Origin of the sequence: Saccharothrix sp. BKS2 (assembly GCF_047689505.1) — a bacterium.
Lineage (GTDB): Bacteria > Actinomycetota > Actinomycetes > Mycobacteriales > Pseudonocardiaceae > Actinosynnema > Actinosynnema lopnurensis.
Genome location: NZ_JAUQOL010000019.1, coordinates 1 through 113,211, shown reverse-complemented (window position 1 = coordinate 113,211; position 113,211 = coordinate 1). Strand labels below are relative to the sequence as shown.

The following is a 113,211-nucleotide window of genomic DNA, read 5'->3' as shown; positions in this document are numbered from 1 at the left end:
GCGCGTCGTCCAGCCGCCCGAGCCGGTCGTAGGCGGTGGCCAGCCGGAGCAGCACGTGCGCCCGGCCGTGGTCCTCGTCCGGCTCGGCGGACACGACCTCCCAGGCCAGCTCCACGGTCTCGACCCAGTCCTCGAACCGGCTGGTGGTCTGGAAGTGGCGCCAGGTCAGCACCGCCAGCCGCCACACGTGGCCGGGCAGGTCGCGCCCGGCGGCGCAGCGGATCGCGGCCACCAGGTTGTCCCGCTCGGCGGCGATCCACGTCGTGGCGTCGTGCTTGTCCCCGAAGACGGGGACCACCCGGCTGGTGCGGTGCACCGCGGGCAGGTGCGCGCGGTCGAAGGGGTAGGCGGTGCCCACCGCGCCCGACAGGCCCACCAGGTAGAAGTCGAGCAGCCGCAGCAGGGCGTCCGCGCGCTCGGTCGGCGAGGTCGGGGGCGGCTCGGCCGCGGCGAACTCCTTGAGCGGGTCCAGCATCCGGTAGCGCTCGGGGGCGACCTCCTCCAGCAGGCACACCTCGTGCAGGTCGTCGAGCACCGCGCGGGTCCCGGTGACGTCGCGCGCCGCCAGCGCCGCCGCGCCGACCACGTCGAGGTCCGGCCCCGGCAGGTGGCCGAACAGCCGGAACAGCTCCCGCTGCGGCTCGTCGAGCTGGAGGTAGGACACCCGCACCGCGGCGGTGCCGTCCTCGTCGGAGGTGTCGGCGCGCCACGGCCCGCTCTCCTCCAGCAGCCGCAGCAGGTGCTCCAGCGGCCACCGGTCGTGCCGGCGGAACACCGCCGCCGCCAGCCGGATCGGCATCGGCAGGTGCCCGCACCGCTTGACCACCCCGGTCACGTCGGCCGACCGGCCGCGCAGGCGCGACGGGCCCACCAGCGTGCGGAACAGCGCGAACGCGTCCTCGGCCGGCAGCGGGGCGAGCCGGACCTGCTCGCCGGTGTCCGGCTCGCCCACCCGCCTGCTGGTCACGACCGCCAGGCACCCCGGCGCCTCCGGCAGCAGCGGCCGCACCTGCTCCGGCGAGTGCGCGTTGTCCAGCACCACCAGCGTCCTGGTGCCGTACAGCTCCGTCTGGTACAGCGTGAACTTCCGGTTCACCGAGGCCGGGACCTGCTCGGGCGGCACGCCCAGCTCCACCAGCAGCCGGGTGAGCGCGTCCGAGACGGTCACCGGGGACAGGTTCGGCGTGTACCCGTCCAGCCGCACCAGCAGCTGCCCGTCCGGGAACCGGTCCCGCAGCCGGTGCGCCGCCTCGACCGCCAGACCGGTCTTGCCCACGCCCGGCGCGCCGCTCACCCACACCGCCCGGCGCTCGCCCGGCGTCGCGGCGACCGCCTCGACCACCTCCAGCTCCGCCTCCCGACCGGTGAACCCGCCCGGCCGCGACGGCAGCGAACCGGCCGGCTCACCGCGTTCGGCCCGCGCGACGAGCTTGCGCAGCACCGGCCCCGGCTCCACGCCCTCCTCGGCGAGCGCGGCCCCGGTGCCGTGGAACACCCGGACCGCCCCGACCCGGTCACCACCGGCGATCAGGGCCCGCATGAGCAGCTCGGCGTGCCGCTGCCGGGCCGGGTCGGCGCGCACCACCGGGCGCAGCCGGTCCCGCGCCGACCGGTGGTCGCCCGCGTTCAGCTCCAGCTCGGCCAGGTCCCCGACCGCGTCGAGGTAGCCGTCGTCCGGGTGCATCACCTCGGTGCCGCCGACCCGGTCGACGTCGATGTCCTCCAGGAACCGCCCGCGCCACAGGTCGACCGCCACGCGCAGCAGCTCGACCGCCCGGCGCGGGTCCTCCGCGCGCACCGCCTCGGCCTCCGCGCGCAGCCGGGCGAACCGGGCGGTGTCGATCCGGTCCTCGTCGACCCGCAGCAGGTAGCCGGTCGGCGTGGTCTCGATCGCCACGTCGCCCGCGCCCCGGAAGGCGATGCGCAGCTTGTTGATGTAGCCGCGCACCAGGCCGCGGCGCTCCTGGTTGCCGCCCCACACGATCTCCGTCAGCCGGTCGGTGGACACCGGTCTGTTCACGTGCAGCAGGAGCACGACGAGGACGAACCGCTGCTGCTGGTCGCCCAGCTGCACCCGGTCGCCCCCGTGCCACGCCTCCAGCGGGCCGAGCATCAGGAATTCCACGCCACCTCCCGGTTCGCGAGCTTGATGTCTGCGGCAGATGTCGCACAAGCGGCCGTCCGTGTGTCCGAATCCGCCTTGCGTCCACCTTCGGTAGACAAACACCGGCCACGCTCCGCCTTGTCCGCAAAAGGTGTGAGAAGGAGGAACCGCGTGGGGTCCGATGTGCTGCCGTGCTACGTGGCGTGCGACGTGTCGCCGTCGATGACGGACCACCTCGACGAGGTGAACGCCGGCCTCCGCGAGTTCCGCGGCGCCGTCCACGCCGACCCGCCGGCCGCCGCGCGGACCAGGGTCTGCGTGATCGGGTTCGCGGCGACGGCCACCGTGCTGCAACCGCTGCGCCCCGCGGCGGAGCTCACCGGGCTGCGCGCCCCGGTCGCCCGCGCGGGGACCGACTTCGGCCCCGCGTTCACCCTCCTGCGCGAGACCATCGCCCACGACGTCCGCACCCTGGAGGCACAGCGGCTCCGCGTCCACCGCCCGGTCGTGTTCTTCGCCTCCGACGGCCGGTGCACCGACCCGGCGACCTGGCCCGGGGCGTTCGCCGCGCTGGTGGACCCCTCCTGGCCGGCCCACCCGACCGTGATCGCCTTCGGCCTCGGCGCCGCCGACCGCGGCACGCTCGACCGCATCGGCACGTCCGGCGTCTTCCTCGGCCAGGACGGCATCCGCCTCGGCACCGCCCTGGCCGTGTCGGTGGTCCGACCGACCCGGCGTTCCGGCCGGACCGGGCCATCCACGACGCGTCCACTTCCGCTCCACGGGCCGGACGCACCCTGCGTCGGAGAACACCGTGCAGATCAACGGGGGTGAGCCGATGAACGCGTACGCGGAGCTGGTCCGGGAGCTGAAGTCGCTCCGCAAGGGCCGCGGCGTGCTGGCCGGCGGGATCGGGGACCGGGTGGGTCCGGTGCTGCGCGCCGCCTGCGGGGTGGGCGACGGCGACGAGCCGGGGACCATCCGCCGGAAGGTGTCCGACCGGCTCTCCGAGCTGGCCGGGCAGCTGCCGGTGGACCTGCGGCTGCCCACGCTCGCGGCGTTCGCCATCGACACCGAGGTCCGGCTGCCGCTGTACCAGGACCGGGTGAACTGGGCGGCGGTCAGGATGGACCGCGACCCGCGCACGGTGCGCCGCCGGGTCGACGAGGCCATCAACCACCTCGCCGAACTGGCCGTCGCCGCGCCGCGCGACCGGTCGGGAGGGCGGACGGGCGGCTGGCGCACCGCCGAGCTGCACGCCGTGCTGGCCCTGGACCTGCCCCGGCCCGAGGTGATCGAGCGGCACCGGGTCGTCGCCGACCGGGGTGACCTGCGCGAACTGCCCCTGGCGCCCCCGCTCCCGCTGGACCGGCCCGACCTGGACGTCCGGGTGCTCTACGGCGGCACCCTGGTCGACCGGGGCGCGCCGACCCTGGCCCTGCCGGCCCCGGTCCCCGAGGACCACCCGCACGACTTCGCGATCAGCTTCCGCCCGCCGAGCGCGGACGCGGTGCGGTCCTACCTCGTGTACGTGCCGACGAAGCCGTGCGACCTGCTGGACCTGAGGGTGCGCTTCGGTCGCACCCCCGTCCCGCCGCGCGTGTGGGCGCTGTGCGGGGCGGACCGCGACGAGGGCGCCGAGCCGACCGACCGCGGCCACCCGCACCCGGTGGACCAGGCCGGCGAGGTCCACCTGAGCTTCCGCCACCTCGTCCCGGGCACGGCCCACGGGGTGCGGTGGGAGGTGGCGGGTGATTAGGCGGGGCTCCTGGCGCGCCCCGGGGCTTCTTCACGCACCGCTTGACCCTGACGCGACGTCAGGCTTGACGATGGCGCCATGACCGACACGTTCCCCGCTTTCGACATCAGCCCCGTGCCGCGACCGGAACCCGGCGTCGAGGCCCCGGAGTTGTTCCGCGGGCTCTACGGGATGCCCATGTTCGTCACGGTGCCGACCTCCGACCTGGCGGCGTCGACGGAGTTCTGGGTCCGCGGGCTCGGGTTCTTCGACCTGTTCTCGGTGCCCGGGCAGATCGTGCACCTCCGGCGCTGGGCGTTCCAGGACGTCCTGCTCGTGCCGGGTGGGACGGCGGAGGGGGCGCCGGCGCTGAGCGTCAGCTTCTCCTGCGTGCTGGACCAGCTCGACGGGATCGCGGCCGCGTGCGAGGAAGCGTCGCCGGGGTCGACCTCGGGACCTCGGCACAGGCCGTGGAACTCGGTGGAGCTGGAGGTCGTCACCCCGGAGAACGCCCGGGTGATCATGACCGCCGCCCGGCCGTACGACCCGGGCAGCGCCGAGGCGCGGTACCTCCGCGACATGGGGATCGAGGGGCCCGAGGGGTGATCCCCGGGGGGAGCAAGCGCAGCCTGGACCGGGGCTCGGCTGCCACACTGGGCGGTGTGGGGTTCCGACCTGACGACGGGTCCGCGGTGGCCGGCGGGATGACCGTCGGCACCGCGGCCTCCCTCGTGGGCGTCACCGTCCGGACCCTCCACCACTGGGACGCGATCGGGCTCGTCCGCCCCTCCGGCCGCACGGCCGCCGGCTACCGGCTCTACACGGCCGCCGACGTCGCCCGCGTCCACCGGGTGCTCGTCTACCGGGAACTGGACGTGCCCCTCGACCACATCGCGGGGCTGCTGGACGGGTCGGCGGACGAGGTGGCCGAATCGCTGTCGCGCCAGCGGGACCGGCTCCACGAGCGCATCCTGCGCCTGCGGGGGATGGCGGAGGCGCTCGACCGGGTGGTGGAGGCCAGGGACCGCGGCACCCTGCTGTCGGCGGAGGAGCAGGTCGCGATCTTCGGCGAGCACTGGCGGCCCGCCTGGTACGCGGAAGCACGTGACCGGTGGGGGGACACCGGGCAGTGGGCGCAGCACGCCGAACGCGCGGCGGGCCGGAGCGCGGAGGACTGGCGGCGGATCGCCGACGACGTCCGGGCGCTCGACGGGGACCTGGCCGCGGCCCTGCGGGACGGGGTGCGGCCCGGCGACGACGAGGCGAACGCGCTCGCCGAACGGCACCGCGCGTCCATCGGCGCCTACTTCGACTGCACGCACTCCATGCACGTCTGCCTGGGCCGCCGGTACACCACCGAGCCGGGGTTCACGGCCCACTACGACGGTGTCGAACCCGGGCTGGCCGAGTGGCTGAGCCGGATCATCGACGCCAACGCCCGCGCCCGGGGCGTCGACCCCGAGACCGCGACCTGGGGTGAGACCCACCCGGGGCGCTCGCCGGCCGGCGCGTCACACCCCGTCGCGCCGGCGGAACACCGAGAGCAGGCCGCGCCGCTCGTGCTCCGCCCGCCAGCCCTGCCACCACTTGCCCCAGCCGCCGTTCGGCCGCTCCGCGCCCAAGCCGTCCCCGGTCGGCTGGAGCGCGCCGCCGACCCGGTCCAGGAACCTGCCCCGGCGCTTGCGCAGGGCGGCGGGCAGGGTCTCCTCGACCAGGATGTGCCGGTACGCCTGCCGCTCCAGCTGCCGCCACGCGACGACCACCGCCGCGATCCGGTGCGGCGGGGCGTCGGCCAGTTCCACGCGCACCGCCCGCCGGTAGGCGGGCAGGAACACCGGCGCGTGCTCGTCGAGCGCGCGGGAGAGCAGGTCGCGGTGCAGCGCCGGATCGGCGCGGAGCACGAACGACGCGGCCGCGGCCACCAGCCCGTGGCCGACCCCGTCGGGCAGGGAGTTCGCGGCGGCCAGCGCGGACAGGAGCACCCGCTCGCTGCCTCGGCCCGGCACCGCGCCGCGGAGGTGGACGATCCTCCTGGCCGCGTCGAGCGCGGTGTGGTCGCGCTGCTCCAGCAGGCCCGCCACGGGGGAGCGCAGCAGCTCGTCGACCAGCCTGCCGTCCGAGGGGTCCGGCTCACCCGCCCGGTCGAGCACCCGGGCCACGATCCGCGCGGCCAGGCCGCTGTCCACCAGGACCCCGGGGCGCACCTGCCGGACCAGGCGGACGGCGTCCTCGGCCGACGGGTCCCCCGGCCACAGGACGGGGCCGAACAGCCGCCAGTCGACCTGCTGCGTGCGCGTGCCGTCGAGCATCACCCGCACCGGGTCGAGCGCGCCGTGCCGGGCCAGCACCAGGTCCGCGAGCAGCCGGATCCGGTCGGTGCCCCGGCCCGCCAGCAGGCGCGCCACCTCCGGCGGCGTCGTGGTGGCCAGCCGGGCGGTCTCGCGCGGGTTGGCGAGCCTGCGCTCCAGCACCCGGATCAGCGCGTCGACCAGCGCGCCGTGCCCGGCCAGGCGGGTCAGCGCGGGGTGCGGCGCCGAGGAGGCCAGCGCGGGGACCACCACGCGCTCGGCGACGTCGTCCAGGTCCGCCGCCGAGAGCTCCGGCGCCCACAGCCGGTCGTCGCCGCTCAGCGCCGTGATGAAGTAGGCGCCGAACAGCTCCGCGGGCACCGCCTCGCGCCGGTCGCGGGCCGCGCGCAGCACCTCCGACCACCCGGCCGCGTCCACCGGGCCGCTGTCGCGCACCTGGTCCGAGAGCCGCTGCCAGCCCGCCGCCGACAGGCGCCCGGTCAGCCGCTCCACGGCCATCCGCGCGGCGGTGAGCAGCAGGTCCCGGTCGGCCGGGGCGCGCACCGGCAGGTCGAACGCCACCTCCAGCAGGACCGCGAAGACCTCCAGGTCGGCCGCGGCGAGGGCGGGCCGCGCCTCGCCGGCCAGGCGCAGCGCGGTGGGCACCGAGTCGCGCTCCCACAGCTGGGCCAGCGCCGACGCGTACCGCGTGCCACTCGGGTCCGGCGGTGGCGTCGAGGTCAGGTCGATGGCGGTGACGTCGCCGTGAGTTGGCGGCGGCGCGTCCGGCGTCGTGCAGGTGATCAGCGCGGTCGACTCCGCCGGCCGCGCCGCGCGGGTGGTGAACGTGACCGCCGACCCGAGCGGGTGGGGTAAGGAGCGGCACGTGGCGGAGATCCACAGCGCCGCGGTCCGGTCGTCCGGCACCACCAGCACCAGCCGGCCCCGCCCGGCCGCCAGCGCCTGCTGCACCGCGCCGAGCACGCGCTCCAACCCGGCGGCGTGGCCCGCCGCGAACCGCGGGGTGGTGGCCGGGCCCGCGTCGTCACCGGGGACCAGCGAGGCCACCTCCGGCAGCTCGGGGCCCACCGCCGGGTCGCGCGCCCAGGCCGGGCCGCCCCACAGGTCGATCGGCAGGAGGCCCTCCAGCTCGCGCTCGACGTCGTCGAACAGCAGGGCGTGGAAGAAGTGCGCGCGGCCGGCGGGGTCCGCGCACCGGCTCTGGACCAGGGCCGCCACGCGCCCGGCCGACAGGAAACCGAGGCCGATCGCGTTCCCCGGCGCCGGTCCGCTCGCGCCGGCCCGGACCGCCAGCTCCACCAGCTGCCGCGGCGTGCCGGGGGTCATCGCGCCGATCCACGGGGGGCCGCCGTCCCCGCGCGCGGTGAAGTGCAGTTGGCGGACCGCCATCACTTCCCCCCTCGTCCTGGTCGCCGCTCCGGTCGTACCCGCATTGTCGTGGCCGGTGGCGGTGCGCGACAGGGCCGGCGCGACGGCCGCCGGTCACCGCTCCGGCAAGCCCGACTCCCACGCCCACGCGGCGATCTCGACCCGGTTGCGGGCGCCCAGCTTCGCCTGCACGCTCGCCAGGTGCGTCTTGACCGTGCCGACGGTGACGTGCAGGGCGTGCGCCACCTCGGCGTTCGTGCGCCCGCGCGCCACCAGCAGCACCACGTCCAGCTCCCGGGGCGACAGCGGCACGTCGCGGGGCGCGGGGCGGCTGGTCGCCAGCTCCCGGAGCATCCGCACGGTGATCGCCGGGCTCACCAGGGCCTCGCCCGAGGCGGCCGCCCGGATCGCCTCGACCAGCAGGGTCGCGCCGGAGGTCTTGAGCACGAAACCGCACGCCCCGTGGAGCAGGGCGTCGCGCACGTGCTCGTCGTCGTCGAAGGTGGTGACCACGACGACCTTCGGGCCGCTGATCCGGCGCAGCGCCGCCAGCCCGTCCAGGCGGGGCATCCGGATGTCCATCAGGACCACGTCCGGGGCCAGGTCCCGCGCCATCGCCACGGCCTCCACGCCGTCGACCGCCTCGCCCACCACCTCGATGTCGGGCTGGGCGGACAGGATCATCCGGAAGCCGGTGCGGACCATCGCCTGGTCGTCGGCGAGCAGCACGGTGATCGTCACCCCCGGGCCCCGATCGGCAGGCTCGCCCCGACCGCCCAGCCGTGCGGTCCGGGGCCGGCGGACAGGTCGCCGCCCGCGGCCGCGACGCGTTCGCGCAGGCCCCGCAGGCCGAAGCCGTCGCGGTGCTCCGGGGCGGGGCGGCCGTCGTCGGTCACGTGGATCTCCAGGTGCGTGGCGGTGCGGTGGAGCACCACGTCGACGGTGGTCGCGTCGCGCGCGTGCTTGTGCGCGTTGGTCAGCGCCTCCATGACGACGCGGTAGGCCGCGGTGGAGGTCATCGGGGCGACGTCGGTGAACGGACCGCGCAGGTCGAGCGCGCCGGGGAGGCCCGAGGTGCGGCGGAAGCGCTCGACCAGGGTCGGCACCTCGGCCAGGCCGGGCGCCTCGTCGTCGGAGGGGGCGCGCAGCAGGCCGACCAGGCGGCGCATGGCGTCGACCGCCTCGGTGCCGGCGCGCTCGATCTCCCGGAGGGCGGGGAGCACGAGGTCGGGGCGGTGGTCGGCGACCGCGGCGGCGCCCTGCGCCCGCACCACCATGCCGGTGACGTGGTGGGCGACGAAGTCGTGCAGGTCGCGGGCGAACTCGACGCGTTGCGCGACCCGCGCCCGCTCCGCCTGCCGCGCCCGGGTGGTGGCGGTCAGCCGCGCCGCCAAGCCGCCGGTCACGGCCACCGCGACGCCGAGCGACAGCACCAGCACGCCGAGCACGGGCCGGAAGCCGCTGAGGTCGTCGAGGTCGCCGCGCACGGGTTGGACCATGATGGCCACCGCGGCGGCGGGCACCACGAACGCCATCCACCGGTGGTCCCCGCGCCACACCAGCAGGGCCAGGACGCCGAGCAGGGCGGCGGTGGCGGACAGGGGGAAGGGCAGGCCGGTCGACGGGTCGTGCCGGGTCACCCACCACGTGACCGCCGCGCCGAGCACCTGCGCGGCGGACAGCACACCCACCCCGAGCGGACCCGCCCACGCGGCGCCCAGCGCGACCGCCGACGTCGCCACCGCCCACACCAGGCGCAGGGGGTCGTCGCCGCTGAACTCGCCCAGCCGCAGGTCGACCAGGCCGAGTCCGGCGAGCGCGCACGCGGCGACCAGCCAGCAGGCCGCTGTTCGGGTGGAGAACCGCACGGGATCAGGGTAGAGACCGCCCCGCCGTCACCGGATCCCTCGGGAGAAGGTCTGCCGAAAGGAGGAGGCGGCCCGACAAGACCCGTCGGGAGGAGGAGGCCCCCACGGCACGCCACCCCGCAAGCTGACGACCGAGCCAGAGGAGGTCGGCATGTGGGACGACGTGGGGTACGCGGGCGTCGGGATCGAGTCGTGGCACGTCCTCGTGCCGCTGCTCGCGGTGTGGTGCGCGGTGCTCGTGGCGCGGGCGGTGCGGGGGCGGCCGGGGTGGACCGGCACGCACCTGGCGACGCGGGTGGTGGTCGCGCTCTACGTCGCGGGGGTCGCGCACTTCACGCTGTTCCCGATCGACGTGCAGCGGGGTCCGGGCGAGCCCGGGTTACCGTGGTACTCGCAGGTCAACCCCATCCCGCTGCTGACCGCCGACGCGCCGTCGTTCGTGCTCAACGTGGCGATGCTGGTGCCGTTCGGCGTGCTGCTGCCGCTGGTCGCGGCCCGCGCGGTGGGCGTCGGGCGGGTGGCGGCGATGTCGCTGGCGTTCAGCGGGGCGATCGAGGTGGCGCAGTTGCTGGTCTACGTCCTCGCGGGCAGCGGGCGCAGCGTCGACGTCAACGACCTCGTCGCGAACACCCTGGGCGGTGTGCTCGGGTACCTGCTGGTCAGGTCCCTGCCCGTGCTGCACCGCACCGCGCTGCCCGGTTCGTCGCTCGCCTGAGCCCCGGGCAGCGCGGCACGCCGCCCGGTGGTCAGGTGGTGGGCACGACGCTCGTGGTCGACGGGACCGGTCCGGTGGTCGACGGCGGGGCCGACTGCGTGGCCGACTGCGTGGACGGGACCGGCTGCGTGGACGGGGCCGAGGGGAGGGGGGAGAGCGACGGCGGGGGAGTGGTCGTGGTGGTGGAGGTCGGGGTGTTCGGGATGACGGCCGCGAACGGCACACCGGAGATCTCCCGGCACCCGCGGTCGTCGTGCTCGACGCGGGGGCGCGGGTACTGGTTGTCCTCGCGCCGGCTGTAGCAGCCGTACCACGGCGTCTCGATCGGGCGGCCGTCCTCGTCGTAGAGGTACACGTCGGTCAGCGGCTTGCCGTCCTTGTCGAACACGTAGATGTTCGTCGGCGCGGACTGCTGCGGGTTGTTGTAGACCGACACCGGGGTGGTCGGGCGGTCCAGCCCGCCCACCAGCGAGCCGAGGATGAGCAGCAGCGAGCCGAGGGCGAAACCGGTGGCGGGCAGGCTGATCCACAGCCAGCGCCGGTCGGTCCTCGCCTTGGGGCCCGCGACCAGCGACAGCGCGCCGAGCAGCAGGGCCAGCAGGAGGGTGCTGTCGAAGCGGTACACCAGCGCGCCCGCCGCCACCACGAGCAGCGCCCGGACCACCCACCACGCCGGTTGCAGGGCGCGCAGGGAGAGGAGGACGTGGCCCGCCTCGGACCGCTCGGCGCGGCCGAGCGCGTCGCGCAGCGCCCTGGTCTCCGGCAGGGCTTCGACCTGCGGCAGGAGCTCCTTGCGCCAGAACACCAGCCCGGCGGCGACGGCGGCGAGGAGGGCGGTGAGCGCCACCAGCGCCTCGCCGTCGCCGCCCTGGAGGGCGAAGCCGAACGCGACGGCGGTGAAGACGACCAGCGCCCAGAACGCGAACCGCGCCAGGAACGCGGTCCTGATCGCGCCCGTCCCCGTACCCGCCCCCGGCTGCCCGGCGGCACGCGGCGGGTAACCGGCGGCGACGCGCAGCTCGCGGGCGTAGACCTCCGGCGTGCCCAGCCGCTCGGTCAGGGCGTCCGAGGAGAACCCCTCGCCCATCTCCTCGGCGACCTCGGCCACGTGCGCCTCGGCGTCGTCCAGGATCTCGCCCACCTCGGTGGCGGGCAGGTCGGACAGCTCCGCGCGCATCCGGGCGACGTAGTCGCGCACCTCGGCGCTGGTCTGCGTGTTCATGCCGAATCCCCCAACAGGTCGTCGAGCGTGTGCGCGAACGACTTCCAGGTCTGGCCCGACTCGCGCAGGCGCACCCGGCCCGGCTCGTTGAGGCTGTAGTACTTGCGGTGCGGGCCCTCTTCGCTGGGCACGACGTAGGACGTGAGCAGGCCGGCGTTGTAGAGCCGGCGCAGGGTGCCGTAGACCGACGCGTCGCCGACGCCGTCCAGGCCGCCCTGGCGGAGCCTGCGGAGCACGTCGTACCCGTAGCCATCCTCTTTGCGCAGCACCGCGAGGACGGCGAGGTCCAGCACCCCCTTGAGCAGTTGACTGGTGTCCATCAGCCCTCCCCCGGTGGTGTGCTGTGAACACTACTACGGAAAGCGCAGTAGCTTGCGATCGGGGGTAGCACGATCAGGTCACGGTCGACCGGTGGCACCGAGTGCCGGTGGCGTCGCCGGTGGCGGGCGGGACCCCGCCGGGGCGCGGCGTGGTCGGCATCATCCGGGCGGGTCGCGTCGGCGGGTCACCCCCATGCGCAGCGCGGTCGGGGCTTGCCCTATGATCAAGGTCATGAGCGAAATTCTCCTGATCGCCGCAACGATCATGGAAACGTGCTGGATGCGCTACAGCTGATCGGCCGCTGAACCCCGTGGGTCGGCCGCACGGCCAACGGGGGGCCGGACCTCGCGGGGTCCGGCCCCGACACGTGTCGCGCGGAGTTCCGGTGGCGTGCCGGGAAGACGTCCGGGGAGCCGCCTGGTTCGACTTTCCGGGATGCCCGTGTCGCCGGAGGTCGGGAAAACCGCCCCCGCGGTCCGTCGTCAGTCGTCCGGGCGCTCGCGAATGCTGTCGAGGTGCGCCTGGACGACCCTCGCCGTCGGGTCGTTGGTCGACAGGAACAGGGAGAGCGCCTGGCGCCAGGCCTGCGCCGCGGCCCGCTCCTGTCCCATGAACACCATCACCCGCCCGAGCAGGTGCAGGCACCTGGCCTGCGCGGTGACGTCGTGGAGTTCGTCAGCGAGCGAGGCGGCTTCCGCGGCGTGGTCGTGCGCCGAACCGAGGTCGCCGTGGTCGAACTCGATGGCCGCGAGGGTCATGAGCGCGTGACCGGTCTCGATCCGGTCGCCCGTCAACCGGTGGATCCGGAGCGCCCGTTGGCAGTGCTCGAGCGCCCGGTCCGGCTCCCCCAACGCCTGGTGCAGGGCGGCCAGGGCGGTCAGCGTCGCCCCCTGGCCCCGGACGTGGCCGATCTCCACCCGGATGCGCAGGGCTTCGTCGAAGCTCCGCTTGGCCTCGGCCAGGTTGCCCGAGCGGTGGTGGGCCATGCCGATCCGGTGGTGGCCGAACGCCTCCCCCTCGCCCCCTCCGAGCTCGTGGTTGATCTCCAGCGCTCGTCCGTAGAGCTCCAGGGCCTTCCGGTCGTCGCCCCGCTCGAAGTGCACGGTGCCCAGGTTGTGCAGGCACACCGCCTCGCCGGGGCGGTGGCCCTGTTCGCGCGCGATGTCCAGCCCCGCCAGGAGGTGCTCGAACGCCTCGTCCACCCGGTGCACGTTCAGGTACATCAACCCGAGGTTGTTGAGGGTGCCGATCTCCGCGTCGACCTGACCGGTGGCCCGGGCGGACCCCAGGGCCAGTTCGTGGCTCGTCAGGAGGTCGTCGTGGTAGCCGGACCGCTCGAACACCTCCTGGACCGCCGCCGGGATGCGCCAGGCGTGCTCGTGGAACCCGTGGGCGGAGGCGAGCCTGGTGGCCGCGACGAGGTTCTCCCGTTCGAGGGCGCACCAGTCCAGGGCGTCCTGGTCCGTCGCGAACAGCAGGGGGATCACCTCGACCGGGGTCGGCAGGGCGGGGATCGGCGGGCTCTGCGGCGACAGCCTCCCGCAGGCCTCCGCGCTGGTGAGCACGTACCAGGTGAGCAGCCGCTCGATCGCGTCCCGTCGCGCTCCGGGCGAGTCGCACTCCTGCGCGCGTCCCGCCGCGTACTCGCGCAGCAGGTCGTGTATGCGGTAGCGGTTCGCCACGTCGTGGTCGAGGAGGTTGACCCGGGCGAGGTTCGCGAGGAGCCTGGCGGCCTCCCTGGACGAGGTCCCCGCGAGCGCCGCCGTGCACTCACCGCTCACCCGGCTGCCGGGGTGGAGCCCCATCAGGCGGAACAGCCGGGCCGCGTCCGACACCAGGGCCTCGTAGGACCAGGAGAACACCGCCGAGAGGCTGATCGCCTCCTCGTCCTCCTCGTCCAGGAAGAGCAGGTCGCGGTGGGCCTTGAGCTGCTCGGCCAGTTGGCCCGGCGTTTCGCGCGGGCGATCGGCGATGTGCCGCCCGGTGATCTTGAGCGCCAGGGGGAGGCCGTTGGACAGGCGCGCGATCTCCAGCAGTCCCCGCTCGTCGTCGGCGGCGCGGTCGTCCTTGATCGTCGAGCGCAGCAGGTCGAGGCTCTCCTCGACGTTCATCTCCGGGACCGCCAGGGTGTGCGCGCCCTCGCGGATCGCCAGGAACCGCAGCCGGTCCCGGCTCGTCAGCAGCATGAAGCAGTCGGAGGTGACGTCGAGCAGCGGGAGGACCTGCTCCGCGTCGCGCACGTTGTCCAGCACGAGCAGCGTCCTGCGGTTGGCGAGCGCCCTGCTGAGCACGACCGGTCGGCGTCCGGGATCGACGGGTATCTGGTCCGCCGGCACGCCGAGCCGGTCGAGGAGCATCGAGATCGCGTGGTCGGGCGTCAACGGCCGGCCGCTGCCGTACCCCCTCATGTCGAGCAGGACCATGCCGTCCGGGAAGTCGTCGCGGTGCCGGTGCGCCCAGTGGACGGCCAGTTCCGTCTTGCCGACGCCGGGCATCCCGTGCAGCGCCACGATGGGGTCGGCGGGGCCCGCGTCGAGGAACGAGTCCAGGCGGCGCAGAAGCTCCAGCCTGCCGGTGAACCCCGGCACCTGCCGGGGGAAGCGGTACGGCCGCGCGTCCACCGGTGCGGCGGACCGGGCCGCGTGGTCGGGTTCGCCGGTCGGGGGTTCGGTGAGCAGCCTGTGGTACAGCCGGTCGAGTTCGGCGGAGGTCTCGGTGCCGAACTCGTTGGCTAATCGTCTGCGGAACTGCATGTAGAACGAGGTCGCGCCGTGCCGGTCCCCCATTCCGTCCAAAGCGGTCATCCGGATGCGGGCGAGCGTGTCGTCGTGCGGGTGCTGCTCCAACAGCGGCACCAGGTCGCGCATCACCCCGGCGTACTCGCGCAGCTCTACCCGCGCTTGGAGAAGGGCGTGGTGCGCGTGGAGCAGATCGATGCTCTCCATGTCGTTCCGTCTTTTTGCGGCCCACTCGCCGCGGATGTCGGCTAAGGGGACCCCGCGCCAGAGCCCGATCGCCTCGGTCAAGATCAGTTTTGCTTCCGCGTGGTTCTCGGTGGCGCTGGCCGCTCGGCCCGCTTCGACCATTCGCAGGAATCGGTGGTAGTCGACGAGGTTTTGGTCGAGGTCCAGTCGGTAGGTCTCCCCCTCATGGGTGACCCGGTACTCCACCCCGGCTCTGGCGAGCGCTCCTCGGATCCTGCTCATCAGCGACTGGAGGTTGCTCCGGACCCCGTCGTGGACCTTCCCCGGCCACAGGGCCTGGATGATGGTCTCGACCGGTACAGGGCGTTTCACCTGGAGCAGCAGCAGTGCCAGGAGCGCTCGTTGCTTCTTCGCGCCCAGGTCGACCTTCGTGGCTCCGACCTGCAGCGATGTTTGACCCAAGATCGTGAACTCCACCAGTGCCACCCCCTCGGTGGTACCGGGTGCGCAACGGAGACGTGCACTCGGTCCGATCGATCCCTCCCTTGCGCATTAGCGTATCGTCCGGTGCCGCCGCATCGACACGGTTCTGCATGCCAACTGCAGGTCGACTGGCGAACTCACTCGGATGCTTGTCCTCGAGGGTGTTTTTCCTTTTGGAGTGGAAAGAGGCGGGGGATGAGACCATTCGGGTGGCGGGATGTTCCGGTTGGCATGGACGCGGGGCGCTGGGTTACTCGTCGGGGTTGCCGTTCGGTACTGGCCGTGGGACATACGGTGGCGAGCTGCGAACGTTTGTTCGAAGCGTTGGAGCTGATTGAGTCGGATCGGCGGGTGCAAATTGTCTTCACCCAGGCCCCCGATGTCTTCGGTAATGGGGTGGAGGAGTTCCTCCGTGCGGCCGAGGGGGTCGTCGTCCCGTGGGAGCAGGCGGTGCGGGAGAGGTTCGACCTCGCCCTCGCGGCGGCGTACGGCTCGATCGACCGCGTGCACGCCCCGCTGGTCGTGATGCCGCACGGCGCCGGGTACGCGAAGGGACACCCCACGTCGGCGGGGAGGCTGTCGGTGTACGGACTGGACGGCCAACGGCTGGTGCGCGACGGCCGGCCCGTCCCGCGGATGGTCGTGCTCTCCCACGACAGCCAACTGGACCTGCTGCGGGAGCAGTGTCCCGAGGTGGTCGAGGTCGCCGAGGTCGTGGGGGACCTCAGCTACGACAGGCTGGTCGTCAGCGCGTCGTCGCGGGAGGCCTACCGGGACGCGCTCGGTGTGGGACCGGCGCAGCAACTCGTCGTCGTCACCTCGACGTGGGGGGCCGGTTCGCTCTTCGGGATGCACCTGGACCTCCTGGAGCGCTTGATGGACGAGCTGCCGCTGTCGCGCTTCCGCGTCGCGGCGCTGGTGCACCCGGCGGTGTGGTTCGGCCACGGTCCGCGCCAGGTCAAGGCGTGGTTGGCGGACTGCGTCGACGCCGGGTTGATGCTGTTCACCCCGGAGCTCGACTGGCGCGCCGCGCTGGTGGCGGCCGATCGGGTGATCGGGGACCACGGGTCGACCACGGCGTACGCGGCCGCGATCGGACGCCCCGTGCTCACGGTCGAGCGACCCGCCGCGCTCGCGCTGGTGCCCGACGCGCCGCAGACCAGGTTGGGCGAGGTGGCCCCCACGTTGCGGCTCGACGTGCCGCTGCCGGAGCAGCTCGACTCGACGGACGCCGATCCCGTGCTGGCCGAGGAGATCCGCGCGAGGTTGACCTCGCGACCGGGCTCGGCAGCCTGTACGTTGCGACGGTCTCTCTACCGGTTGCTGGGGTTGAGCGAACCGGGCGCCCATCGCGCCCTCTCCGCGGCTCCCACTCCTCGGAAGTGGTGTCGATCTTGAGCCTTGAACCCGTCGTCGTGTCGGTGAACGGTGGTCTCGACCTCCGAGCCTGCGCTTGCGCCGATGTGCTGAGCAAGGTGGTGGACGTCGTCGACCAGGGACTCGCCTGGGCGGAGCAGGCGTTCTCGCGGCTGCCCGGCTTGGCGCTGGTGGCGCTGCGCCTGCCGGACAACCGGATCCTGCTCATGTCGGTCGACCGGCAGCTGGGCTTCGTCGAGGACGGGGACGGGGTGATCGAGCGCGCCTACCTGGGGTGGGCGACCGGCGACCGCGCTCACTCCTCGTTCGGCGGCCCGGCGCTGTCCACGCGCTTGCGCAGCAGGTCGGCCTGAGGCGAGCCGAGCGACCGGAACAGGCGTTCCGCCGAGGCGAAGTGGTCCCGGGCCTCGGCGGAACGCCCCGTCCGGTGCGTGACTTCACCCAGCACCTGGTGCGCTTCCGCCTGGCCGTGCACCGAACCGAGGGCCGTCATCGCCTCCAGGGCACGCGTCCCGTGCCGGAGAGCGGCGGGGTGGTCGCCGGCGCGGCAGTGCGCGGAGGCCAGGGCGACGACGGTACGGGCCTGGTTGTACGGGTCGGGTTGTTCGAGCCCGGCGAAGACCTGGACGGCCCGTTCGAGGTGGGGCAGGGCTTCGGCCGCGCGTTCCGCCTCGACCAGGGTCGTTCCCGCGTTGATCAGGCTCAGCCCGAGGGGCCTGCCCCCGCCCAGCTCCTCGTTCGCCCCGACGAGCACGGTGAACTGCTCGAGCGCTTCGTCCACCCGCCCCGTGTCCCGGTACAGGAGGGCGAGCAGCTCGCGGGTGTCGCACATCCCGCGCGGGTCGTCGAGCCGTTCCCAGATGGCGATCGACGACCGCAGGTGGTCCTCGGCCTCCGCGAACCTGCGGGCCGTCGTCGAGACCCGGCCCAGCCGCTTGAGCATGTCCGCCTCCGCGAACGCGTTCCCCCACGCGCGGGCGGCTTCGACGCCCCGGCGGTCGACCTCCAGGCGGTCGCGGTAGTGCTTCTTCAAGAGGAACAGGGGCCAGAGGACGTCGGACAGGTGCCAGGCGAGTTCCGCGAGACCGTTGTCCATCGCGACCCGGCCGGCGGCGACGAGGTTGGTCCTCTCCTCCTCCAGCCACGACAGCGCGCTCGAACGGTCCTGGAAGTCGACGACGTCGAAGGGCGGGACGGAGAACTCGTAAGGCAACCGCCGCCGGTAGGGCGTCAGCACCTCGTCGGCGCGCATCGCAGTCGCCAGGTACCACTCGATGATCCTGCGCAGGGAGGAGATCCGCTCCTCGGCCGTCTCGTCGAGTTCGAGCCGGTGCCGGGCGTGCAGGCGCAGGAGGTCGTGGAACGAGTAGCGGTTCTCGGCGCGCTCCTCCAGGAGGCTGGCCTGCAGGAGCGACTCCACCAGCGTTTCCGACGCGCGGCCGTCCTCCTGGGCCACGGACGAGACGACCCCGAGGCCGAACTCGCCGTGCGGGTGCAGGCTCAGCCGGCGGTACAGCGCCGCGGTGCGCGACTCCAGCATCCGGTACGAGAGGTCGAACGTCGCCCGCACGGACAGCTCCCCGGCGGGGGACAGGCCGGCCAGCCGCGATTGCTCGTCCGCCAGTTCGTCGCGCACGCGGGAGATCGACCAGCGCGAGCGCACCAGCAACCGCGCGGCGGCGACCCGCACGGCAATGGGCAGGCCCCCGCACAGCGCGACGAGGTCCTCGGCGCGCTCACGCTCCTCCGCGACCCTGTCCCGCCCCACGGTGTCGGCGAGCAGGGTGAACGCCGACGCCGGCGCGAGCGGGCCGACCTCGAGGAACCGCGCGCCGTCCCCCATCAGACCGGTGAGCTTGCTGCGGCTGGTGATCACCACCAGGCTCATGGGCGACGAGGGGATGAGCACCCTGGCCTGCGCCGCGGAGAGCGCGTTGTCCAGCATTATCAGCAACGACTTCCGGGCCGTGGTCGAGCGGTAGAGCGCCGTCTGCTCGGCCAGGTGCACGGGCACCCGGTCCGGGGGCGTGCCCAGGGCGCGCAGGAAGGCCCCGACCGCTTCTCCCGGGTCGGTGGGGGCGTCCTGGCTGAACCCGTTGAGGTCCACGAACAGGTGACCGTCGGGGAAGTCCGCCGACACCTCGTTCGCCCAGCGCAGCGACAGGGCCGTCTTGCCCACGCCGCCGGGACCGGTGATCACCACGACGGTCGGCCTCGACGGGTCGGCGCCCCGCCGCATCGCCTCCAGTTCGCGGAGCTCGGCTTCGCGACCGGTGAACCACGCGGGCGGCGCGGGCAGTTGGCGGGGCACGGGCAGCCCGGTCGCCGGTTCGGCCACGTGGACGTGGACGCCGCCCTGGATCGAACCGCTCTGGATGCTGGTGCCCAGGACGCTGCCCGACAGGTCGTTCCGCGTGGTCCCGGATCGCCCGTCGGATGTGCCGATCCCCGCTCCGGTCACGTCCTACCTCCAAGTCGGCCAGAATGCAGGACGTCCGTACGGTATAGCGGGCGTTCGGGTGCCGCGCGTTCTTCCCGGCACCGCACGTCAAGCACCGCCGGTGTGGAAGCCGCCCGGGCTGCGGAGCCGGGTGTTCGCCGCGACCAGCATGGTGCGGATGGTCCCGAAAGCGAGTTTGTGCCTCGTGCTCAAGGCGCGGATGCTGGCTCCTGCCTCGTACTCCCGCTTGAGCCGCAGGCTGCCCCTGAGCCGCAGGGGGTCGTCCTCCCTGCGGTACTTGAGCGCCTCGCCCAGCGGCACGTCCTCCGCGTCCTCGTGCGCCGCGAGGTCGTCGACCTCCGGGGCGACCGGAGGGTCGGCCTCGGCCGAGACCTGCTCGGGAGCCACCCCGCAGAACAGGAGGAGCGCTTCGACGACGTAGGGCCGTGACGGGTCCTCCGGCGGTCGGACCTCGCGGGCGACGTCCTCCAGCACGTCGAGCGGCGGCACGTCGTACAGCGCGGCGAGGCGGAGCAGGCGGGGCAGCGCGGGGCGCCACGTCGCGTTCTCGTAGAGCCGCAGGGTCTCGGGGGGAACGCCGATCGACCTCGCCGCCTGTTCGAGCGAGTAGCCGCTCCGCTCCCTGAGGTGGGCCAGGTGCTTGCCGAACGCGGGCCGATAGGCGACCAGTCGGTCGACCGACGTGGGAGGTGTCGCGGTGGACGACGATAATTCCTCGTCGTTTGGCATAGCTGAACCCGTCCCCCCGTCTCGCCGGCGCTGCTCTGAGTGAGGTGCCTCCTGTGTGCTCGACCCTCCATGGTGACGCCCGATGGTGATGTCGGGCAAGCTGCTCATGGCGTTACGACGTCCTCTGTGAACTGGATCAACCATCGGACTGGCAAACCGACCCGAACGCGTGTTCCGACTTGTGCCCGGGGGCTTCCTCCCGGCGGGTGTTCGATCCCATTGGCCGGCGGCGGATCCGCGGGTTCGCTGTTGTCGATCAAGTCGGTGCTGATCGGTTCCGGGTCGATCGTGCTCTTCTTCCCCGATCACTCGAAGCTCTTCGGGGGATATTGCCACAACTGTGGGATGTCACCGCATCGGGGCATCCCTTGATTTTGAGTGGGAGATGTCGGTGCAGGTCGTGCGGGAGAAGAGAAACTCCTTCACGTTACTTGCGCATGCTGAGTAGCAATGTTGTTCTTGCGCAACAGTTCTGGCATCCCCCGGACGAGGAGATCGGTTATTTCGGGGGACCGAAACATTCCGTAAGCGCAACCGCCGATGTGCGGATAGTGGGTTCGTATGCGTTGAGTACGCCGGTAGGAGGATCGGGTGACCCCGTAATGGGGTGTGTGACCCCATTGGTCGGCCCGGTGCGACGGCGCTCCTCTCGTCGGGGTGACGTGGAATTCGCACGTGGTTCGGGGGGTGTCGTTGTGCGGCGCGCGGCCGTCATGAGAATTCGCCCCGATTGTGAACAGTTCTCGAAAGGGGTGTGCGGTGATGAACCGGGCGGCATGCCCCCGCAATTCGCGGAGTTGCCGTCAGCGCCGGGTCCCGCGCGGTCCGGGCACCCCGCCGAAAACCGCGACCGGGGTCGGGGCGCCGATTCCCGGCGGGGGTCGACCCGTTGCCTGGCGGCAACGCGCGTGGGGCAGGAGGCGCGGGAGGTGGGGTCAGTTGTCGGCGACGGCGAAATCGGCCACCTGTGGCAGGTCGTGGCCGAGGCGGTCGCGTTTTGCGGTGAGGTAGCCGATGTTGTGCGGGTTCGGGGGCATCAGCAGCGGGACGCGGGAGGTGACCCGGACGCCGTGTGCCTCCAGCGCCTCCAGCTTGTCCGGGTTGTTGGACATCAGCCGGACCGAGTGGATGCCCAGGTGCCGCAGGATCAGCGCGGCCGGGGTGTAGTCGCGGACGTCCACCGGCAGGCCCAGGCTGGTGGCCGAGTCCAGGGTGTCGAGCCCCTGCTCGTCCTGGAGCACGTGGGTGCGGACCTTGGCCACCAGGCCGATGCCCCGGCCCTCGTGGCCGCGCAGGTAGACGAGCACGCCGCCGCCCTCGGTGACGATCCGGTCCAGTGCGGCGTCGAGCTGGTCGCCGCACTCGCAGCGCATGGCGCCGAAGATGTCGCCGGTCATGCACTCGGAGTGCACGCGCACCAGGACGTCCTCCGCCGACGGTCCTCCGTGGACCAGGGCCAGGTGCTCGTGGCCCGCGATCCGGAACGCCACCGCGCGGAACGTGCCGCGCCGCGTCACCAGTTCCGACTCGGCCACGTCCTCGTCGTCGAACAGTCGCTCGCGCATCCGGCTCCTCCGCTCCGCGAAACCGGCCGATCGTGATTACGCTCGGTCGGCACAACTGGCACCGTAACCCGCTCGCGCAGTGGAGGTCACCCTGTTCAGCATTACCGTACGTGATCACTTCATGGTCGCCCACAGCTTCCGCGGCGAGGTGTTCGGCCCGGCACAACGCCTGCACGGGGCAACGTTCGTGGTGGACGCGAGGTTCAAGAGGACCGACCTGGACCCGGACGGCATCGTCGTCGACATCGGACTGGCGACCCGGCGGCTGCGCGCCGTGCTCGACGGGCTCAACTACCGCAACCTGGACGACGAGCCCGCGTTCGCCGGGGTCAACACCTCCACCGAGTTCCTGGCCGGGCACATCGCGGACCGGCTGGTCGACGACGTGCGCGCCGGGGAGCTGGGCGCGCACGCGGGCGGGTTGACCGGGATCGAGGTGACCCTGCGCGAGTCGCACGTGGCCTGGGCGTCCTGCGAACGGTCCCTGTGACGGTTCCGAACGGGATGGTTCCGGTGACGGCCCCGAGCGGGACGGTTCCGAGCGGGAGAGGCCCGAGCGGGAAAGGCCCGAGCGGGATGGTCTCGTCCGGGACGGTCCACTTCGTCCTGCCGGAGCCGACCGCCCCCAGCGGCGGCCACGAGTTCGACCGCCGGGTCGCGGGCCTGCTCGGGTTGCGGGAGGTCCGCGTCGGCGGTCGGTGGCCGCTGGACGGGGACCTCCGGGGGCTCGCGCGGGCGCTGGCCGACGTGCCGGACGGGCACGTGGCGCTGCTGGACGGCCTGGTGGCGTGCGCCGCGCCCGAGGTGCTCCGGCCGCACACCGGGCGGGTGCGGGTGGTGGTGCTGGTGCACCTGCCGCTGGCCGACGAGGTGGGGCTGCCCGCGCGGGTCGCGGCGGAGCTGGACGCGCGGGAGCGCGAGTGCCTGCGCTCGGCGGACGCGGTCGTGGCCACCAGCCCGGCGGCGGCCGCGCGGATCGCCGCGCACCACGGCCTGCGCGGGGTCCACGTCGTCGTGCCGGGGGTCGACCCCGCGCCGCCCGCCGTCGGCACCGACGGTTCGTCGCGGCTGCTGTGCGTGGCCTCGCTGACCCCGCGCAAGGGCCACGACGTGCTGCTCGCCGCCCTGCGCGGGGTCGACGCGCCGTGGACCTGCGCGTTCGTCGGTCCCGGCGAGCCGCCGGCCGGGCTCGACGACCGGGTGGAGGTCACCGGCCCGCTCACCGGGGCCGCCCTCGCCGACCGGTACGCGCGGGCGGACCTGTTCGTGCTCGCCTCCCGCGCCGAGACCTACGGCATGGTCGTCACCGAGGCGCTGTCGCGCGGCCTGCCGGTGATCGCCAGCGCGGTGCCGGACGCGCTCGGCGGCGGCGGGCTGCTGCTGCCGCCCGGTGACGTGGGCGCGTTCACGCGCGCGTTGCGGCGCTGGTTCGCGGACGACCGGTGGCGCGCCGACCTGCGCGCCCTGGCGCGGGCGCGGCGGGCCGAACTGTCCACATGGGACTCGACGGCGCGGGACCTGGCCGTGGTGCTGGCTAACCTGCGCCCATGAGCGCCTTCTCCCCGGACTGGTTGGCCCTGCGCGAGCCGGCCGACGCGGACGCCCGCGCGGTCGACCTGGTCGACCGGCTCAAGATCCATCTGAACCGGCCGCCCCTCGTGGTGCGTGATCTCGGGTGTGGAACGGGATCACTGGGGCGGTGGCTCAGCGGGCGGCTGCCCGGACCGCAGCACTGGGTGCTGCACGACCGGGACCCCCGGCTGCTCGACCTGGCGCGGGCGACGGTGACCGGGCCGGGCGTGACCGCCGGGACGCGGGAGGGCGACCTCACCGCGCTGACCGCCGCCGACCTGGCCGGCACCTCGCTGGTGACCGCCTCGGCGCTGCTCGACCTGCTGACGGAGGAGCAGGTGCGGGGACTGGCGGCGGCGTGCGCCGGGCGGCCGGTGCTGTTCACGCTGTCGGTGGTCGGGCGGGTGGCGTTCGCGGCGGCCGAGCCGCTGGACGCGGTGTTCCGGGACGCGTTCAACGCGCACCAGCGGCGGGGCGGGCTGCTCGGGCCGGACGCGGTGGGTGTGGCGCGGGAGGCGTTCGCGGGGCTGGGGATGGCGGTCGCCACGAGCCCGAGCCCGTGGCGGTTGGGGCCGGAGCGCCGGGAGCTGGCGCTGGAGTGGTTGCGCGGCTGGGTGGGCGCGGCGGTGGAGCAGGAGCCGGAGCTGGCCCGGGAGGTGCCCGCCTACCTGCGGCGGAAGGCCGACGACCCGCGCGTGGTGGTGCACCACGAGGACCTGTTGGCGGTGCCGGGGTGAGGCGCTGGTGGTCGCGGGGACTGGCTGCGGTGAGGCGCGGGTGGCCGCAGGTGCTCGCCGCGGTGAAGCGCGCCTGGCCCTGGCTCCGGCTGCTGTCGGCGGTCGGCGTGCTCGCCGCGCTGGGGCTGCGGCTCGGCGCCGACGCGTTCCTGGACGGGCTGCGCGCCGTGGACGCCTGGTCCGCCGCCGCCGCGCTGGGCATCGGCGGGGTGACCACGGTGTGCTGCGCCTGGCGGTGGTGCGTGGTGGCCCGCCGCCTCGGGTTGTCGCTGCGGTTGCGGGCCGCGGTGTCCGACTACTACCGCGGCCTGCTGCTCAACGCCGTGCTGCCGGCCGGTGTCCTGGGCGACGTGCACCGGGCGGTCGGGCACGGGCGCCGGGCCGGTGACGTCAAGCGCGGCCTGCGGGCGGTGCTGGTGGAGCGGCTCGCGGGTCAGGCGGTGCTGGCCCTGGCCGGGATCGCGGTCCTGCTGCCGCACGGCGTGCCGGTGGCGGGGGTGCTCGCCGCGGTGGCGGTGTGCCGGTCGCGGGACGTGCGCCGGGTGGTGCTGTCGTCGGCGGTGGCGCTCGCGGGGCACGTCGCCCTGTTCGCGGTCGCGGCCGGGGCGGCGGGCGTGCGGGCCCCACTCGGGCAGCTCGCGGCACTGGCGGTGCTCGCGCTGCTGGTGATGTCCGTGCCGCTCAACGTCGGCGGTTTCGGGCCGCGCGAGGCGTTCCTCGCGGTGGCGTTCGGCACCGCCGGGTTGGGCGCGGCGCAGGGCGTGACGACCGGCGTGGTGTACGGGGTGCTGGCGCTGGTCGCGAGCCTGCCGGGGGTGGTGCCGCTGCTCGGCTCAGAGCACCGCCGGGTACGGGCCGAACGCCTCGACCAGCGCGGCGAGCACGGCCTCGCCCTTGCGCGCCGAGGCCAGCGAGGGCCGGCCCACCACGCCGGAGTCCGTGTACGGCGCGAGGCCCAGCGTCAGCAGGTGCCGCCGGTCCTCGGCGAGGTGGTCGGCCGACTCCCAGCCGGGGCGGACCAGCCCGGGGTGGGTGTGCAGCAGGATCGAGGTCTCCAGCTCGCCCGCGTGCATGTCGCTGGAGGAGGACGTCGCGATCCCGGCGCGCGTCCGCGCCTCCGCCCAGTCCTTGGAGCTCGGGAACAGGGCCATCCCGTCGGCCTCCTGGACCACGTTGGACAGCACGTAGTTGCCGCCGTGCGCGTTGACCAGCACCAGGTTCGGCACCCCTGACCGGCGCAGCGAGTCGGCCACGTCCGTGACGACGGCCTGCAGCGTGCGCGCCGAGACGCTGACCGTGCCGGGCCACGCGGCGTGCTCGTGCGAGCAGGAGATGGCGATCGGCGGGAGCAGTCGCACGGGGTGCGAGGCGGCCACCGCGCGGGCGATCTCCCACGCCACGATCGTGTCGGTGGCCAGCGGCAGGTGCGGGCCGTGCTGCTCGTGGCTGCCGATCGGCAGCACGGCGGCGGTGGCCGCGGCGTCCCGGGCGTCGGTGGTCGTGTCAGGCGGGAACATCACCGGCACCGTAGTCCACCCGGTGGCAGAGGGCGGGCAGCTCGCCGCTCGCCAGCCGCGGCAGCACCCCGGGCAGCTCGTCGAACCGGCTCGCGCCGGTGACCAGGGCGTCGAACACGGGGTCCGCCAGCAGGTCCAGCGCCAGGGCCAGCCGCTCGGCGTGCGTGCGGTCCGGGCGGGCCACGGCGCCGACCTGGCTGCCGACGACGCGCAGCCGCCGCGAGTGGAACGCCTCGCCCAGCGGCACGGCCGGCCGCCGGTCGCCGTACCAGCTCAGCTCGACCACGCGGCCGCCCGGCGCGAGCAGCTCCAGCGACCGGGTCAGGCCCTCCCCGGTGGCGCTGGCGTGCACGACCAGGTCGCACGAGCCCAGCGCGTCCCCCGGGGAGGCGAAGTCGACGCCCAGCGCCGCGGCCAGGGAGGCGCGCGCCGGGTCGGCGTCCACCAGTTGCAGCCGCACGCCGGGGAACCGGGCCAGCAGCGCCGCCGCGCTCCCGCCGACCATGCCGCCGCCGACCACCGCGATCCGGTCGCCGACCAGCGGCACGGCGTCCCACAGGGCGTTCACCGCCGTCTCCACCGTGCCCGCCAGCACCGCGCGGGCCGCGGGCACCGCGTCGGGCACGGGCGTCACCGCGTCGGCGGGCACCACGTAGTGCGTCTGGTGCGGGTACAGGCAGAACACCGTGCGCCCGGGGGAAGGGCCCCGCTCGACCACGCCGACGTTGAGGTAGCCGTACTTCACCGGCCACGGGAACGCGCCCTCCTGGAACGGCGCCCGCATCACCGCGTGCTGGCTCTCCGGCACGCCACCGCGCAGCACCAGGGCCTCGGTGCCCCGGCTGATCCCCGAGTGCAGGGTCCGCACCAGCACCTCGCCGGGTCCCGGCTCGGGCAGTTCGGCCTCCCTGATCTCGCATTTTCCGGCGGAGGTGAACCACAGGGCCCTCGCCGTGCGTGTCATCTGTTGTACCTCCGGAAACGGTGACGAGGGGCGTGATGACGACACTCCAGCACAGCGCGGCGCCGACCGCGCGCGAGCCGGGCCGGTGGGAACCGGGCCAACGGGAGCCGGCCCGGTCGGAGCCGGCCCGGCGGGAACCGGTCCGGTGGGCGGTCCGGTCGGAACCGGTCCTGTGGGTGGGCGCGCAGGTCCTGCTGCTCCAGCTGCTGGAGGTCGCGGTCGGCCTCGGGCCGCCGGGGTGGTTCGCCGGCGTGGCCCACGCGATGGCGACCTCGGCGCTGCTGGGCGGCGCGGTGCGGCGGACCGGGCACCGGCTGGGCCCGGCCGACCGGGTCACCCTGGCGCGGGGGCTGCTCGTCGGCGGGGTGGCCGCGCTGGTGGCGGCCCGGTCGGGGGAGACGGCGCCGCTGGTCGCGCTGGCCTCGGTGGCGCTGGCGCTGGACTTCGTGGACGGCCGGGTCGCCCGGCGCACCGGCACCGCCTCGCCGCTGGGCGCGCGGTTCGACATGGAGGTCGACGCCTTCCTGATCCTGGTGCTGAGCGTGCACGCGGCGTGGCAGCTCGGGCCCTGGGTGCTGGTGATCGGGGTGATGCGGTACGCGTTCGTGGCGGCGTCGTGGCCCTGGGGTTGGCTGCGCGGTGACCTGCCGCCCAGCCGGGCGCGCAAGGTGGTCGCCGCCGTGCAGGGGGTGGTGCTCGTGGTCGCGGTGTCGGGGCTCGTGCCGTTCGCGGGGGCGCTGGTCGGGGGCGCGCTGGCCGCGCTGGTCTGGTCGTTCGGGCGGGACACCGCCCGGCTGTTCGGGAGGAGAGGGCTGTGTCCGTCCAGGTGAGCACGTCGCGGCGGGCCGCGGTGTGGGTGCTCCAGGTCGCGTTGGGCGCGTACTTCGCCTACAGCGGGCTGCTGCTGTTCGGCGACGGGTTCGCGGGCAAGTTCGACCGGATCGGCCTCGGGCAGGGCCTGCGGTACGCCACCGGGGTGCTGGAGATCGCCGGCGGGGTGGGGTTGCTGGTGCCCGCGCTGGCCGCGTTCGCCGCGCTCGGGCTGGCGGCGGTGATGGCCGGCGCCGTGGTGACCGAGCTGGTCCTCCTGCTGGACCCGGCGGCCGCGGTGCTGCCGGCGCTGCTGCTCGCGCTGGTGTCGGCGGTGGCGCTGTTCCGCTGGGACGCCGTGCGGTCGGCGGCTCAGCGTTTCGGGAAGTAGCGGAGCACGGCGACGTCGCCGAGCCTGGACACGTCTTCGAGGTGGAATCGGTGGGCTGGTCCGCCGGGGAACGCGGTGGGGTCGACGAAGCGCGGCGCGTCGGCCTGGCCGACCAGCAGGGGCGCGACGGCGACCCGGAGCTCGTCGGCGAGGCCGGCGGCGAGGAACGCGGTGTGCACGCGGGTGCCGCCCTCGACCATGAGGCGCCGCACGCCGCGGGCCCCGAGGTCGTCGAGGAGCGCGCCCAGGTCGACGCCCGCGCCGGAACCCAGCGGGACGGGACCCAGCGGGACGGGACCCAGCGGGACGGGACCCAGCGGGACGGGACCCAGCGGGACGGGACCCAGCGGGGCGGGGCCCAGCGGGACGACCTCGACGCCGGGCAGGCCCGCCACGGCGGCGGCGCCGGAACCGGCGGTGTAGACGAGCTTCCCGCCGCCGCAGTGCCAGAACGCGCGGTCGGGGTCGAGCTCGCCGGTGCGGCTGACGGTGACCTTCAGCGGGTGCTCGGGTCGCCCGGCGGCGACGCGCGCGGCCCGGCGGCCGGCGTCGTTGACGAGCAGGCGGGGGTTGTCCCGGCGGACGGTGCCCGCGCCGACCAGGACGGCGTCGGACTCGGCGCGCATCCGGTCGACGTGGTCGAAGTCCTCGGCGTTGGACAGCGGGAACCGGGCCTCGCCCCGGTCGTCGATGTGGCCGTCCACGCTGACCGCGACGCTGAGCAGGACGTGGGGGCGGATCACCACGCCACGGTAACCCGATCGGGCGGCGCCCGGGTGGTGGCGCGGGTCCGGACCGCGCTGTCGGCGCTGGTGGTGCTGTTCGCCCTGCTGCTGCCCGCCGACTTCGACGAGCTGACGCCGTCGGCGTTCCTGCGGGTGCCGGTGGAGGCGCCGGCGGCCGTGGTGCTGCTGCTCGTGCTGCCCGCGCGCCGGCGGCGGCCGGTCGCGGCGGTCGGCGGCGCGCTGCTCGGCCTGCTGCTGGTGGTGAAGTTCCTGGACATCGGGTTCGACGCGGTGCTGTACCGGCCGTTCGACCTGGTGCTGGACTGGCCGCTGCTCACGCCCGCGGTGGACTACGTCGACGTGACGGCGGGCCGGGCGGCCGCGATCGGCGCGGTGGCCCTGGCGGCGGTGGCGGTGGTCGCGGTGCTGGTGCTGGTGACGCGGTCGGTGCTGCGGCTGGGCGGCGCGGTGGGCGCGCACCGGGGCGCGGCGGTGCGCGCGGTGGCGGTGGCGGCGGTGTGCGCGATGAGCCTGCCGGTGGCCTCGCACGGCACCTCCGAGCTGGTGGGGGACCACGCGCGGGCGGTGCGGGCCGGGCTGCACGACCGGACGGCGTTCGCGGCGGAGTCGGCGGTGGACGCGTTCGGGGACGTGCCGGGTGATCGGCTGCTGACCTCGTTGCGCGGCAAGGACGTCCTGGTGGTGTTCGTGGAGAGCTACGGGCGCGGCGCGGTGGAGGACGCGGGGGTCGCCGCGGCGCTGGCGGACGGCACGCGGCGGCTGGCCGGGCGCGGCTACGCCTCCCGCAGCGCCTTCCTCACCTCGCCCACGGCCGGCGGGGGCAGCTGGCTCGCCCAGGCCACGCTGCTGTCCGGGCTGTGGGTCGACAACCAGCAGCGGTACCGCACGCTGGTGGCCAGTGACCGGCTGACCCTCGGCGGCGCGTTCCGGCGGGCCGGGTGGCGGTCGGTGGGCGTCATGCCGGGCATCACGCAGACGTGGCCGGAGGGGCTGTTCTTCGACTACGACCGGATCTACGCGGCCGCCGACCTCGGGTACCGGGGCCCGCGCTTCGGCTACGCGACCATGCCCGACCAGTACGTGCTGGCCGAGCTGGAGCGCGCGGAGCGGGGCCCGCGCGACGAGCCGGTGATGGCCGTGGTCACGCTGCTGTCGAGCCACGCGCCGTGGACGCCGCTGCCGGAGGCGCTGCCGTGGGACGGGGTGGGCGACGGCTCGGTGTTCGGGGGGATGCGCGCGGGCGCGGTGCCGCCGGAGACCATCTTCGGCCGGGACCCGGTGGAGGTGCGCGCCGACTACGGGCGGTCCGTCGAGTACTCCGTCGACACGATCGTCTCGTACCTGGAGACCTACGGCGACGACGACCTCGTGGTGGTGCTGCTCGGCGACCACCAGCCCGCGCAGGTCGTCACCGGCGAGGGGGCGGGCCGGGACGTGCCGGTCACGGTCGTCAGCCGGGACCGGTCGGTGCTCGCCCGCACCGACCCGTGGGGCTGGACCGACGGGCTGACACCGGCGGCCGGGGCGCCCGTGCGGCCCATGAGCGCCTTCCGCGACCAGTTCCTGGGGACCTTCGGCTGATCCCGGTACTTCTCCACCGACCGCCTCACCTATCCGTTACCGATGCTCTACGGTCGGTCGCACAGGCATCGGCACCAGGGGGTACATGCCATGGGAACGACCCGACGAGTGGTGACGGCGGTGACCGCCACCGCGATCCTGCTCGGCGCCACGACCGCACCGGCGACGGCGACCGGGGACGGCGTCGGCGGCCGGCTCGCGGAGCAGGTCCGCCGGGCCGTGGTCGCGCAGGACTTCCGGGACGTGCTGGACCTGACGCCGCCCGAGCTGTTCGCCGCGTCGCGGGCGGGCGCGCCGGAGAAGTACGACTCCGTGCCCGCCGGGCGGGCGGGCGGGCTGGGTGCCGCCGAGGCCCGGCCGCTGCACCAGACGCCCAACCTGGACATCGCGGTCATCCGGCTGGACCCGTTCGGCAGGCCCACCGCGGTGGCCGACGTGCTGCTCAGCCCGCAGTACCCGCGGGGCGTGAGCGTGCCGGTGCACCGGGGGCGGCTGGCCACCGACCAGGTCCGCTACCGCTGGTGGGACGACACGGAGTGGGACGTCAACGGCGGGCGCGGCACGCGTGACGTGCTGCCCGGCCGGGAGGACGCGCCGATCGACTTCTCCTCGCCCTACCCCGCGTCGGTGCTGAAGCTGATGGTGGGCTTCGGCGTCCTGCGGCTGGCCGACGCCGGGCGCGTCGACCTCGACGGGACCTACGCCTACGAGCCGACCGAGCCCAACGCGGCGTGCGGCGGCGCGCAGGGCAAGCCCGTCCGGCAGTTCTTCGACGAGATGATCACCCGGTCGCAGAACGAGTCGACCTGCGCGCTGATCAAGCTGGTCCACGACCTGGGCGCGTGGGACGAGGTCAACCGGACCTTCGCCGAGCTGGGGATGCCGACCCTGATGGTGACCGGCACCAACCCGGCCACCGGCGGCCGGTGGATCGGCTCGAACATGAGCGCCCTCGACACCGCGAAGCTGCTGCTGCTGGTCAACGGCGGCCACGGCACGCTGTGGACGACCGACGCGGGCCGCGCGATCACCCGGGACGAGCTCAGCGCGTCCTCGCGCGCGTTCTTCCGGCGCACCCTGGGCGACCAGGGCCACAACGAGATGCTGTCCACCACCAACTGGTGCGGCCGCGCCTACCCGGTCCAGGGCATCCCGCAGGTCACGCCGCCGCGGTGGGTCCAGCCCGACGGCACGGTGCGCGTCGGCGACGCCGTCTACGACCGGGACGTGCGCCCGTGCGACGAGGCCGCCGAGGTCACCTACGCCCACAAGAACGGCTGGGTCGACACCACCGGCAGCGACGCGGGCATCGTCAAGTCCCTGCCCGGCGAGGTGCGGCGCGACTACGTCGTGGTCGTGTTCTCCAACCTGGGCACCGACTACGTCGACGCCCACCGGCCCGCCGACCCGCCCGGCGTGTTCCCCGTGCTGTACACGGAGAAGTACGCCAAGCTCGGCCGGGCCGTCGACCGGATCATGAAGGACCTGCGGTGACCCACCGCGCGGACGCGGGCCCCGCCGGCCTTCCGGCGGCGGCCCGCGTCCGTGCGGTGGAACTTCGTTGCCGACCCGGGCCGGGCGCGCTGCACTGGTGGACGTGAACCCGCGACCGGAGTCCGCCGGCGGCTTCCCCGAGTGGCCGCCGGGTCTGCGCGCGGTGGAGGTGCGGTGGCTGGACCGGGTCCGCCGGGTGTTCGAGTCCCACGGGTTCGGCCCGGTCGCGACCTCCTCGCTGGAGCCGCCGGAGGAGGAGCCGGGGGAGGCGTTGGCGGTCGGGGACGGCGACCTGGCCCTGTGCGCCGACCTGACCGCGTCGTTCGCCCGCTGGGCCGCCGACCACCGGGACGAGCTGGACCTGCCCTTCCGGGGCCGGCAGGCGCAGCGGGTGTGGCGCGGGTCGCGGGAGGACGGCGTCCGCGAGTCCACCTGGTGCGCCCTCGGCGTGGTGGACGCCGCCCCGCTGTCGCCGCGCCTCGACGCCGAGCTGCCGCGCGTCGCGCACGAGGCGCTGTCCGGCCTGGACCTGCCCGCCTGGACGCTCGGCGTCGGCAACCGCCGGGTCCTGGCGGGCTTCTGCGAGGGGCTGGGCGTGGACGAGCCGCTGCTCGTGCTGCGCGCGGTCGCGCGGCTGGACGAGCTGGGGGCCGACCGGGTGGCGCAGGAACTGCGGTGGGCCCTGACCACCGAGCAGGTCTACGGGGTGCTCCAGCTGGCGGAGCAGCGGGACGTGGCGGCGGTGCGGCGGCTCGGGGTGGAGTCCGACCTGCTCGACCGGGGCCTGGACGAGGTGGAGGCCGTGCTCGCCGAGCTGACCGACCTGCCGGAGGTGGTGCCGGACTTCTCGGTTGTCGGCCCGGACCACTGCGCGGGCACGGTCTACGGCGGGCGGGTCGCCCCGGGCGCCGGGTCGGCCGGTCCGTGGTCCGGCGGGGTCTGCTCGGGCGGGCGGTACGCGGGTCGCGCGGGCCTGTCCGGTGTCGGCCTGGCCGTCGACCTGGGGCGGCTGTTCGCCGCGGCGGTGGACGCCGGGCTGGTGGCGCGGGGGCCGGGCACGCCCACCGAGGTGCTGGTGGTGCCGCGCGCGGGGCGGTACGGGGAGGCGGCGGCGACCGCGGCCGCGTTGCGGCGCGGTGGCCTCAACGTCGAGATCCACCACGCCGGGGTCCACCACACCGGGGTCCACCACGCCGGGGTCCAACACCGGGAGGACGACCCCGCCGCGGCGGTGCGCCGGGCCGGCCGCCTCGGCATCCCGTTCGCGTGGTTCCCGCCCGCGGTCGACGGCGAGGCCCACGAGGTGCTGGACCTGGGCTCGGGCGAGCGGGTCCGCGCCGACCCGGCCGCCTGGTCCCCGCGGCGGTAGCCCCGCCGCGCCGACCCCGCCGCCTGGTCCCTCGCGGCGGTAACCCCGCCGGGTCGGGCGGGCGGCCGCGCCGCCGCCCGCCCGACCCGGCGTCCCGTCACCCGTGGCCCGTCACCGGCGGTCGAGCCGGTTCGGGATGCGGGCCAGCCGGTAGACCCGCCAGAAGTACTGGTCGGCCGCGTGCTGGTCGCCCGCGAAGTTGACCGCCTCCACGATGCGCCGTGCCCGGATGCGGAACGCGAGCGCCCACGTGATGTCCAGGCCCTCCGGCCGGGTGCTCCAGCCGCGGTGCAGGTCGATGACCCAGTCGCCGTCCGGGGCCAAGGCGAGGGGCTCCGCGCGGAAGCCCGCCCGCCCCAGCTCGGCGAAGAACGCCAGCACCTCCTCGACCCCGACCTTGGTGCCCGCCAGCGGGTGGTGGCCGGGGATGGTCCACCGGATGTCGTTGGCGAAGAACCGGCGCAGCCGGTCGAGGTCGCCCGACGCGTACGCCTCGTAGTAGTCCTTGATCAGCTTGACGTTCGGGTGCTCCGGCGGGGCCGGGGTGGCGGCGGCGCTGCCCGCGCCGAGCAGCGAGCCCGCCGCCACGCCCACCGCGGTCATCCCGACGCCGCGCAGGACATCGGCCCGGGACACGCCTGTGGGGTTTTCCGTCGTCATGCTCACTCCTGGTTGAGGGGTCGCGGATCCGTCGGGGGTGGGGGATCCGTCGGCACCTCGAACCTAAGATCGCCGAGCGTGACCAGTCCAATACCTTCGGCGATTACACATCCGCATGAGTATCGGGCATGAGATACAAAACGCCCATCGGCGGCAGGGTGAGGGCCGCCGAGGCGGGCTGCCCGTGGTACGGCGTCCACTCGGCGACGACCGTGCCGAGGTTGCCCACCCCTGACCCCCCGTAGTCGACGCCGTCGGTGTTGAGCACCTCGCGCCAGGCGCCCGCGCGCGGCAGCCCGACGCGGTAGTCCCGCCGGGGTTCGTCGGCGAGGTTCACCGCGCACGCCACCACGTCGTGCTCGCCGCGGCGCAGGAACGCGAGCACCAGGTCGTCCCCGTGCACCCACTCGAACCCGTCCGGCGAGGTGTCCAGCTCGTGCAGCGCGGGCGTGGCCCGGTAGGTCGCGTTGAGGTCCGCCACGAGCCGCCGCACGCCCGCGTGGACCGGGGAGTCGAGCAGGTGCCAGTCCAGCCCGAACTCCGACCACTCGTCGCGCTGCCCGAACTCGCCGCCCATGAACAGCAGCTGCTTGCCGGGGTGCGCCCACGTGTAGGCCAGCAGCGACCGCAGGCCCGCGGCCTTGGCCCGGTCGTCGCCGGGCATCCGCCGCCACAGCGAGCCCTTGCCGTGCACCACCTCGTCGTGCGACAGGGGCAGCACGAAGTTCTCGCTCCACGCGTAGCTCAGCGAGAACGCCACCTCGCCCTGCCGCGCCGCCCGCCGCTCCGGCTCCAGGCCGAAGAACCGCAGGCCGTCGTGCATCCAGCCCATGTTCCACTTGAACCCGAAGCCGAGCCCGTCGTGGTCGGTGCGCCGGGTCACGCCGGGCCAGGTCGTGGACTCCTCGGCGATCACCACCGCGCCGGGGTGGCGCCGGTACACCGTGGCGTTGAGCTCCTGGAGGAACCGCACCGCCTCCAGGTTCTCCCGGCCGCCGCGGACGTTGGGCTCCCACTCCCCGTCCGGCCGCGAGTAGTCCAGGTACAGCATCGACGCCACCGCGTCCACGCGCAGGCCGTCGACGTGGAACTCCTCCAGCCAGTACAGCGCGTTGGCCACCAGGAAGTTGCGCACCTGCGGCCGGCCGAAGTCGAACACGAACGTCCCCCAGTCGGGGTGCTCGCCGCGCCTCGGGTCCGGGTGCTCGTAGAGCGGGGTGCCGTCGAACCGGGCCAGCGCCCAGTCGTCGCGCGGGAAGTGGGCGGGGACCCAGTCCACGATGACGCCGATGCCACGTTGGTGGAGGGTGTCGACGAAGTGCCGGAAGTCGTCCGGCGAGCCGAACCGCGAGGTCGGGGCGTAGTAGGACGTCACCTGGTAGCCCCAGGACCCGCCGAACGGGTGCTCGGCGACCGGCAGCAGCTCCACGTGCGTGAACCCCTGCTCCACGACGTAGTCGGCCAGCTCGACGGCCAGCTCCCGGTAACCCAGGCCTGGACGCCACGACCCCAGGTGCACCTCGTAGGTGGACACGGGCGCGCGCGACCAGTCGGTGGCCTCCCGCGCCGCCAGCCACGCCGCGTCACCCCACTCGTGCGTCGAGGAGTGCACCACGGAGACGGGCGGCCGGGCCGCGAACGCCAGCGGGTCGGCCTTGTCCCGCCACACCCCGTCCGCGCCCAGCACCCGGAACCGGTACTCCGCGCCCGCGGCCACGCCAGGCGCGAACAGCTCCCACACCCCGCCGCCGAGCCGCCGCATCGGCAGGTCCAGCACCCGCACGCCGAGCGCGTTCGGCGCCCACACCGCGAACGCCGTGCCCGCCACGCCGCCCAGCTCGCGGGGGTGCGCGCCGAGCACGTCCCACAGCCGCTCGTGGCGGCCCTCCCCGATCAGGTGCAGGTCCAGCTCGCCCACGGTCGGCAGCCACCGGTACGGGTCGTCCACCCGCTCCACCCGGTCGCCGCGGACCACTTCGAACCGGTAGTCGGCCAACCGCACCGGCACCACGCCGGAGAACAGCCCGCCGCGCAGCTCCACCAGCTCGAACCGCTCGTCGCCGGTCACCACGGCCACCGCGTCCGCGCCCGGTTGCCACGCCCGCACCACCGCGCCCGCGGGCCGGGGGTGCGCGCCCAGCACCAGGTGCGGGTTGGCGTGCGTGCCGGCCAGCAGCCGGTCCACCGCGCCGGAGTCCGGCGCGCCCACGTCCACGAGGGACAGCTCAACGGTCATCGAGGTCCTCCTCCCCGAGCAGCCGCCGCACCGCGCGCAGCGGGATGTCGACCCAGTCGGGCCGGTTGCGCGTCTCGTACACCGCCTCGTAGACGGCCTTCTCCAGCTCGAACGCGGTCAGCAGCCGCCCGGCGGGGTCGACCCCGGCCGCCTCGGCGTACCCGGCGGTGAACGCCTCCCGGTTGTGCGCGGTCCACCGCCGGGCCCGCCGGCGCAGCTCCGGCGTGGGGTGGAACAGCCGGAGCTGGTGCTGCGCGGCGTAGTCCAGCGACCGCAGCACCCCGGCCACGTCGCGCAGCGGCGAGCGCGGCTCGGTGCGCTCCGCGATCGGCGCGGCGGGCTCGCCCTCGAAGTCGATCAGCAGCCAGGTGGCCGGGGTGCGCAGCACCTGCCCCAGGTGCAGGTCGCCGTGCACGCGCTGGACCGGCACCCGCTCGCGCAGCGCCCCGACCCCGGCGAACGCCGCCCGCAGCCGGTCGGCGTACGGCGCCAGGCCCGGCACCGCGACCAGCGCCGGTTCCAGGTGGGCCAGCATGTCGTCGGCCACCGACCGCGGGTCCGCGGTGCCCGTGCCCAGCTCGCGGGCCAGGTCCGCGTGCACGGCGGCCACCGCGCCGCCCAGCCGGCGCGCCTCGGCGGCGAAGTCGGCGCCCGCCGCGTCCGGGTCCGCGTCGGTGTCCGCGAACAGGTCCCGCACGCTGGTCATGGCCATCGCCCAGCCCTCGGCGGCGTTGGCCGCGAACGCCTGGAGCATCCCGAACGTGGCGGGCTCGCCGCCCACCTCGCCCTCGATCGAGCCGAGCAGCGGCGCGATGTGCCGCGACCGGGCCCGGCGCAGCGCGCGGTGAGCCTCCAGGTCCGGGTTCAGCCCGGCCGCGACCCGCCGGTACAGCTTGAGGATGTACCGGTCGCCGTAGACGATCGAGGTGTTGGACTGCTCGGCCCCGATCGGCCGCCCCACCAGGCCGCGCTTGCTCGCCCCGGCGAAGGACGGCTCGGGCGTGAACCCGACGCCGCCGCGCCCCGCGCGCTGCCCGATCAGCCGCAGCAGCACCGCGTTCAGCTCGGCGTCGCCGGTCGCGTCGTACACCACGCACCCGTCGAACCCGGCCAGCACGGCGGGTGCGAGCCGGTCCGGCAGCGCGGTGCGCACCCCGATCGGCACCTGGTACCGCTCGGCGTCGCCGCCGTCGGCGAACCGGACCGCCACCACGGCCAGCAGGCCCAGCGGCCCGCCGGACGCGCGCTGGTCGACCAGTTCCACCAGCTGCTCGACCTCGACGCCGGCGACCGGCCTGCCCTTCCCGCCGAACCAGCGCTGCCACGGCAGCCAGGCGGCCAGGGCGCGTTCCAGCCGGGGCCGCAGCGCGGTCCCCTCGGGGCGGCTCATCGGTGGTCTCCCATGCGGTGGACGGCGAACCAGTAGAAACCGTGACCGGGCAGGGTGAGCCGGTACGGGTCGGCCCCGATCGGCGCGAACACCACGCCGCCGGTCAGCTCCACGGGCAGGCTGCCCGCGAACTCGGCCAGGTCGAACTCGGCCTGCTGCGGGAACCGCGACAGGTTGTTCACGCACAGCACCAGGTCGTCGCCGTGCGCCCGCAGGTACGCCAGCACGCTCGGGTTCGCGCAGGTCAGCTCGGTGAACGTGCCCAGCCCGAACGCCGGGTGGGCGCGCCGCACGGCCAGCGCCCGCCGCGTCCAGTGCAGCAGCGACGAGGTGGTGCTCAGCTGCGCCTCGACGTTCACGCCCTGGTAGCCGTAGACCGCGTCGGCGATGGTCGGCAGGTACAGCCGGCCCGGGTCGGCGTGGGAGAACCCCGCGTTGCGGTCCGGCGTCCACTGCATCGGCGTGCGCACGCCGTCGCGGTCGCCGAGCCAGATGTTGTCGCCCATGCCGATCTCGTCGCCGTAGTACAGCACCGGCGAGCCAGGCAGCGACAGCAGCAGCGCGGTGAACAGCTCCTGCTGGTCGCGGTCGTTCTCCAGCAGCGGCGCCAGCCGGCGCCGGATGCCGATGTTCGCCTTCATCCGCGGGTCTTTCGCGTACTCCGCGTACATGTAGTCGCGCTCTTCGTCGGTGACCATCTCGAGGGTGAGCTCGTCGTGGTTGCGCAGGAAGATGCCCCACTGCGCGCCCGCCGGGATCTCCGGGGTCTGGGCCAGGATCTCCGAGATCGGGATGCGGGACTCGCGCCGCACCGCCATGAAGATGCGCGGCATCAGCGGGAAGTGGAACGCCATGTGGCACTCGTCGCCACCCACCTCGGGGTCGCCGAAGTAGGCCACCACGTCGGCGGGCCACTGGTTCGCCTCGGCCAGCAGCACCCGGCCCGGGTACTCGTCGTCGACGACCTTGCGGCACAGCCTCAGGAACTCGTGCGTCCGGGGCAGGTTCTCCCCGTTCGTGCCCTCCTCCTCGAACAGGTACGGCACCGCGTCCAGCCGGAACCCGTCGATGCCCAGGTCCAGCCAGAACCGCAGGACGTCGAGCATCGCCTCCTGCACGGCCGGGTTCTCGTAGTTCAGGTCCGGCTGGTGGGAGAAGAACCGGTGCCAGTAGAACTGGCCGCGCACCGGGTCGTAGGTCCAGTTCGAGGTCTCCGTGTCGACGAAGATGACGCGGGCCTCGGCGTACTTCCGGTCGTCGTCGTTCCAGACGTAGAAGTCGCCGTGGGGCCCGTCCGGGTCGGCGCGCGAAGCCTGGAACCACGGGTGGGCGTCGCTGGTGTGGTTCATGACCAGGTCGGTGATCACCCGGATGCCCCGCCGGTGCGCCTCGTCCAGCAGGTGCACGAAGTCCTCGACCGTGCCGAACTCCGGCAGCACCGCCCGGAAGTCGGAGATGTCGTAACCGCCGTCGCGCAGCGGCGAGGCGTAGAACGGCGGCAACCACAGGCAGTCCACGCCGAGCCACTGGAGGTAGTCCAGCTTGGCGGCGAGACCGCGCAGGTCGCCCGTGCCGTCGTCGTCGGCGTCGTTGAAGGCGCGGACCAGCACCTCGTAGAACACCGCGCGCTTGTACCAGTCCCGGTCCACCGGCAGCGGCTGGGCCTTCTTCACGCTTCCCCCACGGACACGATGTGCGCGACCGCGAAGTCCGGGTCGAGCTTGACGTAGTTGGCGGCACCCCAGTCGAAGGTCTCCCCGGTCACCTCGTCGCGGCCCCGGAACCGGGCGCCCTCGGGCAGCCCGAGCGCGGGCAGGTCGAGCGTCACGGTGCCCTCCTGCGGTCGGTCCGGGTCCAGGGTGACCACGCAGACCACCGCGCGGCCGGTGGCCGGGTCGGTCTTGGAGTAGGCGACCAGCCGGTCGTTGTCGGTGGCGTGGAACCGCAGCGTGCGCAGCCGGTGCAGCGCCGGGTGGGCCCGCCGGATCTCGTTGAGCCTGGTCAGCCACGGTGCGAGGGTGTCGCCCGCGTAGTCGCGCGGCCGCAGCTGGTACTTCTCCGAGTCGAGGTACTCCTCGCTGCCCGGCGCCGCGGCCTCGTGCTCGAACAGCTCGTAGCCCGAGTACACGCCCCACGACGGGGACAGGGTCGCCGCCAGCGCCGCCCGCAGCGCGAACATGCCGCGCCCGCCGTGCTGCAACGACCCGTGCAGGATGTCCGGGGTGTTGACGAACAGGTTGGGCGTGCCCTCGTCGGCGTGCTCGACCAGGCCGCGGCCGAACTCCTCCAGCTCCTCCTTGGCGGTGCGCCAGGTGAAGTAGGTGTAGTGCTGGGTGAAGCCGATGCGGGACAGCCCGTGCAGGCGCGCGGGCCGGGTGAACGACTCGGACAGGAACAGCACGTCCGGGTCGCCCTCCTTGACCTCCCAGATCAGCCGGTGCCAGAAGTCCGGCGGCTTGGTGTGCGGGTTGTCCACCCGGAAGATCCGCACCCCCTGGGCGATCCAGTGCCGCACCACCCGCAGCACCTCGCGGTACAGGCCCTCCGGCTCGTTGTCGAAGTTGAGCGGGTAGATGTCCTCGTACCGCTTGGGCGGGTTCTCCGCGTACGCGATCGAGCCGTCCGGGCGCGTGGTGAACCACTCCGGGTGCTCGACCACCCACGGGTGGTCCGGCGCGCACTGGAGCGCCAGGTCCAGCGCCACCTCCAGGCCGTGGTCGTGCGCCCGGGACACGAAGCGCCGGAAGTCCTCCACCGTGCCCAGCGCCGGGTGCACCGCGTCGTGCCCGCCGTCCCGCGAGCCGATCGCCCACGGCGAGCCCACGTCACCGGGGCCGGCGGTGGTGCTGTTGTTGCGGCCCTTGCGGTTCACCTCGCCGATCGGGTGGATCGGCGGCAGGTACAGCACGTCGAAACCCATGTCCGCGACGCGCTTGAGCTCCGCCTCCGCGGTGGCGAACGTGCCGTGCACCGGCTCGCCGTCCGCGCCCACGCCGCCCGTGGAGCGGGGGAACAGCTCGTACCAGGCGGAGAACCGGGCCCGGGGCCGGTCCACCCACACGGGGTGCGGCGTGCCCCTGGTCACCAGCTCCCGCACCGGGTGCCGGCGCATGACCTGGTCCACCGCGTCCGACAGCGCCTGCTCCACCCGCCGCGCCAACCCGTGCTCCCGCTCCCGCAGGGTCGCCGCGGCCAGGCGCAGCAGCGGCCGCTCGGCGCGGCGGCGCAGGCGGCGGGCGGCGCGCTCCAGCAGCCGCGCCCCCGCCTCCAGGTCGTTGGCCAGCAGTTCGGCGTCCTGCCCGGCGGCCAGCTTCGCCGTCACCGCCCGCCGCCACGTCGTCCACGGGTCGCTCCAGGCGTCCACCCGGAACGTCCAGCGGCCCTCGCGGTCCGGGACCACGGTGGCGTGCCACCGGTCCAGCCCCTCCTCCGCCGGCACCATCCGGACCTCGCCGCGCGCACCGCCCGGACCCCGCCACACCACCGTCGCGGCCACCGCGTCGTGGCCCTCCCGCCACACCGTGGCCACCACCGGCACGTGCTCGCCGACCACGGCCTTGGCCGGGTGGCGGCCCGAGCTGACCTCGGGGGTGACGTCGTCGACCACCAACCGCCCGCTGCTCACCTCAGCCCTCCCCTCGGTCCCGCTCGTCCCGCTCCGCCCCGGTCACCGGTTCAGCCGAACAGCGCACGCGCGGCCTCCGGCGCGAGCAGCTCGCGCGCCAGGTCCAGCGGGGTCCGGCCCAGGTGGTCGAGCAGGTCCGGCCGGGCGCCCGAGGCGAGCAGCACCCGGGCGGCCCCGGTGTTGCCGTGCCGGACCGCGATGTGCAGCGGCGTCTGGCCGGTGGTGGCGACCGGCGCGTCGACGATCGAGCCCGCGCGCACCAGCGCGGTGACCACCTCGGCGCTGCCCTGCTCGGCGGCCTTGTGCAGCGCGGTCTGCCCGGAGCGCTCGGTGACCAGCACGTCCGCGCCGCCGCCGAGCAGCGTGCGGACCGTCGTGTCGTCGCCGCGCGAGGCGGCCGCCTGGAGCGCGGTCAGGCCGGTGCGCGCGTCGTGGTGGTCCGGGTCGCCGCCGAAGGCCAGCAGGTCGCGCACCCCGTCCACGTCCCCCGCGACCGCGGCCGCGTGCAGGCGCTCCTCGCGGTCCGCGTTGAAGGCGTTGACCTCGGTGTTCGGGTCGAAGTACACCTTCCAGTGGGTGATCTTGCCCTGCTCGTTGAGGACCACCTTGTGCATGTCCTCGATCTCGAACAACACCTTCGTGCGCGTGTGCCGCCCCTTCGTGTAGACCACCGCGCACGCGGTGTCGCCGTCCACGACCAGGCCGCGCAGGCCGTAGTCGAGCACCTCGGTGGTCTCGGCGCGGACCCGGAACGCCTCGGCCACCTCGTTCAGGCCGACGTGCGTGCCCAGGTACGGGATCACCGCGTTCCACTGGTCCTGCGGCAGCTCCAGCACGATCGACGGCGAGAGCCCCGCCGTGATCGCCTCCATGTCGCCGCGGCCGATGGCGCCGTACCAGTCGTCCACGATCTTGCGGGTGTCCATGCGGATGTCCTCTCAGCGGTGGGGAAATCCCCTGCGCCTCCAGGCTGGCAGCGATCCACACAGGACACGAGGAACCGGGCGCGACTGCGGCAACATGCCCAACTGCCGCGCCGACCTGACCAAGAAGCGTTGGCCTGGACGAAAAAAGAGGACCCGCCGCGTTGCCGCGACGGGTCCTCGTGGTGCGGGGGCGTTAGCTGTAGCGCCCGATGACGTCCTGGATCAGGCCGTCGCGCACCAGGTACTCGTAGTAGAAGACCTCCTTGCCGCCGTGGCCCGTGTCGTAGTCGTAGTCCACGCGGTAGCGGTCGCCGTTCCAGGCCGTGCCGGTGACCGCGTACCGGCCACCCGCCTCGATGACCTCGGGCCCCAGGAAGCGGTCCATGATGTCCTGGCGCGACGGGTAGATACGACCCACGCTGTCGAAGCGCGCGTCCTCCGCGAACACCGCGGCGACGCCCTCCGCGTCACCCGCGTTGGCCGCCTCCAGGAACCGCTCGGCCAGGCCGGGCGCCGCGGCGCGGTCGGCGTCGGACAGGGGGACCGCCGCGGCGGTGCCGCCCGTCGTCTGCGCCTGGACCTGGTCCTGACCCCGGTCCTGGCTCGTGGTCGGCTCCTGACCGCCGCACGCGGCCACCGCCACCAGGACTAACGAGACCAAGCCGATTCGTCGGTGCATGATGGGTTCCTCACTCGATCGGGAAACTTCAAGGCATACCCCCTCGGCCCGGAGGTCTGGGGAACCTCCGGGCCGAAGATCGGGATTCAGTGCACTCATGCGGGGAATGGCGTGCACCTAGTCCCCGCGCCCCGACCCCGGGGGACAAGGCGGGTGGCGCGGGGAGCCCCGAGACAGGTGGTTTCAGGAGCGCCGGGCGCCTCGCAGGAGCACGGCGATGACCGCGATGCCGACGCCGATCACGGCGATCGCGGCGAGGTAGGCGGCGTGGTAGCCGGCCAGCACGTCGGCGGGCTCGCCGGACGTGCTCACCGTGGCCGCGAGCGTGACCAGGGCGGCCACGCCGACGCTGCCGCCGAGCTGCTGGGCCGTGACGTTCAGCCCGCCCGCCACGCCGTGCTCGTGCTGCGGGACGCCGGTCAGCGACGCCGCGGTCAGACCCGCGAACGCCACGCCCTGGCCGATGCTCATCACGAACACGGCCGGGAAGACGTGCGGCCAGTACGCGCCGTCCAGCGGCGTGACCGCCCACAGCCCGACCCCCGCCGCGATCAGCAGCAGACCCGTGATCAGCAGGGGCCGCTGACCCGTGCGGGCCATCACCCGGCCCGCGATGTTCGAGCTGACGACCACCGTCACGCCCATCGGCAGGATGGCGAGCCCGGACTGCATCGGCGTGTAGCCGAGCAGGCCCTGGAGGTAGAGGGGGGCGAAGAACAGCACGGCCAGCACCGCGGTGAAGAACGCGACCGCCGCCACCGTCGCCGCCGACACCGCCGGGATCCGGAAGATGCCCAGCTGGAGCAGCGGGTTGGCGACCCGGCGCTCCCACCGGACGAACCCGACCAGCAGCACCGCGGCCAGCACCAGCGGCGCCACGGTCAGCGGGTCGGTCCAGCTGGAGTGACTGGCCTGGCTCAACCCGAGGACCGCGAGCAGCAGACCGCCGGTGACCGCCGCGGCGCCCCCGACGTCCAGCTTCTCCGGCTTGCGGCGGCCGGCGGGCAGCACCGACCTGACCGCCAGGAGCACGGCGGCGCCGATGAGCAGGTTGAACACGAAGACGGCGCGCCAGCTGAACAGGTCGGTGAGCACACCGCCGATCACCACGCCCGCGCTGAAGCTCGACGCGCCGACCGACGTGTAGACGGCCAGTGCGCGGTTGCGGCGCGGGCCCTCCGGGAACAGCTCGGTGAGCAGGGCCAGCGAGGCCGGCCCGGACAGCGCGGCGCCGACGCCCTGGAGGGCGCGGGCCACCATCAGCACCTCGGCGGCCGGCGCGACCGCCGCCACGACGGTCGCGGCGGTGAACAGCCCGACCCCGATGGTGAACACGCGGCGCCGCCCGAGGACGTCGGCGGCGCGCCCGCCGAAGAGCAGGAACCCCGCGAACGTGACCGCGTAGGAGGTCATCGCCCACTGGAGCCCGGTGCTGCCGATGTTGAGCTCGCGACCGATCACGGGCAACGCCGCGTTGACCACGGCGACACTGCTGGTGTCCAGCGCCAGCGCGGCGGCCAGGACGATGACCGCGAGCCAGCGGGGGTTGTCGGGTTCGGGTTTCCGGGTGGTGGTGTCGACCGGGTCGACGTGGGTGGACACTGTGGTTGTTCTCCAGTTCACGGGCGCGGCGCCACCCTCGGGGGTCCCGGGGCTCGTCGATGTCCGAGCACTCTCGGTACCTCGCTGGGGGGGCGGCCGCGCGAGTCGGCCGGCCTGCTCGGCTCGACCGCGCGTCAGCGCGCGGGTGCGAGCAGGCGCGTTACGGGTGGCGGGATGATCGAAGCCATGTCACGGTTGTCCCGGCGCAGGGCGGCCGGTCGCACGATCGGGTGATCATCGCCGCAAGATGTACGTAAACGGGGGTCTCGACCATCGGTTGAGAAAGAAGGCCCCCCGAAACCACCCCGGCCCGCCGACCACCCCGGCCCCGCCGGCCCCCGGGCCGAACGAGAACGGAGAGCCCAGCCACCGGACCAGGGCACCAGCCAACCCCCGACCGCGACCCCAACTGCTCGACCCGCAAGCACACCCACGTGCCCGCCCCCACGGCGGACACCCCGGCGCCGGCCCCCGCGGACACGGCTGCCAGCGTGGACACGGCCGCCCCCGCGGACACGTGCGCCCCCGCAGGCACACGCGTTGTCGCGGACACGCCCGTGGACGCGCACCCGCGCCTGTGCGGACACGCACCCGCGAACGCGCACCCGCCCAGGCGGCGTGAGCCGACGGAGCGGCGCAGGTCGGCAAGCCCGGTAGGCGCGGGTGGGTCGGCTGTTCGCGGTGGTGGGGTGAGGTGGGTCGTGCAGGGGGAGTTGGCCGGGATGGGGTTCGGGACCCGCCAGGAGCATGTCCCGGTTGTCGCTTCGGGCAGACCCGGGAAGCGCTGAGCGGGAGCTCGTCGACGGCCCCGGAGTCGTGCGCGCTCGGACCGACCCGGAGACCGACCCGGAGGCCGGCTTTGAAGCCGGCCCTGGGACCGGCTTTGAGGCCGACCCGAAAGCCGACCCCGGGACCGGCTCGAAGGCCACCGGCCCGGAGGCCGACCCCAAGGCCCGCCTCGAAACCGGCCCGCAGACCGGCCCCGAGACCTGCCCCGAAGCCACCCCCAAACCTCGCCCCGAAGCCAAGACCCGCCCCACGCGGGTCATCCGAGCAAGAGCCGCGGCCCGCGATCCTGCCACCGCGAACCAGTGGGCTCGCCGCGCCGCGCCGCCGGTCGCAACCAGGTGGTCGCCGGCGCGCGGGGCGAGCGGGTGGGTTCGGGCGTGGGCGGGGCGCGTCAGGCCCCGCGGCTGGTGTGCGGGCACGGCGTCGCTCTCAGTTCTCGATCTCGGTGGCCCGGCCGACCGGTTCCCACTCGGTCAACTCGGCCCGCACGGCGTCCAACCGGGCGCTGATCGCGTCCGCGGCGTCGTTGCCGAGCACCAACCTCAGCGGCGTGCGCGGGGCGTCGAGCGCCACGCGGATCGCCTCCGCCGCCTTGGCCGGGTCACCCGACTGGGTACCGTCCATCTCGCGCACGAACTTGCGGACCGGCTCCATCACGTCCTGGTAGTCGGGGATCGGCGCCCCGAACCGCAGCGCGCTCCCCGCGAACGCCGTGCGGAACGCGCCGGGCTCCGGCACCAGCACCTTGATCCCGAAGTCGGCGACCTCGGCCGCCAACCCCTCGGACCACCCCTCCAGGGCGTACTTCGCCGCGCAGTAGGCCGAGAACCCCGGCCACACCACCTGCCCACCCATGCTGGACATCTGCACGATCGCCCCGGTCCGCCGCGCCCGCATGTGCGGCAGCACGGCCTTGGTCAACGCGACCGGCCCGTGCAGGTGGACGTCCATCAACGCCCGCAGCTCGTCGTCCGGGGTCTCCTCGGCCGCGCCGAGGAAACCGTGCCCCGCGTTGTTCACCAGCACGTCGATGTGACCGTGCCAGGTGATGGCGTCCTGCACCGCGTGCGCGATCTGCTCGCTGTCGGTCACGTCGAGCCGCAGCGGCGTCACGCGATCGGGCGCGATCGCCGTCAGCGGGGCGAGGGTCTCGACGTTGCGGGCCGTGGCGACGACGAGGTCGCCGTGGGCCAGGGCGTTCTCCGCGATCGCCCTGCCCAGACCTGAAGAAGTACCGGTGATGAACCACACCCGCGCCGTCTCGGCGCCGCCGTGGTGCGGTACCTGGTTCGTGCTCATGAAAAGGTCCTCCTCGCCCGTGGACCGGTCAGCCCTGCACGATCCAGGAGACACCGGGACTTCACCGGAAGTCCAAGACCCTTGCCCATACGCTCACGGCATAGATCGCTATTTCGAGGGGGCTCCCAACTCCGATGGACGTCGACACCCGCGTCCTGCGCTACTTCGTCGCGGTGGCCGAACAGCTCAGCTTCACCCGCGCCGCGGAACGGCTGTTCGTGTCGCAACCGGCCCTGAGCAGGCAGATCCGCCAGCTGGAGGCCGACCTCAAGATCCCGTTGTTCGAACGCACCAGCCGCGAGGTCCACCTGACCGCCGCGGGCGAGGCGCTGTTGCCCGTGGCACGCGGGCTGATCGCCGACTGGCAGGCCGCCCAGCGCACCGCGCGCGGCATCGCCGCCGCCGAGAAGAGGGTGCTGCGCATCGGCTTCGAGGCGACCGGCGCCGGTCCGCTGACCACGAGGGCGCGCACCGCGTTCGCCGCGCGCCACCCGGACGTCACGGTCGAACCCAAGCGCTTCGACTGGGGCGGCGAGGTGGCCGCCCTGCGCGACGGCCTGGTGGACATCGCCTTCCTGTGGCTGCCCGCCGACACCACCGGCTTCCACACCGAGATCGTCGCGGTCGAGGAGCGGCTGGTGGGCCTGGCCGCGAAGCACCGCCTGGCCGACCGCGACCGCGTCTCCATCATGGACCTGCGCGAGGACCCGGTGGTGTGGACGCGCAAGGCGCCCCGCTTCTGGGTGGACTGGTGGGCGGTCAACCCGCGCCCGGACGGCTCGGAGCCGGTGTGGGGTCCGGAGAACGGCAACGTGGAGGAGATGCTGGAGCACGTCGCCGCGGGCGAGGCCATCTGCATCGGCCCACGCTCGATGGCGGCCTACTACGCCCGCCCGGACCTGGTGTGGCGGCCCATCACGGACGTCGCGCCGCTGCGCATCGCCTTCGCCAGGCCGGCGACCAGCACGAACCCGCTGGTCGCCGACTTCGCCGAGGTCGTCCGGGAGCTGGTCGGGACGCCCGCCTCAGCCGGGGACGTCTGAGCGCCCCCCGGCTCCCGGACCGCCCCGGGACCGCCAGCCCCGGGGCCGCTCACCCCGGGGCCGCCCGCCCCGCTAGGCGTTCCACTTCGCGCTGGCGCCCGCGGTGACGTCGAGGACGGTGCCGGAGACGTAGCGGGCGCGCGGCGAGGCGAGGAACGCGATCGCGTCGGCCACGTCCTCCGGCTCGATCAACCCCACCGGCTGGGTGTTGTACGAGCGCAGCGCGCGCTCCAGGTCCTCGACCGTCGTGCCGCCCGCCCACCGGTAGGTGGCCTCGTTGAGCACCATCGCCGTCCGGGTGCCGGTCGGCGCGACGCCGCTGACCCGCACCCCGGCCGGCCCGACCTCGGTGGCCAGGGCCTTGACCAGGCCGACCACGCCCCACTTGGCGGCCTGGTAGTGCGGCAGCAGCGGCGCGCCGTGGCGGGCCTCGCTGGAGGCCACCGCGATGACCGACCCGCTCTTGCGCGCGACCAGGTGCGGCACGACCGCGCGCATGGTGTTCGCCACGCCGACCAGGTTGACGTCGATGACGTCGGCGAACTGCCGCGGCGACATGTCGGCCATCGCGTTGTAGGTGCAGATGCCCGCGTTGGCGACCGCGATGTCCAGCCGCCCGTACTCGCGCACGGCCTGCCGGGCCACCTCCTGCAACCGGGCCGCGTCCCGCACGTCGGCCTTCACCGCGGTGGCGCGCCGGCCGAGCGCGCGCACCCGGCGCACCGTGTCGTCGAGCTCGGCCTCGCTGCCGAGCGGGTAGTCCAGCTCCATCGCGTCCGGCCTGGCGATGTCGAGCGCCACCACGTGCGCGCCCGCTCGGGCCAGCGCGAGGCACGTGGCGCGGCCGATGCCGCGGGCCGCGCCGGTGACCAGCGCGACCTGCCCGCGCAGGTCACCGCCCCTGTTCTCGTCGGCCTGCGCCCCGCCGGCGCCCGCCACCACACCCGCTGCCGCGCCCGCCGCCGCACCGGCGCCCGCCAGCAGCGCCCGCCTGCTCACCTTGGCCTGTTCCGTCATGGCCACGATCGTGGTGAGCGGGCCCGCGCGGTGTCCAAGACCCGCGACGATGCCGTTTGGTAATAGCACTCGTGCACCCGGTCAAGTCCACCCAGTCGCGCACCGCGCCTTGTCGGCCGTCACCGACCGCTAGTTGACTGGGCCTCGTTCCCGGGCACGTCGTCCCGAACCCCCTGTTTTCCAAGGGAAATCGGCCGTGCCCAGAAACCCACCCAAGGAGAGTTCCATGAGTGACGCGGTGCGCACGCTGCTGCTCAACGCGGTCCGCCGGGACGACGTGGCCGAGGTGCGCGGCCTGCTGCGCAACGGCGTCGACCTGAACTCGCGCGGCTCCGACGGCCTGACGCCGTTGATGATCGCCGCGGGCAAGGGCAACGCCGGCCTGGTGCGGCTGCTCGTCGACGCCGGCGCGGACGTCTACACCACCGACAGCGCCGCCGGTGGCACCGCGCTGCACAAGGCGGTGCAGGGTGGCGACCTGGAGACGGTGAAGGCGCTGGTGGAGGCCGGGGCGTTCATCGACGCGGTGGCGGTGACGACCGGGCACACGCCGCTGCTGGACGCGTTCTGGTACAAGCACCCCGAGATCGTCGGCTACCTGCTCGACCGGAACGCGGGGCTGAACCTGGCCACGCACTACGGGTTCTCGATGCGCGACCACTTCGAGTACGCGATCAACGTGAACACCCGCGGCCAGGAGAAGCTGCTGGCCGCGGAGGCGCTGCTCAAGCGGCGCATCGAGGCCGACGAGCGCGCGGTGGAGCGGCAGGCGCTGATGGCGGCCACCGTCGCCGGCGACCTGATCGGCGTGCAGGTGCTGCTGGCCAACGGCGCCGAGGTCGACGCGCGCCACCCGGTGCTCAACGGCTTCAACGACCTGCACACGCCGCTGCTGGTCGCCTCCCGCGACGGTCACACCGAGATCGTGCGGGCGCTGATCGCCGCGGGCGCCGACGTGAACGCGACCGAGCCGACGTTCGGCGCCGTGCCGCTGCACAAGGCCGTCTACAACGGACACGCCGACATCACCCGGGTGCTGGTCGAGACCCCCGGCACGGACATCGACTTCCAGGGCTCCACCAACGGCTACACCCCGCTGCACGACGCGCTGTGGCACGGCTTCGAGGACTGCGCCCGCATCCTCGTCCGCGCCGGTGCCCGCCTGGACCTGGTCGGCCACGACGGCAGGACGCCGCTGGAGATGGCGGTCGCCGTCTTCGGCCCCGACCACCCCCTGACCACCACCATCCGCAACGCCTGACCCCGCGCGAGTCGTACGCCCAGTACCCGCGAGTCGTACGTACAGACCCCGCGAGTCGTACGTCCAGGCCCGTCGTGTCGTACCTCCAGGACCCCCGAGTTCAACGTTCGGGACCGGTGAGGTCGTGACCGCGGTGGTCCTGAGTGCTGAATTCGGAGGTCCTGAACGTACGACACGACCGACCGGAACGTACGACTCGCGCGTTTGCCGAAGGGAAGTAGAGGACCATGCTGTTCTACTGCCAGATGAAGTGGAACCACGAGGGGCGCATCAGCCTCGACGAGCTGTGGGAGCTCGAGGAGGAGGAGACCCGCCACGCCGAGGAGACGTTGAGCTCGGGCTACTGCATCGGCCTGTGGAAGGTGGCCGGCCAGAAGCGGGTCATCGCGGTGGTCGACGCGGAGTCCGCGGAGGAGCTGGACCGGTCGGTGTTCCGCCTGCCGATGCGCGAGTACCTGGAGTTCGAGGTCATCTGGCCGCTGCGCGACTACCTCGGCTTCGCGGAGGACGTGGCCAACCGCTACCGCCCTACCGAGGCGGAGACCGGCCGATGATCCACCAGCTGATCTTCGCCTCACCCCGGCCGGGCATGGGCGAGCAGGAGTTCCACCGCTACTGGGTGGAGGAGCACGCCGTCCGCTACGCGAGCAGGATCCCGCAGATCCGGCAGTACGCGGTGGACACCAGGGTCGAGCTGGGCCTCGACGAGGCGGAGCCGCTGTGGTCCGGCGTGGCCGAGATCTGGCTCGCCAACGAGGAGGAGCAGCTGGCGTCGTTGCAGACGCCGGAGTTCCTGGAGGGCGCCCGGCTCGACGAGCCGAGGTGGGCGGCGTTCTGGCGCACGCTGGTCATGGACACCGAGGCGCACGTGGTGGTCGAGGGGCCGCCGCAGCGGGCCGACCTGCCGGGCACCAAGCTGTTCGTGCTGGTCAAGCGGCGCGAGGGGATGCCGCTGACCGAGTTCCGCCAGTACAGCCGGGACGCGCACGCCCCGCTGGTGGCGAAGGTCCCCGGCCTGCGCCGGTACTACCAGAACCACACGCGCGACGGCGCGTACGGCGTCGGCGAGGCCACCCTCGACTGCGCCTACCAGCTGTGGTTCGACGACGCGCCGGCCCTGCGCGCCGCCCTGCGCACGCCGGAGTTCCGGCGCGCGATGGCCGACCTCGCCACGTTCACCGAACCCCGGTACGTGCACACCCTCGCGGTCCGCGAGAACTGGGTCGTCGGCCCGTCGGAAAACGTCATCTAGTCAAGTCCGGAATATCGTCCGGCAATTCTCGCCAAACCCATCCGGAAACGGTTGGATGAGAAGTGCGAGACCCCACCGAAAACCTGTTTGAGGAGAATTGTGACCAAGCGAATCCTGGTCGTGCTTTCCGAGTACGGTTATTGGGGTGAGGAACTGGTCGGCCCCGTCGAGGCGTTCGACGCCGCGGGCTACCGCACCACCTTCCTCACGCCGACCGGCAAGCGGCCCCAGGCCCTGCCGCCGAGCCTCGACCCCGAGTACCTCGACCCGCCCCTGGGCCGCTCGGTCACCACGCCGGACATGGCCCGCCGCGCCCGTGAGCTGGACGCCTCCCCCCGCCTGGACAACCCGCTGAGCCTGGCGGACCTCGTCCCCGAGCGGCCCTACTACAGCGCGGTCAACCACCTGCGCGAGGTGGAGGAGTACCACCGCCGGCTCGACGGCGCGGTGACCGACCTGGTCGGCAGCTTCGACGCCCTGGTGCTCGTCGGCGGTTCCGGCCCGATCGTCGACATGGCGAACAACGAGCGCCTGCACGAGCTGGTCATCGGTTTCGTGAACGCCGACAAGCCCATTCTCGCGGAGTGCTACGGCGTCGCGGTGCTCGCTTTCGCGCGTGACCTGGAGAACCGCCAGAGCATCATCCAGAACAAGCACGTGACCGGTCACCCGAAGGAGTACGACTACAAGGACGGCACCGGTTTCATGGGTGTCGAGTTCAACATGGGCCCGCCGCCGTACCCGCTGGAGTACATCCTGCGCGACGCGACCGGCCCCGTCGGCCGCTTCCACGGCAACGTCGGCAAGGAGACCTCGGTCATCGTCGACTACCCGTTCATCACCGCGCGCTCCACCCCCGACTCGGTGCCCGCCGGCGAGCTGCTCGTGCGGGTGCTGGAGCAGGGCCTGCGCCGGTTCGGCTGGTAGGAGGGGACCACCCATGAACGGCAGGCCGGGAAAGGTCGCCCTCTTCGAGCAGTTCGCGGCCGACGGCATCCAGTACATGTTCGGCAACCCGGGTACCGTCGAGCAGGGGTTCCTGGACGCGGGCGGCGAGTTCGACGTCGAGTACCTGCTGGCGCTGCACGAGGGCGTCGCGGTGGGCATGGCCGACGGCTACGCCCGCGCCGCGCAGCGACCGGCCCTGGTCCAGCTGCACAGCGGGGTCGGGCTGGGCAACGGCATCGGCATGCTCTACCAGGCCAAGCGGGGCGGTTCGCCGCTGGTCGTCGTGGTCGGCGAGGCGGGGGTCCGCTACGACGCCATGGACGGGCAGATGGCGGCCGACCTGGTCGCCATGGCCGAGCCGGTGACGAAGTACGCCACGCGGGTGCTGGACCCCTCGTCCACGCTGCGGGTGCTGCGGCGGGCGGTCAAGATCGCCATGACGCCGCCGCGCGGCCCGGTGCTGGTCGTCGTCCCGGCCGACGTGCTGGACGAGATCACCACCGAGCCGGTGTTCCCCACCCCGATCCCGAACACCCGGGTGGTCCCGGAAACCCCGCTGGTGGCGCGGGCCGCCACCACGCTGCTCGCCGGCGAGCGCCGGCTGGTGCTGATGGGCGACGGCGTCGCCACCAGCGGGGCCCAGCGCGAGCTGACCGCCGTGGCGGAGGCGCTGGACGCGCAGGTGTGGGGGGTGAACTCCTCGGAGTTCAACTTCGACGCCACGCACCGCCTGCACGGCGGCCAGCTCGGGCACATGTTCGGCGGGGACAGCGCCCGCGTGGTCGCCGGGGCGGACTCGGTGCTCATCGTCGGCACGTACGTGTTCCCCGAGGTGTTCCCCAGCCTGGAGAACCCGTTCAAGCCGGGCGCCCGGATCGTGCACGTCGACCTCGACGCCTACGAGATCGCCAAGAACCACCCGGTGGACGTGGGCATCGTGGCCGACCCGAAGCTCACCCTGGCCGCGCTGGCCAGGGAGCTGGTCCGGCAGGACCCGTCGGCCCGGTCCGCGCCGGAGCCCGCGCGGGGCCGCCCGGTGCACCCGGAGCCCCCGCTGACCGAGGACACGGTGCTGGACCGGTTCGTGCGGCGGCTGGCCCGCCGCGCGCCGGAGGACCTGGTGGTGTTCGACGAGGCGCTGACCGCGTCGGCGCCGTTGGCCCGGCACCTGCCGCCGCAGCGGCCGGGCGGGTTCTTCCAGACCCGCGGCGGCTCGCTGGGCGTGGGCATCCCGGGCGCGCTGGGCGTCAAGCTCGCCCAGCCGGACGCGCCGGTGGTGGCGTTCACCGGCGACGGCGGCTCGATGTACACGATCCAGGCGCTGTGGACCGCGGCCCGGTACGGCATCGGCGCGAAGTTCGTCATCTGCAACAACCGCCGCTACCACCTGCTCGACCTGAACATCGAGCAGTACTGGCGGGAGCTGGGGGTGTCGCCGCGCGCCCTCCCCGCCGCGTTCGACCTGTCCAGGCCGGACATCGGCTTCACCGGGCTGGCCGCGGCGCTGGGCGTGCCGGGGCAGCGGGTGGAGAGGCTGTACGAGGTGGACTCCGCCGTGGACGCGATGCTCGCCCACGACGGCCCCTACCTCGTCGACCTGGTCATCGACTGAGGGAGGGGGAACCATGACTGGGGGAACCGGTGACCGGATCACCGAGTCGGCGGTGCGCGGCCTGGTGCGGGACTGGTTCGCCGCACTCGACCGGCACGACGACGTCGAGGTGCTGCTGGACCTGCTGACCGAGGCGGGCCTGGTGATGCACCTGCCGCAGCGCACGGTGCGCGACCACGAGGACTTCCGGGCCTGGTACCGGGAGACCACCAGCACCTACTTCGACGAGGTGCACGACGTGCTCGACGTGAAGGTGGCGACGACCTCGCCGCTGCACGCCGAGGTGGCGCTGCGGGTGAACTGGCAGTCCCGGATGTGGGTGCCGCCGTCGCCCAGCAGCGCGTGGGTCGGCGTCACCGCGAAGGAGACGTGGTCGGTCGTGCTGCGGGACGGCCGCCCGAAGATCCGCACCTGCACCACCGGGGGTCTGACCCCCATGCCGGGATCCGCCGCCCCGCGCGCGACCGGGTTCGCGCCCGAGAGCGCCGCGGCGTAGCAGGCGTCGATCCCCGCCACCGGCGCGCGTCGCGGGGACGCGCGCCGGTGGCCCGCGCCCCGGCCCGGCGGGTCGACGAACCCGCCGGGCCGGGCCGCCCCAAGGCCAACCACCGAGCGAAGGCAAGGACAATGACCCAGACCACGGAAGTCCCCGGCACCACCGGCAGGCTCCAGGGCAGGCGCATCGGCATCCTCATGGAGAGCGACTACGTCGAGGAGGAGATCGCCTACTACCGGATGCGGTTCGCCGAGGAGGGCGCCCAGGTCGAGCTGCTGACCCGGCTGTGGGGCAGCGACTCGCTGACCTTCACCGGTCACGAGCAGCGCGCGCCCATCGAGGTGGGCGGCGACCTGGAGAAGCTGGACTACGACGAGCTGTCCCGGTTCTCCGCGCTGATCGTGCCCTCGGGCATGGTCGCGGACCGGCTGCGCTACACCGACAACGTCAGCCGGCCCGCGCCCGCGGTCGAGGTGATGCGGCGGGCGTTCCGGCTGCCGAACCTGATCAAGGCGTTCTCCTGCCACGGCCTGCTGCTGCTGTCGTCGGTGCCCGAGCTGGTCCGCGACCGGCCGGTGACCTGCCACAACAACCTGGTCGGCGACGTGCGCAACATGGGCGCGGTCTACACCGGCCGCGACGTGGTGGTGGACGGCGACCTGGTCACCTCGCGCACGGTCGAGCAGTGCAACCTGCTGGCCCGCACGGTGATCGAGATGCTGGTGGCGAGGGGCAACGGTGGGCGCTGAGATTGCCTACTCGTTCTCGGACACCACCGCCGGCCGCGTCGAGTCGTTCGCCGGCCGCGCCCTGCGGCTGCGCACGTTCGACGGCCGCGCGGTCGCGCTGGAGCTGACCGACACCACCTCCGCGCAGGTCGTGCGCAACCTCGGCGAGCCGTACCGGGACGCGGGCGGCCGGCTCGCCGAGCTGCTGCGGCCGGGCCGGCTGGTGTTCGCGCACGGCCCGGTCTACCCGGACCCGGGCGGGCTCCGCTACCAGGCCACCCAGCTGGTCCTGGTGGGCGACGAGGCCGAGGACCACGTGTTCGAGCGGCCCGGCTGGTGGGTCGAGCAGCTGCGCGAGCTGGCCCGGTTCTACCGGCGCGCCCAGTTCGGCGCGGGCGAGGTCGACTACGCCGACTACCGCACCGAGATCCGGCTGGGCGGCGACAAGAACGGCCGGCACGTCCAGGAGACCGACACGATCTCCCGCCTGGTCTACGGCATGGCCTCGGCGTACATGCTGACCGGCGACGAGGACTTCCTCACCGTCGCCGACCGCGGCTCGGCCTACCTGCGCGAGCACATGCGGTTCGTCGACACCGACCTGGGCGTCACCTACTGGTACCACGGCGTCGACGTGGACGGCGGCCGCGAGCGCAAGCTGTTCACCTCCGAGTTCGACGACGACTACCGCGCCATCCCCGCCTACGAGCAGATCTACGCGCTGGTCGGCCTGGTGCAGAACTACCGCGTCACCGGCGACCCGGCCACCAAGGCCGACATCGACGGCACGGTGCGGCTGTTCGAGCGGTTCTTCGCCGACCCGGCGCGGGGCGGCTACTGGTCGCACATCGACCCGGTGGACCTGAGCCCGCACTCGCCGGCGCTGGGGCGCAACCGGGCCCGCAAGAACTGGAACTCGGTCGGCGACCACGCCCCCGCGTACCTGTTCAACCTGTACCTGGCCACCGGCGACCCGCGGCACCTGGACGCGTTGGAGCACACCTTCGACATGGTCGTGGCGCACTTCCCCGACCGCGGCACGCCGTTCGTCCAGGAGCGCTTCCACGGCGACTGGACGCCGGACCGCGAGTGGGGCTGGCAGCAGGACCGGGCGGTGGTCGGGCACAACCTCAAGATCGCCTGGAACCTGACCCGGATGAACGCCGCGCGCGCCAAGTACGACTACGCGCGCGTGGCCGAGCAGCTGGCGCGCTCCATGCCGGACGTGGGCCGCGACGGGCAGCGCGGCGGCTGGTACGACCTGGTGCAGCGGCAGCCGCCGCACGACTTCGTGTGGCACGACCGCAAGGCGTGGTGGCAGCAGGAGCAGGCGATCCTGGCCTACCTGGTGCTCGCCGGGCACCGGCGCTCGGACGAGTTCCTGGCGCACGGCCGGGAGGCGGCGGCGTTCTACAACGCGTTCTTCCTCGACCACGACGAGGGCGGCGTGTACTTCAACGTGCTCAACAACGGCATCCCGTACCTGGTGGGCACCGAGCGGCTCAAGGGCAGCCACTCCATGTCGATGTACCACGCGGCGGAGCTGTGCTACCTGGCCACCGTCTACACCGGACTGCTGGTGCGCGGCGAGCCGCTGGACCTGTGGTTCAAGCCGCGCCCGGACGCGGACTTCCCGGACCGGCTGCTGCGGGTGGCGCCGGACCTGCTGCCGGCGGGCCGGGTGCGGCTCGACGGCGTGCTGGTCGACGGCGAGCCGTACCGGGACTTCGACCCCGAGGCGATGGCGGTGCGGCTGCCCGACAGCGCCTCGGCGGTGACCGTCCAGGCGCGGCTCGTGCCGGTGGAGGGGGCATGACCGCCGTGGACCGGGCGCCGGGGGCGCGGAGGTGGGTCGACGGGTTCCGGGTGGCGCCCGCCCCGCCGCTGCCGCTGGGGTCGACCGCCACGCCGGACGGCATCGCGTTCGCGGTGGCCTCCGGCTCGGCGCGGCGCGTGTCGCTGGTGCTGCTGGACCCCGAGCGCGGCGACGAGGTGGCCGAGCTGCCGTTCCCGGAGGACTACCGGGTCGGCGACGTGTGGGCGATGACCGTGGTCGGCCTCGACCCGGACCTGGTGCACTACGCCTACCGCGTGGACGGCCGGGACGACCTGCTGCTGGACCCGCGCGCCCGGCGGCTGCCCGGCGGCGAGACGTGGGGCCGGCGGCCCCGCTACCGGTCGGCCGTGGCGCGGCCGGACGACTTCGACTGGGGCGACGACCGGGCGCCGCGCCTGCCGGTCGAGGACCTGGTGGTCTACGAGCTGAACGTGCGCGGCTACACCCGGCACGAGTCCTCGGGGGTGGCCGCGCCCGGCACGTTCGCGGGCCTGCGGGAGAAGGTGCCGCACCTGCGGGAGCTGGGCGTGAACTGCGTCGAGCTGATGCCGGTGTTCGAGTTCGACGAGACCGACGTGCCCGGCGCGCCCGAGCGGCTCAACACCTGGGGCTACCACCCGGTGGGGTTCTTCGCGCCCAAGGCGTCCTACGGCTCGCCGCGCGAGTTCAAGGAGCTGGTGCGCGACCTGCACGCGGCGGGCATCGAGGTGGTGCTCGACGTGGTGTTCAACCACACCGGCGAGGGCGACCACCGCGGGCCGACGCAGTCGTTCCGGGGCCTGGACAACGCGGTGTACTACCTGCTGACCCCGGACGGCGACTACTACAACTTCAGCGGCACCGGGAACACGCTCAACTGCAACCACCCCGTGGTGCGCGAGCTGGTCGTGGACAGCCTGCGGCACTGGGCGCTGGAGTACCGGGTGGACGGCTTCCGGTTCGACCTGGCCTCCATCCTGTCCCGGGGCCGCGACGGCGGGCCGCTGCCCGACCCGCCGCTGCTGGAGGCGCTGGCGCTGGACCCGGTGCTGGCCGACCGCAAGCTGATCGCCGAGGCGTGGGACGCGGGCGGGCTCTACCAGGTCGGCTCGTTCCCCGCCTACGGCCGCTGGATGGAGTGGAACGGGCGCTACCGCGACGCGCTGCGCCGGTTCCTGGTCGCGGCGCCGGGCGGCGCGGGCGAGCTGGCGGGCGGGCTGATCGGCTCGCCCGACCTGTACGCCGGGCGCGGCACCGGCGCCTCGGTGAACTTCGTGACCTGCCACGACGGGTTCACGCTGGCCGACCTGGTGTCCTACGACCACAAGCACAACGAGGCCAACGGCGAGGACAACCGGGACGGCCACGACGCCAACGAGAGCTGGAACTGCGGCGTCGAGGGACCCACGGACGACCCGGGGGTGCTGGCGCTGCGGCAGCGGCAGGCGCGCAACGCGCTGGCGCTGCTGATGGTGAGCAACGGCGTGCCGATGCTGCTGGCCGGCGACGAGTTCGGCCGCACCCAGCGGGGCAACAACAACGCCTACTGCCAGGACAACGACATCACCTGGGTGGACTGGGGGCTGGCCGAGCGCAACCGGGACCTGGTCGGGTTCGTGCGCTCGCTGACCGCGCTGCGCGCCCGGCACCCCGTGCTGCGGCGGGCGGTGCACCCCGGCGGCGAGCCGGTGCCCGGGTGGCGGTACCCGGCGGTGAGCTGGCACGGCGCGCGGCCGTTCGAACCCGACTGGTCGGCGGACTCGCGGCTGGTGGCCGTGCTGCTGCACGAGGAGGGCGTGGACTCGGTGTTCGTGGTGGCCAACACGGACCTGGCCGCGACCGGGGTGGAGCTGCCGGAGGCGCCGGAGGGCACGGCGTGGCACGTGGCCGTGGACACCGCCACCGGCAGGTCCGGCGCGGGCGGGCGGCGCGGGTCGCTCGTGGTGGCCGGCAAGTCCGTGGTCGTGCTGGAGGCGCTGCCCGTGCCGGGGGAGGACGGGCCGGGGGAGGACGGGCCAGGGGAGGACGGGCCAGGGGAGGACGGGCCCGAGGCCGGGTCCGAAGAGGACGGTTCTGCACAGCACAGCGAGGGAGGACAGCGGTGAGCTTCGAGGCGTACCTGGGGTTCAACGGCCGCACCGGCACCGTCTACCTGACCGGTGAGCTGGACGCGGGCACCGCGCCGGTGTTCCGGTCGCTGGTGGAGCAGGCGGCGCGGCGGCCGCTGGACCGGCTGGTGCTGGACCTGACCGGCCTGGCGGCGATGTCCTCGGCGGGCGTGCGCTCGCTGGCGTTCGCGCAGCAGCAGCTGCCGCCCTCGGCGTCGATCATCGTCGTGGGCGCGAGCGCCGGGGTGGTGGAGGTCATCCGGCTGGCGGGTTTCGACCAGGCGGTCACCATCGCCGAACGCGTCGCCTGAACGAAATGGCCTGACGGCCGCGGGGAAATCATTCACGAAGGCGCGGGCGCGCCGGCGAACCACCACCCGGGTATATCGGTTGAACGTCAACTGTTTACCAACACGTGGTTATGTCGGCGCGCCCCGCCGCGCGAATCCGCGGCGCGACCCGAACGCCGCCGGGGCGGATTCCACGCCCGGGGCGCTCACGCGCCCCTTCAGGTTGAACGGTCAACTATATAACGCTGCGTGCCGACGGTGGTGACCGGTTTCCACCCGGATGTACGAAGTGTTCATCCGCCGACTGGCCCTGTCGTCCTGCTACTCAGGGTGATCAACATCGTTCGACGGGATACGCCCCGGAGCCGGCTTTTTCCTGTTGGCGTGGATGTCGATAGGCGGCCCGCAGTGCCCTCACAATGCTCTCCTCACAGAGGGTGAGCACCACTGGGGCGCTGTATAAGTATTCTGCGATAGCGCTTGCGTTTCGGACCTCACGAGATCGTCCCGGCTTGGCCGCAAGTAGCTTGCCGCACGCGTTCCCCATATGGAGTATCGATTGAGTACGACATGTGACAGTTTCGGGGGTCTACGGTGGTCGAGGACAGTCTTCGCACTGCTCTTTCGCTTGCCAAGAATGATGAGGTGACACACTTCGCGCAGGACAAGTTCAGCTCCCTTCCGCGCTCTGACCAGCGCAGATGGGCTGAGGTCTATCTCAGGGGGCTGCTGCTTGGGCGTGGCCGGAAGTCTGTCCGCAGAATTGCTGAGGAGGTGCTCGAGTTACCTGTTTCGCAATCGCTCCAACAGTTCATAAACCAAAGCCCGTGGGACTGGCGGGAAGTGCGCTCCAGAATAGCGGGAGAAGTTGAGGAGCTGCTGTCCCCGAGGGCGTGGGTGATCGCCGACACGACCATTCCGAAAAGGGGGGAGCACTCGGTCGGCGTGGAACGCAGGTTCGTGCCGAGCGAGGGTCGTGCGATCAACTGCCAGCTGGGCACCGGGTTGTTCCTGGCCGGGGAGGCGGCGAGCATCCCGGTGAACTGGCGGATCCAGCTGACCAGGCGGTGGATCGACGACGAACGCCGCCGCAACCGCGCGTACATCCCCGACTCGGTCGAGGCGCTGCCGGAGTGGCGGTACGCGCTGGACCTGGTCGAGGAGGTGGGCGAGTGGGGCGTCCCCCGCGCGCCCGTGGTCGGCGACCTGCGGCACACCGCGGGCGCGCACCGGCTGATGGCGAGGCTCGCCGAACTGGGGGCCGACTTCGTCTTCGAGGTGCCGGACTCGTTCGAGGTGGTGCCGGGACCGCACCTCGCGGCCGTCCGCAGCGGCTTCGGCCCGCAGCGGGGGCCCAACCTGGTCCGGGCGCGGGACTGCCTGCGGGGCGCGGACATCAAGCACCGGCAGGTCGTCACCTGGGCGCCGGGCGTGGACGGCAAGCACCGGGCCACGCAGGCGGTGTCGGTGCCGGTGCGGCTGCCGGTCGACCCCGGGCGGCGCGGCGGGCCCGCGCTCCAACTGGTCGGCACCTCGCGGCAGGGAGGCCGCGTGAAGCTGTGGCTGACCAACCGCACCGACCTCCGCGCGGCGGAGGTCATCTCACTGGGGGCACTCGTCGATCGCACCGCGTGCGACCTGCTGGACCTGCGGGCGCACTACGGGCTGCTGGACTTCGAAGGCCGGTCGTACCGGGGTTGGCACCACCACATGACGCTCGTCTCGGCGGCTTACACGTTCGCCAAGCGCAGCGCGGTGCCGGGCCGGCGGGAACGGCAGCTGTCCTGATCGGCGCACATGCCTCAACGGCGAGGCATGTGCGTCGCGCGCGGGAGGGCGCACCGGGCGTGCCGGAGTTCCGCGGGGAACGGGACGCGTCCGGGCTGAACCCGCGTGACCTGCTCGAACGGTCCGGCGGATGGGGCCGGGAGGCCGTCACGGCGCTCGCCGTGCCGGAGAGGAGGCGGCACGGCGACCGCCCCGCCCACCCGGGGCCCGCGACCGCCCGCCACCCGGGCGCCTCCCGCGTCCGCCCCGCCACCCGGGGCGGCCGCGGGCCCCGGATCAGCCGCGCGCCTCCCGCGTCCGCCACAGCACCACCACGAAGTACGGCGTGCCGAGCAGCGCGATCACCAGCCCGGCGGGCACCTGCGCGGGCGCGACGACCGTGCGCCCGACCGTGTCGGCCAGGCTCACCAGCACCGCGCCGAGGACGGCCGCCACCGGGATCACCCGCTGGTGCCGGCCGCCGACCAGGGACCGGGCCAGGTGCGGCGCGACCAGGCCCACGAACGCCACCACGCCGATGGCGGAGACGGCCGTCGCCGCCAGCACGCCCGCGCCCGTCAGCACGGCCAGGCGCGACCGCTCCACCCGCATCCCCAGCACCCGCGGGGTGTCCTCGTCCAGGCTGTGCAGGTCCAGCTCGCGGTGCCGCGCCCACAGCAGCGGCGTCAGCAGCGCCAGCGCCAGCGCGGTCGGCACGACCTGCTCCAGCGTCCGCCCGTAGGTGGAGCCGGACATCCACGTCAGCGCCTTCGCCGTGTTCCACGGGTCCGAGGTCACGATCAGCAGCGTGATCAGCGCCGTGCCGCCCGACCACGTCGCGATGCCGATGACCACCAGCCGGTCCGGGTCCAGCCCCGACCGCCACGCCAGCCCGTAGACCAGGGCGAACACCACCACGGCCCCACCCCCGGCGGCCCCGGCGATCGCCCACGCGCCCGCGGCGGGCACCACCGTGATCAGCGTGATCGCGCCCAGCCCCGCGCCGGCGGTGATGCCCAGCAGGCCGGGCTCGGCCAGCGGGTTGCGGCTGACCGCCTGGATGCCGCAGCCGGCCACGGCCAGCGCCGCGCCCGCGGTCAGCGCCGCCAGCACCCGCGGCAGCCGCTGGTCCAGCACGAACGTCAGCGCGGTCCCGGTCCGCCCGGACACCCAGTTCGCCAGGTCGCCCAGCAGCACCACCCGGTCGCCCAGCATCAGGCCCGCCACCGGCGCGGCCACCACCAGCGCCGCGAGCACCGCGCCGACGGCCACCAGCCGCCCCCGCGAGCCGGCCTGCCCGACCCGCCCGGCGGGCGCCTGCCGCGGCGTGCCGCTCGACCGGCTCCGCCGCGCCAGCCACACCAGCACGACCGCGCCGAGGACCGTGGTCATCACCCCCGTCGGCACCCGCACCGCCGCCGCCGAGCCCATCACCGCCCGCAGCAGCACGTCCGCGCCGAGCACGATCAGCACGCCGACCAGGCCGGACACCGGCAGCAGCAGGCGGTGCCGGCCCAGCCCCGGTACGCGGGGCGCGAGCAGCCGCGTGATCACCGGCGCGCTCAGCCCGACGAAGCCCACGGGCCCGGCCACGTTCACCGCGGCGGCGGTCAGCGCCACGGTCAGCAGCACCGCGCCGACCCGCGTCCGCCGCACCTTGAGGCCCAGCACGGTCGCGTTGTCGTCGCCCAGGGCGAGGACGTCGAGCGACCGGCCCATGCAGAACAGCGCCACCACCGCGACCAGCACCACCGGCGCCATCTGCCCGGTGGTCCGCAGGTCCCCGACGGACAGCGACCCGCTGCCCCAGGCGAACAGCCCGGTCGTCTCCTGCTCGAACAGGAGCAGCAGCAGCATCGTCAGCGACTGGAGCGCCAGCGCCACCGCCGACCCCACCAGCACCAGCCGCGGGCTGGTCGACCCGCCGGCGGACAGGCCCAGCACCACCACCGCCGCGGCCAGCCCGCCCGCGAACGCCGTCGCGCCCGTGAGCAGCACGGGCAGCCCCAGGCCGAACGCCGCGACGACCACCACGGCCAGGTGCGCGCCCGCGTTGACGGCGAGCGTGTCCGGGGACGCCAGCGGGTTGCGGGCCACCGACTGCATCCCCGCGCCCGCGACGCCGAGGGCGAAGCCGAGCAGCAGGGCGGTGAGCAGGCGGGGCACGCGCGAGCCCTCCAGCACCGCGAGGGTCTGCGCGTCCCCGCGGCCCACCAGGGCGGCCAGCACGTCGAGCACGCCGGTGTCGGCGGTGCCCTGGGTGAGGTGGACGGCGGAGAGCGCGGCGACGACCGCCACGATCCCCGCCGTCACGGCGGCGGCGCGGAACATCAGGCGGTGACGGCCTTCACGAACTGCTCGGCGACGCGCACGACCGACTTGGGGCCGCCGAAGGTCCACGTGCCCGGCTCCAGCTTGACGACCCGGCCGGAGGCCACGAACGGCAGCCGCTGCCACACCGGGTTCTGCGCGAGGCCGGTGGTGAACACGTCGTCCTCGGACGCGCTGTAGAACAGCACGGTCCTCGGGTCGGTGATCGCGGTCATGCCCTCGACGTCGGTGGCGCCCAGGCCCCACTGCGCGTCGACCTCGCCGGTCCAGGCGTTGACCAGGCCGAGCGCCTCGGCGGTGTCGGAGACCAGCGAGCCCTTGCCGAACGGGCGGATGTTGACGGTGCTGCCCTCCACCCAGCCGTCGGCCATGACGAACGGCGTGCCCGCCGCGCCCCCGTCCGCGACGGCCTTCCTCCCGTCGGCCAGGGCCTGGTCCATCTCGTCCAGCAGGGTGTCGGCCTCGATGTCCTTGCCGATCACCGCGGCGATGACGCCCAGTTCCTCGCGCAGGCGGTCGAAGTTGCGGCTCGCGTCGGTGGACTTCGTGACCACGACCGGGACGTACTCCTCCAGCCTGCCCGCGAGCGTGGCGTCCCGGCCCTCGGCCATGATCACCACGTCCGGGTCGAGCGCGACGATCGAGTCGACGCTGGGCTCGGCGCGCGTGCCGACGTCCGCGACGCCCTCGTCCAGCGGGGCCGCCCTGTTCCAGGCCCGGTAGCCGGCGGCGTCGGCCACGCCCACGGGCATGACGCCCAGCGAGGCGACCATCTCGGCCTCGGCCCACTCCAGCGCCACCACCCGCTGGGCGGGCGCGTCGAGCCTGACCTCCTTGCCGCGCGCGTCGGTCGCGGTGACCGGCCCGCCGGCGCTGTCCGCGCTGGTGGGGGTGGTCGTCGGGGCCTCGGTGGTGCCGCAGGCGGACAGCAGCACGGCCGCCGCGACGAGGGCAGGGGTCGACCAGCGCATGGTTCGCACCTCTCCTGGCTTGTTCGGGGTTGTTCGGGTCAGCTGACGGTGCGGGGCGCGTGCCTGCCCAGGGGGCGGCAGTGGATCGCGCCGGTCACCGGGTCGTCCGCGACGTGGACGGTGACGCCGTAGGCGCGGGAGAGGTGGTCGCCGGTCAGCACGTCCCGCACCGCGCCCGCGGCGACCACCCGGCCCTCGGACAGCAGGACCACCTCGTCGGCGACGACCGCGGCGTGGTCGAGGTCGTGCAGCACCACGCCGACCGCCACGCCCTGGTCGGAGAGGTCGCGGACCACGTCCAGGACCTCGACCTGGTAGCGCAGGTCGAGGTGGTTGGTGGGCTCGTCGAGCAGCAGCACGGAGGTCTGCTGGGCCAGGCAGGACGCGAGCCACACGCGTTGCAGCTCGCCGCCGGACAGCTCGTCGACGCCCCGGTCGGCCATCGGCGTGACGCCGGTGAGCTCCATGGCGCGGGCGACGGCGGCGCCGCCCTCCAGGTCGACCCCGCGCCACCCCGCGCGGTACGGGTGGCGGCCGTAGGAGACGACGTCGCGGACCGAGACGCCCGACGGGGTGGGCCGCTGCTGGGTCAGCAGGGTGACGTTGCGGGCGAACTCCTTGCCTGACAGGGCGGACCGGCCCCAGACGGCGCGCCCGCCCACGGCGACCCGTCCCCCGCGCGGCCGGTGCAGGCGGGCCAGCGAGCGCAGGACGGTCGACTTGCCGGAGCCGTTCGGGCCGACCAGCGCGGTCACCGCGCCGGCGCGCAGGCTCAGCGAGACGCCCTCCACGACGGTGCGGTCGTGGTGCGCCAGGACCAGGTCCTCACCGGCGAGCAGCGCGTCTCCTCTGGACATGAGGGGAGCCTAACCTAAGCCGTAAGACCCCCTCTTCGGGCGGAACTCACCGCACTTCCGGGGCGTTCCGCGCAACACGGAGCGCACGTCGCCCCGGTCGGGGGACGCCCCGACCGGTCGGCCCTCACCGGCTGAAGTGCCGCCGCGTGTCCGCCGCCAGCGCGGCGCACACCTGCGCCGTCCGCTCCGCCCAGAACCGCCGCCCCGCGAACCGCTCCGCGGGCTCCCAGGCGAACGTCCAGGTGAACCGGCACCCGCCCGCCGCCGGCTCCACCAGGTGGTCCTGCCCGAACCGCCGGAACAGCGGCAGGTTCGCCGACTCCGCCCGGAACGACTGCCGCCGCCCCTCCTCCCAGCGGAAAGCGCTCTCGCGCAGCCGCAGCACCCCCAGCGCGGTCGCCCGGCGCGTCGTGCCCACCCCGAACGGGCGAGGCGAGGCGTACTCCGCCGTCGCCAGCCGGCACCACCACAGCGGGTTCGAGGCGGTCAGCCCGCGCCACACCCGTTCGGGCGACACCGGCAGGTCCAGCGCGTAGCTGCGGCGCTGCGGCGCCGCGGTGAAGAACTCCTCGTCAACCGGTTCCAGGCGCGGCATCCCCCCAGTGTGCGGCCTGTCCTCCCGGAGCACCGGGCACGCGGAGTGCGGACACCGCCAGCAGCACCGCGTTGGGCCCGCCGGGGGACACCCGCGCTCGAACGTGTGGATCAACCCCCGGGGGTCTTGGCCGGGGCGCCCCCGCACTGGTTGCGTACCGGGGTACGCCACACCGACGCGAGAGGCGCGTGCCGAATGCAGCCGTTCCAGTTGCCGGAGTTCTACCTGCCCCACCCGGCGCGGCTGAACCCCAACCTCGACCGCGCGCGCGCCCACACGAAGGCGTGGGCCTACGGGATGGACATGGTCGACGTGCCCCAGCACGGCACCGTGATCTGGACCGAGCACGACCTCGACTCGCACGACTACGCCCTGCTCTGCGCCTACACCCACCCCGACGCCACCGCGGACGACCTGGACCTGGTCACCGACTGGTACGTCTGGGTCTTCTACTTCGACGACCACTTCCTGGAGCTCTACAAGCGCAACCCCGACCTCGCCGGCGCGAAGGCGTACCTGGACCGGTTGCCGCTGTTCATGCCGGTCGACGGGCCGATCACCGAGGAGCCGACCAACCCGGTCGAGAAGGGCCTCAAGGACCTCTGGGAGCGCACCGTCCCGGCCCACTCGGCCGACTGGCGCCGCCGGTTCGCCGAGAACACCGAGCACCTGCTCGACGAGTCGATGTGGGAGCTGCTCAACATCTCCGAGGGCCGGCTGGCCAACCCGGTCGAGTACGTCGAGATGCGCCGCAAGGTCGGCGGCGCGCCGTGGTCGGCGAACCTGGTCGAGCACGTCACCGGCATGGAGGTACCCGCCCGGATCGCGCTGAGCCGCCCGCTGGGCGTGCTGCGCGACACCTTCGCCGACGCCGTCCACCTGCGCAACGACCTGTTCTCCTACGAGCGCGAGGTGCTCGACGAGGGCGAGCTCAGCAACGGCGTGCTGGTGCTGGAGAAGTTCCTCGACCTGCCCACCCAGGAGGCCGCCGAGGCGGTCAACGACCTGCTCACCTCCCGCCTGCACCAGTTCGAGCACACCGCGTTCACCGAGGTGCCGCCGCTGCTGGACGAGCACGGCGTGGACCCGGAGGGCCGGCTCGCCGTGCTGGCGTACGTGAAGGGCCTCCAGGACTGGCAGTCCGGCGGCCACGAGTGGCACGCCCGCTCCAGCCGCTACATGAACGAGGGCGCGGTCACCACCCCGGTGCTGGGCGGGCCCACCGGCCTGGGCACCGGGGGACTGCGCTCGTTCCTGGCCACCGCGCCGCAGCGGGCCCGCGCCTTCGGCCACGTGCCGTTCGAGCAGGTGCCGCCGTTCGCGTGGCCCGAGATGCACATGCCCTACCCGCTCGCGTTGAGCCCGCACTGGAAGGACGCGCTGGACCACAACGTCGAGTGGTGCGGGGCCATGGGCATCTACGACGACGTGCCGGGCATCTGGACCCCGGAGAAGGTCCGGGGCTACGACTACGCGCTGTGCTCGGCGGGCATCGACCCGGACGGCACGCTCGACCAGATCACCCTGTCCTCCGACTGGCTGGCCTGGGGCACCTACGGCGACGACTACTACCCGTACGTGTACGGCCGCTCGCCGGACCTGGCCGCCGCGAAGGTCGCCACCGAGCGCCTCAAGCAGTTCATGCCGGTGGAGGGGGAGTCCCCGATCACGCCGGCCAACCCGCTGGAGCGCGGGCTGGCCGACCTGTGGCGCCGCACCGCCGACCCGATGCCGGTCGGGTACCGCGAGGACTTCCGGCACGCCGTGGCCAAGATGATCGACGCCTGGCTGTGGGAGCTGCACAACCAGCGGCTCAACCGCATCCCGGACCCGATCGACTACGTGGAGATGCGCCGCCGCACGTTCGGCTCGGACCTGACCAAGAGCCTGGCCAAGTTCGGCCACGGCAACACCGTGCCGCCGGAGGTCTACCGGACGCGGGTCGTGCAGAACATGGAGAACGCCGCCTCCGACTACGCCTGGATGATCAACGACCTGGTCTCCTACCGCAAGGAGGTCCAGTACGAGGGGGAGCTGCACAACCTCGTGCTCGTCGTGCGCAACTTCCTCGACGTGGGCTTCAAGCGCGCCTACCAGGTGGTGCACGACCTCCAGACCGCGCGGATGGAGCAGTTCCAGCACATCGTGGACATCGAGCTGCCCGCCCTGTTCGAGGACCTCGACCTCGACCGGCCGGCGCGCGACACGCTGCTGAAGTACGCGGCCGAGCTCCAGGACTGGATGGCGGCCATCGTCGAGTGGCACTTCAAGACCTACCGCTACGGCGACGCGGCCCTGGAGGAGCACAACCGCCCGCGGGAACCCGTCGTGATCCGGTCACCCCTCGGCCCGACCGGACTCGGCACCTCGTCCACGCGCCTGGTGATGAACAACAAATGAACCGGGAGTAACGAAGAAAACAAGAAAGAACTGTTCCTGTTCGGGGCGGCCGGCGGAATTCCTCCCGGGTCGGCCACCCGTAGTCGAAATACTTCCCGCCACTGCCACCGCCACCGCCACGCCGGTCCCCCGCGCGAGTCGTACGCCCAGACCCCGCGTGTCGTACGCCCAGGACCCCCGAGTTGCACGTTCAGGACCCCCGAGTTGCACGTTCAGCAAGCCGAACCGGGTCACGAACGTTGAACTCTGGGGTCCTGAACGTACGACACGGTCGGTCTGAAGGTACGACTCGCGCGACCTGGACGTACGACTCGCGCGACCTGGACGTACGACTCGCGGGTGCTGGAGGTACGACTCGCGTGGGTCAGGGGAGGATCCTGGTGGCGGCCACCGGGCGGTCGGTGGTGGGGTAGGCGCCGGTGGACGAGGTGTTCACGCTCCACCGGTAGCGGGTGAAGGCGCCGGTGGTGTCCGAGGCGTAGAACATCATGTGCCCGAAGCCCGCGCCGTCGGTGGCGGCGCCGGCGTGGAAGATCCGGCTGTCCGGGAACCGGGCGTAGTTGCCCACTCCGTACCGGCCGTGCGGCTCGGCCGTGCAGTCGACCACCTCGACCGCGTACTGCGTCTCGCCGGGGAAGTTCAGCGACGCCACCGGGGCCCTGTACACGCCCTTCACCGACCGCACCATCACGATGTGCCCGGTGTTGGTGTCCTGGTCGTTGCGGTAGTCGACGGCGATCAGGTCGCCCGGCCGCAGGTCCGCCACCGCGTCCACGCGCTCGAAGTGCGGCACGGACCGCTCGGCGAACGCCAACCGGTAGTCGCGGGCGAACGGGCTGGCCGTGCCGAAGTGGGTGCGGAAGAACCGGGACGTCGCCCACGGGTAGGTCCGCCGGAGCACGGCCGTCTGGAACGACGCGCACTGGCTCCGGTTGACCCACCCCGAGGCGTCGCCGGGCGAGCCCCAGCGGACCACGTTCGGCTGGTCGGGTTCCTTGTAGGCGTTGTTGCCCAGCGGGCACGTCGGCAGCGACAGGTGGCCGACCAGCAGTTCGGCTTCGAGCAGGTGCGGTGTGGACGTCCGGTGTGGACGCGGTCCCGGGCTCCCGGGGCGCGCCGCGACGGCGGTTCTCCCGGACTGCGGTCTCCAGGACAGGACCATCGTGCGACTCCCCTCCGGTGCGGGCCCGCACACCGTAGTCGAAGGGAGGAGCCGCCACCGGGTGGTCGACGCGCGTGCGTCGGGCGTTCAGCGCAGGTACACCAGCAGGACGGTGGTGACCGCGGCGGACATGGCGAGCGTGGTGGCGATCCCGGTCATGACCGCGCCGGCCGAGACGAGGAGTCGGGTGAGCACGCTGAGCGTGCGGCGCAGCAGCCGGGCCAGGCCCAGGAGCAGCGCCAACGCGCCTATCATGATCATGACCACCAGTGTCGGCCACCCGGTGGGGTCGGAGGACTGGGCCAAGGCGGCGAGCACGTTCACGGTTACCCCCGGAGGTTGTCCTGGGTGAACTTCAGCTCTAATAACTGAAATTTGCTGAATCTCAGTAGGATCAGGGTAAGTCGAGTCCCACCTGGGTGACAAGGCCCAATTGCGGCTTCGACTCGCGAAATTTGGGGAATATCGTGTATGTTTCTCGCTTCAGCACCCGAGCTGAAGTTCACTGAAGGGGCGCGGCACTCGTGGCGGTTGCGGAGGGCTCCCACCGGCTGGCGCACCGCCTCCGGGCGCTGCGCGAGGAGTGCTGGCCGGACGTCCCGATCACTCAGGGGGACCTCGCCGACGCCCTCAGCGCGGACAAGCCGGCCAGCGTGCCGCTGCTGTCGTCGTGGGAGAGCCGCACCAAGCCCAAGACCCCGCCGCTGCACCGCCTCGCCGCCTACGCCACGTTCTTCGCCACCAGGCGGTCCGTGGGGGAGCGCCCCTACCGGCTGCTCGGCGTCGACGAGCTGACCGCCGACGAGCTGCGCCGCCGCGAGGAGCTGCTGACCGAGCTGGCCGAGCTGCGCGCGGCCGGGCGGCGGGCGCCGGGACGGGCCCCGGCCCGCGCGACCGGCGACGACGGCGAACCGGGGTTCTGGTACTTCGACGACCCGCACGACATCACCATCGTGGTCGCCCAGCTGCCCCGGGACATGCGCGAGCGGATGCCGTACGCGGACCCGACCAAGCCCGACTACGTCGAGCTGTACACCTACGCCGACCTGGACGCGCTGATCGAGCTGCACGGCCACATCCGCGCGCTCAACCCGCGCAGCCAGGTCCACTTCCGCATCGCCTCGGAGCTCTCGCCCGACGACTACACCACCCACCTGGTGCTGCTGGGCGGCGTGGACTGGAACTTCGTCATCCGCGAGCTCCAGGACCGGGTGGACCTGCCGGTCGAGCAGGTCGGCCGGCACCACGAGTCGGAGTCCGGCGGGTTCATCGCGAGCCTGCCGGACGGCGCGGAACGCCTCTACGCGCCCGTGCTCGGCACGTCCCCCGACCAGCCCGACGTGCTGCACGAGGACGTGGCGCACTTCTACCGCGGTCCGAACCCGTTCAACCACAGCAGGACGGTCACGATCTGCAACGGCATGTACGGCCGGGGGACCCTCGGCGTCGTGCGCACGCTGACCGACGTCCGGTTCCGGGACCGCAACTTCCGCTACCTGAAGACCCGCTTCGCGGGCGAAGCCGCCTACAGCGTCCTCACCCGGGTGCTCGTGGTCAACGGCCAGGTGGTCACGCCGGACTGGAACCAGCCCGGGTCCCGACTCCTGGAATGGCCGGTGAGCACCGGTTGAACACCGCTCCGCCGACGGTCGCGCGGCACCACGCGTCGCACGGCAAACTCCTCGCCACCGTGCCCGTGGCGGACTGCCCGCCCGGTGAGGTGGACGCCGTCGTGGTGCCCACGAACCGGCCCTGGGGCCACCTGTCCACGGCGGTCGACGTGGCCGCCGCCCTCAGCCGGCCGCTGGTCGTGCTGACCAGCGGCAGCGCCTCGCCCGAGCGCACGGCGAAGCTGGCGCGCGGCAGCGGCGTCGAGACGCTGGTGCTCGACGTCGGCCGGCTGCCCCGCGCCCTGATGCCGCGCCTGGCCACCACGGAGGTGCTGCGCGGCACGGAGTTCGAGCGGCGCACCGACACCAGCCTCAAGCGCAACCTCGGCCTGCTGGTGTCACGGGTGCTCGGCTGGGAGCGGGTGGCGTTCCTCGACGACGACATCGCGGTGCCGCGGCCCCGGGACCTCGACTCGGCGGCCGGCCTGGTCTCGGCCGGCTTCGCGGCCGTCGGCCTGGACGTCGGCGGCTTCCCGGACAACTCGGTGGTGTGCCACGCCCACCGCGAGACCGGCGGCGAGCAGGGCACGTTCATCGGCGGCGGCGCCCTGGTCATCGGCCACGAGTCGATGACCTCGTTCTTCCCCAGCGTCTACAACGAGGACTGGTTCTTCCTGCTCGACGACCGGGGCCTGCGCCGCTCGGCCAAGACCGGCGAGGTGCTCCAGAAGCCCTACGACCCGTTCGCCAACGAGCTGCGGGCCCAGACCGAGGAGTTCGGCGACTGCCTGGCCGAGGGCGTGTTCGCGCTGCTGGACGACGAGGGCGGCTTCGGCGCGGCGACCGACGAGGGTTACTGGTGGGAGTTCCTGCTCGGCCGGGCCGCCCTGATCGAGGGCATCCTGGAGCGCCTGCGCTCGCGCCGCCGGCGGGACGACGAGGCGCTGCGGATGGAGATCGCGCTGCGGGCCGCCCGCAAGCGGTGCCGGGCCATCGAGCCGTCGCTGTGCGTGCGGTACCTGAAGGCGCTCGCCCAAGACCGCCGGACGTGGGCCGAGCACGTGGAGAAGCACCCGCGCGCCGCCGCCGACCTGCGCGGCGCGCTCGACGTGCTGCGCCTGACCGACCACGGTGCTTACGTGGCCCGCCGGACCCGCTGAGTCGGGGCCGGCGGGGCTGGCGGGGCGGGGCCGCTGGGCCGGCACCGCTGAGCCGGCGCCGCACGCCGGGCCGCCGGATCGGGCCGCTGGGCCGGCGCCGCACGACGGGCCCGCCGGGCGGGCACCGCCGAGCCGCCCACCCGTCCCGGTCCACCCCGTCCCGGCCCACCCCGTCCATGTGGCGGAACGCTCAGCCCACGCCGCCGCCCGCCGGTTAGGCTCCCCTGCCGGGGATGAACCGGCAGGAGGCAGGGGATGACGAGCACCGGTGGTCCGCGGAAGTGGCTGACCGTCGCCGAGGAACTGGCCGCCGGGCTGCGCGTGGACGCGGCCGAGCGCGACCGCCTGGGCGCCGAGCCCACCGCCGAGGTCGAGGTGCTGCGGCGGTCGGGCCTGCTGTCGGTCCGCGACTGGGCCACCCGGCAGGCGGTGACCAGGGTGGTGGGCGCGGCGGACGCCAACATCGGCCACCTGCTCGGCTACCACTACCTCCAGGTGTGGCGCTGCGGCCTGTTCGACAACCCGGCCTTCGACGCCGGCGACGGCCTGTTCTGGGCGGGCGTGAGCAACCCGCTGGACGCGGCGCTGCGGCTCGACCCCGTGGACGGCGGCTTCACCGCCTCCGGCCGCAAGACCTTCGCCACCGGCGCGTCCGTGGCCGACCGCCTCGTGGTCAGCGCCACCCGCGCCGACACCGGCGAGAAGCTGACCTTCACCCTGGACGCCCGCGCCGACGGCATCGCCTACGCCGGCGACTGGGACAACATCGGCCAGCGGCTCACCGCCAGCGGGGGCGTCGCGTTCGACTCGGTGTTCGTCCCGCACGGGCAGGTGCTGGGCGGCCACGACACGGCCACGCCCCGCCTGTCCCTGGCCGCCCTCGGCTTCCAGCTCGTGCTGGCCCAGCTGTACGTCGCGCTCGCCGAGGGCGCGCTGGCCGAGGCCGCCCGCTACACCCGCACCACCACCCGCCCCTGGTTCCTCAGCGGCGTGGACCGGGCCGTCGAGGACCCGTACGTCCTGGCCGCCTACGGCGAGCTCGTCGCCGACGCGCAGGCCGCCGGCCTGCTCGCCGACCACGCCTCCGAGCTGCTGCGCGCCGCCTCCGAGCGCGGCGCCGACCTGTCCCCCGACGAGCGCGCCGAGGCCGCCGCGGGGATCTCCGCGGCCAAGGTCGTCTCCACCCGGGTCGCCAACCGGACCACCAGCCGGGTGTTCGAGCTGTGCGGGGCCCGCGCCACCGCGGCCGGCTACGCCTTCGACCGGTTCTGGCGCAACGCCCGCACGCTCACCCTGCACGACCCCGTGTCGTACAAGGCGCGCGAGGTCGGCGCGCGCTTCCTGACCGGTGAGCCCGCGCCGTTCACCGGGTACAGCTGATGGAGCCGGTGCTCGCGCGCAGCGTCCGCCTGGAGCCCGACGGCGTGCACGTCCTGGACCGCCGGAACTTCCCGTTCGAGCGGGTGTGGGTGCGCTGCGCCACGGTGGCCGAGGTCGCCGCCGCGATCGAGGGCATGGTCACCCAGTCCTCCGGCCCGTACTTCGCCGCGCTGTGGGGCATGGTGCTGGCCGCCCGGGAGGCCCGCGGCCTGCCCCGCGCCGAGGCCCGCGCGTCCCTGGAGCACGCCGGGGAGCTGCTGGTGAGCACCCGCCGCACCAACAACGCGCTGCGCAAGGCCGTGGCCGCGGTGCTGGCCGGCGTGGACGCCTCCGACGACCTCGAAGCGGGCGCGCTGGCCGGCGCGCACGCGGGCGACCGGCGCTACCGGGACCGCAGCCGCAGGCTCGGCGAGGCCACCGCCGCGCTGCTGCCCGACGACGGCGCGGTGCTCACCCACTGCTGGGCCGACCTGTACCTGACCGAGACCGTCAAGGCGGCCCAGGCGCGGGGCAAGCGCTTGCGGTTCGTGTGCACGGAGACCCGGCCCTACCTCCAGGGCGCCCGGCTGACCGCGGAGACCCTGGGCGAGATGGGCGTGGACACCACCCTGATCACCGACGGCATGGGCGCGGCGGTGATGTCGGCCGGCGAGGTCGACGTGCTGCTGACCGCCGCCGACCGGGTCACCATGGACGGGCACGTGGTGAACAAGGTGGGCACGCTCGGCCTGGCCGTCGCCGCGCACGCCTTCGACGTGCCGTTCCTGGCCATGGTGCAGGCGCCCGACCGGCTCGCCCCGACCGCCCGCGACGTGCCGATCGAGCACCGGCCGGGCGAGGAGGTGCTGCACACCCTGGGCCGCCGCACGGCCTCCGACCGGGCACGCGGCCGCTACCCCGCCTTCGACGTCACCCCGCCGCGGTTCGTGACCACCGTGGTGACCGACCGCGGTGCGTACGCTCCGCACGAGCTGGCCGACTACTACGCCGAGGACGTTCATGACTGACCGGATCACCACTGAGTGGGTCGTGCTGGACATCGAGGGCACGCTCAGCGCCACCGACCAGGTGCTGGTCACCCTGTACGACTACGCCCGCCCGCGCCTGGGCCCGTGGATCGACGGGCACCCCGACGACCCGGCCGTGGTCGAGGCGGTCGCGCGGGTGCGGGAGCTGTCCGGGGTGGGTGGCGGCACGGACGAGCTGGTCGCGGTGCTGCACGGCTGGATGGACTCGGACCGGAAGGCCACCCCGCTCAAGACCCTCCAGGGCCTGATCTGGCAGGAGGGCTACGCGCGGGGCGACCTGGTCGCCGAGTTCTTCCCGGACGTGGTGCCCGCGCTGCGCGAGTGGCACGCCGCCGGCGCGCGGCTGGCCGTGTTCTCCTCCGGCTCGGTGGCCGGGCAGGTGGCGTTCTTCCGGCACACCACCGACGGCGACCTCACCCCGCTGTTCGAGTACCACTTCGACACGGTCAACGCGGGCCCGAAGCGCGAGGCCGCGTCCTACCGGAAGATCGCCTCCGCGCTGGGCTCCGACGACATCACCTTCTACTCGGACGTGCCCGCCGAGCTGCACGCCGCCGCCGAGGCGGGCTGGCGCACGGTCGGCGTGGCGCGGCCGGGCGAGCCCCAGGAGCACGCCGACTTCGGTCCACACCGGACCACGGACTCGCTGTGAGGCCCGAAGAAGCGGACCCCGGAGAAGTGGAAGCCGGAGAAGTGGAAGCCGGAGAAGTGGAAGCCGGAGAAGCCGACCCCGGCGAACACGTCGGCCGGGCGCTGGCCGCCGAGTGCGCCCGCTACGCCGCGATGGGCTGGATGCGGGGCACGTCCGGCAACCTGTCCGTGGTCGTGGGCCGCGACCCGCTGCGGCTGGCCGTGACGGTCAGCGGCAAGGACAAGGGCGAGCTGGCGGCCGACGACGTGGTGCTGGTCGACGCCGCGGGCCGCACGGACGACCCGGTGCGCGTGCCCTCCGCCGAGGCCGCCCTGCACGGCCGGATCGCCGCGGTGTCCGGCGCGGGCGCGGTGGTCCACGTGCACGCCCTCGCGCCCGTGGTGGCCGCCGAGCGCTCGCCCGGCGGGGTGGAGCTGCGCGACCTGGAGATGCTCAAGGGCTTCGGGCGGCACGCGCACGACGACCTGGTCGTCGTGCCGGTCGTGCCGAACAGCCAGGACATGCGGGTGCTCGGCGACGCGTTCGAGGCGGGCTTCCGGCCGGACGTGCCCGCCTTGCTCGTCGCCCGGCACGGGGTGTACGTGTGGGGGGACGACCTCCTCCAGGCCCGCCACCGGCTGGAGTGCCTGGAGTGGCTGCTGCGCTTCGAGGTCGGGATCTCCTGAGGAAGAGGGTGCGGGCGCGATGACGTTGCTGACCGTGTGGCCGGACACCGGGCCGGGGACCGTGGTGCTGCGCACCGCCGACCCGGCCGAGATCGCCGTCGAGCTCCAGCGGCTCGGCGTCCGCTACGAGCAGTGGCCCGTCCTGCCCGGGGTGACCGCGGCGAACGCCCTGGACGCCTACCGCGACCGGGTCGACCGGGTCACCGGGACCGAGGGCTACGTCCTGGTCGACGCGATGGAGATGACCCCCTCGGACGACCCGGGGTGGCGGGAGACGGCCGCCGGGTCGCGCGCCAGGTTCCTGGCCGAGCACACCCACGACGACGACGAGGACCGGTTCTTCGCGCGCGGGGCCGGCGTGTTCTACCTGCACGTCCGGGACCGCGTGCACGCGGTGCTGTGCGAGGCGGGCGACCTGCTCAGCGTGCCCGCGAACACCACCCACTGGTTCGACATGGGCACCCGGCCCGACTACGTGTCGATCCGGTTCTTCCACGACGACGAGGGCTGGGTCGGCAACTTCACCGGCAGCGACATCGCCCGGTCGTTCCCGACGTTCGACCAGCTCATGGCGGGTCACCGAGCGAGCTGAGCTCGGCGGCCAGGTTCCGCGCGGCCCGCGCGCCCCACCGGGCGCGCGCCGCGGGCGTGGCGTACAGCGGGTCCCGGTCGAGCAGGGACCGCAGCACCGCGCCGCGCCCGACCCGCCAGGCGTCGTCGGAGACGTGCGCGTACTCGGCGCGCACCGCCCGCCGGTAGCGCTCGTAGTCCGCCGGCTCCGAGCCGAGCACGGCCAGGTCGGCGTCCAGCAGCAGCCGCGCCAGTCCGTCGTCCGAGGTGTGGTCGGTGGTGGCGAGCACCAGCTCCGCGACCCGCTCCGCCTGCGGCAGCCCGGCCAGCCGCGCCCGCGCCCACCCGGCGCTGCGGCGCTCGTCCTCGCCGGGCCGGCCGTCGTAGACCACGTCGTGCGCCAGGGCGGCCAGCACCAGCACCGCGCGCTCCTCCGCCGTCCGGTCGGCGGCGAGCGCGGTCACGTCCCGCACGACGGCCAGCACGTGGTCGGTGTTGTGGTAGCCGCGGTGCGGCTCGGCGTACCGCTCGGCCAGGTCGCCGGGCGGGTGGTCGCCGCCCAGCGCGCGGACGGCGTCGTGCCACAGGGCCTCCGGATCGCGCACAGGGCCATCCCACCGCACCGGTCCGAAGAAATCCATCGTCCGCCGATACGCCCTTACGGTCCACGGCGATACACCGGGTGGAGGACTCCTTCGACTCCGCGAGGTGCACCATGCGCACGACGACCCGCGCCCTGCTCACGGCCGCAGCCCTGCTCACGGCGGCCCTGGTCACGACGGCCACCGCCGGCCCCGCGCTCGCCCGGGCCGGTGACAGCCGGGCCACCGCCGTGGTCGGCGACGTCCGCCCGGACTCGCCGGGCGACGCCTGCGACGTGGTCGGCCTGCCCGGCGACGAGCTCGTGCCACCCGCCGACACCCACACCGGCAACGGCCCCTACCTCGACGTGGTGGCCTTCCCGCCGGGCCGGGAGCTGACCGGCGTCGTGGTGGCCGGCGGCGGGGCGTACCACGTCTACCCGGCGGCCGCCCTCCACGACCTGCCCTGGGAGGGGCTGCGGGCGCCGCTCGACCAGGACGACCTGCTCCCGGCCGTCGAGCACTGGTTCGCGTGCGCGATCGCGGTGGCGACCACCTCGCCCACCACCGACAGCACCGCCGCCACCTCCCTGGACGCCCCGGTGACCAGCCCGAACGGCGCCGCCCCGGTCGCCACCGCGCCCCGGCCCACGACCACGCGCACCACCGCGACCGCGGCCACGGCCACGCCCGCCGCGACCACCCGGAGCACGACGACCACCGCGCCCGCCGCCCCGGCCGCCGACGCCAGGCCCGCCGGTCTCGCGACCACCGGGGCCGCCCCCGCCGGGGCGGTGGTCCTCGGCCTCGCCCTGCTGGTCACGGGCCTGGCGCTGCTCGCCGCCACCCGGTCCCGCCGCCGCCGGCACCGGCCCGCCCACCGGCTGTGACCTGCGCTACCTCGCCCGCGCCGGCAACCGGCCCAGCCGAACCCCCGGGAACCGGGCCGTCTACGATCCGAGAAGCCGACGGGCCCGCCCGCCGGTCATGCCAGAACCAGCACAGGCAGGAGGCACCGTGACGGCCGTAGCCCCGCAGCCGATCGCTACGCGGCCCTTCGGGACTCGCAAGGCGGTCAAGGGTTCGTTCCTGCTGCGGATGTTCCGCACCACGGACCACAAGCAAATCGGCATCATGTACCTGGTCACCTCGTTCGCCTTCTTCATGGTGGGCGGCGCGATGGCCATGCTGATCCGGACCGAGCTGGCCCGACCGGGGATGCAGTTCCTCTCCGCGGAGCAGTACAACCAGCTGTTCACCATGCACGGCACGGTGATGCTGCTGCTCTACGCGACCCCGATCGTGTTCGGCTTCGCGAACTTCATCCTGCCGCTGCAGATCGGCTCGCCGGACGTGGCGTTCCCGCGGCTCAACGCCTTCTCGTACTGGCTGTACCTGTTCGGCGGCCTGATCGTGATGGCGGGCTTCCTCACGCCGGGCGGCGCGGCCGACTTCGGCTGGTTCGCCTACACGCCGCTGTCCAACGCCATCCACTCGCCCGGCGCGGGCGCCGACCTGTGGATCACCGGCCTGGTCGTCGGCGGTCTGGGCACCATCCTCGGCGCGGTCAACATGATCACCACCGTGGTCTGCCTGCGGGCGCCCGGCATGACCATGTTCCGGATGCCGATCTTCACCTGGAACATCCTGGTGACCAGCGTGCTGGTGCTGCTGGCGTTCCCGATCCTGACCGCCGCGCTGCTGGGCCTGCTGGCCGACCGGCACCTCGGTGCCCACGTGTTCGACCCCGCCAACGGCGGCGTGATCCTGTGGCAGCACCTGTTCTGGTTCTTCGGCCACCCCGAGGTCTACATCGTCGCGCTGCCGTTCTTCGGCATCGTGTCGGAGATCTTCCCGGTGTTCAGCCGCAAGCCGCTGTTCGGCTACAACGGACTCGTCTACGCCACGCTGGGCATCGCGGCCCTCTCGGTCGCCGTGTGGGCCCACCACATGTACGCCACCGGCGCGGTGCTGCTGCCGTTCTTCGCCTTCATGACCTTCCTGATCGCCGTGCCGACCGGCATCAAGTTCTTCAACTGGATCGGCACCATGTGGAAGGGGCAGCTGACGTTCGAGTCGCCGATGCTGTTCAGCATCGGCTTCATCGTCACGTTCCTCTTCGGCGGCCTGTCGGGCATCCTGCTGGCCGCGCCGGCGATCGACTTCCACGTCTCGGACACGTACTTCGTCGTCGCGCACTTCCACTACGTGCTCTACGGCACGATCGTGTTCGCCACCTTCGCGGGCATCTACTTCTGGTTCCCGAAGATCACCGGCCGGATGCTGGACGAGCCGCTGGGCAAGCTCCACTTCTGGACCACGTTCCTCGGCTTCCACGCCACGTTCCTGGTGCAGCACTGGCTGGGCAACGAGGGGATGCCGCGCCGGTACGCGGACTACCTGGCCGGTGACGGCTTCACCACGCTGAACATGATCTCCACGATCGGCGCGTACATCCTGGGCGCGTCCACGCTGCCGTTCATCTACAACGTGTTCAAGTCCTACCGGTACGGCGAGACCGTGCACGTGGACGACCCGTGGGGCTTCGGCAACTCGCTGGAGTGGGCGACCTCCTGCCCGCCGCCGCGGCACAACTTCACCGAGCTGCCCCGCATCCGCTCCGCGCGCCCGGCGTTCGAGCTGCACTACCCGCACATGATCGAGCGGTTGCACGACGAGGCCCACGTGACCTTCACCGGCAAGTCGATCCCGCACGAGCAGGCGAAGGCCGCGCCGTCGGAGAAGGCCGCCCAGGCGGTCCAGTCCGGCACGGCCTCGGAAGGCACCGAGGGCGACCACAAGTAACCTGTGGCGCAGGTTCAACGACGAGCCCCGGCCCGCCCACGGCGCCGGGGCTCGTCGCTGTCTGGCATAGGAGCCATCGTGACCAAGCCCACCGCCACGCCCGTCCTGATCACGGTCACCGGACCGGACAAGCCGGGGGTGTCCTCGGTGCTGTTCGCGGTGCTGACCCGGCACGGGGTGGACATCCTCGACGTCGAGCAGGTCGTCATCCGCGGCCGGCTGGTGCTCGGCGTGCTCGTCGGCGCCGACCGCGACCCCGAAGGTCTCCAGGAGGCCGTCGAGCAGGCCATGGCGACGGTGTCCATGCAGGTCGAGGTGGAGATCGGGGCCGACTCCCGGCGCACCGCCCGGCTGGAGTCCAGCCACGTGCTCATCCTGCTCGGCCGCCCGGTGACCGCCCGCGCGTTCACCGAGGTGGCGCGGCGGCTGGCCGCGCTGGGGGTGAACATCGACGCCATCCGGGGCGTGGCCGACTACCCGGTCACCGGCCTGGAGCTGCGGGTGTCCGTGGCCGCCGACACGGCGGAGGGCGACGCGGACCTGCGGGCGGCGCTCGCCGAGGTGGCGGTGCGCGGCGGGCTGGACATCGCGGTGGAGCGGGCCGGGCTGACCCGGCGCGCCAAGCGGCTCGTGGTCTTCGACGTCGACTCCACGCTCATCCAGGGCGAGGTCATCGAGATGCTGGCCGCGCACGTCGGGGTGGAGCCGCAGGTCCGGGAGATCACCGAGGCGGCCATGCGCGGCGAGCTGGACTTCGCCGAGTCGCTGGAGCGCCGGGTGGCGCTGCTGGCCGGCCTGGACGAGTCGGTGCTCGACGAGGTGGCCGAGTCCCTGGAGCTGACGCCGGGCGCCCGGACCACCGTGCGCACGCTCAAGCGGCTCGGGTTCCGCTGCGGCGTCGTCTCCGGCGGGTTCACCCGGGTGATCCAGCGGCTGGTCGACGACCTGGGCCTGGACTTCTGCGCGGCCAACGAGCTGGAGGTCGTCGACGGCAAGCTCACCGGCCGGGTGGTCGGCGAGGTGGTCGACCGGGCGGCCAAGGCGGTGGCGCTGCGGCGGTTCGCCGAGCAGGAGGGCGTCCCGATGGGGCAGACCGTGGCCGTGGGCGACGGGGCCAACGACATCGACATGATCGGCGCGGCCGGGCTGGGGGTGGCGTTCAACGCCAAGCCCGCGCTGCGCGAGGTCGCGGACACCGCGCTGTCGCACCCGTTCCTGGACGCCGTGCTGTTCGTGCTCGGCGTGACCAGGGCCGAGGTGGAGGCCGCGGACGCGGCGGACGGCCTGGAGCTGAACCGGCTGTGAACCCGGTGCTGGAGATGCTGGTGGACCGCCACCACGCCACCGACGTGGAGGACCCCGCGGCGGTGCGCGCGATGCCGGTGGTGCTGCGCGTCGAGCGGTCGGCGCCGCCGTCGCGCACGGAGGTGCTGGAGGCCGCGGCGGCGGCCGCGGTCGCGGTGTGCCTGGACGAGCGGGCCCTGCCCGGCGGCGAGTGGCACGAGGAGGTGGTCGCGTGGGTGCGCGGCCGCATCCGCAAGGTGTCGCGGCGGGCCAGGGGCGCGCACTGGGAGGCCGTGCTGGCGCTGCCCGGGGTGACGGTCGAGGTCGGCGGCGCGCAGGCGCGGGCGTTCGTGCCGGGGCTGGTCTCCGAGCTGCCCCGGGAGCTGAGCCGGTTGCAGGTCTCGGGCAGCGACCTGCCGCCGGACGAGCCGGGACCGGTGCCGCCGGGCGCGTACGAGCTGTGGCTGAACCCGCGGGTGGGGATGACCGCGGGCAAGGCCGCCGCGCAGGTCGGGCACGCCTCGATGCTGCTCGCGCCGCGCCTGTCGGAGGCCCGACTGGACGAGTGGGCGGCGGTCGACCACCGGTGCGCGGTCCGGACGCCGTCGGCGGCGGACTGGGACCGGCTGGTGGCGCGGCCGGACGTCGTGCTGGTCCGCGACGCCGGGTACACGGAGGTCGCACCGGGTACCGCGACCGTGGCGGTGAACTACCGCTTCGGGTGAGGTTTGATCCGTCCTGTTCAGGGCAACCATCCCTGACGTGGCCCTGTTGGACGTAGTGGACGCCCGGATCGGTGACGGGCTCGAAAGCCTGCTGTGCGCGCACCACTCCCGCCGGCTGCGCAAGCTGGGCTGGGGTTCGGTGTTCGCCGGGGAGGACGGCTGGTGGTCGCCCCGGAGTCCCGTGCGGGACGGCAACCGGGTCGACGTCCTGGTCGACGGGCATGAGCTGCTGCCCGCCGTGGCCGAGGCGATCTCGTCGGCGCGCGAGTCGGTGCACCTGGCCGGCTGGTGCATGAGCCCCGACTTCCGGCTGACCCGCGAACCGGGCGCGCCGACGCTGCGCGAGCTGCTGGCGGCGGCGGCGGAGCGCGTGCCGGTGCGGGTGCTGCTGTGGGCGGGCCCGCCGGTGCCGATGTTCGAGCCGACGCGCAAGCGGGTCCGGGCCGCCCGGGAGGAGTTCATGCGGGACAGCGCCGTGTCCTGCGTGATCGACGCCCGCGAGCGGACCATGCACTGCCACCACGAGAAGATCGTCGTGGTGGACGGCTCCGTCGCCTTCGTCGGCGGCATGGACCTCACCGCCGTGGAGGGCGACCGGCACGACACGCCGGAGCACCCGCCGCGCCACCCGCTGGGCTGGCACGACATCGGCACCCGGCTGCGGGGGCCGGTCGTGGCGGACGTGGCCGAGCACTTCCGGGCCCGGTGGCAGGAGATCGCGGGCGAGGAGCTGCCGCCCGCGCCGGTGCCGGGGCCGGCGGGCACCTCGTCCGCGCAGCTCGTCCGGACCATCCCCGAGCGCACCTACGACTTCGTGCCGCGCGGCGAGTTCAGCCTGCTCGACTCCTACCTCAGGGCCCTGCGCTCCGCGACGCGCCTGGTGTACCTGGAGAACCAGTTCCTGTGGTCGCCCGAGGTGACCGAGATCCTGATCGAGAAGCTGCGCAACCCGCCGGACCCGAGGTTCCGGGTGGTGCTGGTGCTGCCGCGCAAGCCGAGCAACGGCGCCGACACCACCCGGGGCCAGCTGGGCCGGATGATCGACGCCGACGACGGCGGCCGCCGGCTGATCGCCGCCACCCTGTCCTCGCACGACGGGCAGACCTCGTCGTCGGTGTACGTGCACGCCAAGCTGGCCATCGTCGACGACCGCTGGCTCAGCGTCGGGTCGGCCAACCTCAACGAGCACTCGCTGTTCAACGACACCGAGGTCAACGTGGTCACCGACGACGCCGACCTGGCCCGCCGCACCCGGCTGCGGCTGTGGTCCGAGCACCTGCGGCGCCCGGTCGAGGAGCTGGACCGCGCGCCGGAGGACGTGGTCGACGGGCTGTGGCGGGACCTGGTCGAGTCGGAGGGCGACCACCGGGTGACCTCGCTGCCGGGGGTGTCCCGGCGGGCCGGCCGGCTCCAGGGGCCGCTGCGCGGCCTGCTCGTGGACGGCTGAGGCGGGCGCGCCCGTAACGGCCCGCGCCGCGGACCCGATTCCAGCGGCGGGGGAGCCGACGAGAGGCAGGTCCGGGTTGTCGCGGTTCGAGGACGAGTTGGACCGGGCGCTGGACGAGCGCCGGGCCGCCGACCGGTCGACGGCGGAGGCCGGCGCGGAGGCGGTGCGCCGCAACGCCGCGGCGCGGGCCGAGGCGACCCGCCGGCTCGGCGACGTGGCGGGGCGGCTCCGCGACTTCCTGACCCGGCACGGGGTGCCGCCGGTCCAGGTGGTGGCCGAGGTGAGGGGGCGGTTCCTGGGCCCCCGCCTGGTCACCCTCTGCACCGGCTGGCAGCTCCACCCGTTCTTCGTCACCGCGGAGGGCCGGCCCGTGACCTTCGGCGCCGACGTCCGCCGCTTCGGCAACGCCGGGCTGAGGCACCGGGTGAAGCCGGGACAGCACTACCAGGGCACCTACGCGGACGCCGCCACCGCCGTGGTGCCCTACGAGCGCGGGGTGCCCGCCGCGACGTTCGTCGGGGACGCGCGGCCACCCGGCTACTTCCGGTCGGTCGCGGACTTCAACGCCTACTACTACGGCGACCTCCACCGGCCCGGCGTCGAGCTGCCGCAGGTGGGCGACGCGCTGCTGCTGACCCGCTCCGACTCGGACCTGCACCTGGCCGTGTACGACACCTACGACCGGTGCTACCAGGTCAGCGCGCTGCACGAGCAGCTGCGCGACGCGGCGCTCAAGCGCGTCGACGACCGCGGCTGACCTCGGGGGCGTTGGCCGCGTCCAGCCGCTCCAGCGCCGCCCGCACCACCTCCGGGTCGTAGGTGGTCCAGAACGGCGGCAGGGACGCCCGCAGGAACCCGCCGTAGCGGGCGGTGGCCAGGCGGGGGTCCAGGACGGCCACCACGCCCTTGTCGCTCATCGACCGCAGCAGCCGCCCCGCGCCCTGCGCCAGCAGCAGCGCCGCGTGGGTGGCGGCCACGGTGAGGAAGCCGTTGCCGCCGCGCGACTCGACCGCCTTCTGGCGCGCGGAGGCCAGCGGGTCGTCGGGGCGGGGGAACGGGATGCGGTCCATCACCACCAGCTGGAGCGACGGCCCCGGCACGTCCACGCCCTGCCACAGCGACAGCGTGCCGAACAGGCACGTCCGCGGGTCCTCGGCGAACCTCTTCACCAGCTGCCCGGTCGAGTCGTCGCCCTGGCACAGCACCGGGAACTCCAGCCGGTCGCGCAGCGCCTCGGCGGCCGACTTCGCCGCGCGCATCGAGGAGAACAGGCCCAGCGCCCGCCCGCCGGCCGCGTTGACCAGGCCCTCGATCTCCGCCACGTAGGCCGGTTGCAGCCCGTCGCGGCCGGGCGGGGGCAGGTGCCGCGCCACGTACAGGATGCCGCTGGTGCCGTGCGAGAACGGCGAGCCCACGTCCAGGCCGGTCCAGCGCGGCGCGCCCGGGTCGGACGGCGGCTCCTTGTCGGTGGCGGTGCCCGGCGCCTTCACCGCCGGGGAGGACGCCGGCAGGCCCCACTGCCGCGCCAGCGTGTCGAACGTGCCGCCCAGGGTCAGCGTCGCCGAGGTCAGGACCGTGGTGCGCTTGCCGAACAGCCGCTCCCGCAGCAGCCCGCCCACGCCCAGCGGCGCGACCCGCAGCGACGCGGTCCGGTCGCCGTGGTCGCCCGACACCCACACCACGTCGTGGTCGTCGTCGAACGCCTCCAGGATGCGCACCGCGCAGTCGTGCACGTCGTCCAGCAGCGTCAGCGCCAGCTTGCGCGAGGCGGCGCCCTCGACGTCCTCCTTGCGCTCCGGCCCGAGCGAGGTGATGCACGCGTGCGTCGCGTCCCGGGTCGCCTTCAGCGCGCCGGCCACCGCCTGCGGCAGCGCGTCGAGCCGCCCGGCGGGCACGTCCTCCAGCACCATGGCCAGCCCGTCGGCCGCCTCGGCCAGCCGGTCGGCGACGCCCTGGTCGATGAGCCGCCCGCAGCGCCGCGCCGCGGTCGACACCAGCGACCCGCTCAGCTCCTCGGTCGCCACCGAGGTGATGCGGTCGACCAGGTCGTGCGCCTCGTCGATCACCACCACGTCGTGGTCGGGCAGCACCTGGTAGCCCTCCAGGGCGTCCACGGCGAGCATCGCGTGGTTGGTGACCACCACGTCCGCCCGGCCCGCCTCGCCCCGCGCCCGCTCGGCGAAGCAGTCGGTCCCGATCGGGCACTTGGCCACGCCCAGGCACTCCCGCGCGGTCACCGACACCTGTCGCCACGCCTGGTCGCTCACGCCGGGCACCAGCTCGTCGCGGTCGCCGGTCTCGGTGTCCGAGGACCACTCGTGCAGGCGCTTGACCTCGCGGCCCATCCGGGACACGGCGAACGGGTCGAACAGGCCCGCCTCCTCCGGCTCGTCGGGCGCGCCGGTGTGCAGGCGGTGCAGGCACAGGTAGTTGCGGCGGCCCTTGAGGATGGCGAACCGGGGTTCGCGGCCCAGCTCCTTCTTCAGCGCCTTGGCCAGCCGGGGCAGGTCGCGGTCCACCAGCTGGCGCTGGAGCGCGATGGTGGCGGTGGAGATGACGACCGTGGACTCCTCGGCCACCGCGTGCCGCAGCGCCGGCACCAGGTACGCCAGCGACTTGCCGGTGCCGGTGCCCGCCTGGACGGCCAGGTGCTCGCCGGTGCGGATGGAGCGCTCCACCGCCTCGGCCATCTCGACCTGACCGGTCCGCTCGGCTCCGCCCACCGCCTCCACGGCGACGGCGAGCAGGGTTCTGGTGTCGGGGATGGCGGTGGTGGCGGGCACGGCGAAGACCGTACCCGCCGGCACCGTCGGTCCTCGCGGGCGTCAGACCGCGGCGAGCACCCGGTTCCCCAGGGCCACGACGGCCTCCCGGTGCGCCGCGGTCAGCTCGACCCGCTCACCGCGCCGCGCGGCGAGCAGGTCGCGCAGCTCGTCGGCCAGGTCGGGCCAGCGCTCGGCGGCCAGCTCGCCGGCCCTGGTCTTGGACACGACCTCGCCGGTGCGGATGGTGTGCCACTGCCGCGCCGGGCCGAACGCGGCCCACAGCACGCCGTCGCGGTGCCCGGGACCGGTTCCCCCGGCCACCAGCTCCAGCAGCGGCCGCCAGTACTCGACGAGGTTGCGCCGGCAGTACGCCTCGACCTCGTCCCGCGTCACGGCGAACCGCGGCCGCGGCCCGCGCAGCGTGGTCGAGCACCGGTTGAGCTGGTGCAGCAGCACGGGCGTCACGTCGTGGCCGGGCCCGGGGTGGAACGCGCCGTCCCGCCCCCACGGCCCCGGCTCGCCGTCGACCAGGCAGACCAGGTCCAGCTCCGGGGTCAGCGCCGCGGCGAGCGCGGCCAGGTCGTCCGGGCCCGGCGCGCGGGACAGCTCCAGCACCAGGTCGAGGTCGGACCCGGGCCGGTGGTCGCCCAGCGCGGCGGAACCCACCACGTGCGCGGCGCGCACCAACCCGGGCGCCGATGCGTCCAACGCGGCTAAGAACGCCTCGCTCACCGGCGGCGGACCAGCAGCCACGCGGCGGGCAGCAGCCCGGCGGCCAGGGCGATCTTCAGCGCGTCGCCCAGCAGGAACGGCGTCACGCCGAGCCGGAGCGCCTGGCCGAACCCGACGCCGGCGGCGGCCATCAGCCACGGCACGCCGCACGCGTAGATCGCCAGGTTGCCCAGCGCCATGGTGCCGGCGGTCCGCAGCGGGGTGCGGTCGCCGCCGCGCCCGGCCAGGTGCCCGACCAGCGCGCCGGCCAGGACGAACCCGACCACGTAGCCCAGCGAGGCGGGCGTGCCCGACGCGCCGCCCTGGAACCACGGCACGCCCGCGACGCCGGCGACCAGGTACAGCGCCATCGAGACACCGCCGCGCCGCCAACCGAGGGCCGCGCCGACGAGCAGGGCCGCGAACGTCTGACCGGTGATGGGGACCGGGCTGCCCGGCACCGGCAGCGCCACCTGGGCGGCCAGGCCGGTGAGGCCGGCGCCGGCGACGACCAGCGCGACGTCGCGCGCCAGGGAGCCCGGCACCAGGTCGGCGAGGACCGCGCGACGGCCGGGAACGGCGAGGACGGACACTTCGAACCTCCTACGGGATCGACTTCCCCGGGAGGCTAACCGCCGATTCCCGGTCCGGTCCTCGTCGGAGGGCCACGAAGTCGGTCCGGAGTTGCCCACGTCACGCCGCGCCGGTCCCTCGACCGGGGATCGCCCGACAGGGCTATGTGCTGACCATCGGACGGGCGTTCGACTCACCACACCCCCGGATCGAGTGACAACGTGAAGTCTTTTCGGGACTGATTCCACCTTCAGTGGTCCCGGTTGCGCGCTTCGGGTGGAGCGCTTGGTCCGTTGCGGGCAGTACCCCTCAGCCCGGCCGGTCGTGGACCGATAGGGCAATACCCGCCCGGACATCCCCCACCCGGATATTCCCCACCCGGACACCCCCGGCCCGGACATCCCCCACCCGGACACCCCCGGCCCGGACACCCCCGCGAGAAAGGAGCCCCGCGCGTGCCCGAACGGCGTGCCGCCCAGCGGTCGCCGGGGCACCGCGTCCCCGGCGCCCCGGCACCGCGATCCCGGTGCCGGGGTGCCGCACCCCCCGCAGAGATGGGAGCGAGCAGAGATGGGAGCAAGGTGAAGGAAGTCCTGCTGCTGGCGGGCACGAGACCCGAAGCGGTGAAGATCGCCCCCGTGGCACTGGCCCTGACCGACCACCCCGTGCTGCGGCCGGTGATCGTCCACGCCGGTCGGCACCCCGACCCGGTCGACCGGGCCCTGCGGGCGTTCGGCCTGCGGCCGGACGTGGAGCTGGACGTGCCCCGCGCCGCCGGCACCCGGGCCGAGCTGCTGGCCGCCCTGGTCCCGGAGGTCGACCGCGTGCTCCGGGTGCGGGACCCTGCCGTCGTCCTGGTGCGGGGCGACTCGACGACGGCGCTGGCGGGCGCGCTGGCCGCGTTCTGGCGCGGCACCCCGGTGGCGCACCTGGACGCCGGCCTGCGCACCGGCGACCCCGGCGGCCCGCTCCCCGAGGAGGGCGCCCGGCAGATGATCGCCCGGATCGCGGCCCTGCACCTCGCGCCCACCGACGACGCGGCCGCCGCGCTGGTCGCGGAGGGCCTGGTGGACCGCGAGATCGTGGTCACCGGCAGCACCGCGGTGGACGCGGTGCGCCGGGTAGCCGCCGCCGACCAGCCCGCCCGCGACCCCGGGCTGGCCCTGCTGGAGCGCGTGCTCGACGAGCGCTCCGAGCGGCTCGTGCTGGTCACCGCGCACCGGCGGGAGTCGCGGGGCGAGCCGCTGGGGCGCGTGCTGCACGCGGTGCGGGAGATCGCGGACCGGCACCCGGACGTGCGGGTGCTCCTGCCCGCGCACCCGGACCCGGCCGCGCGCTCGACCGCGCTGGAGGCGCTGGGCGGGCACGAGCGGATCGTGGTTAGCGAGCCGCTGGACTACCCGGACCTGGTGCGGGCGCTGCGGCGGGCCGCGCTGGTGCTCACCGACTCGGGCGGCCTCCAGGAGGAGGCGCCCACGTTCGGCGTGCCGGTTCTGGTGCTGCGCGGGACGACCGAGCGGACGGCCGCGGTCGACGCGGGCTACGCCTGGCTGGTGGGCACGGACGCGATCCGCGTCCTGGCCGAGGCGGGCTGGGTGCTGGGCTCCCGGCTGCGGCTGCCCGCGGGGCGCAACCCGTTCGGCGACGGCCACGCCGCGTCCCGGGTGCGCGGCGCGCTGGAGCGGCTGATCGGCCTGCCGGCGGACTTCGCCACCGCGCGCCTACCCATCCGCATCCCCACCTGACCGCTCCCCGCGGCCCGCCTGCTCCCCCCTGACCCCGGCCCACTCCCCACCTGACCGCTCCCCTCCCGCCCGCCCGCTCCTCACCCACCTCACCCGATCTCACCTGATCACCACGGGTGACAAACCACTCGACCAGGTAAGAGGTGCGTCCCCGGCGGGTGACTTGCGGGCGAGTTCGACGTGGCACGCCGCCCCGGCGCAGATATTCATGCGCAGGAATGAGGAGGCAACACCATGAACCACACCCGAGCGCGCCGAGCAGTTCCGGTGACCGCGGCGCTCGTGCTCGGCCTGGTCGCGGCGCCGCCCGCGTGGGCGGCCAACCCGCCGGGCGTGGCGTCGGTCGGCTCCGCCGGTTTCAGCAAGGACGGCACCCAGGTCGACATCGCCCCGCTGGCCCCGTGCGCGGTGGACGGCGTGACCAGCGCGTCGTCGGAGGCGGTGGTCCGCCAGGGCATCCGCTTCGGCCCCGGCACCTCGTCGTGCACGACCACGGTGGTCGACCCGACCAACCACACGACCACCACGACCTCCGAGGCGAACGGCACGGAGTTCGAGCTGTCCACGCTGGTCGCGGAGGGCGGCCCGCGCCTGCGCATCGGCAAGTGGCGCGTCACCTGCACCGCCACCGACCGGGGGACCGGCACCGACTGGGGCCTGAACGGCCTCCAGGGCTTCGCCGGCCTGCCGGACGAGATCCCCCCGGCCTACCGCCACGAGATCAGGTCCGCCTCCGGCGCGGTCCTGGCCGTGGCCACCTTCAACGAGAACACCACCCCGGAGCAGAACGACGGCAGCATGGCCCTGACCATGCTCCGCATCACCTTCACCCCGGACTCGAAGGCCACCGGCCAGGTGGTCGTGGGCACCGCGGCCTGCTCCCCGACCCCCTGATCCCCCTCACGCGGGCGGAGGCCCCCACCTCCGCCCGCCCCAAACCCCGCGCGAGTCGAACACTCGGAACGACCGTGTCGAACACCCAGGACGACCGTGTCGAACACCCAGGACCCCCGTGTCGAACACCCAGGACCCCCGAGTTCAACACCCGCGCCGACCGCTCACCCCACCCGGGGCGTGCCCGACAGCGCCACACCGGCCTCGTCCAGCGTCGCCAACGCGCTGTCCACGGTCGCCCGAGCCACCCCCGCCGTCAGGTCCAGCAGCACGGTGGTCCGGAACCCGGCCCGCGCCGCGTCCAGCGCCGTCGCCCGCACGCAGTGGTCCGTGGCGATCCCCACCACGTCCACCTCCGCCACGCCCCGCGCCCGCAGCCAGTCCACCAGCTGCTCGCCACCGCCCGAGGTCCCCTCGAACCCCGAGTACGCCGCCGCGTACGCGCCCTTGGAGAACACCGCCTCCACCGCCGTCACGTCCAGCTCCGGGTGGAACGACGACCCCGCCGTCCCCGCCACGCAGTGCACCGGCCACGAGTCCACGTAGTCCGGCTCGGAGCTGAAGTGCCCGCCCGGGTCCACGTGGTAGTCGCGCGTCGCCACGACGTGGTCGTACGACCCGGCCGCCACGTGGGCCGAGATCGCCGCCGCCACCGCCGCACCACCGGCGACCGCGAGGGAGCCCCCCTCGCAGAAGTCGTTCTGCACGTCCACCACGACCAGCGCCTTGCCCATGAGATCGGCCTCCTTCACAGGAACGTCGTCGGAACGGCGGGTTCGCCCCGGGACAGCTTGAGGCCCTCCCACGGCACCGTCACCAGCGCGGCGCGCAGCCGCTCCCGGCTCTGGGCCAGGGTGTCCAACCCCTCCACCCGTTGTCCACCGCGGATCAGCGGCACGGCCAGCAGCCGGTCGTGCTCGCCCACCTCGACCTCGGCCGAGTGCGGGAACACGACCTCCTCCAGCGCCGTCCCGGTCTCCTTGTGCCGCCGCAGCGAGCTCTTGCGCCCGCCGCGGGACTCCTTGTGCGAGCTGCGCTTGGCCACCGGCCGCCCGTCCACCTCGACCAGCTTGTAGACCATGCCCGCGGTCGGCGCGCCCGAGCCCGTCACCACGGACGTGCCCACGCCGTAGGCGTCCACCGGCTCGGCCCGCAGCATCGCGATCGAGTACTCGTCCAGGTCGCCCGACACCACGATCCGGGTGTTGCGCGCGCCCAGCGCGTCGAGCTGGTCCCGCGCCTGCCGCGCCAGCACACCCAGGTCGCCGGAGTCGATCCGCACCGCGCCCAGCTCCGGCCCGGCCACCCGGACCGCGGTGTCGATGCCGTTGGTGATGTCGTAGGTGTCCACCAGCAGGGTCGTGCCCACGCCCAGCGCCTCGACCTGGCCGCGGAACGCCTCCTCCTCGGTGTCGTGCAGCAGCGTGAACGCGTGCGCGCACGTCCCGGAGGTCGGGATGCCGTGCCGGCGGGCCGCCTCCAGGTTCGAGGTCGAGGTGAACCCGGCCAGGTACGCGGCCCGCGCCGCCGCCACCGCCGCCTCCTCGTGCGTGCGGCGCGAGCCCATCTCGATCATCTGCCGGCCGTTGGCCGCGCCGACCATGCGGGCGGCGGCGGAGGCGATCGCCGAGTCGTGGTTGAGGATCGACAGGGCCAGCGTCTCCAGCACCACGCCCACCCCGAACGGGGCGCGCACGGACAGGACCGGCGAGCCCGGGAAGTACAGCTCGCCCTCGGGGTAGCCGTCCGCGTCGCCGGTGAACCGGTAGTCCGCGAGCCAGTCGAGCGTGGCCCGGTCGACCACGTCGGTGCGCTCCAGCAGCTCCAGCTCCTCCGCCGAGAACGTGAAGGACTCGATGGCGTCGAGCAACCTGGCCGTGCCCGCGACCACGCCGTACCGCCTGCCCTCGGGCAGCCGCCGGGCGAAGACCTCGAACACGCACGGGCGGTCCGCGGTGCCGTCGCGCAGGGCCGCGGCGAGCATCGTCAGCTCGTAGTGGTCGGTGAACAGGGACGTCGACATGGGAAGAGAGCCTAAAGCCGTTCGACCGGGGACACCTGTGGGCTCCACCACCCGCCGGAACATGACACCATTGGCGGTATGACCACGCCCGTCGAACAGGAACGGACGCAGGCCGACCCGGTGGGGGAGGAGGTCCGCGCCGAGGACCGCCCCTGGCAGACGCTGGTCTGGAACGACCCGGTCAACCTGATGTCCTACGTGACGTACGTGTTCCAGAAGCTCTTCGGCTACAGCCGCGACCACGCGACGAAGCTGATGCTGGACGTGCACCACAAGGGCCGGGCGATCGTGTCGTCCGGGACGAAGGACAAGGTGGAGGCCGACGTGGCCAAGCTGCACGCGGCCGGGCTCTGGGCGACCATGCAGCGGTCGTCGTGAAGAAGTGGACCCGCAGGGACGACCTGGTGCTGGGCCGGTTCGACCGGCAGGAGGCCGCCGTGGTGCGGGGCCTGGTGAGCCAGATCCAGGACATGCTGCTCGCCCGCGCCGAGGAGGCGCCCCAGGACGAGCTGGCGGAGCTGACCGGCATCCGGACGGGGCCGTCCACGCCGCCGGACGACCCGATCCTGGGCCGGCTGCTGCCCGACTTCCACCGGCTGGACCCCGACGCGCCGGACCCGTCCGAGGTCGACTCGGCCAACGCCCTGCGCTCGCTGCACGAGCCCGCGCTGCTGGACCAGAAGACCGGTGCGGCCGGGGTGGTGCTGGAGACGTGCCCGCCGGACGGCGGTGAGGTGCGGCTGCGGCTGGAGCAGGCCGAGGCGTGGCTGTCGGCGCTCAACGACGTGCGGCTGGCGCTGGGGACGGCGCTGGACGTGCAGGACGAGATGCCGGACGACCTGCCGCCGGACGACCCGCGCTCGCCCCACCTGGGCGTCTACCAGTGGCTGACCTGGGTGCAGGAGACGCTCGTCGAGGCGGTCATGGACTGATGCTGGTCGGGCGGTCCGCCGGGGTCGTGGTGGTGCTGGCGCCCGCCGGCGCGGTGGCCGGGGTGGACGTGCGCGGCGCGCCGGTCGGCACGCGCGAGCTGGACCTGCTGGACCCGTCGACGCTGGTGGAGCGGGTCCACGCGGTCGTGCTCGCGTCCGGCGGGCTGGCGCCGGTGGACGGGGTCGTGCGGTGGCTGGCGGCGCGCGGGCACGGGTTCCCGGTGGGGCCCCGGTGGCACGAGGTCGTGCCGATCGTGCCCGCGGCGGCGGCGCTGGGCCTGCTCGGCGGCGGGGACGGGGCCGACGACGGGGCCGCGGCCTGCGAGGCGGCCGCGGAGGAGCCGGTGGAGGCGTTGGCGCTGGTGGGGGAGACCGCGGTGGGCCTCGTCGTGGTGGAGGCCGAGCTGACGCGGGCGCAGTGCCGGAGGGTCGCGATCTCGGCCCGGGACGGGTTCGCGCGGGCCGGGGTGGACGTGCCGTCGACGGTGTTCGCGGTGGCCACGGGCGTGCCCGCGGGCGCGGCGCCGGACGAGCTGGGCGCGCGGGCGGCGGATGCCCTCGAACGGGTGGTTCTCGGCGCTTGATCGGGGGACACGTCGATCGCGGGTGTGGAACTCGGGGGTCCTGGGCGTTCGACACGGTCGGTCTGAACGTTCGACTCGCGCGGGGTGGGGTACCCGGTCGGCATGTCTGGTGTGAAGAAGCTGCTCAGGTGGGTCGAGTCGAGTACCGCGCTGGACAAGGCGGCCGGTGCGCTGGCGGAGGTGATCCCGCCCGCCCTGCGGCGCCACCAGGTGACCGACGTGCTGCGCGGGCGCCCGCTCGGCCACCCCGCGCACCCGGCGGTGGTGCTGGTGCCGATCGGCATGTTCGCCGCGTCCAACGTGCTCGACGTGCTGCCGGGCGAGAGCCGGGCCGCCCGCGCGCTGATCGGCCTCGGGCTGGTCGGCTCGCCCGCCGCAATCGCGACCGGGCTCGCCGAGTACACCGCGCTGGACGAGCGGCAGCGGCGCACGGCGTTCGTGCACCTCGTGGCCAACGCGACCGCGACCGCCTGCTACCTCACCTCCTTCCGGCTGCGCGGGCACGGGTTCGGCGGCGTGGCGCGGGTCGTCTCGCTGGTGGGCCTGACGGCGGTCGGGGTGGGCGGCCTGCTGGGCGGCCACCTGTCCTACGCCCAGGGCGCGGGGGTCGGGCGCGACCGGATGGCACCCGGGCCGGCGGCCGTCGAGCAGGTGCCGGAGTGGGATGTCTCACGGGACGGGACGCCTTCCGCCACCACGTAGGATGGGTGCGTGCTGGTGATTCGCCGTGACCTCGTCGACGAGATGGTGGCGCACGCCCGTCGTGACCACCCCGACGAGGCATGCGGGATCATCGCGGGCCCCGAGGGCTCCGACCGCCCGGAGCGGTTCGTCGCGATGGACAACGCCGAGCGCTCGCCGACCTTCTACCGCTTCGACTCGATGGAGCAGTTGCGCGTCCACCGGGAGATGGGCGCGAACGACGAGGAGACCGTCGTCGTCTACCACTCCCACACCGCGACGGAGGCGTACCCGTCGCGCACGGACGTCTCCTACGCGAGCGAACCGCAGGCGCACTACGTGCTCATCTCCACCCGGGACCCCGAGCAGCACGAGCTGCGCTCGTACCGGATCGTGGACGGTGTGGTGACCGAGGAACCGGTCGAGGTCGTCGAGTCGTACATGTTCTCGCACACCGGCGCCGACGACACGCCCGACTGTCCCTGACAGCGCGCGTCTCACCCCTCTTCACCCAACCCGGTTCCCCGGAGGTTCCAGCATGGCCGTCACCGTCTCGATCCCCACGATCCTGCGCACGCACACCGGCGGGCAGAAGTCCGTCGAGGCGTCGGGGACCACGCTCGCCGAGGTGATCGACAACCTGGAGGACAACCACGGTGGCCTCAAGCAGCGCCTGGTCAAGGAGGGCACGCTGCACCGCTTCGTCAACGTCTACGTCAACGACGAGGACGTGCGCTTCGCGGGTGGGCTGGAGGCCGCGGTGAAGGACGGCGACACCGTCACGATCCTCCCGGCCGTCGCGGGCGGCTGATCCGCCGTGGCCAGGTACGAGTCCCTGCTCGACGCGGTCGGCGGCACGCCCCTGGTGGGCCTGCCCCGGCTGTCGCCGTCGAAGGACGTGCGGTTGTGGGCGAAGCTGGAGGACCGCAACCCGACCGGCTCGATCAAGGACCGCCCGGCGCTGGCGATGGTCGAGGAGGCCGAGCGGACCGGCGTGCTGACCCCGGGGTGCACGATCCTGGAGCCCACGTCGGGCAACACCGGCATCGCCCTGGCCATGGCCGCCAAGCTCAAGGGCTACGGCCTGGTGTGCGTGATGCCGGAGAACACCTCCACCGAGCGCAGGCAGCTGCTCCAGGCGTACGGGGCGCGCATCGTGTTCTCGCCCGCCGCGGGCGGCTCCAACCAGGCGGTGGCGCAGGCCAAGGAACTGGCCAAGGCCCACCCCGACTGGGTCATGCTCTACCAGTACGGCAACCCGGCCAACGCCGCCGCGCACTACCGCGGCACCGGGCCCGAGCTGCTCGAGGACCTGCCGACGATCACGCACTTCGTCGCGGGCCTGGGCACCACCGGCACGCTGGTCGGCGTCGGCCGGTACCTGCGCGAGCACAAGCCGGACGTGCGGGTCATCGCCGCCGAGCCGCGCTACGGCGAGCTGGTCTACGGCCTGCGCAACCTCGACGAGGGCTTCGTGCCCGAGCTGTACGACGCGGCCGTGCTGACCGGCCGCTACTCGGTCGGCTCGTACGACGCGCTGCGCCGCACCCGGCAGCTGCTGGAGGTGGAGGGCATCTTCGCGGGCATCTCCACCGGCGCGATCCTGCACGCGGCGCTGGCCGCGGCGGAGAAGGCGGTCAAGGCGGACGAGCCCGCGGACATCGCGTTCGTGGTGGCCGACGCGGGGTGGAAGTACCTGTCCACGGGCGCCTACGCGGGCACCCTGGACGAGGCGTCCGAGCGCCTCGACGGCCACCTCTGGGCCTGAGGCGACACCGGGAGGGCCCCGCACCGGATCCGGTGCGGGGCCCTCGTCCGCGCCGGGGTCAGGCGACGGCGCAGGCCGCCCCGTTCAGGGTGAACGAGGTGGGCTTGCCGGTGTTGCCGCCGTGCGTGGCCTGGAGGCCGATGCCGATCGACCCGTTCGGGGCGATGGCGGCGTTGTAGGCGACGTTGCGGCCGGTCACCGCACCGCTGGTGGGTGACCAGGTCGCGCCCCAGCCGCCGGTGACGGTCTGGCCGGCGGGCAGGGTGAACGCGAGCTGCCAGCCGTTGACCGCGCTCGTGCCGGTGTTGGTGATGGTGATGGTGGCGGTCAGGCCGGTGTTCCACGAGTTGACCGCGTAGGCGATCCGGCAGGCCCCGGCCGGCTGGTTGCCGGTCGTGGTCGTCGTCGTGGTGGTGGTGGTCGTCGTCGTGCCGGTGGGGCCGCCGCGGTCCAGGCCGAAGAACTGGATCGCGCGCAGCGCCATGCCCGAGGCCAGCAGGTTGTGCCCGGTGCCCTGCATCGAGATGGCCTCGACCTTGTCGCCGTAGCGCGTGCGCGTCCAGCCGGACTGCGGCGAGTCCGTCGAGGTCGGCGTGGTCGACAGGCCGTGGACGTTGGTCCACTGCTCGACCTGCTCGGCGAAGTTCGGGTAGCGCAGCGTGTCGTCCGCGGTGCCGTGCCAGATCTGCATCCGCGGTCGGGCCCCGCTGTACCCCGGGTAGGCGCCGCGCACCAGGTTGCCCCACTCCTGCGCGGTCTTGTTCACCTGGCCGTTGGCGCACGCGCTGTTCCACGACGAGCCGTCGGTGGTGGCGAAGCAGCTCGCGGGCACGCCCGCGAACGCCGCGCCCGCGGCGAACACGTCGGGGTAGTTGGCCAGCATCACGTTCGTGGTCATCGCACCGGACGAGACACCGGTGACGAACACGCGGCCGGTGTCGCCGTTGTAGCGCTGGAGCACGTAGCGGACCATCGACGCCAGGCCCACCGGGTCGCTGCCGCCGTCGCGGCGCAGCGCCTGCGGCGAGGACACGTCGTAGCAGCCGCCGGAGCGCGTGGCGGTCGGGTAGATGACGATGAACCCGTACTGGTCGGCCAGCCGCGCGAACTCCGTGCCGGAGTGGAACGCCGGGCCGGTGCCCGTGCAGTAGTGCACCGCCAGCAGCACCGGAGGGCGGGCCTGCGTGCGGTCCGGCACGTACAGGTGCATCCGCAGGTTGCTCGGGTTCGTGCCGAAGCCGGTCACCTCGGTCAGCGCCGCGGCCGAGGCGGGCTGCGGCGCGGCGACGAGGGCGAGGCAGAACGCCGCCGCCGCGGTCACCCCGGCGAGCAGCGCGGTGAGCCCCTTCCTCACGGGGCCACCACCTGGCCGGAGTTGTTGATCCGGCCGGGGCACAGGCCCTTGGCGGCCAGGCCCTGCACGATCCGCGGCACCGCGTTCACGGTCGCCTGGTAGGCGGCGTGCATGAGCACGATCGCGCCCGCGTTCGCGCCGGTGGCGGAACGCACGATGGCGTCGGTGGAGGCGCCGTTCCAGTCCTGCGTGTCGACCGACCAGGTGACCTGGGTCAGGCCGAGCTTGCGGGCCTCGTTCTGCACGGTCGCGTTCGTCGCGCCGTACGGCGGGCGGAACAGCGTCGGCGTCTGGCCGGTGGCGCTGCGGATCGCGTTCTGGGTGTTGGCCAGCTCGGTCGCCACCTGGGCCGCGCCCAGGTTCGTCAGGTACGGGTGCGACCAGGAGTGGTTGCCGATCCACATGCCGGCCGACGCGGTCTCACGGGCCAGGCCCGCCTGCTGCTGCACGTTCCGACCGAGGTCGAAGAACGTCGCCCGCGCGCCCACCGAGCGCAGCGCGCCGATCAGCGGCCGGGTGAACTGACCGTTCGGACCGTCGTCGTAGGTCAACGCCACGTACCCGTTGCACGGCGCGGCCTGGGCCGTGGACGCGGCGACCGGAAGCGCGACCACCACGAGCGTGGCGGCGAGGAGGGTTCTCCAGAGCATCGTTGCTCCTCAAAACGGTATAAGGAATTCAGGCCACTATGTGACTCCCGACCGTGGTCGGACAACGGGTTTCGTGGAAGTTGCGGATCTCAAATGGCCTGATGAGCTGGCGGAACAGGCAAAACACCCATTCGGTCCGTGGTGGTGCCGGGGAAACTTTCGTAAGCTCGCCCGCGTGCTGCCGACCGAGCCGGAACGGGACCTGCTGGCCACGGCGCTGCGGACCGCGCGCGCCCGCACCCGGTGGCGGCACCACACCGCGGCCGCGGCCGGTCTCGCGCCGGACGGCCGCGTGTTCACCGGCCTCAACGTCTTCCACTTCGCGGGCGGCCCGTGCGCGGAGCTGGTCGTCCTGGGCGCGGCGGCGGCCGAGGGGGTCTACGAACTGGAGTCGCTGGTGGCCGTGGACGCGACGGGCGTCCTCGTGCCGTGCGGCCGGTGCCGCCAGGTGCTGTCCGACCTGATGCCGGGGGTCCGGGTGCTGGTGGCCGAGGAGGAGGCGGTGGCCGTGGTCGACCTGCTGCCGCGCGCCTACCGCTGGGTGGAGCACCTGACCGCGCTGGAGCAGCGCCGCCACGACGACTAGCGCGGGCGCCTGCCGGTCGCCGGGCCTGCTCGCCGGGCCCGCCGCCGCGAAATCCCCCGGTGGTCGTGCGCGTGCTCCGCGGGCGGCGGGTATTCGGAGGTCGGACGCAACGCGCGGGAATTGCGGCGCCGCCACCCGGCACCGGGCAATCGACCGGCGCGGAGTCGTTCCCCGATCGCCGGCCTGCCGGCTGCGCCGCGATCTCGCGCAGTTCTTCCAACACCACCGCCCGTCGAATGGCGCAGCCCGTTCAGCCCGATGCGGTGAGGCATTGTGATATGCCGGTTCGGCGGGAACCGCGGTATCGCGCACGACACCGTGCGCGCCCCGGCTCGGGCGGGGTTGACCGGGTGTACCCGTAGCTCACCCGACCGGCGGACACGCGTCACCGGATGCGCTTCTCCCCGACTTCGGCAATCCGCAGACAAGCCTGTTCGAACTCGGCCCGCCGCATCGGCCGGCGGTGCGCCGAGGGCCAATCGGGTTCCGCGCCGAGGAGCAACTCCCGCTCGGTCCCAACCGCTGCCCGACCCCCGCTGATGCATTCGAGTGAACCTATCCACCACCGATATCGGCAGCTTCTTCCCGCGTCCTTTCCGCATTTTTGCAGAGAGCGGGCTGCTATCGTTCCGCCATGCAATTGACGGTGCTCGGGTGTGCGGGCAGCGCACCCGGTCCCGGCCTGCCCACCTCCGGGTACCTGGTGGAGGCGGGCGGGGTCCGGATCGTGCTGGAACTGGGCAGCGGCGTGTTCGGCGCCCTGATGCGGCACTGCGACCCGTTCGACCTCGACGCCGTGCTGCTGTCGCACCTGCACCTCGACCACTGCGCGGACTTCAGCGCGCTCACCGTGCACCGGCGCCACCACCCGTCGCCGCCGTACGACGTGACCGAGCGCAGGCTGCCCGTGTTCGCCCCGGCGCACGCGCCGTCCCGGCTGGCCGCCGCGCACGCCGCGAGCCGCGCCGAACTGGCCGCGCTGCGGCTGGAGGAGGCGTTCGACTTCGTGCCGCTCGCGCCCGGCTCGTACCGGGTCGGTCCGGTGGAGGTCGAGGTGGCCGCGATGCGGCACATCTGCGAGGCGTACGCGTTCCGGCTGACGCACGGGGGCGCGTCGCTGGTGTTCTCCGGCGACACCGTGCCGTGCCCGGAGCTGGTGGGGCTGGCGCGCGGCGCGGACCTGCTGCTGGCCGACTCGGCGTGGCGCGAGCAGGCCGGCCGGGCCGACTACCTGCACATGAGCGGGCGGGAGGCGGGCGCGGTGGCGGCGGCCGCCGGGGTGGGCCGGCTGGTGCTGACGCACGTGCTGCCGTGGTCGGACCGCGACGGCGTGCTGGCCGACGCGGTGACCGAGTTCGACGGCCCGGTGGTGCTGGCCGAACCCGGCGCGGTGTACGAGATCGCCTGACCTCGCCCCGCCACCCGAGCCCCAGCCCTCTCAACCCGCGCCTTCGCCCCAGCCTCTGTCCCTACGCCCCCCTGCCCCCTGCCCCCTGCCCCCTGGCTCCCTCAACCCGCGAACGCGGTCGACGGCAACCCTTCCCCGACCCCGGGCAGCACCAGCACGGACCCGGCCAGCTCGCTCAGGGCGTCGCCGGACAACCCGGTCCGGGCGCTGGTGACGTACAGGTCGGTGAAGTCGGGCCCGCCGAAGCAGCACGCGGTCGGCTGGCCCACCGGCAGTTCGAGTTCGAGGTCCAGCGCGCCGTCGGGGGTGTAGCGGTGCACGGCCGCCCCGCCCCACAGCGCCACCCAGACCGCGCCGGAGGCGTCCACGGTGAGCCCGTCCGGCAGGCCGCGGCGGACCTCGGCCAGCGGGCGGCGGTGGGTGGCCTCACCGGTCTCGCGGTCGAAGTCGAGCACGTCGACGCGGCGCTCCGCGGAGTCGATGTAGTACATGCGGGTGCCGTCGGGGCTCCAGCCGATGCCGTTGCTGACCCCGAGCTTGTCCAGCACGACCTTGGCGTCACCGTTGGGCTGGACCCGGGCCAACCAGCCGTCGGGCTCCTCGTCGTAGCGCATGGTGCCCGCCCACAGCCGCCCCGCCGGGTCGACGGCCGCGTCGTTCCCGCGCACCCCGTCCCGCGCCCAGTAGACCAGCCAGGTCTTGGTCCCGTCCCGGTCCAGCAGCGCGATCCCGTCGCGCAGGTTGAGCACCAGCCCGCCCCGGGACCGCGGCTTGGCCGCGCCCACGTGCTGCGGCACCTCCAGCACGGCGTCGTCGTCCCGCGCCGGGCTGTAGCGGTGCACCTCGCCGGCCAGCACGTCCACCCACAGCAGCGTCCCGCTCGCGTGGTCCCACGTGGGCGCCTCTCCTAAGGCCGCCTCGGCCCGCACCGCCACCTCGATCACGCCACCACCCTACGTCCCCCCTCCCCACCACCCCTCGCGAGTCGTACGTCCAGACCCACCGTGTCGTACGTCCAGGACCCCCGAGTTCAGCGTTCAGGACCGCGCTCGCCACCCGATAGGTGAACCTGAACGTTGAACTCGGGGGTCCGGAACGTACGACTCGCGCGACCTGGACGTACGACTCGCGGGGTCGCGTAGGTTGGGGGAGTGGGAATCGGTGAGGTGGGGACGGGTGGCGGGGGGAAGGCGCCCACGCCGTTGGCCAAGAGGGTGATCCCGCCCAACCCGCTGCTGTCCGCCGCGGTGGTGCTGGGGTTCGTCGGGCTGCTGTACGTGGTCGAGGCCGTCGACGTGGTGCTGGGCGGCCGGTTCGACGACGACGGCGTGCTCCCGCGCGACTTCTCCCAGTGGGACAACATCATCTGGTACCCCTACCTGCACGCCGACTGGGCCCACCTGACGGGCAACGCCGTGCCGCTGCTCGTGCTCGGCTTCCTGGCCACCTCGGGCGGCATCAAGCAGTTCCTCCAGGTCACCGCCGTCATCTGGCTCACCGGCGGGCTCGGCACCTGGGTGGTCGGCTCCTACGGCAGCCACATCGGCGCGTCCGGCCTGGTGTTCGGCTTCCTGGCGTTCCTGCTGGTGCGCGGCCTGTTCGCGCGCAGCCCGTGGCAGGTCGTGGTCGCCCTGGTCGTCTTCGCGCTCTACGGCACCGCCCTGTGGGGCGTGCTCCCCGGCCAGCCCGGCATCTCGTGGGAGGGCCACCTGTTCGGCGCGCTCGGCGGCGTGCTCGCGGCGTGGGGCGTGGCCCGCGACGCGCGGGCTAACCTCGGGGTGTGACTCCGAGCTCCGACTCCCCGATCGGGATCTTCGACTCCGGCGTCGGTGGGCTGACCGTCGCCCGCGCGATCATGGACCAGCTGCCCGAGGAGCGGATCCGGTACGTCGGGGACACCGCGAACTCGCCCTACGGCCCCCAGCCCATCGCCCGGGTCCGCGAGCACGCCCTGAAGATCGCCGACCGGCTCGTGGCCGACGGGGCGAAGCTGCTCGTCATCGCCTGCAACACGGCGTCCTCCGCCTGCCTGCGCGACGCCCGCGAGCGCTACGACATCCCGGTGGTCGAGGTCGTGCTGCCGGCCGTGCGCCGCGCGGTCGCCACTACCCGCACCGGGCGGATCGGCGTCATCGGCACCGCGGGCACCGTCACCTCCGGCGCCTACCAGGACGCGTTCGCCGCGGTGCGCGACGTCGAGGTCACCGCGGTGCCCTGCCCCCGGTTCGTGGACTTCGTCGAACGCGGCACCACCTCCGGCCGCCAGGTCCTCGGCCTCGCCCAGGCGTACCTGGAGCCGCTCCAGCGCGCCGAGGTCGACACCGTGGTCCTCGGCTGCACCCACTACCCGCTGCTCACCGGCGTGGTGCAGATCGTCATGGGCAACGACGTGACGTTGGTCTCCAGCGCCGAGGAGACCGTCAAGGACGTGGTCCGGGTGCTGACCGAGCGCGACCTGTTCCGCACGGGCGCGCCCGACCAGGTGTTCTCCTGCACCGGCGAGGTGGCCTCCTTCGCCAGGCTGGCCCGCCGATTCCTGCCCCGGTTGGAAAACGCCTCCTTCCGCCCCCACTGCTGAGCCGGCACGCTCGCCGGGTGCTGTTGACCACCCTGGGCTGCTCGGGCAGCCTGCCGGGCCCGGACGGCCCCGCATCCGGCTACCTCGTCGAGGCGGACGGCTGCCGGCTCGCGATCGAGCTGGGCAGCGGCGTGCTCGCCGCCCTCCAGTCGCGCCACGACCCGTTCTCGATGGACGCGCTGCTGTTCTCCCACCTGCACCCGGACCACTGCAGCGACTTCACCACCCTCGCCGTCATCCGCCGCTACCACACCGACCCGCCGCACGACACGACCGAGCACCGGCTGCCCGTGCACGGGCCGTCGGAGAGCGCCGACCGGTTCGCCCGCGCCTACGCGGAGACCGCCGAGGAGCTGCTCGCCACGGACCTGTCCGACGTCTTCGAGTTCCACACCCTCGTCGACCGCGCCCCGTTCCGCGTGGGCCCGTTCGAGATCACCCCGGTCCGCGTCGACCACCCCACCGAGGCGTACGGGTTCCGCATCGCCACCGGGTCCGCGACCCTCGCCTTCACCGGCGACACCGGGCCGTGCGACGCGCTGCGGACCCTGGCCGACGGCGCGGACGTGCTGCTGTCCGAGGCGACCTGGACGCACGCCGACGACCGGCCGACCGGTCACCACCTGTCCGGGGTGCAGGCGGGGGAGCTCGCGGCGGCCGCCGGCGTCGGCCGGCTGCTGCTCACCCACGTGGCCCCGTGGACCGACAAGGCCGCCGTGCTGGCCGAGGCGCGCGGCCGCTTCCCGGGCCCCGTCGAGCTGGTCGTCCCGGGCGGCACCTACGCGGTTGACGAACCGGTGGTCCGGGTAATCGGCGGCCATGGCAACTGACGTCGTCGAACTGATCCTCGAAGACCACCGGAGGTTCGAGGAGCTGTTCCGCCAACTGCGTGACCGGAACTCCGACCGGACGGCCCTGCTGGGTGAGCTGGCCGCGCTGCTCGTGGCCCACGCCGAGGCCGAGGAGTCCGAGGTCTACCCGGCCCTCAAGCGCTACAAGGAGGTCGACAACGACGAGGTCGACCACGGCGCCGAGGAGCACGCCGAGGGCCACCAGGCCCTGCTGGCGCTGATGGAGGTCACCGACACCGAGTCCGAGGACTGGGAGAGCAAGCTGGAGGAGCTGGTCGAGGCGCTCAACCACCACGTGGACGAGGAGGAGCGCACCATCCTCAACGACGCCCGCGAGCAGGTGGACGACTCGCGCCGCGCCGAGCTGGGCAAGCTCTTCCTGGAGATCCGGCAGGACCGCCTGGACGACGACTGCGGCGACATCTCCTACGTGCGCCGGATCGCGGCCGACACGAAGGACCGGATCGACTAACGTCGGCCGCGTGGCGAACGTCGAGGTGCGCAGGGTGGGTCGGCACGACTTCGTGGCGGAGAACGACCGGGGCGCCTCGGTGCGCCTCGGCCGCTCGGGCGCGGAGGGTGCCTTCTCGCCCGTCGAGCTGCTGCTCGCCGCGGCGGCCGGCTGCGCGGTGGTGACCGCGGAGACGCTGGTCACCCGCCGGGTCGGCGAGGGGGGTCTGGTGGCCCGCGCGCGGGACGTGCGGCCCGAGGGCGCCCACGAGCTGGACGCCATCCCCATCACCCTCGACTACGACACCTCGGCCCTGGACGACGAGCAGCTGGCGGCGCTGGACCAGGTCGTGCGGCGGGCGGTGGAGCAGCTGTGCACCGTCACCCGCACCCTGAAGAAGGCGCCGCCCGCGCCGCTGATCCTGCCGGGCCCGGTCCCGCCGGGCCCGGTCGGCCGGCCCACGTTCGGCTAGCCCCCGATCCCGTCCCACACGGCCGTGGAGCCGCTGTGCCCGATGCGGACCACCTGCACGGTCGCCGCCACGCCCGCCGCGATCACCAGCACGGCCACCACCGCGCAGATGCGCCGCCACGTCCCCGGCACGTTCCCGTCGTCGGCCGCCGCCGCGCGCTCGCGGTCGGCCAGCCGGCCCGCGACCAGCAGCGCGACCACCGCCACGCCGAAGCCCAGCGCGAACGGCAGCAGGTCGTTGCCCAGCGAGGCGTGCCGCTCGATCAGCGGGTTCCCCAGGGCGGCCATCTGCGCGTACAGCTGGTCGCCGGACCACTGGGCCAGCGGCACCGAGCCCACGCCCGCCACCGTCACGCCCAGCAGCGGCCACGTGTACCGCCGCCGCCAGCGCGGCACCACCGCCAGAGCGACCGCCCCCGCGGCGGCCAGCGGGAGCAGCACCACGACCGCGTGGACCAGCAGCGGGTGCGCGGGGAGGCCGAAGATCTTCACCAGGTCGCTCGCGAGTGCCATGCCTCTCCCTACGCCGGTGGGCTGTCCCCGGGTTCAGCGCAATAGGGTAGTGCCGTGCTGAGGAGCGATGGCAGGAACGACGACGTGCTGCGCGACATCCGGATCACCCGCGGCTTCCAGCAGTGGCCCGCCGGGTCGGTGCTGATCGAGTTCGGCAACACCCGGGTGCTCTGCGCGGCCAGCGTGACGGAGGGCGTCCCGCGCTGGCGGTCCGGCTCCGGCCTGGGCTGGGTGACCGCCGAGTACGCGATGCTGCCGTCGGCGACGCACACCCGCGGCGACCGCGAGTCGGTGAAGGGCCGAGTCGGCGGCCGCACGCACGAGATCAGCCGCCTGATCGGCCGCGCCCTGCGCGCCTGCATCGACCTGGCCGCACTGGGCGAGAACACGATCGTCATCGACTGCGACGTGATCCAGGCCGACGGCGGCACCCGCACCGCCGCCATCACCGGCGCGTACGTGGCCCTGGCCGACGCCGTGACCTGGCTGTCCGCCGCCAAGCGCCTGGCCGACCCCCAGCCGCTGTCGTGCGCGGTGTCGGCGGTGTCCGTCGGCGTGGTGGACGGCCGCGTGCGGCTCGACCTGCCCTACGAGGAGGACTCGCGCGCCGAGGTCGACATGAACGTGGTGGCCACCGACGCGGGCACCCTGATCGAGGTCCAGGGCACCGGCGAGGGCGCCACGTTCGCGCGCTCCACGCTGGACAAGATGCTGGACGTGGCCCTGGCCGGGTGCGCGGAGCTCAACCGCCTCCAGTCCGAGGCGCTCGCCCTGCCCTACCCCGGCGTGCTGCCCGAGCCGAAGGCGAGGAAGAAGTGAAGCTGCTGCTCGCGTCCCGCAACCGGAAGAAGCTCGCCGAGCTGCGCCGCATCCTGCTGGCCGAAGGGCTGGCGGGCATCGAGGTCGTCGGCCTGGACGACGTGCCGGAGTTCCCCGAGGCGCCGGAGACCGACCCGACGTTCGAGGGCAACGCCCTGGCCAAGGCGCGCGACGCCTTCCGCGCCACCGGCCTGCCGTCCGTGGCGGACGACTCGGGCATCGCGATCGACGCGCTCAACGGGATGCCGGGCGTGCTGTCGGCGCGGTGGTCCGGCCGGCACGGCGACGACCTCGCCAACACCGAGCTGGTGCTCGGGCAGCTGCGCGACGTGCCGGACGAGCGCCGCGGCGCCGCGTTCGTGTGCACCGCGGCGTTCGTGTCGGGGAACGCGGAGGTCGTGGTGCGCGGCGAGTGGCGGGGCGCCATCACCCGCGAGCCGCGCGGCGCGAACGGCTTCGGCTACGACCCGGTCTTCCGCCCGGAGGGCCACGACGTGACGTCGGCCGAGCTGTCGCCGGAGGAGAAGGACGCGCTGTCCCACCGGGGCCGTGCGCTGCGCCTGCTGCTGCCGCACCTGCGGGAGCCGGCCCGGAGCTGACCCCGGCGGACCGGGCGGGCAGCCGGGCCGGCGGACGGGCCGCCGGTCAGGCGGGCAGCTCGCGCAGCAGCTTGGCCACGTGCCCGGTGGCGCGCACGTTGTACATGGCCTTCGTGATCTTCCCCTCGGGGTCGACCAGGAAGGTGGACCGGATCACGCCCATGATCCTCCGGCCGTAGTTCAGCTTCTCCCCGTACGCGCCCCACCGGGTGAGCACCTCGCGGTCCACGTCGGCCAGCAGCGGGAAGTCCAGGCCCTCGGCCGCGGCGAACGCGGCGAGCTTCTCCGGCTTGTCCGGCGAGATCCCGACGACCTCGTAGCCGGCGGACGCCAGCGCGGCGGTGCTGTCGCGGAAGTCGCACGCCTGCTTGGTGCACCCCGGCGTGCTCGCGGCCGGGTAGAAGTAGACGACCACGGAGCGTCCCAGGTAGTCGGACAGCGAGACGGGCTTGCCCCCGCTGTCGGGCAGCGTGAACGCCGGGGCCTGGTCGCCGGGGGACAGGCGCTTCTGCTCGGTCATGGGGCGAGACGCTACAGGTCAGGTCCTGCCCTCGAACGTGGCGTTCGGCTCCTGCCCGGCCCCGTTGGGCTCGATCACCAGGCGCAGCCGCACCGGGTGCTCGGGCACGGCGAAAGCCATGGTCAGCACGGTCTCGCCACCGGGGGCGACCTCGCTGACGGCGGCCGCGATCCCGTTGAGGCCCTGCACCGAGTCGCGCACCTCGGCCACCGGCGCGCCCGCGATCTCGGCCCGCACCGCGAGCCCGCTGGTCCGGTAGACCTCCTTGGTGTTGTTCACCAGGGTGAGCGTGAACACCGCGGCGCGCGGGGACTGCGGGAACGAGGTGTCGCTCGGCTTGAGCGAGGTCGGCTGGGACACGGTGACGGCCATCCCGCCGGCCCACACGCGCTGCGTGCCGAACTCGGTGGAGGCCTGTCTCGCGGCCGCCTCGGGACCCTGCTCGGCCACCGCGGAGGGCGCGGGGGCGACGGGGTCGATGCCGGTGTGGTCCGCACACCCCGCCACGGCCAAGCCCAGGCATGCGCCGACGGCCAGTCTGGCGAACTTCACGAACCTCCCCTTCCCGCCCCGGCGGTGGGCTTGCTGCGACTGCCACCACCATGACGGGGCGGAAGGGTCCGCGGGGGCGGATCGGGGGCCTTGACGCGCACCTGGTGCCTGCCCGTGGCCAACCCGTGATGGCGCACGGCTGCCCGCGTGGGCGGCGCCACACCGGGCGGCGCCCACGCGGGTCGGCGGCGGCCGAGCCCCGGCCGGCGAACCGACCGGGAGTTGGAGAGCGCGTCGGGGGGCGTGCGCGCTCACACCGATCATCGCGGTCCACCCGCGAACCGCTACACCTCGACTTCGGTCTTCACCCGTTCGGACGAACGATCGAACAGTTCGGCCAGCAGTTCGTACGACCGGAGCCGGTCCCGCTGCTCGGCGACCATGGTGGTCACCATCAGCTCGTCGGCCCGGGTGTCGTCGAGCAGCCGCCCGAGCTGCGCCCGCACCGTCTCGGGGGAGCCCAGCACCTGCTCGGCCCGCCGCTCCTCGATGAACAGCAGCTCCAGGTCGGTGTAGGGGTGGGCGGCGGCCTCCTCGTTGGTGGGCATCCGCCCCGGTCGGCCGCTGCGCAGGTTCAGGAAGGCCAGCGAACCGGGCATCGCCAGGTACTCGGCGCGCTCGTCGGTGTCCGCGACCAGCACCGAGGCGCAGACCACCGCATAGGGCTCGGACAGCCGCGCCGACGGCCGGAACCGCTCCCGGTACAGGGCCAGCGCGGGCAGCGTGTTCTGCGCGCTGAAGTGGTGGGCGAAGGCGAACGGCAGCCCGTTCACGGCCGCGACCTGGGCGCTGTAGCCGCTGGAGCCGAGCAGGAAGACGTCCGGCCTGTTGCCCTCGGCGGGCACGGCGTCCAGCGGCTCGCTGCCGGCGAAGTAGCCGGTCAGCTCGGCGAGCTGCTGCGGGAAGTCGTCGGCGGACAGCGGCCCGGCGGTGCGGCGCAGCGCCCGCGCGGTCCGCTGGTCGGTGCCCGGGGCGCGCCCGATGCCCAGGTCGATGCGGCCGGGGTGCAGGGCGGACAGCGTGCCGAACTGCTCGGCCACCACCATCGGCGGGTGGTTGGGCAGCATCACGCCGCCCGACCCGACCCGCAGCGTGGTGGTGGCGTCGGCGACGTGGCCGATCAGGACGGCGGGGGACGAGCTCGCGATGCCGGGCATGTTGTGGTGCTCGGCCAACCAGAACCGGGTGAAGCCGAGCCGTTCGACGTGCCGCGCGAGTTCGCGGGTGTGGGCGAACGCGGTGCTCGCGTCCCCCGAGGTGGTGATCGGGGCCAGGTCCAGTGCGGACAGCGGCACGTCGCGGAGTCGGCTCATACCCGGTGGCAACGCCCGCGGGTCCCGCTGCCTTCCCGCGCGCGCGGGGTGTGACCACCGCGACCCGCGGGCGGGGAAGCGGCGCGGCGCGCGGGGCGTTGTCCGGGACATGGACGTGGTGGTCGTCGGCGCCGGTCAAGCGGGTCTGTCCGCCGCTTACTTCCTCAAGCGGGCCGGCCTCGACCACCGCGTCCTCGACGCCGAGGAGGGCCCCGGCGGCGCGTGGCGGCACCGCTGGCCGTCCCTGCGGATGGCCACCGTGCACGGCATCCACGACCTGCCCGGGGCGCCGTTCGCCGAACCCGACCCGGACGCGCCCGCCCGCCGGGTGCTGCCCGCCTACTTCGCCGACTTCGAGCGCCGCAACGACCTGGACGTGCTGCGGCCGGTCCGCGTGCGCGCCGTGCGCGACCTCGGCGGGCTGCTCCGGGTCGAGACCGACCGCGGGGCGTTCGACACGCGCGCCCTGGTCAACGCCACCGGCACCTGGACCCGCCCGTTCTGGCCCCGCTACCCGGGCCAGGAGCTGTTCCGGGGTCGCCAGCTGCACTCGTCGGGGTACCGGGGGCCGGCGGAGTTCGCCGGTCGGCACGTCGTCGTGGTCGGCGGCGGCACGTCGGCGGTCCAGCAGCTGCTGGAGATCGCCGGGCACGCCGCGGGCACCACCTGGGTCACCCGCCGCGAGCCGGAGTTCTCCGACGAGCCGTTCACCCCCGAGCTCGGCCGCGTCGTCGTGGCGGAGGTCGAGCGGCGGGTCCGGCTGGGCCTGCCGCCGCGCAGCGTGGTCGGCGTGACCGGCCTGCACCTGACCCCGGCCGTGCGCGAGGGCCTGCGGACCGGCGTGCTCCACCGGCGGCCGGTGTTCGAGCGGATCACCGAGGACGGCGTGGTCTGGGCCGACGGCACCCGGCAGCGCGCCGACGCGATCCTCTGGGCGACCGGCTTCCGCGCCGCGCTGGACCACCTCGCCCCGCTGCGCCTGCGCGAGGCCGGCGGCGGCGTCCGGCTCGACGGCACGCGGGTCGTGGCGGACCCGCGCGTGCACCTGGTCGGCTACGGCCCGTCCGCCAGCACGGTCGGGGCCACGAGGGCGGGGCGGGCCGCGGCGAAGGAGCTCAGGTCGCTGCTCGCCCGTCCGCGGGCCGCCTGACCGGTCTCAGCCCGACCAGCTTCTGCCGGACCACCCGGGCGGCCACCGCCAGCCTGTACCGCAGCACGTCCAGCCGGCCGACGTCGCACCGGGCCAGGAACTCGCGGGCCGCGGGCGCCTCGAAGAACCACGGGGACAGCGACGACGGGTCGTTGAACCCCTCCCACAGCTGCTCGGCGATCCCGGGGTGGCGGGACGCGGCGAGGATCAGCTCCTTCTGCGCGGCGGTCATCGGCGCCAGCATCCGGTTGGTGAACTCGTTGGCGTGGCGCCCGCGCTCCCACCACTCGTCGAACCGCGAGGTCAGCCAGTCCGCGGTGTAGGGACCGTCGAACGCGGCCAGCTCCTCGGCGAAGAACCGCGCCATCCGGGTGGCGTTGTTCGCGCCCTGCCCGGTCAGCGGGTCGTTGAGCACCACCGCGTCGCCGAGGCCGAGGACGTGCCGCCCGGACGGCAGCACGCCCACGGGTCTGCGCACCACCGGCAGGATCTCGCCCTTGATCCAGGTCACCGGGGAGGTCGGTCGGGCGGGCCGGAGGAACGCCGACTCGTGCGGCAGCAGCTCGTCCACCACCTCCTTGAGCACGGCCAGCCCCTCGTCGGCCGAGGTCACGCCGCAGAACCGGTCCGCCCGACCGCCCGGCGCGGCCTCCAGCACGACGCTGCGCGACTCGCCGACGTCCCGGTCGTGGAAGGGGACCCAGAACACCTCCACGGTGCCGGGCAGGAACGAGAACACGCCCTCCCGGTGCTCGGGGCGGGCGGCCAGGTCGTACCCGTGGATGTTGATCATGAACAGCCTGCGCTGCGGCTCGGTGTGCACGCACCGCACCGGGTCGGGCTCGAACAGGGAGCCCGCCCCGGTGCCCGCGGTGACCACGACCAGGTCGTGCGTGGCGGCCAGCTCCTCCAGCCCGGCCTCCGTCACCGCGCCCACCGTCACCGACGCCCCGCGCGCCCCCAGCTCCCGCAGGCCGCGCGAGAACTTCAGCCGCTGGTCGACCGCGAGCGCGGGCTTGCGCAGCGGCGCGTCCACGGCGAACGCCGCGTCCCGGTCCCCGGTGCACAGGTCGAGGTGGATGCGCCGCATCCGGGGCGCCTCCGGCCAGAAGTCGAGGCCCAGCTCCGCCTCGTACTCCACCTGGTCCCCGAACAGGCAGGCCGTCGGCCGTCCGCGGCCGGCGAGGAGTTCCTCGGGCGTCCGATCGGAGCACAACGACACCCGCCACCCGGCCCGCAGCAGGGCGGCGGACAGCACAATACCGGCTTGACCTGCGCCGACGACGGCGATTGAGGGCACGTCAAGAGATCCTCGGTGGCCCGGAGCGGGTGGCGCCATAGCACGTTCGGGTTCACTGACCCGCGCCACGTGCACTGGGGGTTGCGCGTCGTTGCCGGTTCGTCACCCGAATTCCCCACCGCTGGGGTGAACCCGCTGGTGGCGGTGTGCGCGCGACCGGGCGCGGGTGCCGTCGCGGGGTGGGGGCGACGGGGCCCCGGGTGGTCACCCGGCGTGGGCGCCGCCGGGCCGACCCGGGGGCGGGCGGTTCGGTACCTCGCAGTGCGCGCCCCCGGTCTGTTCGGCGGGGTCGCGCCGGAGGAGCACGTCAACGCGGTCTTCGACGGATCGGGCCCGTCCGCTGTGGACGGCCGTCACGGGCGCTACCCGCGCGCGTGGGACTCCTCGTCCTCTTCCTCGTCCTGTCCGCGCTGCCGCACCCGGGAGACCACGAACCACACCACGGCCACCACCGCGAGGCCCAGCACGACCTTCGACACGATCCCCAGGTACTGGTCCACCACGTGGTAGTTGGCGCCCAGGAAGTAGCCCGCGAGGATCAGCGCGGTGTTCCAGATGAGGCTGCCCGCCGCGGTGAGCAGGGTGAACAGCGGCACCGGCATCCGCTCGACACCGGCCGGGATCGAGATGAGGCTGCGGAACACCGGCACCATCCGGCCGAAGAAGACGGTGCTCTTGCCGTGCCGGTGGAACCACTGCTCGGCCCGGTCCACGTCGGACACCTTCATCAGCGGCATCCGCTCGGCGATGCGGCGCATCCGCTCACGCCCGAGCGCGACGCCCAGGTAGTACAGCAGCAGCGCGCCGATCACGGAGCCCGCGGTGGTCCACAGGATCGCGGCGAACAGGCTCATCTTGCCCTGGCTCGCGGTGAAGCCGGCCAGCGGCAGGAAGACCTCGCTCGGCAGCGGGGGGAACAGGTTCTCCAGCGCGATCGCGAGCCCGGCGCCCGGCGCGCCCAGCTTCTCCATCAGGTCGGTCACCCACGAGACGACATCCATGATCCCAAGTTACGAACGCGCCGGCGTGGTCACCATGAAGTCGTCCTCACACCCGCGCGCGGAAATCCCGGCACGGATTCGGTGGACGACCGCCGGTGGCGGAACCCCCCGGTGCGGGAGCACCCTCGGCCACGCGCTCAGGACGACCGCGCTGCGTGCGCGGCCAGCCCCCTGGCGTAGCGGGAGATCACGGCCTGGAGCACCAGGCGGTGGAGCCATCCCGTGCCCCGCACATCGGCCTCGAACGACGAGTGCCAGTGGATCACCGTCCCGGCGCCGTCCGGCGAGAGGTCGATGAAAGCCCGGTAGTCGTGTATCGCGAGACCGGACAGCAGGACGTAGCCCACCCGCCCGTTCGGCGTCAGTTCGACGACCTCCTCCCGAGTGAGCGCCTTGCGGCCTTTGTTCCTGAATACCCGGATCTCGCCGACTCCACGCGCGTCCCCCGCCCGTTCCCGCTCGTACGACACGACCGGTGACCACTCGGGCCAGGTGGAGCTGTCGGCGGCCAGGCGGAACACCGCTTCGGGTGATGCCGCGCTGCGCACCGTGACCCCTATTTCGTGAACCATCTGGTACATGTACCATGTGGTACATGAGGGGACAAGGGGCCAGGCAGCGGCTGCTGACCGCCGTGGTGGAGCACCTGGCCGCGCACGGCCTGGGCGAGGTCAGCCTGCGCTCGCTCGCGACGGCCGTCGGCACCAGCCACCGGATGCTCATCTACCACTTCGGCTCCAAGGAGGGCCTGCTGGTCGAGGTGGTCCGGGAGGTCGAGGAGAACCAGCGGGCGGTGCTGACCTCGCTGCGGACCGACGAACCGGCCGAGGCGGCGCGGGAGTTCTGGCGGGTGCTCACCGATCCGGCGCTGCGCGCCCACGAACGGCTGTTCTTCGAGCTGTACGGGCAGGCGGCGCAGGGCAGGCGGGGCACGACCGCGCTGCTGGACGGCATCGTCTCGCGGTGGGTCGAGCCGGTGGCCGCCGTGGAGCGCGCCCGGGGGTTCGCCCCGGAGGTGGCCGAGGCCCGCGCCCGGCTCGGCCTGGCGGCCGCGCGCGGCCTGCTGCTGGACCTGGTGGCCACCGACGACCTCGACGGGGTGAACGCGGCGATGGAGCAGTTCATCACCGCGATGCACGGCTGACGGGGGCGGCTGACCGGGCGCTGCCGACCCGGGGCGCTGTCGACCGAGCCGCTGCCGACCTGGCCCGCCGGCGCAGAGCCCGGCCAACTAGGATCGCGTCACGTGAGGCGCATCCCGGTGGTGGTCGTGGCCGGTTTCCTCGGCGCCGGCAAGACCACGCTGCTCAACCACCTCCTCGCCCGCGCGCGCGGCACCCGGGTCGGCGTCGTGGTCAACGACTTCGGCGCGATCGGCATCGACGCGATGAGCGTGGCCGGGCAGGTCGACTCGACGGTGTCCCTGGGCAACGGCTGCCTGTGCTGCGCCATCGACGTCTCCGAGCTCGACGAGATGCTGGCCAGGCTCGAACCGCGGGTGGACGTGATCGTGGTCGAGGCCAGCGGGCTGGCCGAGCCGCAGGCCATGGCCCGGATGGTGCTGGCGAGCGAGAACCCCCGGCTGTCCTACGGCGGCCTGGTGCTGCTGGTCGACGCGGCCGAGTTCCCCGACGACCTCGCCCGGCACCTGCGGGTGGCCGACCTGGTGGTGCTGAACAAGGTCGACCGCGCCGCCGACCCGGCCGCGCTGGAGGCCGAGGTCGACCGGCTCAAGCCCGGCGTGCCGGTGGTGCGGGCGGAGTTCGGGCGGGTCGACCCGGAGCTGCTGTTCGACCCGCGACCCCTGGTCCGCCACGGCCAGCTGTCGTTCGAGGACCTCCTGGCCGAGGACGAGGGCGCGGCCGACGGGCACGAGCACGACCACGTGCGCTACGAGAGCGTGGCCTTCACCGGCGGCGCCCTGAACCCCGTGCGGTTCACGGCCTTCCTGGACCGCCGGCCCCGGGGCCTGTACCGGATCAAGGGGTTCGTGCTGTTCGACGTGCCCGGCCACCGGCAGCGGTTCTCCCTGCACACCGTGGGCGCGTTCCTGAGGTTCGAGCGCTCGGCGTGGGAAGGGCCGCGGCGCACCGAGCTGGTGCTGATCGGCACCGGCCTGGACACCGCCGCGATCCGCGCGGAGCTGGCCGCGTGCGCGGAGGACGACCCGGCCTCGGTGAACCCGCAGTCCATGCTGGAGGTGCTGCGGCACCTGGCCTGAACGGGAGACCTGGCCTGAACGGGAGACCTGGCCTGAACGGGAGACCTGGCCTGAACGGGAGACCTG

107 protein-coding genes and 2 pseudogenes (1 of these 109 only partly in view) are annotated in these 113,211 nt (G+C 73.8%); 63 read left to right on the top strand and 46 right to left on the bottom strand.

Features of this window, described 5'->3' with window-relative positions:
- On the bottom strand, window positions 1–2,125 hold the 5' portion of the coding sequence (locus Q5530_RS33075; protein WP_415366729.1) for a BTAD domain-containing putative transcriptional regulator. Its footprint begins 824 nt before the window's first position; the window shows 2,125 of its 2,949 coding nt (coding positions 1–2,125); its start codon is at window positions 2,123–2,125; its stop codon lies beyond the left edge, outside the window.
- Between the two features lie 150 nt (window positions 2,126–2,275).
- Between Q5530_RS33075 and Q5530_RS33070 the strand changes: the two genes are divergently transcribed.
- The 4 genes and pseudogenes from Q5530_RS33070 to Q5530_RS33055 all read left to right on the top strand — a co-directional run.
- Window positions 2,276–2,938, top strand: coding sequence for a vWA domain-containing protein (locus Q5530_RS33070; protein ID WP_415366728.1), 663 nt, complete (start codon window positions 2,276–2,278; stop codon window positions 2,936–2,938).
- A gap of 4 nt (window positions 2,939–2,942) precedes the next feature.
- A complete protein-coding gene (locus Q5530_RS33065) occupies window positions 2,943–3,863 on the top strand; it encodes a hypothetical protein (protein WP_415366727.1) in 921 nt (306 codons plus the stop codon).
- Between the two features lie 78 nt (window positions 3,864–3,941).
- Window positions 3,942–4,448, top strand: a complete 507-nt coding sequence (locus tag Q5530_RS33060) for a VOC family protein (RefSeq protein ID WP_415366726.1) — start codon at window positions 3,942–3,944, stop codon at window positions 4,446–4,448.
- A 98-nt stretch (window positions 4,449–4,546) separates the two neighbouring features.
- Window positions 4,547–5,266: pseudogene (locus Q5530_RS33055) on the top strand (MerR family transcriptional regulator); the annotation flags it as partial.
- An 87-nt stretch (window positions 5,267–5,353) separates the two neighbouring features.
- On the opposite strand, the gene Q5530_RS33050 reads toward Q5530_RS33055, so the two are convergent.
- From Q5530_RS33050 to Q5530_RS33040, 3 genes are all read right to left on the bottom strand, one after another.
- On the bottom strand, window positions 5,354–7,540 hold the full coding sequence (locus tag Q5530_RS33050; protein ID WP_415366725.1) for a hypothetical protein: 2,187 nt from the start codon (window positions 7,538–7,540) through the stop codon (window positions 5,354–5,356).
- A 93-nt stretch (window positions 7,541–7,633) separates the two neighbouring features.
- Window positions 7,634–8,260, bottom strand: coding sequence for a response regulator (locus Q5530_RS33045; RefSeq protein ID WP_380641181.1), 627 nt, complete (start codon window positions 8,258–8,260; stop codon window positions 7,634–7,636).
- Window positions 8,257–9,387 carry a sensor histidine kinase gene (locus tag Q5530_RS33040; RefSeq protein ID WP_415366724.1) on the bottom strand — a complete coding sequence of 377 codons (1,131 nt, stop codon included), beginning with the start codon at window positions 9,385–9,387 and terminating at the stop codon, window positions 8,257–8,259. Before Q5530_RS33040 ends, Q5530_RS33045 begins: the two co-directional genes overlap by 4 nt.
- Before the next feature lie 151 nt (window positions 9,388–9,538).
- Here Q5530_RS33040 and Q5530_RS33035 point away from each other — a divergent pair, with 151 nt between their 5' ends.
- The gene (locus Q5530_RS33035; RefSeq protein WP_415366723.1) at window positions 9,539–10,102 is read left to right on the top strand and encodes a VanZ family protein; all 564 of its coding nucleotides are present in this window, start codon (window positions 9,539–9,541) and stop codon (window positions 10,100–10,102) included.
- Between the two features lie 31 nt (window positions 10,103–10,133).
- On the opposite strand, the gene Q5530_RS33030 is transcribed toward Q5530_RS33035, so the two are convergent.
- From Q5530_RS33030 to Q5530_RS33020, 3 genes are all read right to left on the bottom strand, one after another.
- The gene (locus tag Q5530_RS33030) at window positions 10,134–11,324 is read right to left on the bottom strand and encodes a DUF1700 domain-containing protein (RefSeq protein ID WP_415366722.1); all 1,191 of its coding nucleotides are present in this window, start codon (window positions 11,322–11,324) and stop codon (window positions 10,134–10,136) included.
- Complete coding sequence (locus Q5530_RS33025; RefSeq protein ID WP_380641189.1) at window positions 11,321–11,644, bottom strand: PadR family transcriptional regulator; 324 nt, start codon at window positions 11,642–11,644, stop codon at window positions 11,321–11,323. The genes Q5530_RS33030 and Q5530_RS33025 overlap by 4 nt, the downstream gene beginning before the upstream one ends.
- Window positions 11,645–12,127: 483 nt before the next feature.
- Entirely contained in the window at window positions 12,128–15,046 is a 2,919-nt protein-coding gene (locus tag Q5530_RS33020; RefSeq protein ID WP_415366721.1) for an AfsR/SARP family transcriptional regulator, read from the bottom strand.
- 402 nt (window positions 15,047–15,448) lie between these two features.
- Between Q5530_RS33020 and Q5530_RS33015 the strand changes: the two genes are divergently transcribed.
- Both Q5530_RS33015 and Q5530_RS33010 read left to right on the top strand, forming a co-directional pair.
- Entirely contained in the window at window positions 15,449–16,450 is a 1,002-nt protein-coding gene (locus Q5530_RS33015) for a hypothetical protein (RefSeq protein WP_415366720.1), read from the top strand.
- A complete protein-coding gene (locus Q5530_RS33010; protein WP_415366719.1) occupies window positions 16,447–16,782 on the top strand; it encodes a hypothetical protein in 336 nt (111 codons plus the stop codon). The genes Q5530_RS33015 and Q5530_RS33010 overlap by 4 nt, the downstream gene beginning before the upstream one ends.
- On the opposite strand, the gene Q5530_RS33005 is transcribed toward Q5530_RS33010, so the two are convergent.
- The 3 genes from Q5530_RS33005 to Q5530_RS32995 form a co-directional block, all read right to left on the bottom strand.
- Entirely contained in the window at window positions 16,725–18,890 is a 2,166-nt protein-coding gene (locus Q5530_RS33005) for an ATP-binding protein (RefSeq protein ID WP_415366718.1), read from the bottom strand. The genes Q5530_RS33010 and Q5530_RS33005 overlap by 58 nt on opposite strands.
- Window positions 18,891–18,977: 87 nt before the next feature.
- On the bottom strand, window positions 18,978–19,619 hold the full coding sequence (locus Q5530_RS33000; RefSeq protein WP_415366717.1) for a helix-turn-helix domain-containing protein: 642 nt from the start codon (window positions 19,617–19,619) through the stop codon (window positions 18,978–18,980).
- A gap of 935 nt (window positions 19,620–20,554) precedes the next feature.
- The gene (locus Q5530_RS32995) at window positions 20,555–21,184 is read right to left on the bottom strand and encodes a GTP cyclohydrolase II (RefSeq protein ID WP_415366716.1); all 630 of its coding nucleotides are present in this window, start codon (window positions 21,182–21,184) and stop codon (window positions 20,555–20,557) included.
- Between the two features lie 91 nt (window positions 21,185–21,275).
- Here Q5530_RS32995 and Q5530_RS32990 point away from each other — a divergent pair, with 91 nt between their 5' ends.
- The 4 genes and pseudogenes from Q5530_RS32990 to Q5530_RS32975 form a co-directional block, all read left to right on the top strand.
- The gene (locus tag Q5530_RS32990; protein WP_415366740.1) at window positions 21,276–21,674 is read left to right on the top strand and encodes a 6-pyruvoyl trahydropterin synthase family protein; all 399 of its coding nucleotides are present in this window, start codon (window positions 21,276–21,278) and stop codon (window positions 21,672–21,674) included.
- A gap of 86 nt (window positions 21,675–21,760) precedes the next feature.
- Complete coding sequence (locus Q5530_RS32985) at window positions 21,761–22,735, top strand: glycosyltransferase family 4 protein (protein ID WP_415366715.1); 975 nt, start codon at window positions 21,761–21,763, stop codon at window positions 22,733–22,735.
- The gene (locus tag Q5530_RS32980) at window positions 22,732–23,493 is read left to right on the top strand and encodes a class I SAM-dependent methyltransferase (RefSeq protein ID WP_415366713.1); all 762 of its coding nucleotides are present in this window, start codon (window positions 22,732–22,734) and stop codon (window positions 23,491–23,493) included. The genes Q5530_RS32985 and Q5530_RS32980 overlap by 4 nt, the downstream gene beginning before the upstream one ends.
- A pseudogene (locus Q5530_RS32975) lies at window positions 23,490–23,930 on the top strand (lysylphosphatidylglycerol synthase domain-containing protein); the annotation flags it as partial. The gene Q5530_RS32980 and the pseudogene Q5530_RS32975, both read left to right, overlap by 4 nt.
- Here Q5530_RS32975 and Q5530_RS32970 read toward each other — a convergent pair.
- The 3 genes from Q5530_RS32970 to Q5530_RS32960 all read right to left on the bottom strand — a co-directional run bounded on the left by Q5530_RS32970 (window position 23,927) and on the right by Q5530_RS32960 (window position 25,974).
- Window positions 23,927–24,178 (bottom strand): hypothetical protein, encoded by a 252-nt coding sequence (locus tag Q5530_RS32970; RefSeq protein ID WP_415366741.1) that lies wholly within the window; start codon window positions 24,176–24,178, stop codon window positions 23,927–23,929. The pseudogene Q5530_RS32975 and the gene Q5530_RS32970 overlap by 4 nt on opposite strands.
- 148 nt (window positions 24,179–24,326) lie before the next feature.
- Window positions 24,327–25,010 (bottom strand): creatininase family protein, encoded by a 684-nt coding sequence (locus Q5530_RS32965; protein ID WP_415366712.1) that lies wholly within the window; start codon window positions 25,008–25,010, stop codon window positions 24,327–24,329.
- The gene (locus Q5530_RS32960) at window positions 24,997–25,974 is read right to left on the bottom strand and encodes a zinc-dependent alcohol dehydrogenase (RefSeq protein ID WP_380641201.1); all 978 of its coding nucleotides are present in this window, start codon (window positions 25,972–25,974) and stop codon (window positions 24,997–24,999) included. Before Q5530_RS32960 ends, Q5530_RS32965 begins: the two co-directional genes overlap by 14 nt.
- A 35-nt stretch (window positions 25,975–26,009) precedes the next feature.
- Between Q5530_RS32960 and Q5530_RS32955 the strand changes: the two genes are divergently transcribed.
- Both Q5530_RS32955 and Q5530_RS32950 read left to right on the top strand, forming a co-directional pair.
- On the top strand, window positions 26,010–26,804 hold the full coding sequence (locus Q5530_RS32955) for a CDP-alcohol phosphatidyltransferase family protein (protein ID WP_415366711.1): 795 nt from the start codon (window positions 26,010–26,012) through the stop codon (window positions 26,802–26,804).
- The gene (locus tag Q5530_RS32950; protein ID WP_380641205.1) at window positions 26,789–27,175 is read left to right on the top strand and encodes a DoxX family protein; all 387 of its coding nucleotides are present in this window, start codon (window positions 26,789–26,791) and stop codon (window positions 27,173–27,175) included. Before Q5530_RS32955 ends, Q5530_RS32950 begins: the two co-directional genes overlap by 16 nt.
- Here the strand turns inward: Q5530_RS32950 and Q5530_RS32945 are convergent.
- Window positions 27,157–27,918, bottom strand: a complete 762-nt coding sequence (locus Q5530_RS32945; RefSeq protein WP_415366710.1) for a RibD family protein — start codon at window positions 27,916–27,918, stop codon at window positions 27,157–27,159. The genes Q5530_RS32950 and Q5530_RS32945 overlap by 19 nt on opposite strands.
- A 36-nt stretch (window positions 27,919–27,954) precedes the next feature.
- Between Q5530_RS32945 and Q5530_RS32940 the strand changes: the two genes are divergently transcribed.
- The 3 genes from Q5530_RS32940 to Q5530_RS32930 all read left to right on the top strand — a co-directional run bounded on the left by Q5530_RS32940 (window position 27,955) and on the right by Q5530_RS32930 (window position 32,365).
- On the top strand, window positions 27,955–29,502 hold the full coding sequence (locus Q5530_RS32940; RefSeq protein WP_415366709.1) for a sulfatase-like hydrolase/transferase: 1,548 nt from the start codon (window positions 27,955–27,957) through the stop codon (window positions 29,500–29,502).
- A gap of 120 nt (window positions 29,503–29,622) precedes the next feature.
- Window positions 29,623–30,996, top strand: coding sequence for a serine hydrolase (locus Q5530_RS32935; RefSeq protein ID WP_415366708.1), 1,374 nt, complete (start codon window positions 29,623–29,625; stop codon window positions 30,994–30,996).
- A gap of 103 nt (window positions 30,997–31,099) precedes the next feature.
- Window positions 31,100–32,365 carry an ATP phosphoribosyltransferase regulatory subunit gene (locus Q5530_RS32930; protein WP_415366707.1) on the top strand — a complete coding sequence of 422 codons (1,266 nt, stop codon included), beginning with the start codon at window positions 31,100–31,102 and terminating at the stop codon, window positions 32,363–32,365.
- A 111-nt stretch (window positions 32,366–32,476) separates the two neighbouring features.
- On the opposite strand, the gene Q5530_RS32925 is transcribed toward Q5530_RS32930, so the two are convergent.
- The 9 genes from Q5530_RS32925 to Q5530_RS32885 all read right to left on the bottom strand — a co-directional run bounded on the left by Q5530_RS32925 (window position 32,477) and on the right by Q5530_RS32885 (window position 45,571).
- Window positions 32,477–33,025: a nuclear transport factor 2 family protein gene (locus tag Q5530_RS32925; protein ID WP_380641217.1), complete on the bottom strand. Its 549-nt coding sequence runs from the start codon at window positions 33,023–33,025 to the stop codon at window positions 32,477–32,479.
- A 103-nt stretch (window positions 33,026–33,128) separates the two neighbouring features.
- Complete coding sequence (gene glgB, locus Q5530_RS32920) at window positions 33,129–35,261, bottom strand: 1,4-alpha-glucan branching protein GlgB (RefSeq protein ID WP_415366706.1); 2,133 nt, start codon at window positions 35,259–35,261, stop codon at window positions 33,129–33,131.
- A complete protein-coding gene (locus Q5530_RS32915; protein WP_415366705.1) occupies window positions 35,251–36,651 on the bottom strand; it encodes a maltokinase N-terminal cap-like domain-containing protein in 1,401 nt (466 codons plus the stop codon). The genes glgB and Q5530_RS32915 overlap by 11 nt, the downstream gene beginning before the upstream one ends.
- Complete coding sequence (gene treS / locus Q5530_RS32910) at window positions 36,648–38,324, bottom strand: maltose alpha-D-glucosyltransferase (protein WP_415366704.1); 1,677 nt, start codon at window positions 38,322–38,324, stop codon at window positions 36,648–36,650. The genes Q5530_RS32915 and treS overlap by 4 nt, the downstream gene beginning before the upstream one ends.
- Window positions 38,321–40,276, bottom strand: a complete 1,956-nt coding sequence (locus tag Q5530_RS32905) for a maltotransferase domain-containing protein (protein WP_415366703.1) — start codon at window positions 40,274–40,276, stop codon at window positions 38,321–38,323. The genes treS and Q5530_RS32905 overlap by 4 nt, the downstream gene beginning before the upstream one ends.
- Window positions 40,277–40,326: 50 nt before the next feature.
- The gene (locus tag Q5530_RS32900; RefSeq protein ID WP_415366701.1) at window positions 40,327–41,202 is read right to left on the bottom strand and encodes an ankyrin repeat domain-containing protein; all 876 of its coding nucleotides are present in this window, start codon (window positions 41,200–41,202) and stop codon (window positions 40,327–40,329) included.
- A 193-nt stretch (window positions 41,203–41,395) separates the two neighbouring features.
- Window positions 41,396–41,863: a nuclear transport factor 2 family protein gene (locus Q5530_RS32895; protein ID WP_415366700.1), complete on the bottom strand. Its 468-nt coding sequence runs from the start codon at window positions 41,861–41,863 to the stop codon at window positions 41,396–41,398.
- Between the two features lie 201 nt (window positions 41,864–42,064).
- Entirely contained in the window at window positions 42,065–43,483 is a 1,419-nt protein-coding gene (locus Q5530_RS32890; protein WP_415366699.1) for an MFS transporter, read from the bottom strand.
- A 1,218-nt stretch (window positions 43,484–44,701) separates the two neighbouring features.
- Complete coding sequence (locus Q5530_RS32885) at window positions 44,702–45,571, bottom strand: oxidoreductase (RefSeq protein WP_415366698.1); 870 nt, start codon at window positions 45,569–45,571, stop codon at window positions 44,702–44,704.
- Window positions 45,572–45,705: 134 nt separating this feature from the next.
- On the opposite strand from Q5530_RS32885, the gene Q5530_RS32880 reads away from it, so the two are divergent.
- Complete coding sequence (locus Q5530_RS32880; RefSeq protein ID WP_415366697.1) at window positions 45,706–46,614, top strand: LysR family transcriptional regulator; 909 nt, start codon at window positions 45,706–45,708, stop codon at window positions 46,612–46,614.
- 72 nt (window positions 46,615–46,686) lie between these two features.
- Here the strand turns inward: Q5530_RS32880 and Q5530_RS32875 are convergent, their stop codons facing one another.
- The gene (locus tag Q5530_RS32875) at window positions 46,687–47,631 is read right to left on the bottom strand and encodes a mycofactocin-coupled SDR family oxidoreductase (protein ID WP_415366696.1); all 945 of its coding nucleotides are present in this window, start codon (window positions 47,629–47,631) and stop codon (window positions 46,687–46,689) included.
- A gap of 226 nt (window positions 47,632–47,857) precedes the next feature.
- On the opposite strand from Q5530_RS32875, the gene Q5530_RS32870 reads away from it, so the two are divergent.
- The 11 genes from Q5530_RS32870 (at window position 47,858) to Q5530_RS32820 (ending at window position 59,930) form a co-directional block, all read left to right on the top strand.
- Window positions 47,858–48,892: an ankyrin repeat domain-containing protein gene (locus Q5530_RS32870; RefSeq protein WP_380639382.1), complete on the top strand. Its 1,035-nt coding sequence runs from the start codon at window positions 47,858–47,860 to the stop codon at window positions 48,890–48,892.
- Between the two features lie 227 nt (window positions 48,893–49,119).
- Window positions 49,120–49,446 carry a muconolactone Delta-isomerase family protein gene (locus tag Q5530_RS32865; protein ID WP_415366695.1) on the top strand — a complete coding sequence of 109 codons (327 nt, stop codon included), beginning with the start codon at window positions 49,120–49,122 and terminating at the stop codon, window positions 49,444–49,446.
- Complete coding sequence (locus tag Q5530_RS32860) at window positions 49,443–50,144, top strand: EthD family reductase (protein WP_415366694.1); 702 nt, start codon at window positions 49,443–49,445, stop codon at window positions 50,142–50,144. The genes Q5530_RS32865 and Q5530_RS32860 overlap by 4 nt, the downstream gene beginning before the upstream one ends.
- Window positions 50,145–50,243: 99 nt before the next feature.
- A complete protein-coding gene (locus tag Q5530_RS32855; RefSeq protein WP_415366692.1) occupies window positions 50,244–51,071 on the top strand; it encodes a type 1 glutamine amidotransferase domain-containing protein in 828 nt (275 codons plus the stop codon).
- 13 nt (window positions 51,072–51,084) lie between these two features.
- A complete protein-coding gene (locus Q5530_RS32850; protein ID WP_415366691.1) occupies window positions 51,085–52,704 on the top strand; it encodes a thiamine pyrophosphate-binding protein in 1,620 nt (539 codons plus the stop codon).
- A gap of 13 nt (window positions 52,705–52,717) precedes the next feature.
- On the top strand, window positions 52,718–53,200 hold the full coding sequence (locus Q5530_RS32845; protein WP_380639373.1) for a hypothetical protein: 483 nt from the start codon (window positions 52,718–52,720) through the stop codon (window positions 53,198–53,200).
- A 131-nt stretch (window positions 53,201–53,331) separates the two neighbouring features.
- Entirely contained in the window at window positions 53,332–53,949 is a 618-nt protein-coding gene (locus Q5530_RS32840) for a DJ-1/PfpI family protein (protein ID WP_415366690.1), read from the top strand.
- The gene (locus Q5530_RS32835) at window positions 53,939–55,744 is read left to right on the top strand and encodes an AGE family epimerase/isomerase (RefSeq protein ID WP_415366689.1); all 1,806 of its coding nucleotides are present in this window, start codon (window positions 53,939–53,941) and stop codon (window positions 55,742–55,744) included. Before Q5530_RS32840 ends, Q5530_RS32835 begins: the two co-directional genes overlap by 11 nt.
- Window positions 55,741–57,849 (top strand): glycogen debranching protein, encoded by a 2,109-nt coding sequence (locus tag Q5530_RS32830; RefSeq protein ID WP_415366688.1) that lies wholly within the window; start codon window positions 55,741–55,743, stop codon window positions 57,847–57,849. Before Q5530_RS32835 ends, Q5530_RS32830 begins: the two co-directional genes overlap by 4 nt.
- A complete protein-coding gene (locus Q5530_RS32825; protein ID WP_415366687.1) occupies window positions 57,846–58,163 on the top strand; it encodes an STAS domain-containing protein in 318 nt (105 codons plus the stop codon). Before Q5530_RS32830 ends, Q5530_RS32825 begins: the two co-directional genes overlap by 4 nt.
- Window positions 58,164–58,736: 573 nt before the next feature.
- Complete coding sequence (locus Q5530_RS32820) at window positions 58,737–59,930, top strand: IS701 family transposase (RefSeq protein WP_415366686.1); 1,194 nt, start codon at window positions 58,737–58,739, stop codon at window positions 59,928–59,930.
- Window positions 59,931–60,206: 276 nt separating this feature from the next.
- Here Q5530_RS32820 and Q5530_RS32815 read toward each other — a convergent pair whose 3' ends face one another.
- The 4 genes from Q5530_RS32815 to Q5530_RS32800 all read right to left on the bottom strand — a co-directional run bounded on the left by Q5530_RS32815 (window position 60,207) and on the right by Q5530_RS32800 (window position 64,663).
- Window positions 60,207–62,240 carry an iron ABC transporter permease gene (locus tag Q5530_RS32815; protein ID WP_415366685.1) on the bottom strand — a complete coding sequence of 678 codons (2,034 nt, stop codon included), beginning with the start codon at window positions 62,238–62,240 and terminating at the stop codon, window positions 60,207–60,209.
- Complete coding sequence (locus Q5530_RS32810; RefSeq protein WP_415366684.1) at window positions 62,240–63,211, bottom strand: ABC transporter substrate-binding protein; 972 nt, start codon at window positions 63,209–63,211, stop codon at window positions 62,240–62,242. Before Q5530_RS32810 ends, Q5530_RS32815 begins: the two co-directional genes overlap by 1 nt.
- 38 nt (window positions 63,212–63,249) lie before the next feature.
- Window positions 63,250–64,068 (bottom strand): ABC transporter ATP-binding protein, encoded by an 819-nt coding sequence (locus Q5530_RS32805; protein WP_415366683.1) that lies wholly within the window; start codon window positions 64,066–64,068, stop codon window positions 63,250–63,252.
- Between the two features lie 124 nt (window positions 64,069–64,192).
- Window positions 64,193–64,663, bottom strand: a complete 471-nt coding sequence (locus Q5530_RS32800) for an SRPBCC family protein (protein ID WP_415366682.1) — start codon at window positions 64,661–64,663, stop codon at window positions 64,193–64,195.
- Between the two features lie 195 nt (window positions 64,664–64,858).
- Between Q5530_RS32800 and Q5530_RS32795 the strand changes: the two genes are divergently transcribed.
- Window positions 64,859–67,063, top strand: coding sequence for a terpene synthase family protein (locus Q5530_RS32795; RefSeq protein ID WP_415366681.1), 2,205 nt, complete (start codon window positions 64,859–64,861; stop codon window positions 67,061–67,063).
- A 364-nt stretch (window positions 67,064–67,427) separates the two neighbouring features.
- On the opposite strand, the gene Q5530_RS32790 is transcribed toward Q5530_RS32795, so the two are convergent.
- Window positions 67,428–68,225, bottom strand: coding sequence for a hypothetical protein (locus Q5530_RS32790; RefSeq protein ID WP_415366680.1), 798 nt, complete (start codon window positions 68,223–68,225; stop codon window positions 67,428–67,430).
- Between the two features lie 87 nt (window positions 68,226–68,312).
- Window positions 68,313–68,486, bottom strand: coding sequence for a hypothetical protein (locus tag Q5530_RS32785; RefSeq protein WP_380639349.1), 174 nt, complete (start codon window positions 68,484–68,486; stop codon window positions 68,313–68,315).
- Between the two features lie 263 nt (window positions 68,487–68,749).
- Here Q5530_RS32785 and Q5530_RS32780 point away from each other — a divergent pair, with 263 nt between their 5' ends.
- The 7 genes from Q5530_RS32780 (at window position 68,750) to Q5530_RS32750 (ending at window position 75,312) form a co-directional block, all read left to right on the top strand.
- On the top strand, window positions 68,750–69,856 hold the full coding sequence (locus tag Q5530_RS32780; protein WP_415366679.1) for an XRE family transcriptional regulator: 1,107 nt from the start codon (window positions 68,750–68,752) through the stop codon (window positions 69,854–69,856).
- A complete protein-coding gene (locus Q5530_RS32775) occupies window positions 69,853–70,995 on the top strand; it encodes a hypothetical protein (protein ID WP_415366678.1) in 1,143 nt (380 codons plus the stop codon). The genes Q5530_RS32780 and Q5530_RS32775 overlap by 4 nt, the downstream gene beginning before the upstream one ends.
- A gap of 255 nt (window positions 70,996–71,250) precedes the next feature.
- Window positions 71,251–72,375: an acyl-CoA dehydrogenase family protein gene (locus Q5530_RS32770; protein ID WP_415366677.1), complete on the top strand. Its 1,125-nt coding sequence runs from the start codon at window positions 71,251–71,253 to the stop codon at window positions 72,373–72,375.
- Complete coding sequence (locus tag Q5530_RS32765; RefSeq protein WP_415366675.1) at window positions 72,375–73,382, top strand: s-methyl-5-thioribose-1-phosphate isomerase; 1,008 nt, start codon at window positions 72,375–72,377, stop codon at window positions 73,380–73,382. Before Q5530_RS32770 ends, Q5530_RS32765 begins: the two co-directional genes overlap by 1 nt.
- Window positions 73,375–74,055 (top strand): acireductone synthase, encoded by a 681-nt coding sequence (gene mtnC, locus Q5530_RS32760; protein WP_415366674.1) that lies wholly within the window; start codon window positions 73,375–73,377, stop codon window positions 74,053–74,055. Before Q5530_RS32765 ends, mtnC begins: the two co-directional genes overlap by 8 nt.
- A gap of 56 nt (window positions 74,056–74,111) precedes the next feature.
- Entirely contained in the window at window positions 74,112–74,720 is a 609-nt protein-coding gene (mtnB, locus tag Q5530_RS32755; protein WP_415366672.1) for a methylthioribulose 1-phosphate dehydratase, read from the top strand.
- Window positions 74,721–74,739: 19 nt separating this feature from the next.
- A complete protein-coding gene (locus Q5530_RS32750; RefSeq protein WP_415366671.1) occupies window positions 74,740–75,312 on the top strand; it encodes a 1,2-dihydroxy-3-keto-5-methylthiopentene dioxygenase in 573 nt (190 codons plus the stop codon).
- On the opposite strand, the gene Q5530_RS32745 is transcribed toward Q5530_RS32750, so the two are convergent.
- Complete coding sequence (locus Q5530_RS32745) at window positions 75,287–75,895, bottom strand: hypothetical protein (RefSeq protein ID WP_415366670.1); 609 nt, start codon at window positions 75,893–75,895, stop codon at window positions 75,287–75,289. The two genes, Q5530_RS32750 and Q5530_RS32745, sit on opposite strands and share 26 nt — an antisense overlap.
- 110 nt (window positions 75,896–76,005) lie before the next feature.
- Here Q5530_RS32745 and Q5530_RS32740 point away from each other — a divergent pair, with 110 nt between their 5' ends.
- The 6 genes from Q5530_RS32740 (at window position 76,006) to Q5530_RS32715 (ending at window position 82,889) form a co-directional block, all read left to right on the top strand.
- Window positions 76,006–76,761 carry a hypothetical protein gene (locus Q5530_RS32740; protein ID WP_415366669.1) on the top strand — a complete coding sequence of 252 codons (756 nt, stop codon included), beginning with the start codon at window positions 76,006–76,008 and terminating at the stop codon, window positions 76,759–76,761.
- 127 nt (window positions 76,762–76,888) lie between these two features.
- The gene (gene ctaD, locus Q5530_RS32735; protein ID WP_415366668.1) at window positions 76,889–78,676 is read left to right on the top strand and encodes a cytochrome c oxidase subunit I; all 1,788 of its coding nucleotides are present in this window, start codon (window positions 76,889–76,891) and stop codon (window positions 78,674–78,676) included.
- A gap of 78 nt (window positions 78,677–78,754) precedes the next feature.
- On the top strand, window positions 78,755–79,981 hold the full coding sequence (serB, locus tag Q5530_RS32730) for a phosphoserine phosphatase SerB (RefSeq protein ID WP_415366667.1): 1,227 nt from the start codon (window positions 78,755–78,757) through the stop codon (window positions 79,979–79,981).
- A gap of 14 nt (window positions 79,982–79,995) precedes the next feature.
- Window positions 79,996–80,685, top strand: coding sequence for a peptidyl-tRNA hydrolase (locus Q5530_RS32725; protein ID WP_415366739.1), 690 nt, complete (start codon window positions 79,996–79,998; stop codon window positions 80,683–80,685).
- Between the two features lie 37 nt (window positions 80,686–80,722).
- Window positions 80,723–82,132, top strand: coding sequence for a phospholipase D-like domain-containing protein (locus Q5530_RS32720; RefSeq protein ID WP_415366666.1), 1,410 nt, complete (start codon window positions 80,723–80,725; stop codon window positions 82,130–82,132).
- 76 nt (window positions 82,133–82,208) lie between these two features.
- Window positions 82,209–82,889: a hypothetical protein gene (locus tag Q5530_RS32715; protein ID WP_415366665.1), complete on the top strand. Its 681-nt coding sequence runs from the start codon at window positions 82,209–82,211 to the stop codon at window positions 82,887–82,889.
- Here Q5530_RS32715 and Q5530_RS32710 read toward each other — a convergent pair.
- From Q5530_RS32710 to Q5530_RS32700, 3 genes are read right to left on the bottom strand one after another with little or no spacing between them, the layout of a single operon-like run.
- Window positions 82,864–84,915 carry an ATP-dependent DNA helicase gene (locus Q5530_RS32710; protein WP_415366664.1) on the bottom strand — a complete coding sequence of 684 codons (2,052 nt, stop codon included), beginning with the start codon at window positions 84,913–84,915 and terminating at the stop codon, window positions 82,864–82,866. The two genes, Q5530_RS32715 and Q5530_RS32710, sit on opposite strands and share 26 nt — an antisense overlap.
- A gap of 42 nt (window positions 84,916–84,957) precedes the next feature.
- Window positions 84,958–85,629, bottom strand: a complete 672-nt coding sequence (locus Q5530_RS32705; protein ID WP_415366663.1) for a nucleotidyltransferase domain-containing protein — start codon at window positions 85,627–85,629, stop codon at window positions 84,958–84,960.
- On the bottom strand, window positions 85,626–86,201 hold the full coding sequence (locus Q5530_RS32700) for a biotin transporter BioY (protein WP_415366662.1): 576 nt from the start codon (window positions 86,199–86,201) through the stop codon (window positions 85,626–85,628). Before Q5530_RS32700 ends, Q5530_RS32705 begins: the two co-directional genes overlap by 4 nt.
- 561 nt (window positions 86,202–86,762) lie before the next feature.
- Between Q5530_RS32700 and wecB the strand changes: the two genes are divergently transcribed.
- Together wecB and Q5530_RS32690 are read left to right on the top strand one after the other, a co-directional pair.
- Window positions 86,763–87,926 carry a non-hydrolyzing UDP-N-acetylglucosamine 2-epimerase gene (gene wecB, locus Q5530_RS32695; RefSeq protein ID WP_415366661.1) on the top strand — a complete coding sequence of 388 codons (1,164 nt, stop codon included), beginning with the start codon at window positions 86,763–86,765 and terminating at the stop codon, window positions 87,924–87,926.
- Between the two features lie 234 nt (window positions 87,927–88,160).
- Window positions 88,161–88,820 (top strand): hypothetical protein, encoded by a 660-nt coding sequence (locus Q5530_RS32690; RefSeq protein ID WP_415366660.1) that lies wholly within the window; start codon window positions 88,161–88,163, stop codon window positions 88,818–88,820.
- Between the two features lie 164 nt (window positions 88,821–88,984).
- Here the strand turns inward: Q5530_RS32690 and Q5530_RS32685 are convergent, their stop codons facing one another.
- Both Q5530_RS32685 and Q5530_RS32680 read right to left on the bottom strand, forming a co-directional pair.
- The gene (locus Q5530_RS32685) at window positions 88,985–89,554 is read right to left on the bottom strand and encodes an isochorismatase family protein (RefSeq protein ID WP_415366659.1); all 570 of its coding nucleotides are present in this window, start codon (window positions 89,552–89,554) and stop codon (window positions 88,985–88,987) included.
- Window positions 89,555–89,568: 14 nt separating this feature from the next.
- Window positions 89,569–90,843, bottom strand: a complete 1,275-nt coding sequence (locus Q5530_RS32680) for a nicotinate phosphoribosyltransferase (protein ID WP_415366658.1) — start codon at window positions 90,841–90,843, stop codon at window positions 89,569–89,571.
- 78 nt (window positions 90,844–90,921) lie between these two features.
- Between Q5530_RS32680 and clpS the strand changes: the two genes are divergently transcribed.
- From clpS to Q5530_RS32645, 7 genes are all read left to right on the top strand, one after another.
- Window positions 90,922–91,221, top strand: coding sequence for an ATP-dependent Clp protease adapter ClpS (gene clpS, locus Q5530_RS32675; protein ID WP_344036853.1), 300 nt, complete (start codon window positions 90,922–90,924; stop codon window positions 91,219–91,221).
- Window positions 91,218–91,775: a DUF2017 domain-containing protein gene (locus Q5530_RS32670; RefSeq protein ID WP_415366656.1), complete on the top strand. Its 558-nt coding sequence runs from the start codon at window positions 91,218–91,220 to the stop codon at window positions 91,773–91,775. The genes clpS and Q5530_RS32670 overlap by 4 nt, the downstream gene beginning before the upstream one ends.
- On the top strand, window positions 91,775–92,359 hold the full coding sequence (locus tag Q5530_RS32665) for a P1 family peptidase (protein WP_415366655.1): 585 nt from the start codon (window positions 91,775–91,777) through the stop codon (window positions 92,357–92,359). Before Q5530_RS32670 ends, Q5530_RS32665 begins: the two co-directional genes overlap by 1 nt.
- Before the next feature lie 102 nt (window positions 92,360–92,461).
- On the top strand, window positions 92,462–93,061 hold the full coding sequence (locus Q5530_RS32660; protein ID WP_415366654.1) for a DUF2231 domain-containing protein: 600 nt from the start codon (window positions 92,462–92,464) through the stop codon (window positions 93,059–93,061).
- A 9-nt stretch (window positions 93,062–93,070) separates the two neighbouring features.
- Entirely contained in the window at window positions 93,071–93,526 is a 456-nt protein-coding gene (locus tag Q5530_RS32655) for a Mov34/MPN/PAD-1 family protein (protein WP_415366653.1), read from the top strand.
- 52 nt (window positions 93,527–93,578) lie between these two features.
- Window positions 93,579–93,851: a MoaD/ThiS family protein gene (locus tag Q5530_RS32650; protein WP_380639301.1), complete on the top strand. Its 273-nt coding sequence runs from the start codon at window positions 93,579–93,581 to the stop codon at window positions 93,849–93,851.
- Between the two features lie 6 nt (window positions 93,852–93,857).
- Window positions 93,858–94,808: a PLP-dependent cysteine synthase family protein gene (locus Q5530_RS32645; RefSeq protein ID WP_415366652.1), complete on the top strand. Its 951-nt coding sequence runs from the start codon at window positions 93,858–93,860 to the stop codon at window positions 94,806–94,808.
- Between the two features lie 58 nt (window positions 94,809–94,866).
- On the opposite strand, the gene Q5530_RS32640 is transcribed toward Q5530_RS32645, so the two are convergent.
- Together Q5530_RS32640 and Q5530_RS32635 are read right to left on the bottom strand one after the other, a co-directional pair.
- Complete coding sequence (locus tag Q5530_RS32640) at window positions 94,867–96,162, bottom strand: PHB depolymerase family esterase (RefSeq protein WP_415366651.1); 1,296 nt, start codon at window positions 96,160–96,162, stop codon at window positions 94,867–94,869.
- Window positions 96,159–96,812, bottom strand: a complete 654-nt coding sequence (locus Q5530_RS32635) for a polysaccharide deacetylase family protein (protein ID WP_415366650.1) — start codon at window positions 96,810–96,812, stop codon at window positions 96,159–96,161. The genes Q5530_RS32640 and Q5530_RS32635 overlap by 4 nt, the downstream gene beginning before the upstream one ends.
- A 175-nt stretch (window positions 96,813–96,987) precedes the next feature.
- Here Q5530_RS32635 and Q5530_RS32630 point away from each other — a divergent pair, with 175 nt between their 5' ends.
- Together Q5530_RS32630 and Q5530_RS32625 are read left to right on the top strand one after the other, a co-directional pair.
- Complete coding sequence (locus Q5530_RS32630; protein WP_415366649.1) at window positions 96,988–97,398, top strand: cytidine deaminase family protein; 411 nt, start codon at window positions 96,988–96,990, stop codon at window positions 97,396–97,398.
- Window positions 97,399–98,032: 634 nt separating this feature from the next.
- Window positions 98,033–98,806 carry an MBL fold metallo-hydrolase gene (locus Q5530_RS32625; protein ID WP_380639291.1) on the top strand — a complete coding sequence of 258 codons (774 nt, stop codon included), beginning with the start codon at window positions 98,033–98,035 and terminating at the stop codon, window positions 98,804–98,806.
- A gap of 101 nt (window positions 98,807–98,907) precedes the next feature.
- Here Q5530_RS32625 and Q5530_RS32620 read toward each other — a convergent pair whose 3' ends face one another.
- Window positions 98,908–99,750: an SMP-30/gluconolactonase/LRE family protein gene (locus tag Q5530_RS32620; protein ID WP_415366648.1), complete on the bottom strand. Its 843-nt coding sequence runs from the start codon at window positions 99,748–99,750 to the stop codon at window positions 98,908–98,910.
- A gap of 213 nt (window positions 99,751–99,963) precedes the next feature.
- Here Q5530_RS32620 and Q5530_RS32615 point away from each other — a divergent pair, with 213 nt between their 5' ends.
- From Q5530_RS32615 to Q5530_RS32595, 5 genes are read left to right on the top strand one after another with little or no spacing between them, the layout of a single operon-like run.
- Complete coding sequence (locus Q5530_RS32615) at window positions 99,964–100,590, top strand: rhomboid family intramembrane serine protease (RefSeq protein WP_415366738.1); 627 nt, start codon at window positions 99,964–99,966, stop codon at window positions 100,588–100,590.
- A complete protein-coding gene (gene murI, locus Q5530_RS32610) occupies window positions 100,587–101,384 on the top strand; it encodes a glutamate racemase (protein WP_415366647.1) in 798 nt (265 codons plus the stop codon). Before Q5530_RS32615 ends, murI begins: the two co-directional genes overlap by 4 nt.
- A gap of 17 nt (window positions 101,385–101,401) precedes the next feature.
- On the top strand, window positions 101,402–102,214 hold the full coding sequence (locus Q5530_RS32605) for an MBL fold metallo-hydrolase (protein ID WP_415366646.1): 813 nt from the start codon (window positions 101,402–101,404) through the stop codon (window positions 102,212–102,214).
- On the top strand, window positions 102,204–102,707 hold the full coding sequence (locus tag Q5530_RS32600) for a hemerythrin domain-containing protein (RefSeq protein ID WP_415366645.1): 504 nt from the start codon (window positions 102,204–102,206) through the stop codon (window positions 102,705–102,707). The genes Q5530_RS32605 and Q5530_RS32600 overlap by 11 nt, the downstream gene beginning before the upstream one ends.
- A 10-nt stretch (window positions 102,708–102,717) precedes the next feature.
- Window positions 102,718–103,158 carry an OsmC family protein gene (locus Q5530_RS32595; protein ID WP_415366644.1) on the top strand — a complete coding sequence of 147 codons (441 nt, stop codon included), beginning with the start codon at window positions 102,718–102,720 and terminating at the stop codon, window positions 103,156–103,158.
- Here Q5530_RS32595 and Q5530_RS32590 read toward each other — a convergent pair.
- A complete protein-coding gene (locus Q5530_RS32590; RefSeq protein ID WP_415366642.1) occupies window positions 103,155–103,670 on the bottom strand; it encodes a DUF2231 domain-containing protein in 516 nt (171 codons plus the stop codon). The genes Q5530_RS32595 and Q5530_RS32590 overlap by 4 nt on opposite strands.
- 54 nt (window positions 103,671–103,724) lie before the next feature.
- On the opposite strand from Q5530_RS32590, the gene rph reads away from it, so the two are divergent.
- Together rph and rdgB are read left to right on the top strand one after the other, a co-directional pair.
- The gene (rph, locus tag Q5530_RS32585; protein WP_380639275.1) at window positions 103,725–104,489 is read left to right on the top strand and encodes a ribonuclease PH; all 765 of its coding nucleotides are present in this window, start codon (window positions 103,725–103,727) and stop codon (window positions 104,487–104,489) included.
- On the top strand, window positions 104,486–105,088 hold the full coding sequence (rdgB, locus tag Q5530_RS32580; RefSeq protein ID WP_415366640.1) for an RdgB/HAM1 family non-canonical purine NTP pyrophosphatase: 603 nt from the start codon (window positions 104,486–104,488) through the stop codon (window positions 105,086–105,088). The genes rph and rdgB overlap by 4 nt, the downstream gene beginning before the upstream one ends.
- A 46-nt stretch (window positions 105,089–105,134) precedes the next feature.
- Here the strand turns inward: rdgB and bcp are convergent, their stop codons facing one another.
- The 3 genes from bcp to Q5530_RS32565 form a co-directional block, all read right to left on the bottom strand.
- A complete protein-coding gene (bcp, locus tag Q5530_RS32575; RefSeq protein ID WP_415366639.1) occupies window positions 105,135–105,608 on the bottom strand; it encodes a thioredoxin-dependent thiol peroxidase in 474 nt (157 codons plus the stop codon).
- Between the two features lie 18 nt (window positions 105,609–105,626).
- Window positions 105,627–106,160 carry a hypothetical protein gene (locus tag Q5530_RS32570; protein WP_415366638.1) on the bottom strand — a complete coding sequence of 178 codons (534 nt, stop codon included), beginning with the start codon at window positions 106,158–106,160 and terminating at the stop codon, window positions 105,627–105,629.
- Between the two features lie 284 nt (window positions 106,161–106,444).
- Window positions 106,445–107,473 carry an LLM class flavin-dependent oxidoreductase gene (locus tag Q5530_RS32565; RefSeq protein WP_415366637.1) on the bottom strand — a complete coding sequence of 343 codons (1,029 nt, stop codon included), beginning with the start codon at window positions 107,471–107,473 and terminating at the stop codon, window positions 106,445–106,447.
- Window positions 107,474–107,582: 109 nt separating this feature from the next.
- On the opposite strand from Q5530_RS32565, the gene Q5530_RS32560 reads away from it, so the two are divergent.
- Window positions 107,583–108,623, top strand: a complete 1,041-nt coding sequence (locus Q5530_RS32560) for an FAD-dependent oxidoreductase (protein ID WP_415366636.1) — start codon at window positions 107,583–107,585, stop codon at window positions 108,621–108,623.
- Here the strand turns inward: Q5530_RS32560 and Q5530_RS32555 are convergent.
- The 3 genes from Q5530_RS32555 to Q5530_RS32545 all read right to left on the bottom strand — a co-directional run bounded on the left by Q5530_RS32555 (window position 108,589) and on the right by Q5530_RS32545 (window position 111,505).
- On the bottom strand, window positions 108,589–109,923 hold the full coding sequence (locus Q5530_RS32555) for a styrene monooxygenase/indole monooxygenase family protein (protein WP_415366635.1): 1,335 nt from the start codon (window positions 109,921–109,923) through the stop codon (window positions 108,589–108,591). The two genes, Q5530_RS32560 and Q5530_RS32555, sit on opposite strands and share 35 nt — an antisense overlap.
- A 362-nt stretch (window positions 109,924–110,285) precedes the next feature.
- The gene (locus Q5530_RS32550; RefSeq protein WP_415366634.1) at window positions 110,286–110,924 is read right to left on the bottom strand and encodes a DedA family protein; all 639 of its coding nucleotides are present in this window, start codon (window positions 110,922–110,924) and stop codon (window positions 110,286–110,288) included.
- Between the two features lie 137 nt (window positions 110,925–111,061).
- Window positions 111,062–111,505 carry an SRPBCC family protein gene (locus Q5530_RS32545; protein ID WP_415366633.1) on the bottom strand — a complete coding sequence of 148 codons (444 nt, stop codon included), beginning with the start codon at window positions 111,503–111,505 and terminating at the stop codon, window positions 111,062–111,064.
- A 14-nt stretch (window positions 111,506–111,519) separates the two neighbouring features.
- Between Q5530_RS32545 and Q5530_RS32540 the strand changes: the two genes are divergently transcribed.
- Complete coding sequence (locus Q5530_RS32540) at window positions 111,520–112,068, top strand: TetR/AcrR family transcriptional regulator (protein ID WP_380639257.1); 549 nt, start codon at window positions 111,520–111,522, stop codon at window positions 112,066–112,068.
- Window positions 112,069–112,170: 102 nt separating this feature from the next.
- On the top strand, window positions 112,171–113,145 hold the full coding sequence (locus Q5530_RS32535) for a CobW family GTP-binding protein (protein ID WP_415366632.1): 975 nt from the start codon (window positions 112,171–112,173) through the stop codon (window positions 113,143–113,145).
- Window positions 113,146–113,211: the final 66 nt, after the last annotated feature.

Excerpts from the sequence above, each read along its gene's own strand:
- Q5530_RS33065 (WP_415366727.1), top strand. The coding sequence starts at position 2,943 with ATGAACGCGTACGCGGAGCTGGTCCGGGAGCTGAAGTCGCTCCGCAAG.
- Q5530_RS33060 (WP_415366726.1), top strand. The coding sequence starts at position 3,942 with ATGACCGACACGTTCCCCGCTTTCGACATCAGCCCCGTGCCGCGACCG.
- Q5530_RS33050 (WP_415366725.1), bottom strand. The coding sequence starts at position 7,540 with ATGGCGGTCCGCCAACTGCACTTCACCGCGCGCGGGGACGGCGGCCCC.
- Q5530_RS33035 (WP_415366723.1), top strand. The coding sequence starts at position 9,539 with ATGTGGGACGACGTGGGGTACGCGGGCGTCGGGATCGAGTCGTGGCAC.
- Q5530_RS33030 (WP_415366722.1), bottom strand. The coding sequence starts at position 11,324 with ATGAACACGCAGACCAGCGCCGAGGTGCGCGACTACGTCGCCCGGATG.
- Q5530_RS33025 (WP_380641189.1), bottom strand. The coding sequence starts at position 11,644 with ATGGACACCAGTCAACTGCTCAAGGGGGTGCTGGACCTCGCCGTCCTC.
- Q5530_RS33000 (WP_415366717.1), bottom strand. The coding sequence starts at position 19,619 with ATGCCAAACGACGAGGAATTATCGTCGTCCACCGCGACACCTCCCACG.
- Q5530_RS32995 (WP_415366716.1), bottom strand. The coding sequence starts at position 21,184 with ATGCGCGAGCGACTGTTCGACGACGAGGACGTGGCCGAGTCGGAACTG.
- Q5530_RS32985 (WP_415366715.1), top strand. The coding sequence starts at position 21,761 with ATGGTCTCGTCCGGGACGGTCCACTTCGTCCTGCCGGAGCCGACCGCC.
- Q5530_RS32980 (WP_415366713.1), top strand. The coding sequence starts at position 22,732 with ATGAGCGCCTTCTCCCCGGACTGGTTGGCCCTGCGCGAGCCGGCCGAC.
- Q5530_RS32965 (WP_415366712.1), bottom strand. The coding sequence starts at position 25,010 with ATGTTCCCGCCTGACACGACCACCGACGCCCGGGACGCCGCGGCCACC.
- Q5530_RS32960 (WP_380641201.1), bottom strand. The coding sequence starts at position 25,974 with ATGACACGCACGGCGAGGGCCCTGTGGTTCACCTCCGCCGGAAAATGC.
- Q5530_RS32955 (WP_415366711.1), top strand. The coding sequence starts at position 26,010 with ATGACGACACTCCAGCACAGCGCGGCGCCGACCGCGCGCGAGCCGGGC.
- Q5530_RS32925 (WP_380641217.1), bottom strand. The coding sequence starts at position 33,025 with ATGACGACGGAAAACCCCACAGGCGTGTCCCGGGCCGATGTCCTGCGC.
- glgB (WP_415366706.1), bottom strand. The coding sequence starts at position 35,261 with ATGACCGTTGAGCTGTCCCTCGTGGACGTGGGCGCGCCGGACTCCGGC.
- Q5530_RS32915 (WP_415366705.1), bottom strand. The coding sequence starts at position 36,651 with ATGAGCCGCCCCGAGGGGACCGCGCTGCGGCCCCGGCTGGAACGCGCC.
- Q5530_RS32900 (WP_415366701.1), bottom strand. The coding sequence starts at position 41,202 with ATGGACACCCGCAAGATCGTGGACGACTGGTACGGCGCCATCGGCCGC.
- Q5530_RS32885 (WP_415366698.1), bottom strand. The coding sequence starts at position 45,571 with ATGAGCACGAACCAGGTACCGCACCACGGCGGCGCCGAGACGGCGCGG.
- Q5530_RS32880 (WP_415366697.1), top strand. The coding sequence starts at position 45,706 with ATGGACGTCGACACCCGCGTCCTGCGCTACTTCGTCGCGGTGGCCGAA.
- Q5530_RS32875 (WP_415366696.1), bottom strand. The coding sequence starts at position 47,631 with ATGACGGAACAGGCCAAGGTGAGCAGGCGGGCGCTGCTGGCGGGCGCC.
- Q5530_RS32870 (WP_380639382.1), top strand. The coding sequence starts at position 47,858 with ATGAGTGACGCGGTGCGCACGCTGCTGCTCAACGCGGTCCGCCGGGAC.
- Q5530_RS32865 (WP_415366695.1), top strand. The coding sequence starts at position 49,120 with ATGCTGTTCTACTGCCAGATGAAGTGGAACCACGAGGGGCGCATCAGC.
- Q5530_RS32860 (WP_415366694.1), top strand. The coding sequence starts at position 49,443 with ATGATCCACCAGCTGATCTTCGCCTCACCCCGGCCGGGCATGGGCGAG.
- Q5530_RS32850 (WP_415366691.1), top strand. The coding sequence starts at position 51,085 with ATGAACGGCAGGCCGGGAAAGGTCGCCCTCTTCGAGCAGTTCGCGGCC.
- Q5530_RS32845 (WP_380639373.1), top strand. The coding sequence starts at position 52,718 with ATGACTGGGGGAACCGGTGACCGGATCACCGAGTCGGCGGTGCGCGGC.
- Q5530_RS32840 (WP_415366690.1), top strand. The coding sequence starts at position 53,332 with ATGACCCAGACCACGGAAGTCCCCGGCACCACCGGCAGGCTCCAGGGC.
- Q5530_RS32830 (WP_415366688.1), top strand. The coding sequence starts at position 55,741 with ATGACCGCCGTGGACCGGGCGCCGGGGGCGCGGAGGTGGGTCGACGGG.
- Q5530_RS32815 (WP_415366685.1), bottom strand. The coding sequence starts at position 62,240 with ATGTTCCGCGCCGCCGCCGTGACGGCGGGGATCGTGGCGGTCGTCGCC.
- Q5530_RS32810 (WP_415366684.1), bottom strand. The coding sequence starts at position 63,211 with ATGCGCTGGTCGACCCCTGCCCTCGTCGCGGCGGCCGTGCTGCTGTCC.
- Q5530_RS32805 (WP_415366683.1), bottom strand. The coding sequence starts at position 64,068 with ATGTCCAGAGGAGACGCGCTGCTCGCCGGTGAGGACCTGGTCCTGGCG.
- Q5530_RS32800 (WP_415366682.1), bottom strand. The coding sequence starts at position 64,663 with ATGCCGCGCCTGGAACCGGTTGACGAGGAGTTCTTCACCGCGGCGCCG.
- Q5530_RS32795 (WP_415366681.1), top strand. The coding sequence starts at position 64,859 with ATGCAGCCGTTCCAGTTGCCGGAGTTCTACCTGCCCCACCCGGCGCGG.
- Q5530_RS32790 (WP_415366680.1), bottom strand. The coding sequence starts at position 68,225 with ATGGTCCTGTCCTGGAGACCGCAGTCCGGGAGAACCGCCGTCGCGGCG.
- Q5530_RS32785 (WP_380639349.1), bottom strand. The coding sequence starts at position 68,486 with ATGATCATGATAGGCGCGTTGGCGCTGCTCCTGGGCCTGGCCCGGCTG.
- Q5530_RS32770 (WP_415366677.1), top strand. The coding sequence starts at position 71,251 with ATGACGAGCACCGGTGGTCCGCGGAAGTGGCTGACCGTCGCCGAGGAA.
- Q5530_RS32765 (WP_415366675.1), top strand. The coding sequence starts at position 72,375 with ATGGAGCCGGTGCTCGCGCGCAGCGTCCGCCTGGAGCCCGACGGCGTG.
- mtnC (WP_415366674.1), top strand. The coding sequence starts at position 73,375 with ATGACTGACCGGATCACCACTGAGTGGGTCGTGCTGGACATCGAGGGC.
- Q5530_RS32750 (WP_415366671.1), top strand. The coding sequence starts at position 74,740 with ATGACGTTGCTGACCGTGTGGCCGGACACCGGGCCGGGGACCGTGGTG.
- Q5530_RS32740 (WP_415366669.1), top strand. The coding sequence starts at position 76,006 with ATGCGCACGACGACCCGCGCCCTGCTCACGGCCGCAGCCCTGCTCACG.
- Q5530_RS32725 (WP_415366739.1), top strand. The coding sequence starts at position 79,996 with ATGCTGGTGGACCGCCACCACGCCACCGACGTGGAGGACCCCGCGGCG.
- Q5530_RS32690 (WP_415366660.1), top strand. The coding sequence starts at position 88,161 with ATGAACCACACCCGAGCGCGCCGAGCAGTTCCGGTGACCGCGGCGCTC.
- Q5530_RS32685 (WP_415366659.1), bottom strand. The coding sequence starts at position 89,554 with ATGGGCAAGGCGCTGGTCGTGGTGGACGTGCAGAACGACTTCTGCGAG.
- Q5530_RS32680 (WP_415366658.1), bottom strand. The coding sequence starts at position 90,843 with ATGTCGACGTCCCTGTTCACCGACCACTACGAGCTGACGATGCTCGCC.
- clpS (WP_344036853.1), top strand. The coding sequence starts at position 90,922 with ATGACCACGCCCGTCGAACAGGAACGGACGCAGGCCGACCCGGTGGGG.
- Q5530_RS32665 (WP_415366655.1), top strand. The coding sequence starts at position 91,775 with ATGCTGGTCGGGCGGTCCGCCGGGGTCGTGGTGGTGCTGGCGCCCGCC.
- Q5530_RS32660 (WP_415366654.1), top strand. The coding sequence starts at position 92,462 with ATGTCTGGTGTGAAGAAGCTGCTCAGGTGGGTCGAGTCGAGTACCGCG.
- Q5530_RS32650 (WP_380639301.1), top strand. The coding sequence starts at position 93,579 with ATGGCCGTCACCGTCTCGATCCCCACGATCCTGCGCACGCACACCGGC.
- Q5530_RS32635 (WP_415366650.1), bottom strand. The coding sequence starts at position 96,812 with ATGCTCTGGAGAACCCTCCTCGCCGCCACGCTCGTGGTGGTCGCGCTT.
- Q5530_RS32625 (WP_380639291.1), top strand. The coding sequence starts at position 98,033 with ATGCAATTGACGGTGCTCGGGTGTGCGGGCAGCGCACCCGGTCCCGGC.
- Q5530_RS32600 (WP_415366645.1), top strand. The coding sequence starts at position 102,204 with ATGGCAACTGACGTCGTCGAACTGATCCTCGAAGACCACCGGAGGTTC.
- Q5530_RS32590 (WP_415366642.1), bottom strand. The coding sequence starts at position 103,670 with ATGGCACTCGCGAGCGACCTGGTGAAGATCTTCGGCCTCCCCGCGCAC.
- bcp (WP_415366639.1), bottom strand. The coding sequence starts at position 105,608 with ATGACCGAGCAGAAGCGCCTGTCCCCCGGCGACCAGGCCCCGGCGTTC.
- Q5530_RS32565 (WP_415366637.1), bottom strand. The coding sequence starts at position 107,473 with ATGAGCCGACTCCGCGACGTGCCGCTGTCCGCACTGGACCTGGCCCCG.
- Q5530_RS32560 (WP_415366636.1), top strand. The coding sequence starts at position 107,583 with ATGGACGTGGTGGTCGTCGGCGCCGGTCAAGCGGGTCTGTCCGCCGCT.
- Q5530_RS32550 (WP_415366634.1), bottom strand. The coding sequence starts at position 110,924 with ATGGATGTCGTCTCGTGGGTGACCGACCTGATGGAGAAGCTGGGCGCG.
- Q5530_RS32545 (WP_415366633.1), bottom strand. The coding sequence starts at position 111,505 with ATGTACCAGATGGTTCACGAAATAGGGGTCACGGTGCGCAGCGCGGCA.
- Q5530_RS32540 (WP_380639257.1), top strand. The coding sequence starts at position 111,520 with ATGAGGGGACAAGGGGCCAGGCAGCGGCTGCTGACCGCCGTGGTGGAG.